Raw genomic sequence first — 115,343 nt, forward strand, 5'->3', positions numbered from 1 at the left:
GGGCAGTCGATGCCGGTGATGGGGATATAGCGGGGTTTGCTTGAACTGGTGGAAATTTCAGGTGATTCGACATCCGTTTTCTTCATGGGTGAAACTCCAATGGGGATTGCTGAAAACGCTACCCATCTCACTTCCACATGAGGGTGGCAGCTGCACGCAGGTGTGGAAGACCGAGCCAATCACCCTAACCCGGCGCACTCAAAAGCGCTCCCGCGTACAGCCACCGTAAGGTCGCGATGTTGACATAAAAGATGTCGCCATGCGCATAACGGAGCTTGGTGAATGAGTCTGCAAACGGACTTCCACATCCGGCCGCTGATTTTGCAGCGGCCCGAAGAGGTTATCGGCGTTCGACCCAAGCCACCAGTTCACCAACGCCGCCGCGCGTTGAAGGAAATATCCGAGGAATTTGAAGGGTGTTGCGCAGCTCATTCTGGTGGGAATATGCGGCAACTATTTTCATGGGTGACCGGGTGAAATGGAGTATCTACACTCCATCGAATCAATCCGTGGCCGGGGATGACATAATGCGCGCCAAAGCTTTTTAACCGACTGACCCTCGAAGGGCGTTGTAATGGAAATCTACAGATTGAGGCTCACGAATGTCGGTCGGTTCGCCGATGTTAACGTTCGACTGGCGCCTACCCAAGAACACCCTTCTAACGTAACCGTACTGGTTGGGAACAATGGCGCCGGGAAAACCACTCTTCTTAAATCCTTAGCAAACTCGCTGAGTTGGCTGGTCGCAAGAGTTCGTAACGAGAAAGGCAATGGCAATCATCTGGCTGAGGAAGACATTCAGAATGGAGCTAACGCAGCATTAGTGTTGGTCTCTGTAATTGACGAATCGTCTACAACGCCCCTCCCTTCGGACTCCGATGGTGACAATAGCCTTTTTGTTTGGGGTATTGGCCGCGGGAGGCAGGGTAGAAAACACTCCATGCACAGCACGTTAGCGGATGCAACTCGCTTGGCAGACCACTATCGCAATCAACTGACTGCCAATGATAAGGCGTCTCTTCCACTGATCGCTTACTACCCCGTCGAGCGTTCGGTTTTGGAAATACCACTTAAAATAAAAACCAAACACACCTTTGATCAGTTGGATGGGTACGACAACTCTTTGAATCGAGGCGTCGACTTCCGGCGCTTTTTCGAATGGTTTCGTGAACGTGAAGATAGTGAAAACGAGACTGGAGTATCCACAAGCGCATTGTTGGAAATCTCCAAAAAGTTCGGTACTGACAGCGACGTTTGGAAAACTCTATCCAAACTGAAAGCTTCTTCCCGCGACCGCCAACTGACCGCCGTCCGCTCCGCCATCGCCGCTTTCATGCCCGGCTTCACCAACCTGCGCGTGCAACGCAAGCCGCGTCTACACATGGCTATCGACAAGGACGGCGTCACCCTCAACGTCGCCCAACTCTCGCAAGGCGAGAAGTCGATGATGGCGCTGGTCGGTGATATCGCCCGCCGCCTGGCAATGATGAACCAGTCGCTGGACAACCCGCTCCACGGGGACGGCATCGTGCTGATCGACGAAGTGGATCTGCACCTGCACCCGAAATGGCAACGCAGTCTGATCCGCCAACTGAGCGAAACCTTCCCCAACTGTCAGTTCGTACTGACCACCCACTCGCCACTGGTCATCAGCGACGCCAAGGATGTGCTGGTTTACGTACTCAATGACGGTGAACTCCACGAACACAACGGCCTGTACGGACTTGATGCCAATCAGGTTTTGCTGGAAGTCATGGACACCGACATCCGTAACAGCGACGTTCAAAAACGCTTGAACGCACTGCTCGAACGCTTGCAGGACGGTGATCTGGAAACCGCACAAAAACTATTCGCCGAACTGGCAGAAGAACTTCCGGACGGTCATATCGAACTGGCGAAAGCTGCGCTGTTGCTGCGCAAACTGGAGTTGCGCCGTGCGTAAGATCACCAAGGGAGCCGAGCCGGAACAACTCATCAGATGGAAACGCGCCAACACAACATTACGTTACCGGGACCTGCCCGGCGAAGAACGCGTGAGCGTGCGCACGGCCTGTATAGCGGAACAGTTCAGCCTTTGCGCCTATTGCTGCCAGTCCATTGCAGGCGACAACTCACATAACGAGCACGTTGAGGCCCAGGATAAAGCTCCCAATCGCACCTTGGAGTTCACCAACATCGTCGCCAGTTGCCAGCGCCAGAATCAATGTGGACATCATCGAGGCACGCGCCCACTAGATCTGACGCCCTTGATGGAGGAATGCGAGTCGGAATTGAAGTTTTATCTGTCCGGCAGAGTGACCGGCAAAACTGAACGGGCAAATTCAGCTCTGGAAATTTTGAATCTCGGTCATACCGAAGAAAGCAATCGCGGACTCATAGGGGCACGGAAACAACTGGTTGATCAGTTGATCTTTACAGGAGGCATGCAACCCGACGACCTTGAAGATGAAGAGCTTCTGGGCATTCTCCTTGATGACATGCTGACTCCCAAGAATGGCCAACTTGCGGCTTTTTCTCCGGTTCTGGTCAATGTCATCCGTCAGCTCCTGCCCTGATGTTCAAAGTATCGTGGTCATTCCCGCGGACAAAAAAAATGGCGATCGTTTAAACCGTTCGCCATTTTTTATTCAGAGCCTGCCTCAATCAATCATCCGGCATTTCCGGTGGTTTGCTCGGTTTCGCCGGTTTACTCGCCTTGGCGCCTTTCTTGGCTGCCGGTTCGGCGGCGGTGGCCTTGGTTTCAGCGACCGTCGGTGCGCTGATTTCCTTTTCGCTGGCCGGCAGCGCGTCAACCGTGTCGAAGATTTTCTTCAGGTCCACCGATTTCGCTTCATCGCCCGAGGCCGACAGTTTGGTCTCGCCGTCCTTGCCCAGCAGGAACACTTTAGGATACGCGCCGGCACCGAGTTTCAGCGACCGCAGCAAAGCCATGGTGTCTTGCTGGCCGAGATCCTTGCCATCAAGTTGTCCGGCCATATTGAGGATGGTGTAGACCTTGATGTTGCGGTCGGCGACGCCCTTCTTGTTCGCCGGATCTTCCAGCGACTTTTTCAGCCCCACCCACACCGGGTCGACGGTGCTTTGTGCGATTACAATCAACGGTCGGGCCCGTCCCATATCCCCGGCTATGGGCGAGTCATTGTCAGCGGCGAACAAGGGGCCGGCAATCGCCAGCAAGAGTGTCAGGGTCAGTGACCTGATGAGCATGCGCATCTCCTTTTGATATCCACGCTCTAATGATTGCGCATCGCGGCGATTGTTCCGGGGTCGTGCCCGGCAAATATGTTTCGCCTTGTCAGAAGCTTAGGTCAGCCGCGTCATTGCGCAACTGCATCGGCGTAATCGTGACGCGGATTTGATTACCTTTTGTGAGCGCATTAGGGTGGTCATTCTGCCCACGAAATGGAGTTCAACCCATGCACATCGACTACCTGTGCGATCACCCGCATTTGATTGAGGAACTCGCCGAACTCAATTTCAAGGAATGGGGCGAATTCCGTGACGGCGATACCCTTGAAGCCCGCACCGAGCGGATGCGCGCGGCCTGCGGCAAGGGTGCGGTTCCCAGCGTGGTGGTGGCCATTGAAGACGACAGATTGCTCGGTGGCGCGCTGCTGATCGACAGCGACATGAAGATCCGTCCCCAGCTGACGCCTTGGCTGGCGGGGGTTTATGTGAAGGCTGAAGAGCGTGGACGCGGGGTTGCTTCGCAACTGGTCAACAGGATCGTCGCCGAGGCGGCGACGCTGGGAGTGACTGAGTTGTATCTGTACACCGACGCTGCGCAATCGCTGTATGCGGGGTTGGGTTGGGAGGTGGTCGAGGATCTGGTCTACGAGGATTTGCCGGTGACCGTCATGAAATTCAACATCCTTAATACCCCAGTGTAGGAGCTGCCGCAGGCTGCGATCTTTTGATCTTGATTGTAAAAACGAAGATCAAAAGATCGCAGCCTGCGGCAGCTCCTACATCAGAACGCCAGTTTATAGCCGATCAACAGCAGCATGGTCGCCAGGCACGGGCGCAGCAATTCATCGGAAATGCGCCCGGTCAGGTGGCTGCCCAGCCAGATGCCCGGCAGCGAGCCCATCAGCAGAAAGCCCAGCACGCCCCAATCCATGTTGCCCATGCTCGCATGGCCCAGACCGGCAACCAGGGTCAGCGGCACGGCGTGGGCGATTTCGGTGCCAACCAGACGTCGGGTCGGCAGCAGCGGATAGAGGATGAACAACGCGACCGTGCCGAGGGCGCCGGCGCCGATCGAGGTCAGGGCGACCATGGTGCCGAGGATCAGCCCGGTGATCACTGTCATCACATTCAGGCGCGCGCCGCTCGGGTTGTAGTTGCCGCCCGCGCGTTTGTGGGCGAATTCGAGCAGGCGCTTCTTGAACAGAATCGCCAGCGCCGTGGCGAACAGCACGAAGCCCAAGGCCTGTTTGATGATCGCGTTCATCGCCTCGGGCGCGGTGTGCAGGGTGCTGAGAAACCACAGGGTCATGGCGACTGCCGGCACGCTGCCGAGAGTCAGCCAGCCAGTGATCGCCCAGTCGATGTTGTTGTTCTTCTTGTGCACCAGCACGCCACTGGATTTGGTAATGGCCGCGTACAACAGGTCGGTGCCCACCGCTGTTGCCGGGTTGATGCCGAACCACAGCAGGATCGGCGTCATCAACGAACCGCCGCCGACACCGGTCATGCCGACAATAAAACCCACCACCAGCCCGGCAATCACCAGGCCGAAATTTGCCAATTCCATTAAGACGTCCAGAAAAAACGACAGGAAAAATCTGGCCCGCAGCATAGCGATTTTTCATATAACCACATATATCGATGCGGTCTATCGTTATGCCTTCCAGCCACACCGCCTTTATCTGAGTGGGAGCGGGCTTGCTCGCGAAGGCGGTGTGTCATTCACGTAGATATCGACTGACACGCCCTTTTCGCGAGCAAGCCCGCTCCCACAGGGGTTATAGGGTGCCAGGTAGATCAATGCACGCGCCGGCCCGCTTTGAAACTGTGATGCCGGTTGATCCACACCGTCGCCAGCGCGATCAGCGACAGGATCAACAATGCCCATGGAAACGACATCGCCCCCGCCCGATCCAGCAGCAACCCGCCAAACAGACCGCCGCCAGCAATCGCCACGTTCCAGGAGGTGGTGAGCATCGCCTGCACCACGTCCACATGCTCGCCAGCCGAATCCGCTGCAGCCGTCAGCAGCAACGTCGCCGAGCCGCCAAACGACAGGCCCCACACGGCCATGCAGGTGTAGATCAGCCACGGTGACGGGGATATCAGCGCCAGCACCAGTGCGGTCACAGCAAACAGCACGAGGCTGATTAGCGTCAGCCAGCGCAACCAGCGGTCCACCAGCAGGCCGATGATCCAGATCCCGATCAGCGAACACAGGCCGAACACCAGCAGCACCAGATCGACGCGCTCGGCCAGCCCGGCCTGCATCAGGAATGGCGCGATGTAGGTGTAGAGAATGTTGTGCCCAAGCATCCAGGTCAGCACCACGAACAGCACCGGCCGTACGCCCGGCAGACGCAGCGATTGCAGCAACGGCAGGCGTTCGGCGCTGGTCTGGCCGGGACGATCCGGCACCGCCAGCACAATCCACGCCGCCAGCACCAACGCCAGCGCCGACATGATCCCGAACGAAGCGCGCCAACCGATCAGGTTGCCCAGCCAGGTTCCCGCCGGGGTGCCCAGCGACAGCGCCACCGGGGTGCCGAGCATGGCGATTGCCAACGCCCGTCCCTGCTGGTGCACCGGCACGATGCCACGGGCGTAGCCGGCCATGATTCCCCACGACAGCCCTGCCGCCATCCCGGCCAAGAACCGCGACGCCAAGGTCAAGCCGTAATGGCTGGAGAACGTAGTCACGGTGTTGAACACCAGGAAGCCACCGACCGTCATCAGCAGTACCCGCCGCCGTGGCCAGCCCCGGGTGGCGACGGTCAGCGGAATCGCCGCGACGATCGAGCCCAGCGCATACAGCGTCACCAGTTGCCCGGCGAGCACTTCGCTGACCCCAAGCCCGGCGCCGATTTGCGGCAGCAGCCCGGCCGGCAGGGTTTCGGTGAGGATGGCGATGAAGCCGGTCATGGCGAACGCCAGCAACGCGGCATAGGGCAATTTTTCTGCACGGGTGGCGTGGTCGAGGCGGGTGAATTCGGTGCTTGCGGAGTCGGTCATGACAGATGCAGCTCCCTTTGAGTCAAATGTGATGGAGGATTGTATACAACCTATCCCTCATGACTGACAACACTTCCCTGTAGGAGCTGCCGCAGGCTGCGATCTTTTGATCTTGATCTTAAAAAACAAAATCAAAAGATCGCAGCCTGCGGCAGCTCCTACAGGGGCAGGGGCGCTTTATTGCACCGGAAGGAAATTCAGGAACAGCAGGCTCTGCGCGTAATTCAGGCCGATGCGCCGGTAGCGCTCATCAAGCATCTGCGCCAGCAGGTCGAGCCGCGCGACGATCTTGCCGAACTCGGTGGCGAAACTCAGGTTGCTGCCCTCCTCCGAGATTTCGTTGGAGAACAGCAGCGGCTGGCCTTCCTTGTTCTGGCGCTGGGCCAGAATCCACGTGGCTTTCTCGATATTGCGCGCGGCGTTGTGGACGAAGGTCGGGTTGATTGCATCGGTCATGTAGAACTCGATGCGATTGCCGTGGGCGGTGACCAGCATGCTGCCGATGGCATAGATGAACGCACCGACCCGATCCCCGAGAAACTCCGGACTCATCGCGTAGCTGAGCGCCGCCAGATCTTTGCGTCCGCCCAACACCGGTAACGGTTGCTGCTGCTCGACGGCAAGGCGCACCTGTTTCACCGCCGTGTTGATGTCGAGGAATCCCGATTTGCGCAGCTCTTCCGGGTTGCGCAAATACAGCTTGCCCATCAACCGATAAAGGCTGTTGAGGTTGTCGCGCATCGCCAACGTGGCCATGCGATCGACGCTGGTCTGCAGGAATTCCTGCGGTTGACCGTCACGCATCTGAGCGATGAAACCGTTGCCGGTCTGGTGCGTGCAACCGCTGACAAACAGCGATGACAGACAGGCCAGCAACAGGCACGGGCGGCGAAAAAATCGGGCGATCGGGTGAAAAACTCTCGGCATGAATTCTCGAACGGGCACATTCCTGTGCGGCGGGCGTCGCCGCATCCTGGCCATGGATAGAGCCGCCAAATCCGGAAAAGTGCAGCGCTGGCACGATCTCCCGACCTTCGGCAACTATTTAGTAAGACTTTATATTTGCACTAAACCTTTAACCGGCTATAAATTCTGAATCAACCCACAATTAGCATGACTATTAGCCTGTTTTGAAAACAACAACAAAAAGGAAGGTCAACCATGCTTCAATCACGTCACCTGCTCTCCGGCCTCGGACTGTCCCTGATGATCGCCACCCTCTCCGCCAACGCGGCCGGCCTCAGCGCCGAACACAAAGCCTTTGGCAAAACCAATGACGGCACGCCCGTCGAGCAATACATCCTGCGCAACAGCCACGGCATGCAGGCGACCGTCATCACCTACGGCGCCACCCTGCAATCGCTGCTGGTGCCGGACAAACACGGCAAAGCAGCCGATGTGGTGCTGGGTTTCGACGATGTTCAGGGTTACCAGAAAGGCACAGCGTATTTCGGCGCGACCATCGGCCGTTTCGGTAATCGCCTCGCGGACGGCGCGTTCGAACTCGACGGCAAGCGCTATCAGGTGCCGCAGAACGACAAGTCCAACGCCTTGCATGGCGGTACTCAGGGTTTCGACAAGAAGGTCTGGAAAGCGCAGGAAACCAAGGACAAGGATTCCGTCGGCGTGACCCTCACCTATCTGTCGGCAGACGGTGAAATGGGCTTCCCCGGCAATCTCACCACCGAAGTGACCTATCGCCTGACCGACAGCAACGAGTTGCGCATCGACTATAAGGCCAGCACCGATAAACCGACCGTGCTCAACCTGACCAACCACAGCTACTTCAATCTCGCCGGCGCCGGCAATGGCGACATCCTCAAGCAGGTGGCCACCTTGCACGCCAGCCATTACACCCCGGTCACCGGCAAACTGATCCCGACCGGCGAACTGGCGCCAGTGGCCGGCACACCAATGGACTTCACCAAACCCACCGCGATCGGCACGCACATCAAGGCTGATCACCCACAGCTGAAATTCGCCGAACCGAAACAGGGCGGCTTCGATTTCAACTGGGTGCTGGATACCAAAGGTGATGTGAGCAAAGTCGCCGCCGAGGTCAGCGATCCGCAGTCAGGGCGGCATCTGCAGCTGTTCACCAGCGAGCCGGGGGTGCAGTTCTACACCAGCAACTTCCTCGACGGCACGGTCAAGGGCAAGGGTGGCAAGGTCTATCCGCACTGGGGCGCGTTTACCCTGGAAACGCAGCACTATCCGGATGCGCCGAATCAGCCGGACTTCCCGAGCACGCGTCTCGATCCGGGGCAGACTTACAGCCACAGCGTGGTGTTGAAGTTCTCCGCGAAATAACACTTGCCTTGTGGTGAGGGGATTTATCCCCGATGGGTTGCGCAGCAACCCTGCTTCTTGGGGGCGCTGCGCGCCCATCGGGGATAAATCCCCTCGCCACAGGTTCATCGACCTCCATTGGAACCCCTGCGCTATCCTGCTGCCCACTAAGGTATGACCATCAGCACAGGAGGTTTGAATGCGTACCCTTGAACTGGCAGGCGTGCAGGTTCCGGTGATCGGCCAGGGCACCTGGCGCATGGGCGAAGATCGCTCGGCGCACCCGCGTGAAGTGTCCGCGCTGCGACAAGGTATCGAGTTGGGCATGACCCTTATCGACACCGCAGAAATGTACGCCGAGGGCGGTGCCGAAAGCGTGGTCGGCGAAGCCATTGCCGGTCTGCGTGATCAGGTATTTCTGGTGAGCAAGGTCTACCCGCACAACGCCAGCCGCAAAGGCATCCCGCAAGCCTGCGAGCGCAGCCTGCGCCGGCTCGACACCGATTACATCGACCTCTATCTGCTGCATTGGCGCGGCCAGTATCCGCTGGATGAAACCGTCGAAGCGTTCGAACGCCTGCGCGAGGACGGCAAGATCGGCCGCTGGGGCGTGTCGAATTTCGATGTCGATGACCTCGAAGAACTGGCCAACCCGGCGTGCGCCACCAATCAGGTGCTGTACAACCTGGAAGAGCGCGGCGTCGAATTCGATCTGCTGCCATGGTGCCAACAGCAGCGCATGCCGTTGATGGCTTACTGCCCGATTGGCCAGGGCGGCGCGATGCTGGCTGAACCGGTACTGAACAAGATTGCCGCTCGTCACAACGTGACCCCGGCACAGGTTTCGCTGGCGTGGATTCTGCGTCAGGATGGTGTGATTGCGATTCCCAAGGCTGTGCGACCGGAACATGTGCAACTCAATGCACAAGCGGCGCAGTTGCAACTGGATGCCGGGGATCTGGCGGCGCTGGATCAGGTATTCATAGCGCCACAACGCAAGCAGCGGCTGGCGATGGTCTGAGTCGCTGCCGGCTGGCGAGGGCTTCGTCATGAGAAGCACTGATCAGTACGACCCGTTCAATCTGCAGCGTTTCGTCCAGGCGCAGGACCCGGTGTTCGAACGGGTTCAGCGTGAACTCGGTGAGGGGCGCAAGCGCAGCCACTGGATGTGGTTTGTGTTCCCGCAGTTCGCCGGGCTGGGCGGCAGCGAGATGTCCCGGCGTTACGCCATTCAATCCGCCGAAGAAGCGCGGGCCTATCTGACCCACGACCTGCTCGGTGCGCGGCTGCGCATCTGCACGCAGTTGGTACTGAACATCCGCCAGCGCTCGATTGCCGAGATTTTCGGCCACCCCGACGACCTGAAATTCCACTCTTCAATGACCCTGTTTGCGCAGTTCAGCGCCGAAGATTGTCCGTTCGCTCAGGCGCTGGAGCGTTACTTCCACGGCATCCTCGACGAATGGACCCTGCAACTGCTGGACTCAAAACAGGCCCAGTTGCCCCCCGATCAAGGTTGAGAAATCGTCGTCGACGAACGGCAGAATCGCGTCCGCCACCGGTTGCAACTGGCGGGTGATGTAGTGGTCGTAGTCGATCGCGGCGCGACGCACTTCCAGCGGTTCCGGCCCGGCCAGGGTGATCACGTAACTGATCCAGCCGCCGTTCTGGTATTGCCGCGGGCGCCCGTGCTGCGCGTTGTAATCGTCGGCCAGCCGCGCCGCACGCACATGCGGCGGCACGTTGCGTTCGTAGTCATCGAGGGTGCGGCGCAGGCGTTTGCGGTAGATCAGTCGTTCATCGAATTCGCCGGCCAAGGTCTTGCGTACGTAATCGCGCACGTAATCCTGATACGGCTTGCGCTGGAAGATCCGCTCGTAGAGTTCCTGCTGGAACTGCCGAGCCAGCAGCGACCAGTCGGTGCGCACGGTTTCCAGGCCCTTGTAGACCATTTCGTCACTGCCATCGGCGCGCGTCACCAGTCCGGCGTAGCGCTTTTTGCTGCCCTCCTCGGCACCGCGAATGGTCGGCATCAGAAAACGTTTGTAGTGGGTTTCGTACTGCAATTCGAGAGCACTTTGCAGGCCGTATTCCTCACGCACATGCTCGCGCCACCAGTCGTTGACGTGCTTGACCAGCGCCTGACCGATCTGTGCCGCTTCCTCCTGACCGTGCGCGCGACGCAGCCAGACGAAGGTCGAATCGGTGTCGCCGTAGATCACCGCGTGGCCCTGCGCTTCGATCAGCTGACGGGTGCGCAGCATGATCTCGTGGCCGCGCAAGGTAATCGACGATGCCAGACGCGTATCGAAAAATCGGCAACCACTGGAGCCGAGCACGCCGTAGAAGGCGTTCATGATGATTTTCAGCGCTTGCGACAGCGGTGCGTTGTGCTCGCGCTTGGCGGTCTCGCGGCCCTCGGCGACCCGCGCGACAATCGACGGCAGGCAATGCCGGGTGCGCGAGAAACGTGCACCGCGAAACCCCGGCACCGAATCGGCGTCGTCCGGGTGTTTTAAGCCTTCGATCAGGCCCACCGGGTCGATCAGAAAGGTGCGGATGATCGACGGGTACAGGCTCTTGTAATCGAGCACCAGTACCGACTCGTACAGCCCCGGCTGCGAGTCCATGACGAAGCCGCCGGGGCTGGCCTGTGGCGGATTGGTCCCCAGGTTCGGCGCAACGAAACCCTGGCGGTGCATCAGCGGCATGTACAAATGGGTGAACGCCGCCACCGAGCCGCCGCTGCGATCTGCCGGCAGGCCGGTGACGCTGGCGCGTTCGAGGAGAAACGTCAGCAGTTCGGTCTTGGCGAAGATCCGCGTCACCAGCTCACAGTCCTTGAGGTTGTACTTGGCCAGCGCCGGTTTGTCCTCGGCGAACATGCGGTTGATTTCATCCATGCGCTGGTACGGGTTGTCGATCGCCTTGCCCTCGCCGAGCAAGGTCTGGGCGACGTTTTCCAGGCTGAACGAGGGGAAACTCCAGGTCGCCGAGCGCAGCGATTCGATGCCGTCGATGATCAGCCGCCCCGCCGCCGAAGCAAAGAAGTGGGTGCGACTGCCGTGTTCGCGCCACTGCATCTCCTCACCGCCACGGCCGATTTTCAGCGGCACACCGAGGCGTCGCGCGTGTTCGTGAAGGATGCGCAGGTCGAACTGCACAACGTTCCAGCCGATGATCGCGTCGGGGTCGTGGAGGGCGAACCAGTCGTTGAGCTTCTTCAGGATCACGGTGCGCGAGTCGCAATATTCCAGATCGAAGTCGACAATGCTGGCGTCACCGTTGGGCGCGCCGAGCATGTACACCTGACGCTGGCCGCAACCTTCGAGGGCGATGGAATAAAGCTCGCCGGTTTCGGTGGTTTCGATATCCAGCGAGACCAGCCGTAGTTGCGGTCGGTATTTCGGATCAGGTTTGAGCTGGGCGTTGAGCAGCACGCCATCGGCGTCGGCGCTACCGCCGAACAGCACCGGTGCGGTAATGAAACGCTCCATGAGGTAGCGCTCGGGCGGGCGCACATCGGCCTCAAAGACGTCGACCCCGGCGCGGTTGAGCGCGGTTTCCAGGCGCATCAACTGGCCGTGTTGTTGGCAATACAGTCCGAGCACCGGGCGATGTTCGAAATCCTGCAGGGCCAGCGGGCGCAGTTCGACGTTCTTTTCATCGTGCAGCAGGCGTTCGGCCGCCTCGCGTTGAGCAGCGGGGATAAACGCCACTGACGTCTGCGGCGCCAGCCGCACACGGCGCGGCCCGGCGTCGGTCGCCAGCCAGAACTCGACTTCGGTGCCGGCCGGGGTATCGCGCCAATGCCGGGTCAGGACGAAGCCCTGCTGTAAATCCACCACTGCAACCTCAGGAATTGAATCAGAGGGGCATTCTACGCTGCCCTTCAAGGGATAACCCCATTCCCTGTGGTGAGGGGATTTATCCCCGATGGCCTGCGTAGCAGGCCCAAAGCCATCCAGTGATATATGTCAGAAAAATCCGGCTTCATGAGTTTGGGGCTACTTCGCAGCCCATCGGGGATAAATCCCCTCACCACAAGGTTTCCCTTTGCACAGGCTCAGGGGTAGGTATTTTCGGAAAATGACGTTTTTTGCGTGCTATCTGCCGCTTTGCCACCTTGCCCTGCGTACAAGGGTCTACGATGCTTGAGTAACAACGACAACACCTGAGTAACCGCCATGAAGACCGTCGCCCAACTGCTCAAGCTCAAAGATCAGAAAAATCAGGAAGTGCACCATATCGATCCCGGTCACATGGTGCTCGAAGCGCTGATGAAAATGGCCGAGAAAAACGTCGGGGCCTTGGTGGTGATGGAAGATGACAAAGTGGTCGGCATCATCAGTGAGCGTGATTACGCACGCAAACTGGTGCTGCACGGGCGCTCGTCGGTGGGCACACCGGTGCGCGACATCATGGTCAAGGATGTCATCACCGTGGACACCCACCAGACCGTCGACACCTGCCTGGGCATCATGTCCGACAAACGCCTGCGCCACTTGCCGGTGGTGGAGAACGGCAAGCTGATCGGCCTGCTGTCGATCGGCGACCTGGTCAAGGAAGCGATTGCCGAACAGGCGGAGCTGATCAAACAGCTGGAGCAGTACATTCGCGGGGAATGATCTCCTTCCGTCCGAGCACCGCAAATCCCCTGTGGGAGCGGGCTTGCTCGCGAATGCGGTGTATCAGTCGAAACATCTCTGACTGACACACCGCATTCGCGAGCAAGCCCGCTCCCACATTGGTTTACCGGGTGTTCAGGACGGCCAATGCCGGGCAAGCACCGGGTGCCGGTCGATGCGCTGCAACCACGCATAAAACCCCGGACGTGTCTGGCGCAAGTGCTCGCGGCTGCCCGCCCAACGCGTCACCACGGCTGCCAGCACGTCCAGCGCGCCGGGTGTTTCGTCGTCCAGGTACAACTCGGCGGAAAACTGGTCGGCAAACACTTCCCAGCTCCAGTGCAAACGCTCCCGCGCGCCGGCCATCAGGTTCTGCCGTGAGGCTTCGTCGGGCATCACCAGCCAGCGCTCGGGGTAATCGATGACGCCGATGGCTGCATAGCAATTGCTGGCGATGTAGACCATGCCGCGAATCGCCTGATCACGATCAGCCGCCTTGGCCGGCAACAGACCGGACTCGGGAAAACTCAGGCCCAGATGAATCAGAATCGCCACACTCTCGGTGATCGCACTGCCATCGGGCAATTGCAGGGTCGGCACCTGCTTCAGTGGATTGAGGCGCGCCAGTGCCTCGGCGGCCTCGCTCGAGGCTTCGATATCGATAAAGCGATAGGCGATCTGGCATAACTCCAGCGCTGCCTCGATGGCTGCGGCACCTGAATTGCGATGTCCGTACAGTTGATACATGCCCCCTCCTCGATCTCGACAGATCTGTGTAGCCCTATTTATAGCGGGTGTATCCGCTTTGGCACGTTTTTCCCATGCATTGGCGACTTGCGAATTCAAACCTCGCATAACAGCGCTGGCGGTGCCCATCCCGCACCAAGAGCAATCATCGAACGCTATCCGCGTTCTTGTAAGGTGCGATACCGAACCAAAAGTTCGCGTATCCGAGCTGGCAACAAGGAGTTCACCGCGTGAATCTTCAAACGCTCTGCCGCATCAGCCTCTGCTTGCTTGTTTATCAACAACGCCGAGTTCATTCGAACAGTCCCGGCGGCCAGTGCCTCTACTTTATTACCTGACTCCATGACCACACACCGTGATTGGCGATGACGCTTCGCTGACAACGGCGTGTTATTTATTTTTTAAATACAACTGCAAAAATTCCCGCACCAGCGCCGTATTAAATGAACGCAGGCGGGATTGTCGGACAATAACTTTCAGCGACTTTGCAAGTGCACCAAAACGGCTCCAGTGAGTTGAATTATTCAGCACTGGAAACATTGATTTCATTTAAACAAAAACAAGGAACATACGTCGTGACCCGCTAAAACACAGACCCGCACCAAAACATTCCGCCGCGCACCAGCAAGTGCCCGGGCCGTTAGCCAAGCCGCCGCTCTATCTCGCCGATCAGCGTGATACCGCGTAGAGCCTGACTCGCCTCTGAAAAAACTCCACTCAATGGAGTTTCGGGAAACTGTTGGCCGGAGAAATACACGACAAAGGCAAAACTTATATAAATGCGACATGGGTAACACTGATGAAATAAGACCTATACATTTCGGCAACATCTGGCACAGCGGTTGCTACATGCAAAAAGCACAAGCATGAGACACCAACACTGATCTCAAGCGATAGAAAAACAACCAGGGAATGGCCAATGAACACTCGAAGTCGATGGCTCTAAGCCAGTAACTGTAAGCAAGCCCTGTTCTATAGATAGTTCAACTATCGGCCTGCGTACACCTTGAAGAAAGTTACACCCACCCACTCGAACATCACCCCAATGTTCGGACGGCACCTTATTGCCCTTCATCAACCCGAGGGAGCTTTAATGAACGATGCGGTAAAGCACAGAACCCTGCCGGGGTCGTTACGGGAAGCGCCAATCCCGCTGTCACCGGACAGGCCCGCCTTCACGGCCAATACCTCGCAGCCCGGCGGGTTGAACAAACAGCAAATGCTGTTGCTGGTGGCGGTATCGGCGCTGATACACGGCGGCGCCTGGTGGTTTTTCCAGCAGACCCGGCCCGAGCCACTGCCGACTCCGCCGCAGATTCCGGAAATGACCGTCGAGCTGAGCAGCCCGACGCCGCCGGCACCGCCCACACCGGAACCGCCACCGCCTCCGCCGCCCCCTCCACCTCCGGAACCGGAACAACCGGTGGAAGACGAAGACGCGGTCAAGCCACCGCCAAAACCGGTAGAGAAACCCAAGCCGATCGAAAAACCGAAACCGGTCGAGAAGCCCAAACCGGTGAAGAAAGTCGAGCCGCCGAAAGCTCCGCCCGCCCCGGCACAACCGGCCGCTCCCGCTGCGCCGGCGACACCGAGCGCGCCACCGGCCCCGGCCGCCGCGCCTGCCCCGGTCAAGGAATCGGCAGCGATTTCCGGTCTCGCCAGCCTTGGCAACCCGCCGCCGGAATACCCGTCGCTGGCGCTGCGGCGCAATTGGGAAGGCAGCGTGGTGCTGCGCATTCAGGTGCTGGCCAACGGTCGCGCCGGCTCGGTGACAGTGACCAAGTCCAGCGGCAAGCCGCAACTGGATGACGCCGCCGTCGCGGCGGTAAAGAACTGGAAGTTCATTCCGGCCAAACGCGGTGACACGCCGATTGACGGCTTCGCCACCCAGACCATCGATTTCAAATTGCCGCAATAACGGCACAACCCGACGAACTCACAACCGACTTAATGCAAGCGAGGTGTAGCGATGAACAATTCACTGTCTTCGATGATTGTCCCCGGTGTGCTCTGGGGCCTGGTGCTGTTTTCCGTGGTCAGCTGGGCGATCCTGCTGGTCAAGTCGGCGCAATACCTGCGCCAGAAAGCCCAGAACAAACAGTTCAGCAAAGCCTTCTGGGGCGCACCGGATCTGCTTACTGCCGCCGAACACGCCAGTCAGTACCCGGGCTCGCTGGCGCGCATCGCCAGCAGCGGCTTCGAAGCTTTGCTGGTGGAAGAATCGCCGCGTACCACGCAACAACTGGCGCACACCATCAACCGTTCCGATCGCCTGGAGCGCAACCTGCGCCAGCAGATTCAGAAGGAACGCCGCTCGCTGGAAAACGGTCAGGCGATCCTCGCCAGTATCGGTAGCACCGCGCCGTTCATTGGTCTGTTCGGTACCGTGTGGGGGATCATGGAAGCCCTGCAAAGCATCGGCGAAACCGGTTCGGCCAGCCTTGAAGCGGTCGCCGGCCCCATCGGTCATGCACTGATCGCCACTGGCGTGGGGATCGCCGTCGCGGTTCCGGCGGTGCTGATTTACAACTTCTTCCTGCGCCGGTTGAAACTCGCCTCGGCGGACATGGATGACTTCGCCCACGACTTCGACGCCCTCGCCTCACGCAGCGCGTTCTCCATCAGCCGCCAGGCCATCGCCAGCAAAACCACAGCCGCCGTGCGGGAGGCCAGCTGATGTCCTTTTCCACCCAAGACAGCGATGAAGTGCTCAGCGAAATGAACGTCACGCCGCTGGTGGATGTGATGCTCGTGCTGCTGGTGGTGTTCATCGTCACCGCGCCGCTGATGACCAATGCGATCAAGGTCAATCTGCCGAAAACCGACGCCGTCGCTCCCGCCGAAAAGAAAGACCCGGTGGTGGTCAGCGTCGATCAGGACGGCAAGTTCTACCTGGCGAAAACCGAACTGGCGCCGGAATCGCTGGAGGCCAGCCTCAAGGAGGTCAAGGCCAAGGACGCCGAAGTACGCGTGCAGCTGCAGGCCGACGCCAACGTCAATTACGGCCAGGTGGCCAAGGCCATGGCGTCCATCGAGCGCTCGGGCATCAGCAAGATTTCGGTGATGACCACCCACTGAGTGCGGTGCCGGGCGCGCGTTGAGAAGCGCGCCCGACACCGCTGAAGCATCCCGTCGCAATCAGCCGACCGAAAAAACGCCACGCGTCTTCGGAGGGGATCGGCTTGCTTGAAGAAAGTGGTTTTCCGCACGCGGTATCACCGATAGCGGAGCAATGAGGGGCTCACAAGGCCAATTCGATAACGTCTAAAAAGTCGGAAATAACCATGCTGATGAACACTCCACGCTTCACGCTCAAACCTTTGGTGGCAACGATCTCTCGCCACCGTTTTGTTCCGTTGTATCTGGTGGCCATGGGGATGGGCGCCGGGACTGTGCAAGCCGCCGAGGGTGACAACGCCACCGTGCCCGCTGCGGCAGCGGTGGTGGCGCCGACCACGCAACTGCAACGGGTGGAAGTGACGGGTTCGGCGATTCGCCGGGTCGATGCGGAAACGGCCGTGCCGATCACCATTCTCAAGGCCGATGAGCTGCGCAAACAGGGCGTGACCACCACCGCCGAACTGGTGCAGCGGATCACCGGCAGCCAGTCGATCAACAACAGCGCCGGCTCGGTCGGCGCCGCCACCGGTGGCGCTTCGTTTGCCGACATGCGCGGCATCGGCGCGAACAAGACGCTGGTGCTGCTCAACGGTCGACGCCTGGCCAACAACGCCCTGTCCGGCACCAACTCGGCCGGCGGCGCGGTGGATCTAAACATGATCCCGTTTGCCGCGATCGAGCGCGTGGAGGTGCTGCGCGACGGCGCATCAGCCCTGTACGGCACCGACGCCATCGGCGGCGTGATCAACTTCATCACCAAGAAATCCATGACCGACGGCCAGCTCACCCTCGGTGGCGAAACCCCGACCCACAGCGGCGGCGGTGCCACCAAAGACATGAGCGCCAGTTGGGGCTACGGCGATCTGGAGCAAGACCGCTTCAACGTCCTCGGCGTGTTCAACTACAACAAGCAGCAGAACCTCGACGCCAACGACCGCTCCTTCGCCCGCGACTATGTGCCCGGCCGTGGCCTGGACCAGACCTCCGGCACCGCGTTCCCCGGCAACTACAGCCAGAACGGCAACGCCACCAACCCGTTGGCCAATAGCAATTGCAACGGGCCGAACCTGGTGGCGCGCGATGGCCTGTGCCGCTTCAGCACCCGCGAATACATCGACCTGATTCCGCAAACCGAAAAGACGTCGTTCTTCGGCAAGACCACCGGCAAGCTGGCGGATGACCACAACGTCAACCTCGAATACTTCTGGTCGCGCAACAACAACGCCACGGCGGTCGGCCCGGCGCCGCTCACCGGCTTGAGCCTGGATTCCTCGTCGCCCTATTACCCCGGCAACGGCATCACCCCCGGCCCGACTGGTTTCGCCCTCGACCCGACGCAACCGGTCGATGTCAACTGGCGCGAGACCGCTGCCGGCCCGCGTGAATCGAAAGACCAGAACACCAGCCAGCGCTTTCTGCTGAGCTTCGACGGTCTGGTCGGCGGCTGGGATTACAACGTCGGCGCCTCGTACAACCAGAACAAAATCGTCTCCAGCGTCACCAGCGGATATGTCAGCGATCAGGCGATGATCAACGGTCTAGCCAGCGGTCTGCTCAACCCGTTCGGCCCGCAATCCGCCGCCGGTCAGCAGTACATCGACCAGGCCATGTATCACGGCGCCTACTCCACGGCTGTCGGCCGCGTGGCCGGTTTTGACGGGCGGATCAGCCGCGAGATCGGTGACTGGTTCGGTGCCGGCCCCGCCGGTCTGGCGCTGGGTGGCGAGTACCGCAAAGAGAAATTCCACCAGGACTTCGAACAGTTTGCCGGTGATATCCAGAGCCTTGGCATCGACCCGGCCGGCAGCGTGGAAGGTGACCGCAGCGTGAAAGCCGCGTACGCCGAAATCAACGTGCCGGTGCTCGACAGCCTCGAACTGTCCGCCGCCGTGCGTCACGACAAATACAGCGACTTCGGCAGCACCACCAACCCGAAATATTCGTTCCGTTATCAGCCGCTCAAGGAGCTGGTAGTGCGTGGCGCGTACAGCGAAGGCTTCCGTGCGCCATCGCTCTACGAGCTGTATTCGCCGCGCAGCATCACCTACACCCAGGGCTACTACAACGACCCGGTGCTGTGTACCGGTGGCGTGGTGCAACCGGGCGGCAACGGCGGGCGCGATTGCGGCCAGCAGTTCCTCAATCAGATCGGCGGCAATGAAGATCTGGCCCCGGAGAAGGCGCGCAACGTGACGCTGGGCTTCGTCTATCAGCCGGTCAGCAACCTGTCGGTGGGTCTGGATTTCTGGTGGATTCACATTTCCAACCAGATCCAGCCGTTCCCTGAATCCACCGTGTTCGATCAGGCCGGCAGCTACCCGGATCGCTTCGTGCGCAACGCCGACGGCACGCTCAACTACATCGTCACCGGCAACGCCAACCTCGGCATCGTCGAAACCAACGGTGTCGATGTGTCGCTGGATTACCGCTTCCCGAACACCCCTTACGGCCAGTTCGGCCTGGGGCTGCAAGGCACCTACGTCGACAGTTATGACTTCCAGAGCACCATCAAAGGCCCGTTCACCGACAAGGTCGGCGACTTCGAAGGGGACGGGGTGATCGCGCGCTGGAAACACAACCTCACCGGCAGCTGGACCTTCGGCGCGGCTCGTGCGTCGCTGACCAACCGCTTCACCACCGGCTACAACGACTACGACCGCGATACCCATGCGCGCGTGGCGTCGTATTCGGTGTGGGACCTGTCGGCCGGCTACACCTTCAACAAGGTGCTGGACGTGGATGCGGGGATGAAGAACATGTTCGACCGCAACCCGCCGTTCACCAACCAGGCCTACAACTTCCAGAGCGGCTATGACCCGCGCTACACCGACCCGCTGGGCCGCACGCTGTTTGCGCGCATGACGTATCACTTCTGACCCCAGGGCTGGACACATCCTTTGTGTGACTGAGCTTTTGTGGTGAGGGGATTCATCCCCGATGGGGTGCGAAGCGCCCCCAAAACCTGAACTGCGGATGACCAGAATCACCGCATGCAATGGGTTTGCGACTGCTTCGCAGCCGGTCGGGGATAAATCCCCTCACCACAGGGCACTCCCACAGTTTTCAGCGTTGCCAGTGAGTTTTCGGGCTTAGAGGAAAAACTTCATGAAATTCATGCGCAACATGGCAGGCCTGCTGCTCGGCGGCGCTTTGCTCTGCGCCGCCGTGCCGGCACTGGCCGCCGGCAGCTACGCACTGACGGTATACGGCGAGGCGCCGAAGTATCCGGCGGGTTTCGAGCATTTCGATTTCGTCGATCCGCACGCGCCCAAGGGCGGTTCACTCAGTCGTGCGTCGATGGAAATCGGCCAGTACAACTACATCACCCCGTATGCCGATCAGGGCATTTCTGTGGTGCAGGTCAACGACTGGGTGTATGCGCCACTGGCGTTCCGTTCGCTCGACGAGCCGTACACCGTTTACGGGCTGGTCGCGCAACAGATGGAACGCGATCCCGATGGCCTCTGGGTGCGCTTCACTCTGAACCCCAAGGCTCGCTTCGCCGATGGCACGCCGATCACCGCCGAGGACGTGCGCTACACCTTCAACCTGCTGATGACCAAGGGCAGCCTCAGTTATCGCCAGCAATACGCCGACGTGCAGGACGTGCTGATCGAAGGCCCACGGCAGGTGCGTTTCACTTTCAAGAACAACCTCAACCGCACCCTGGCGCTGGATCTGGCGACGCTGCGCGTGGTGCCCGAACACTGGTGGAAGACTCGCGATTTCGCCAACGGCGGTGGCTTCGAACCGCCGCTGGGCAGCGGCCCGTACCGCGTGAGCAAAGTCGATGCCGGACGCAGCATCAGTTTCCAGCGCGACCCGGACTGGTGGGGCAAGGACCTGCCGGTCAGTCGCGGGATGTACAACTTCGACACGCTCACGGTGAATTTCTACGGTGACACCGACGTCGCCCGGCAACTGTTGCAGGCCGGGGCTTTCGACTACAACCGCGAGTTTTCCTCGTCCGGTTATGTGGTGGGTTACGACAGTCCGGCGCTGCGTGACGGTCGCTTGCAGCAGGCGATCCTCGCTCCGGAAAAACCCACCGCCGCCCAAGGCTTCGTGTTCAACCTGCAAAACCCGATCTTCCAGGATCGCCGCGTGCGTCAGGCGATCAGCCTGCTGTGGGATTTCGAATGGACCAACAAGCAGATGATGCGCGGCTTCTACGTGCGCCAGAACAGTTTCTGGCCCAAGAGTGAAATGGCCGCCACCGCCCTGCCCGACGCCGAAGAATTGAAGATTCTCGAACCGCTGCGCGGACAGATTCCCGACGAGGTGTTCACCACGGTGTATCAGGCGCCGAAAACCGACGGCAGCGGCTACATCCGCGACAAGCAGCTGCAAGCTCTGAAGCTGCTCGCCGAGGCCGGCTGGACGCCGCAACACAGCCGACTGGTCAACGCCGCCGGTGAGCCTCTGGAGTTCACCTTCCTCGACGGTCAGGGCGGTTTTGATCGCATGCTGCTGCCGTTCAAACGCACCCTCGCGCAGATCGGCATCACCCTCAATTTGCGCCGGATCGACTCGGCGCAATACGTCAATCGGCTCAACGCCCGCGACTACGACATGATCGTCACCAGTTTCCCGCGCAGTGGCGATCCGATCGTCTCCCCCGGACGCGAGCTGTACAGCCTGTACGCCTCGCAAAGTGCCACGCAAGTCGGCAGTTCGAACTCGATGGTGCTGGCCAACCCGGCGGTCGATCAGCTGATCGACGGGCTGGTCGAGGCTGACACCCGCGACGCCATGGTGCATTACGCCCGCGCCCTCGACCGGGTGCTGCAATGGGGTTACTACATGATTCCCAACTACTACTCCAAGGGCACGCCGACGGTGTATCAGAACCGCTTCGGCATGCCGCCGGTGCAACCGGCGTACGACGAAGGCCTCAACACTTGGTGGGAGGTCTCGGCCAAGCCGTTGACCACGCAACAGATGCACAGCCAGCTCGCGGGGGGCCAGTGACATGCTGCGTTATCTGAGTCGACGTTTGCTGCTGATCATCCCCACGCTGCTGTGCATTCTGGTGGTCAACTTCGTGATTGTGCAGGCCGCACCGGGCGGCCCGGTGGAGCAAGCCATTGCCCGCCTGCAAGGTTTCAGCGGGCACGGCATGGGCGGTGGTGGCGAAGTCGCCGCGGTTGGCGGTGCCGGGCGCAGCAGCCGGGGCCTCGATCCGGCGCTGATCGAGGAAATCAAACACCACTACGGCTTCGACAAGCCGATGCACGAACGCTTGTGGCTGATGCTGAAAAACTACGCCCAGCTGGATCTGGGCAGCAGTTTCTTTCGCGGCGCCAAGGTCACCGATCTGATCGTGCAGAAACTGCCGGTGTCGCTGTCGCTCGGCCTGTGGGCAACGCTGATCACCTACCTGATTTCAATCCCGCTGGGCATCCGCAAAGCGATCAGCAACGGCAGTGCGTTCGATGTCTGGAGCAGCACCGCGATCATCATTGGCTACGCGATGCCGGCGTTTCTGTTTGCGATGCTGCTGATCGTGGTGTTCGCCGGCGGCAGCTACGTCAACTGGTTCCCGGTGCAGGGGCTGGTGTCGGATAACTTCGACAGCCTCAGCACCTTGGGCAAGGTCGGCGACTACCTCTGGCACCTGGTGTTGCCGGTTACAGCACTGGTGATCGGCGGTTTCGCCACCCTGACCATCCTCACCAAAAACAGCTTCCTCAACGAGATCAGCCGCCAGTACGTGATCACCGCGCGGGCCAAGGGTCTGACCGAACGCCGCGTGCTCTACGGCCACGTGTTTCGCAACGCGATGCTGCTGGTGGTGGCCGGGGTGCCCTCGGCGCTGATCGAGGTGTTTTTCGCCGGTTCCTTGCTGATCGAAACCATCTTCAACCTCGACGGCCTCGGGCGCATGAGTTACGAAGCGGCGGTGTCGCGTGACTACCCGGTGGTGTTCGGCGCGTTGTTCCTGTTCACCCTGTTCGGCCTGTTGATCAAGCTGATCGGTGACCTCTGCTACACCCTGCTCGACCCGCGCATCGACTTCTCGGCGAGGACTGCCTGATGTTCACACTTTCTCCTCTGGGTCAGCGCCGGGTCGCGCAGTTCAAGGCCAATCGCCGTGGGCGCTGGTCGTTGTGGCTGTTCCTCGGGCTGTGCCTGATCTGCCTCGGCGGCGAACTGATTGCCAACGACAAACCGTTGGTGATCCGCTACCACGGCGCCTACTACTTCCCGATCCTCAGCGAATACCTGGAAACCGATTTCGGCGGCGAACTGCCGTTCCAGCCGGATTACGCCAGCGCTTACGTGCACGGGCTGATCGAGGATCAGGGCGGCTGGATGCTGTTTCCGCCGATCCCGTTCAGCTACGACACGGTCAATTACGACCTGACTGAACCGGCACCCAGCCCACCCTCTTCGAGCAATTGGCTGGGCACCGACGATCAGGCGCGGGACGTATTGGCACGGGTGATTTTCGGCACACGAATTTCGATTCTGTTTGCGCTGATCCTCACCGGCATCAGTGCGTTGGTCGGCATCGTTGCCGGGGCGTTACAGGGTTATTACGGCGGTTGGGTGGATTTGCTTGGGCAACGGGTGCTGGAGATCTGGTCGGGGCTGCCGGTGCTGTATCTGCTGATCATCTTGTCCGGGTTTGTCTCGCCGAGTTTCTGGTGGTTGCTGGGGATCATGGCGCTGTTTTCCTGGCTGGCATTGGTGGACGTGGTGCGCGCCGAGTTCCTGCGTGGACGCAATCTGGAATACGTCAAAGCCGCGCGGGCGCTGGGGCTGACCGACAGTGAACTGATGCTGCGGCACATCCTGCCCAATGCGATGACCTCCACCCTGACCTACCTGCCGTTCATTCTGACCGGCGCCATCGCCACCCTCACCGCGCTGGATTTCCTCGGTTTCGGCATGCCCGCCGGCACCGCCTCGCTGGGCGAATTGATCGGCCAGGCCAAGCGCAATCTGCAAGCGCCGTGGCTGGGGCTGACGGCATTTTTTGCCTTGGCGCTGATTCTGTCGTTGCTGGTGTTCATCGGTGAGGCTTGCCGTGATGCGTTTGATCCACGATCTTGATCCGAGGAGCTGACATGAGCGACAACCTGATTGAAATCCGCGACCTGCGTGTCGCCTTCGCCGGGCAGGAAGTGGTGCACGGTCTGGACCTCGATATTCGGCGTGGCGAATGCCTGGCGCTGGTCGGTGAGTCCGGCTCGGGCAAGTCGGTCACGGCGCATTCGATTTTGCGTCTGCTGCCGGGCAAAACCGTCAGCAGCAGCGGTTCGATTGCTTACAACGGGGTGAACTTGCTGCACGCCAGCGAGCCGCAGATGCGCGGTTTGCGCGGCAACCGGATTGCGATGATTTTCCAGGAGCCGATGACCTCGCTCAATCCACTGCACACCGTGGAGCGACAGGTCAGTGAAGTGCTGGAGATTCACAAGGGCCTCAAGGGCCGCGCCGCCCGTGAGCGCACGTTGGAGCTGCTGGAACTGGTGGGCATTCGCCAGCCGTTGCAGCGTTTGAAAGCCTATCCGCATCAGCTCTCCGGCGGTCAACGGCAACGGGTGATGATTGCAATGGCGCTGGCCAATGAGCCGGAACTGCTGATCGCCGATGAGCCGACCACGGCGCTGGACGTCACCGTGCAGCAGAAGATTCTCGAGCTGCTGATCGAGTTGCAGCAGCGGCTCGGCATGTCGATGCTGCTGATCAGTCACGATCTGAATCTGGTGCGGCGCATCGCGCAACGGGTGTGCGTGATGCGTCACGGTGAAGTCGTCGAACAGGCTGACTGCGAGACGCTGTTTCGCGCGCCGCAGCACCCTTACAGCCGCTTGCTGATCGAGGCTGAACCGAGCGGTGCGCCGGTGCCGAGTCCGTACCAGCACAACCTGCTGGAAGTCGATGATCTGAAGGTCTGGTTTCCACTGCCCAAGGGCTTGTTCAGTCGTTCGCAGGCGTACATCAAAGCGGTGGACGGAGTCAGTTTCCGCCTGCAACGCGGCAAGACCCTGGGGATTGTCGGCGAATCCGGTTCGGGCAAATCGACGCTGGGTCAGGCGATCCTGCGGCTGGTGGAATCCGAGGGCGATATCCGCTTCGGCAACAAGCAGCTGAGCCTGCTCAATCAACGCTTGATGCGCCCCTTGCGGCGACAGATTCAGGTGGTGTTCCAGGATCCGTTCGGCAGCCTGAGTCCAAGGATGTCGGTGCAGCAGATCATTGCCGAAGGCTTGCTGACCCACGGCATCGGCACCGAGGCCGAGCGCGAAGCAGCAGTGATTCGCGTACTCGAAGAAGTCGGCCTTGACCCCAAGAGCCGTCACCGCTACCCCCACGAGTTTTCCGGCGGCCAGCGTCAGCGCATCTCCATTGCCCGCGCGCTGGTGCTGGAGCCGGCGCTGATCCTGCTCGACGAACCAACCTCGGCGCTGGATCGCACGGTGCAGAAACAAGTGGTGGAGCTGTTGCGGCAACTGCAGATCAAGCATGGGCTGACCTATCTGTTCATCAGCCATGACCTGGCGGTGGTGCATGCGCTGGCCCATGACTTGCTGGTGATCAAGGATGGCAAGGTGGTGGAACAGGGTTCGTCGCGGGAGATTTTTGCCGCACCGCAGCATCCCTATACCCAGGAACTGCTGAAAGCCTCCGGCCTCAAGCCCGACGCAAATCCCTGTGGGAGCGGGCTTGCTCGCGAATGCGATATGCCTGTGACATGAATATCGACTGACAGGACGCCTTCGCGAGCAAGCCCGCTCCCACAGGGGAGATCGGTGGAGGTGGAAAATATTTGTCGGGCACTGCATCCAAACGCCTCCGCCACGGGTAGTCCCTGTAACAGCCCTCTTCGGCTGTCAGCGGTCTACCCCTTTCGGAGATAACACTGATGAACATCACTCAACTGATTGGCCTCACCGGTTTGCTCGCCCTGTCCTCGACAACCTTCGCCCAAAGCAGCTACCCCGATGCGATCAAAGTCCCGGAAGGCCACAAGATCGCGATGGAAACCACCGGGGTCGGCGAGATCACTTACGAATGCCGCGACAAGCCCAATGCCGCCGGGCAGACCGAATGGACCTTCGTCGGCCCGAAAGCGGTGCTCAATGATCGCAGCGGCAAGCAGGTCGGCACCTACTTCGGCCCGCCCGCCACCTGGCAGGCCAAGGACGGTTCGAAAGTCACCGGCACGCAATTGGCCGTCGCTCCGTCGAGCCCGGGCAACCTGCCCTATCAACTGGTCAAGGCCAACCCGGCTGAAGGCAAGGGCGCGATGAGCGGCGTGAGTTATATCCAGCGTGTCGCGCTCAAGGGCGGCGTGGCGCCGGGCAGTGAATGCACAGCGGCGAACAAGGGCAAGCAGGAAGTGGTGAAGTATCAGGCCGACTACATTTTCTGGGCGGCGAACTAGTTCCTTGATGTCCCTATGGGAGCGAACTTGTGGCGAGGGGATTCATCCCCGATGGGGCGCGAAGCGCCCCAAAATCCGGCAACTGCGGAGTCAGGCATTCACCGCAACCAACGGTTACGGCTGCTGTGCAGCCGGTCGGGGATGAATCCCCTCACCACAAAGGCTCGCTCCCACAGTAGAAGACTGTGTTGTCTGGATGTTTGAAGAATGTGAGCTAGATTGCACCCCATGTCTTTGCCTGAACCGCTGTTTGATTACGAAGCCCATCTCGCTGCCTGTGCCCGCGGCGAGCAGTCGGCCCTGCGCGATTTGTACGTGCAGGAAGGCCCGCGCCTGCTCGGCGTTGCAAAACGACTGATACGTGACGCGGCGCTGGCCGAAGACATCGTGCATGAGGCGTTTATCAAGATCTGGAACGGTGCGGCGCAATTTGATCCGGCGCGCGGTTCAGCGCGCGGCTGGATGTTCAGCGTGACCCGGCATCTGGCGTTGAACCAGCTGCGTGATCAAAGCCGGGAGGCGCCGTTCAACGAAGAACACGATGCCGAGCCTGACGAGGACGCCTTCGATGTGCAGGGCCATTCGGCGCGGATCCATCGTTGTCTGGAACAACTCGACCCGCAGCGGCGAAGCTGCATTCTCCACGCCTATGTCGACGGCTACAGTCATGCACAGATTTCCGCGCGCCTGGGCACGCCGCTGGGCACGGTCAAAGCCTGGATCAAACGCAGCCTCAACGCTTTGCGGGAGTGCATGGGATGACCACTGAATCGGCGCAGGAACGTGATGAACTGGCCAGCGAGTACGTGCTCGGCACCCTGTCGGCGCCGGAGCGCGAAGCACTGCAACGGCGCTTGCCCCACGAGCCCGAGCTGCAAGCGGCGGTGGATGCCTGGGAGCGACGCTTGCTCGACCTGACCGAATTTGCCGGCACGCAGCAGCCTTCGCCGCACTTGTGGCCGCGCATCGAGCGCAGTGTCGAGCGGTTCGCGCAAAAAGCGCCGGCTGCGCCGTCAACCTCGTGGTGGAATCTGCTGCCGCTGTGGCGCGGCTTGAGTGCGGCCGGCTTGGCCGCCACATTGGTTTTGGGCTCGATCCTGCTGACCCAGACCCCGCCGAAGCCGAACTATCTGGTGGTGCTGGTCGCGCCGCAGGACAAGGCGCCAGGCTGGGTGATTCAGGCCAGCAATCCGCGTGAAATCCAGTTGATCCCGCTGGGCGTGGTCGAAGTGCCGGCGGACAAGGCGCTGGAGTTCTGGACCAAGGCTGACGGCTGGCAAGGGCCGGTGTCGCTGGGGCTGGTCAAACCGGGGCAGACGCTCTCGGTGCCGCTGGATAAATTGCCGCCGCTGCAACCGAATCAGCTGTTCGAGCTGACGCTGGAAGGCGCCAATGGCTCGCCGATCGGTAAACCGACCGGGCCGATTCAGGCCATTGGCCGAGCCGTCAAAGTGCTTTGAACCGGCGTCAACCGGCCTTGGCCATGCAGCGCTTGTAGCGCTCATCCACGCGTTTGGCGAACCACGCCGTGGTCAGCTTGCGGGTGATTTTCGGGCTCTGCAAAACGATCCCCGGCAACACCGCGCGTGGCAAGGTCTTGCCTTCAGCCTTCTCGGCCAGTTCGAACACGCGCTGGTAGAGTTTGGTTTCTTCGAATTCCAGGGTCTTACCCTTCTCCAGTTGATCGCGAATGGTCGGGTTGCGCATGCCCAGCGACTTGCCGAGGGTGCGCACCGCCAGTTCGGTGGTGCCAGGCATGATCGAGTCGTAGCGAATCAAGTCGCCATCCAGCGCCAGCGGGATGCCCGAAGCTCGGCTGACGGCGTTCTGGAACGCGGCATTGCGGCTGGCGTACCAGCCGGCATTGAAGTCGGCGAAGCGGTACAGCGGCTCGCGGTAACTCACCGGGTAGCCAAGTAAATGGGCGATGCCGAAGTACATGCCGCCACGGCGGGTGAACACTTCGTGGCGGATCGTGCCGTCTACCGGGTACGGATACTCCTTGGCGTGCTGCTCGGCGAATTCGATGCTGACCTGCATCGGTCCGGCGGTGTGTACCGGGTTGAAGCCGTCGAACAAGGTGCGGCCCATCGGCACTCTGCCGATGAAGTCGTCAAAAATGGCGCTGAGTTCTTTTTCACTGCGTGCCGCGTTCAGGCGTTCGCTGTAGGTCTTGCCGTTGGTGGAGCGCACTTGCAGAGCGCCACTGACCAACAGACTGGGAATATGCACTTTGGCGGCACGACGGTCGATTTCGTCGCGGGCGATCTTGCCCAGGCCCGGCACCGTGGGGTCGGCCTGGAAGGTGGATTCCTGCTCGGCCACGGCCAGCACCGAACATAGATTCTGCGTGGTTGGGCTGATGTTCTGCGCGGCGAACGCGGCGTAGATGTCGGTGGCCCAGCCTTGACGGTCGGGCACTTTGGCCGGCATCAGCCGCACTATTTCGGCTTTCACTTCGGCGGGTGCGCGCGGAACAGGCTCCTGACTGCGCTGGCCGGCGCAACCGGCGAGCACCAGCAGCGCGGCGAGGGTAACGAGTAATCGAGGGGTGTGCATGGCGCTCCTTGGCGTGCATTGAGACGGGTTCACCATACGATCAAAAGTGTGACGCAGGCTAGGACTGTGACCTTTGTGGTGAGGGGATTTATCCCCGATAGACTGCGCAGCAGCCCTCGAATGTCAAAGCGGCCCGCTCCGCGCGCCATCGGGGATAAATCCCCTCACTACAGGTTTCCATTCGGATCGGGAAATTCAGCAAGATAAACTGATTGCAAAACGTTACTGCGAACTCCTATCATTTGCGCCTGGAGTCGTATTTGCGCAAGGAGTTCCCCGCGCCGTTCCAATTTTCTCACCGGCCGTACGCCTCCAGGTATCGACATGCCCGCTCCAGCTCGACTCGCCGTCCCGTTTCGCCCGACGCTTCTTGCCCTGCTGTGCTCCCTGACTGTCACCGCTCACGCTGCCGACGAAAACGGCAAGGAGCTGGTGCTCGACAACGTCAACATCAACGCCCAGGCACCGACGCCCAACGCCCTGCCCCCGGTCTATGCCGGTGGTCAGGTCGCCCGTGGTGGTCAGCTCGGCGTGCTCGGCAATCAGGACATGATGGACGTGCCGTTCAGCGCCGCGTCGTACACCGAACAGCTGATTCAGGACCAGCAAGCGGAAAACGTTGCCGACGTGTTGCTCAATGATTCGTCGGTGCGTCAGGCCTCGGGCTTCTCCAACCAGGCGCAGGTGTTCATGATCCGCGGCTTGCCGCTCAACGGCGACGACATTTCCTATAACGGCCTGTACGGCGTGCTGCCGCGGCAGATCATTTCCACTGACGCCCTGGAGCGCGTGGAAGTGTTCAAAGGTCCCAACGCTTTCATCAACGGCGTGACCCCGACCGGCTCCGGCATCGGTGGCGGCGTCAACCTGCAGCCCAAGCGTGCCGGCGACGAGCCGCTGCGCCGCTACACCACCGATATCAACAGCGAAGGTCGCATCGGTCAGCACTTCGATATCGGCCAGCGTTTCGGCGAAGACAACCGCTTCGGCGCGCGGATCAACCTGTCCCAGCGCGAAGGCGACACCGGCATCGATCACGAAAACCAGCGCTCGAAACTGTTCAGCATCGGCCTCGATTATCGCGGTGACGCGCTGCGTATTTCCGGCGACTTCGCCTATCAGAAGGAACGCGTCAACGGTGGCCGCAACTCGGTCAACCTCGGCACCGCCACGCACATTCCGGACGCGCCGTCGGCAGACACCAATTACGCGCCGAAGTGGGGTTACACCGACATCGAAGACACCTTCGGCATGCTCCGCGCCGAATACGACCTGAACGACAACTGGACCGCGTACGTCGCCGGCGGCGCCAAGCACACCCGCGAAGTCGGGCGTTACAATTCGACCACGCTGGTGGGCAACAACGGCGCCTCCTACACCACCGGCTCGTTCATCCCCCACGATGAGGACAACACCAGCCTGATGGCCGGCCTGAACGGCAAGTTCAACACCGGCGCCGTCAGCCACAAGCTCAATTTCGGCCTCAGCGGTCTGTGGGCCGAACAGCGCAGTGCCTATGATTTCGACCTGACCAAGTACGCCAACAACATCTACCACCCGGTGGAAACGCCGTCGCCGGTCGGCAATTTTTCCGGCGGCGATCTCAATGACCCGGGCATCGTCGGCAAGACATTCAACCGCAGCCTCGCGCTTTCCGACACCCTGGGTTTCTTCGATGATCGCCTGCTGCTCACCGCCGGCCTGCGTCGTCAGCAACTGGTGGTGCAAGGCTACAACTACGCCAGTTACGGCAGCGGCAGCCGCAAGTCGAGCTACGACGAATCGATCACCACGCCGGTCTACGGCATCGTGTTCAAGCCGTGGGAACACGTGTCGTTCTACGCCAACCACATCGAAGGCCTGGCCCAGGGGCCGACCTCGCCAACCAGCACCGGCGGCTTGCGCGTGACCAACGGCAACGAAGTCTACGCACCGGCCCGCTCCAAGCAGACCGAGGCCGGGGTCAAGGTCGACATGGGCACCTACGGCGCGAGCTTGGGCGTGTATCGCATCGAGCAGCCGAGCGACGGTTACTGCGAAATCAACAGCGCCACCACCTGCACCTACGTGCGTGAAGGCGAGCAGATCAACAAAGGCGTAGAGATGAACGTGTTCGGCGAGCCGATCAACGGCCTGCGCCTGATCAGCGGCCTAACGCTGATGGACACCGAACTGCGCAACACCCAGAACGGCGCCAACGACGGCAACCGTGCCATCGGCGTGCCGAGCTTCCAGTTCAACGCCGGCGCCGATTGGGATGTACCGGGCCTGCAAGGCGTGGCGCTGAATGCGCGGATGCTGCGCACCGGTGGCCAATATGCCGACGCCGCCAACAACCTCAGCCTGCCGACCTGGAATCGCTTCGACGCCGGTGTGCGTTATGCGTTCAAGGTCTCGCAGAAAGACGTGACCCTGCGTCTGGGCGTGGAAAACCTGGCCAACAAGAAATACTGGGAGTCGGCTCAAGGCGGTTATCTGACCCAGGGTGAGCCGCGGGTGGCGAAGTTGTCGGGCACTATCGATTTTTAAAGCTGAGAAGCCCTCACCCTCAAAAGCCCCTCACCCTAGCCCTCTCCCGTAGGGAGAGGGGACTGACCGCGGTGTTCTTTCGAGTCACGCCGACGTGTGCCACCGAGTCGAACTAAGGTTTTGAAAGGCACCCAAATCGGCTCCCTTTCCCCCTCGCCCCCTTTGGGGGAGAGGGCTGGGGTGAGGGGGCAAATTTCACTGTCACCAAATCTCCTGCCAAACACCCGAAAAAAGGCCCCACAGCCCCACCGCTGCGGGGCCTTTTTCCGTCTGACCGATCAACTGGCTACCCTTTCCATCTGATCCATACTTGCTGCACAGCCAACGGAGGACAGGCCCATGAACCGCAGCGACGTACTGATCATCGGTGCCGGCCCGACCGGTCTGGTGCTGGCCCTGTGGCTGAGCAAACTGGGCGTGCGCGTGCGTATCATCGACAAGACCTCCGCGCCCGGCACCACCTCACGAGCACTGGCGGTGCAGGCGCGCACGCTGGAGTTGTATCGCCAGCTGGACTTGGCCGACACCGTGGTGCGCAACGGCCACAAGGTCGCGGCGGCGAATTTCTGGGTCAAGGGCAAACCGGTCGCGCAGTTGCCGTTGCAGCGCATCGGCGAAGGCCTGACGCCCTACTCGTTCATCGAAATCTTTCCCCAGGATCAGCACGAACGGCTCCTGCTCGAACGCCTCGAAGACTACGACGTAGTGGTTGAGCGCAACACCGAACTGGAGAGTTTCGAAGAAACCGGCGACGGCCTCAGCGCGCATCTGCGCTTACCGGACGGGCAGCAGGAAATCTGTCAGGCGTGCTTTCTGGCAGGCTGCGACGGCGCGCGCTCGGTGGTGCGAAAAACCCTCGACACCGGGTTCCCGGGCGGCACCTATCAGCAGATTTTCTACGTGGCGGATGTGCAGGCCAGCGGCCCGGCGCTGAATGGCGAGCTGCACCTGGATCTGGACGAAGCGGATTTTCTCGCGGTGTTCCCGCTGGCCGGTGAAGGCCGTGCCCGACTGATCGGCACCGTGCGTGACGAACGTGCCGACCGCGCCGAAACCCTGCAATTTGCCGACGTCAGCAGCCGCGCCATCGAGCACCTGAAAGTTCACATCGACGAGGTCAACTGGTTCTCCACCTACCGCGTGCATCACCGCGTGGCCGAGCACTTTCGCAGCGGTCGGGCGTTTCTCCTCGGCGACGCCGCGCATGTGCACAGCCCTGCCGGCGGCCAGGGCATGAACACCGGCATTGGCGATGCGATCAACCTGGCCTGGAAACTCGCCGCCGTGCTCAACGGCAGTGCCACGGCGAAGCTGCTCGACACTTACGAAACCGAGCGCATCGCCTTCGCCCGGCGGCTGGTGTCGACCACCGACAAGGTGTTCAGTTTCGTCACCGCCGAAGGGCGCATCGCCGATCTGCTGCGTACGCGCCTGGCCCCGTTTCTGATCCCGAAAATGGCCACGTTCGAGGCCAGCCGCGAATTCCTTTTTCGCACCGTCTCACAGGTCACCCTCAACTACCGCGGCATGCCGCTGAGCCAGGGCACGGCCGGCCACGTCCACGGCGGCGACCGCTTGCCGTGGGCGCATGATGGTGAGGGGGATAACTATGAACCGCTGCGCCAGCCTTGCTGGCAGGTGCACGTATACGGCGACACCAGCGACGAAATGATTGCCTGGTGCAATGAACACCATCTGCCGCTGCACGTGTTCGACTGGCGGCCGGCGTTTGACACGGCGGGGTTGGGGCGTAACGGGTTTTATCTGCTGCGCCCGGATACCTATGTCGCGATTGCCGATAACAGTGCGGATCCGAAGGTAATCGAGCGGTATTTCAGGGATCACGGCATCCGCCCCTACTTCCACTGCCCCTGACCCTACACAGTCCCAATGTGGGAGCGGGCTTGCTCGCGAAGGCGTCGTGTCAGTCAACCTATTCGTTGCTAATACACCGCATTCGCGAGCAAGCCCGCTCCCACAGGGGGTTGTGCGGTATTCGTCAGATCCCGGCCAGCGCCAGATCCATCGCAAAGTAGGTGAAGATCAGGTCCGCCCCCGCGCGCTTGATCGCGCCCAGGCTTTCGCGCACCACGCGATCCTCGTCGATTGCACCGGCCTGCGCGCCGAACTTGATCATCGCGTATTCGCCGCTGACCTGATACGCCGACAGCGGCAGGTTCGAGGCTTCACGAATGTCGCGGATGATGTCGAGATACGCACCGGCCGGTTTGACCATCAGCGCATCAGCGCCTTCCTGCTCGTCGAGCAGCGATTCGCGCAGGGCTTCGCGGCGGTTCATCGGGTTCATCTGATAACTTTTGCGATCACCCTTCAGCGCGCTGCCGCCGGCCTCGCGGAACGGGCCGTACAGCGCCGAGGCGAATTTGGTCGAGTAGGCCATGATCGGAATCTGGGTGAAACCTGCGTCATCCAGCGCGCGGCGAATCGCCCGCACCTGACCGTCCATCGCCGCCGACGGGGCAATCACGTCAGCGCCGGAACGCGCCGCGGCCACCGCCTGTTTGCCAAGGTTGATCAGGGTCTGGTCGTTGTCGACTTCGTGGTTGTGCATCACGCCGCAGTGGCCGTGATCGGTGTATTCGCAGAAGCAGGTGTCGGACATCACGATCATTTCCGGCACCGCGTCCTTGGCAATCCGCGACATGCGCGAAACCAGGCCGTTTTCGCGCCAGGTGTCGCTGCCGTTGGCGTCCAGATGATGGGACACGCCAAAGGTCATCACCGACTTGATGCCGGCACGGGCATAGCGCTCGATTTCGCTGGCCAGCTTGCGCTCGGGAATGCGCATCACCCCGGGCATGCTCTTGATCGGCACGAAGTCGTCGATCTCTTCTTCGACGAAAATCGGCAGCACCAGATCATTCAGGCTGAACTCGGTTTCCTGGAACAGACTGCGCAGGCTCGCATTGCGGCGCAGACGGCGGGGACGTGCTTCGGGGAACTGGCTGGACATGGGGCTTTCCTGAAATCGGAAGATGAGACGAAAGTCGTAGGGGGCGAAGCTTATGCCTTCGGTGGGCGCAGGTACAAACCTGGATCAATCAACAGTGAGTTACCGAGGACGCAATAATCTGCGGGCGTCATCACTATTCCTGTGGGAGCGGGCTTGCTCGCGAAGGAGGTGTATCAGAAAAAACGTGTTGACTGACACGACGCCTTCGCGAGCAAGCCCGCTCCCACAGGGTTATGTGTGGCCTCAGGAAGGAATGGTCAACCCGCGCACCACAGCCGGGCGAGCCAGAAAGCGCTCCAGCACCCGGGTCACGTTCGGGAAGTTGCTGATGCCCACTAGATCCCCCGCCTCATAGAACCCGATCAGGTTACGCACCCACGGAAACGTGGCGATGTCGGCGATGGTGTAGCGCTCGCCCATGATCCAGTCGCGACCTTCCAGACGTTTGTCGAGCACGCTGAGCAGGCGTCTGCTCTCCTCGACATAGCGATCACGCGGACGCTTGTCCTCGTAGTCCTTGCCGGCGAATTTGTTGAAGAAGCCGAGCTGGCCGAACATCGGGCCGATACCGCCCATCTGGAACATCAGCCACTGAATCGTCTCGTAACGCAGCGCACCTTCCTGGGCGAGCAACTGGCCGCTCTTGTCGGCGAGATAGATCAGGATTGCGCCGGATTCGAACAGCGGCAGCGGCTGGTCTTGCGGGCCGTGGGGGTCGAGGATCGCCGGAATCTTGTTGTTGGGGTTCAGCGACAGAAATTCCGGGGACATCTGGTCTTGCGTGTCGAAACCCACGCGGTGCGGCTCGTAGGGCAGGCCGATCTCTTCGAGCATGATCGAGACCTTGACGCCGTTGGGGGTCGGCAGGGAATAGAGTTGAATCCAGTCGGGGTACTGCGCCGGCCATTTCTGGGTGATGGGGAACGCGGACAGATCGGTCATGGGAAACATCCAGTCACATGGAAAGCGCTGATCATAATCCAGGAACCGTAACATTCTGCAGCTAGTGTGCAGAAGCCAGGATCGAACCAAGCGGCCTCAGTGGACTCTGAGCTATGTCTTTGCAAGGGAAGTACGACACGACATGGACAACACCCGGTGCTGGGAGCCCGCGGTGTAAGGGTTGGTCAGCCCCAACCGAATTTGCTGAAGAATCCTATATTCAATGACGAACCTCATGAGTTTCGCCAAACGCTTCAAACATCGCGCCTATGTGGCCCTGCCCTCCCTGCTGGCAGTCAGTGCGCTGACCTTGTCGCTCGAATCGAGCCAGATTCGCGCGCAACCGGTGGACGGTACGCAGACGCTGATCTTCCTGCGCCACGCGGAAAAACCCGAGGGCGGTCTCGGCCAGCTCAACTGTCAGGGCCTGAACCGGGCGATCGAGCTGTCGACCCTGCTGCCGGAAAAATTCGGCAAGGCCGATTACGTGTTCGCCGCCAACCCGACGCGCAATGTCGAGGAAGGCGAACTGGACAATTCCTACAGCTACATCCGTCCGTTGATGACCATCAGCCCCGCTGCGATCAAGCTCGGCCTGCCGGTGAACATCGAGTTCTCCGCCAACGACACCAGTGACCTGGCGCGCGAGCTGACCGAGGACAAGTACCACAACGCGACGATCTACACCGCATGGTCGCACGGCTATTTGCCGGAACTGATCAACAAGGTTGCCGGCAAGGCCGTCGGCGAAAAGCAGACCATCACCGACGACTGGGCGTCGGGCGATTTCGATTCGCTGTACGTGCTGACCCTGACCTGGCACAACGGCAAGGCCAGTTTGCAGAGCCACAGCTACAAGCAGGGGCTGGATAACGGCAAGGCGACCTGTCCGACTTGAGTTTTGCGCTGCCTGTACCGGCCTCTTCGCGAGCAAGCCCGCTCCCACAGGGGATCTGCGCCAGGCAGAAATTTCTGCCCAGTGGAGACCCAATGTGGGAGCGGGCTTGCTCGCGAAGAGGCCCGCAAGAGCACCCTCAAACCCGCTGATTCAGCCGCTCACGCAGATACTCCAGCACCGCCCCGCGCTCCCCGGCAAACTCGATCCGCCCGCCCTTCTTCTCACGCTGAAACGCATACATCGGGTCGTAATACTCGCGCAGCAACACGCTGATCCAGTCACGGAACTGCTCGACCGAACCGCTGCGCGCCTGCTCGGCCAAGGCCTCTTCCATCTGCAGGAACATCCGCTGATGGCGTTCGCCGCCCAGCCGGCGCTGGATATTGTTCAAACTCGCAATCAATCGCTCGGCATACAGCGCAAAGCCCTGCTCGCCATGCACCGCGACAAACTCGGCGTGCAGGTTGATCACGTAATCCTGCAGAATCCGCTCGACCCGCTGCTCCAGGCTGTCTTCGAGCCAGACCATCGGCGCCACTTGCATGCCTCGGTACAGCGGCAATGGCAAGGCACAACTGCCGACTACCCGGCTCTCGTCTTCCAGCACAAACTGCTGGATCCCGCCGGCGCGTTTTTTCAGCACATCAACGGCCAGACGGTTTTCAAAATCGATGTTGGTCGGTTGGCCGGTGGCGCGCTTGCCGAAACTCGAACCCCGATGATTGGCGTGGCCTTCCAGATCCAGACCATTACTCAACTGCACCAACAGTTCGGTCTTGCCGGTGCCGGTCATGCCGCCCAGCAGCACCATATCGCACTCGGCCACGGCCTGATCGATCGTCTCCAGCAGGAACGTACGCATCGCCTTATAGCCACCGCCGACACGCGGGTAATCGATGCCGCCCTGCTCCTTGATCCATTGCTGGACGATCTGCGAACGCAAGCCGCCGCGAAAGCAATACAGATAGCCGTCGGGGTGTGCCCGGGCAAACTCGACCCAGCCTTGAATGCGCTGCTCCCGCACTTCGGCAGACACCAGCCGCTCACCCAGGGCGATGGCGGCTTGTTGCCCATGCTGCTTGTAGCAGGTGCCCACCTGCTCGCGCTCGCGGTCGTTCATCAGCGGCAGGTTGACCACGCCCGGAAACGCGCCGTGGGCAAACTCGATCGGCGCACGGGCATCCATCATCGGCCGGTCGTTGAGGAAAATATCGCGGTAATCGGTGCAGTCGCGTGACATCAGTTCACCTCGACTGCGTGGGTCTGTCGCTCGACCAGCTCGCCGATCGGCGCCAGGTTCAGGCCCAGTTCGGCAGCCACGGCGAGGAATTCGGCGTTGCCTTCCGGTGTAACTGCAATCAACAGACCGCCGCTGGTCTGCGGGTCGCACAGCACGCGCTTGTGCAACTCCTGCAGACGGCCGAGCTTGCTCGAATAGCTGTCAAAGTTACGCAAGGTGCCACCGGGCACACAGCCCTGTTCGAGGTAGTACTCGACGCTGTCCAGACGCGGCACGTGGTTGTAGCCGATACGTGCGGTCAGGTGGCTGCCGTCGGCCATTTCCACCAGATGCCCGAGCAGGCCGAAACCGGTAACGTCGGTCATCGCGGTGACGCCGGCCAGTTTGCCAAAACGGCTGCCGGGTTTGTTCAGGGTGCACATCCAGTCACGGGCCACGCCAATGTCGCTGGAACGCAATTTGCCTTTCTTCTCGGCGGTGGTGAGGATGCCGATGCCCAACGGCTTGGTCAGGTACAGCAGGCAACCGGCGGTGGCGGTGTCGTTGCGCTTCATGTGGCGCTTTTCCACCAGACCGGTCACGGCCAGGCCGAAAATCGGCTCCGGCGCATCGATCGAATGCCCACCGGCTAGCGGAATGCCGGCGGCGTCACACACCGCGCGCCCGCCGCGAATCACTTCCCGCGCCACTTCCGGCGCCAGCACATTCACCGGCCAGCCGAGGATCGCAATCGCCATCAACGGATCGCCGCCCATCGCATAGATGTCGCTGATCGCGTTGGTCGCGGCGATACGGCCGAAGTCGAACGGATCGTCGACAATCGGCATGAAGAAGTCGGTGGTCGACACCACACCGCGCTCGGCGTCGATCTCGTACACCGCCGCATCATCACGCGAGGCATTGCCGACCCACAGTTTCGGGTCAAGGTTCTGCGCACCGCTGCCGGCCAGAATCACTTCCAGCACCTGCGGGGAAATCTTGCAGCCACAACCGGCACCGTGGCTGTATTGGGTCAGGCGAATCGGCTCGCTCATGGGAGAGTCTCTGGCAGTTGATGGGGCGGATTCTAGCAGAGCGCGGGCCGGCTGATTTTTGCGCTGAATGTCACGGCCCCTTCGCGAGCAAGCCCGCTCCCACAGGGGATCGCTGTCATCCACAAATCCTGTGTTCACTGAAGATCCAGTGTGGGAGCGGGCTTGCTCGCGAAAGCTATCGACGGGTCACCACGATTCACGGCCGGGCACAAAAGGTGCCCTGATGAAAAACCAACTGCCACTGCTCACCCTGCCGCCGCCATACCGAACTGCGCAGACTGTCCGCCGGCACCCGCTGGCCGCCAGCTACGGTATGGCAGTGATACGTCACCAGAGCCGAATCTTCCGACAATTGCTTGAGCGTGAACTGACTGACGGTACATTGTGCGAACACTTGCTGCGGTAATGCTTCCAGTACATCGGATTTATTCCAGATGCCGCCGCTGGCGCCGAATTCGACAAAGTCGTCCGCGATCAGTCGCGCCAGTTCAGCGGCATCCTCGCGCACGGCGCGCGACAGCAGGCGGTTTTCCAGATGTAACAAATGCTTCGACAGATCCATCTCGTTCCCACCTCAGTGCATAAATCACTCGCCACAAAGACTTTCGATTGTGCAAAAAAAACCGCCCTTTCGGGCGGCTAAAGTACTTCGACCATGATTCAGAAGCTTTGACTGAAGCTGATGTTGAACGCGCTGTCGTTGTTGTCGCTCGACACCTGGCCCGAGTAGCCGATGCCCAGCTTGCCGGTCGGGGTGACCTGGAAGTCGATGCCGGCTTCGAGCAATGCGCTGTCCTTGGCGATGGGTACGCCCTGGGTGCTGAACGAGGCGCCGCCGTCGATGAAGGTCAGGTCGGCGTCAGGTTTGGTGTCGCCGTAGGCATGCCGCCAGCCGATGGCCGCGCGCGGTGTCAGTTGGCTGCCATTGGCCAGGGTCACCAACTTGCCGATGCGCACACCGAGGGTCGAGTAGGTGATGTCCTGATCGGCGTCGGCCTTCAGGCGCCCCACTCCCCCTTTTTCCTTGCCGGTGTCGCTGTTGTAATTGACGTAGGCAAGCCCGGCGAACGGTTCGATGGCAACGCCTGCCGCGTTGATCGCGTAACCCACTTCACCGAACACCTGTGCACTGCGCGCGTCGTAATCGGCCTTCAGGCGATCGTTGTAAGTACCGACGCTGACATCGCGTTTGGTCTCGATGCTGTGCCAGCTGTAAGCCGCGCCGAGGCGCACCGCCAATGCATCGAATTGCGAGTTCAGATAACCGGCCAAGTGGTAGCTGTCGACCTTGGCATCTGAGTTGCGATCGTGCGCATTGAGGTTACTGCGGGTGTAGCCGGCCGCCATCCCGGCACGCCAGGTGTCATCCAGCGCCTTGTCGGTGCCGAGCATGAAACCGCCGAGGTTGCGATCGGCTTTCGCCGTGTTGCTGTCGCCGCCCATGTCGCCCCAGGCACCGATAGCCCGGATCCAGCCGACCATTTCCCCGTGGCAGCCGTTGCTGCTCAGTTGCGTGTCGCTCGGTGCCAGGGTTTTGCGTGGATCATCCGCGGCGCTGCACGATGGCTGGCGCATGCGGTCATTGACCGCCTCGCGGATGAAGCGCGAGTCCTCCAGCATGGCGCTGGCGGTGCTGGCGTGGATTTCACCCGACAGGCTGTCGAACGCATTGCGCGCACCGGCGACGCTGAGGTTGACGATCTGGTTCTGCAACGCCGCGCCGGCCGCTCCGTTATTGGACAGTGCCGTGGCGGTGCCGCGCTGGTTGCCCGTGGCAGCGACATCGGCGAACGAGTTGCCGTTGCGGCTCACGGCCAGGGTCACCGAATCGGCACCGTAGATCAGCGAGCTGCTAAGGAACGCGTACTGGGGCAGATCGGTGGCACTGAAGGTGCCGGTCACCCCACCGCCCGCAGTGATCAGCGAGTAGGTGGTGTTGCCGGTGAACGGCGCCAGGCTGTTGACCACCAGACCGCCGCCCAATGCCGCCGTACCACCCACCGCCAACGGTGTCGCGGTTGGCGAGCTGACGGTCAGCGCCAGTACACCATCGCTGCTGTTGGTCAGGTTGCCGGCCACGCTCAAGGTGCCGTCAGCGCCACCGGAAGCCACCACACCGTGGTTGACCACCGAACCGACGCTGCCATTACCGCTCAGGCCTGCGCCGTTGGCGACCGTGACTTGCCCGCCCAGTGAAGCACGGGCCGCACGGCTGCCGACTTGCAGCAGGCCTTGATCGACGGAAACCGTACCGCTGAACGGTTGATTGCCGACCATCAACAGGCGACTCACGCCGCGTTTGAACAGCGCGCCGGTGCCGTTGAGCACACCATTGAACTGGCCATCGGTGTTTTGCTGGAACACCAGCGTGGCGTTGTCGGTGATGTTGCCTTGCAGACTCGTGGTGTTACCGATCAGCGTACCGCCACTGACGGTGGTGCCACCGCTGTAGGTATTGGCGCCAGTCAGCACGAGGGTGCCGGAATCGAGTTTCTCGATACCGCCGGTGCCGATCAGCGGCACGTCGATTTCAGCACTGGCTCCGGCATTGACCCGCACCGGCGCCAGGCTGCCGTCGGCACCGTTGACCGGCGTCAGCGTACCGCCAGCGCCCGGCACCAGGTTGTAGCCGCCGGTGAGGAACTGCAGACCGGTGAAGTTCTGATTGCCCTGTACGGTGACCGTACCGGCCTGGCCGCCGAACACCGCGAACTGACCGTTGGAAGCCAGCGCCTGCGTGCCGCTCGGATCGGTCCAGTTGGTGCCCGGGCCCCACACGCCACTGCCGCCACCGATGCTGCCATCAGGGTTGGTAGTGCCGCCGTTCCAGAACTGCACTTCACCCGGTGTGCCCTGCACCAGCAGGTTGACCTGATTGGCGATCGCGGTTTGCAGCGTCAGGTTGGCCGCCGACACCGGCAGGCTGCCGTAGACCAGACCGTTGTCGGTCAGGCTGCCGCCGTAGCGGAACAGTTGATAGACCCCGGTGCCGAATCCGCCGGCATTGCTGATATTCAGCGTGCCGTCGAGGGTCAGGTTGCCGCCGACGTTGACCACGGTGGTTGAGCTGGTGGCCGAGCCGAGACTGAAGTCCAGGTTGGTGCCCGAGGACAACGCCAGCGAACCGACCGACAACGGTGTGGCACTGCCGCCACCGCTCAGCGTCGCACCATTGGCCAGTTGCACGTTGCCGCCCAGTTGCCCGCTGCCGCCGACTTTCGCGCCGCTGGCAACGTTGACGTTGGCGCTGTTGAGCACGCCATTGACGATCAGGTTGCCGGCCTGCACCGAGGTGTTGCCGGTGAAGGTGTTATTGCCGGTCAGGAGCAATTGGCCGGTGCCGATTTTGTTCAGCGTGCCGGCGCCGGTAAGGTTGCCGGTATAGCTGCCGTCGGCGTTCTGCGCGAAGGTCAGCGCCGCGTTGTTGACGATCGCGCCTTGCAGGCTGCTGGTGTCGCCGGTGGTCGTGCCACCGTTCAGCGTGGTGCCGCCGCTGTAGGTGTTGGCGCCGCTAAGCACGAGGTCACCGCTGCCGTTTTTCACCAGGCTGCCGGTGCCGGTGATGGCGCCGAGCAGCGTGGTGTTCTGGTTGCCGGCCAGGGTCAGTTGCGACCCCAGATTGATCGCGTTGGCCAGTTGCAGCGCCGAGGTGCTGTCGAGGCTGCCGTTGCCGGTCACGCTCAGTGCACCGCTGCTGATAGCGCTGTTGTTGCCCAGCACCAGCGTACCGCCAGCGAGCTGAGTACCACCGCTGTAGGTGTTGCTGCCGTTGAGGGTCAGGCTCGAAGCACCAGACTTGATCAGGCTGCCCGCCCCACTGACTACACCGTCGAGGGTCAAGGCGTTACTGCCAGCGACAGTCAGGCCACCGTTCACCACCACATCGTTGCCCAGCGTGACGGCCGCGTTGCTGTCCAGCGCGGTGCCGTCCGCAGCGGTCAACACACCGCTGCCGAGCGCTGCGTTGTTGCCAACGACGATCTTGCCGCCATTGAGCGCGGTGCCGCCGGTGTAGCCGTTGGCGGCGTTGAGCACCAGCGTGCCGGTGTCGTATTTGCCGAGGGTGCCGCTGCCGTTAAGCGCAACGCCGACGGTCGCGGTGGCGTTCGGATCGACTCGAACCGTGGCGTTACCCAACGAACCGTTGACCAGATTCAGCGAACCCGCGGTGCCGTCCTGCAGGCTGTAGCCATCGGTGACGAACTGCATGCCGGTGATGGTTTGTGCGCCGTTCACGGTGACCGTGCCCGCCGTGCCCTGGAACACCGCGAAGTTGTTGGTCCAGGCCTGATTGGTGGTGCCGTTGACGTCGGTCCAGTTGGTGGTGCCGGCGCCCCAGGTACCGCTGCCGCCATCCACCGAACCGTTGGCGACGAGTTGATTGCCGTCCCAGAACTGCACGGTGACGCCCGGTGCGGTAACCAGCAGGTTGATCTGGTTGGCCAGCGCGGTTTGCAGGGTCAGATCGCCCGGAGTGACGCTGCCCGGCACCGTGCCGATCAGCATGCCGTTGTCGGTCAGGCCGCCGGTGTAGTTGATCAACCGGTACACACCGCTGCCGAAACCACCGATGTCGCTGACATTGAGGTTGCCGTCGAGGGTCAGGTTGCCGCCGACGTTGACCAGCGCGTTGCCGCCACCGGAGACCGGCGTGCCCAGTCCGACATCGAAATTGGAGTTGGCGTTGAACACCAGCGAGTTGACCGACAAGGTGCTGCCGGTGGCGCCGGCCAGATGACCGCCATCCGCCACGGTTACCGCCCCGCCGAGCGAGCCGCCGCCGGTCAGGGTGCCGCCGCTGTTGACCAGTACGCTGGCGCTGTCCAGCGCGCCACTGACGTTCAAGGTGCCGGCGTTGACCGTGGTGTTGCCGGTCAGGCTGTTGAGGCCGGTCAGGGTCAGCGTACCAGTGCCGAGTTTGCTCAACTCGCCGGTGCCGGTGAGCACGCCGTCAAAAATGCTGCTGGCGTTGTTGCCGCCGATGCTCAGGGTGTTGCCGCCGCCGATCAGCGCTGTACCGCTACCGGTCAGGCTGGCGAGACTGCCGGAGCCGCCGAGGTTCAGCGTCGCCGCAGCGCCGAGATTGACTCCGGCATTGCTGCCCAATGCCGAGTTGCCCAGTGTCGTGAGGCTGCCCGACTGCACATCAAAGGTGCCGCTGAAGGTGTTGTTGCCGGACAGCGTCAGGTCGGCCAGACCATTCTTGGTCAGGGTGCCCGCCCCGGCGATTACGCCACCGAGCGTCAGGTTGTTGTTGCCAGCCACGCTCAGGTTGGCATTGACGTTGACGTTGTTGGCCAGCACCAGCGGCGCGGTGGTGTCGAGGGTCGACGCACCCGCCACGGTTACCGCGCCGGAGCCCAGGCCCGCCGAGGTGCCAAGGGTCACGGTGCCGGCGTTCAGTGTGGTGCCGCCGCTGTAAGTGTTAATGCCGTTGAGCGTCAGGTTCGACGCGCCGTTCTTGATCAGACCGCCGGTGCCGCTGACCACGCCGCTGAGCGCTACGTCGCTGCTGCCGGTATTGGTCAGATTGGCATTGAGCACCACGTTGTTGCCCAGCGACACCGAGGTGTTGCCGTCCAGCGCCGAGGCACCGGCCACGGTCAGGTTGCCCAGGCCGAGTGCGCCGTTGCTGCCGACGGTCAATGTGCCGGCGTTGAGAGTGACGCCGCCGAGGAAATTGTTAGCCCCGCTCAGGATCAGGTTGGCCGCACCATTCTTGGTCAGGCTGCCGGCGCCATTGATCGCACCGCTCAGTGTCAGATCGTTGCTGCCGACGACATCAAGGTTGCCCGCCAGATTGATCGCGTTACCCGCCGTAAAGGCGCCGCTGGCATCCAGTGTGGTGCCGCTCGCCGCGTTCAGAGTGGCCGAGCCCAGCGCGCTGTTCGACGCCAGAATCAAGCCGCCCGCATTCAGCGCCACCGGCCCGAGGAAAGCGTTGTTGCCGCCGAGGGTCAGGCTGGCCGCGCCATTTTTGATCAGGCCACCAGTCCCGCCGATCACGCCGTTGAGGGTCAGCGCATTACTGCCGACCACCGTCAGATTGCCATTGAGCGTTGCCGCGTTCGCCAAAGTGACCGCTGTGTTGCTATCGAGTTGTGTGCCAGCGTTGGCGGTCAGCGTGCCGCTGCCCAGCGCGGTGTTGCTGCCGACGATGATCTTGCCGCCGTCCAGTTGCGTGCCGCCGGTGTAGCTGTTGGCACCGTTGAGTACCAGGGTGCCGGCATCGAGTTTGTTGAGGATGCCGCTGCCGTTGATGTCCACGCCGACCGTGGCGGTCACGCCCGGATCGACCCGCATCGCCGTGGTGCCGCCGGTGCCATTGACGGCGGTCAGCAGACCCGACGTGCCGTTGACCACGTTGTAGCCATCGGTGAGGAATTGCATCCCGGTGAACAGTTGCGTGCCGTTGACCGACACTGTGCCGGCCGTGCCCTGGAACACCGCAAAATCGCCGGCCCAGGTCTGGTTCAGCGTGCCGTTGGAATTGGTCCAGTTGGTGCCGCCGGCAGTCCATGTACCGGTGCCGCCGTCCACATTACCGTTCGGGATGGTCTGGCTGCCGTCCCAGAAACGCAGGTTGGTGTTCGGTGCCGACACCACCAGGTTCACCTGATTGCCAAGGGTCTGCACAAGGATGTCACCGAGGCCATAACCCACCGGCACACCGGCCACGGTCAGGCCGTTGTCGGTCAGTGCGCCGATGTAGTTGAACAAGCGATAGACACCGACGCCAAAGCCGCCGGCATCGGTGACGTTGAGGTTACCGTCGAGGGTCAGGTTGCCGCCGATGTTCATCAGCGAGGAGGTCGATGGCGTGGCGAGGCTCGCGTCGACATTGCTGTTGGCAGTGAGAATCAGCGACGAGGTGGACAAGGTGTTGCCCGAGGACAACGCCAGATGACCGCCGCTGTTAATGGTGATGAAGCCAAGCGCCGAACCGGTACCTGTGAGCGTGGCGCCGTTGTTGATATTGAGCTGGGTGCTGGCCAGCGAACCGGTGAGATTCAGCGTACCGCCGTTGACATTGGTGTTGCCGGTAAGGCCGTTGCTGCCGGTGAGGTTCAGCGTCCCGGTTCCGACTTTGGTCAGCGCACCGCTGCCGCCGAGGTCGCCGTCGAAGGTGCTGGTGCTGTTCACGCCGCCCACCGTCAGGGTATTGCCTCCGGCGATCTGCACACTGCCGCTGCCGCTCAAGCCGTTGAGGCTGGCGCTGCTGTTGAGATAGAGATTGGCACCGGCGCTGATGTTGGCGCCGGAGGTGTTGCCCAGCGCCCCGCTGCTCACGGTGGTGACGCTGCCGGAGGCGATGTTCAGCGCACCGGTGAAGGTGTTGTTGCCGCTGAGCGTCAGATCGCCAAAGCCGTCCTTGGTCAGGCTGCCGGCGCCATCGATCACGCCGCTGATGTTCAGGGTGTTGCTGCCGGCCAGGGTCAGGCCGGCGTTGAGGGTGATGTTGTTGCCGACGCTCATGCCGGTGCTGGTGTCCAGCGTCGAAGCGCCACCGACGGTCAGGCCGCCACTGCCCAACGCAGCGGCCGAGCCCAGTGTCAGCGTACCCGCGTTGAGCGTGCTGCCACCGCTGAAGGTGTTGGTGCCGTTGACGGTCAGGTTGGCGCTACCGTTCTTGACCAGTTGGCCGGCGCCGCTGATCACGCCGCCGAGGGTCAGGTCCTGGGTGCCGCCGACGCTCAGCGCCGCATTGAGCACGACCGCGTTGGCCAGGCTGACCAGCGGCGAACTGCTGTCGAGCGTTGCCGCGCCGCCAACGGTCAACGCACCGGTGCCGAGCGCCGAACTGTTGCCGGCGGTCACCGTACCGGCGTTCAGCGTGGTGCCGCCGGCGTAGGTGTTGGTGCCGTTGAGGTTCAGATTGGCCGCGCCGTTTTTCACCAGGCTGCCGGCTCCGGCGACAGTGCCGGTGAGGGTCAGGTCTGCGCTGCCACCGATGTTCATCGCACCGGCCAGGTTGACCTGATTGCCCAGCGTGACGGCAGTGTTGGTGTCCAGCGTGGTGCCGGCTGCCGCGTTCAGCGCACCGCTGCCCAGCGCGGTATTGCTGCCGACGATCAGCTTGCCGACGTTGAGTGCGGTGTTGCCGAAGTAGGTGTTGGCGCCGTTGAGAATCAAATCAGCGGGGCCACTTTTGGTCAGGCCGCCAACTCCGGAAACCACCCCTGCAAGCGTCAGCGCATTGCTGCCGCCGATGGTCACGTTGCCGCCGAGGTTGACGTTGTTCGCCAGGCTGGTCGCGGTGCTGGCGTCCAGCGTGGTGTTGTTGCCAGCGTTGAGCACGCCGGTGCCGAGCGCGGTGTTGGAGCCGACGATCAGTGTCCCGGCGTTCAGCGACGTAGAGCCGGTGTAGGTATTGGCGCCGGTGAGGGTCAGGGTCGAAGCGCCAGTCTTGATCAGGTTGCTGCTGCCGCTGATCACGCCGCCGAGGGTCAGCGGGTTGGCACCGCCGGCAGTCAGGTTGGCGTTCAGGGCAATCGCGTTGTTCAGCGTCACGTTGGCGCTGCTGTTAAGCGTTGCGCCCGCACCGCCCACGGTCAACGTGCCGGTGCCGAGTGCCGCGCCGTTGCCGACGGTCAGGCTGCCGGCGTTGAGCGCGGTGCCACCGGTGAAGGTGTTGGCGCCGTTGAGGGTCAGGTTGGCCGTGCCGTTCTTGATCAACTGGCTGGCGCCGCTTAGCACGCCGCCGAGGATCATGCCGTTGCTGCCGCCGATGGCCAGGTTGCCGTTGAGGGCGACGTTGTTGTTGAGGATGACCGAGGTGTTGCTGTCGAGGGTCGCGGCGTTCGCGACGGTCAGGTCGCCGCTGCCCAATGCGGCGGCGTTGCCAACGGTCAGGGTGCCGGCATTCAGCGTGGTTCCGCCACTGAAGGTGTTGGCGCCGTTGAGAATCAGGTTGGCCGCGCCGTTCTTGGTCAGCCCGCCACTACCGCTGACTATGCCGCCGAGAGTCAGATTGGCGTTGCCGGCGATGTTCAGGTTGCCGCCGAGGGCGACCGCGTTGCTCAGCGCCACGGTGGTGCTGGCGTCGAGGGTGGTGCCCGCCGCCGTGGTCAGTGCGCCGGTGCCCAGCGCGGTGTTGGAGCCGACGATCAGCGTGCCATTATTCAGCGCGGTGCCACCGGAGAACGTGTTGTTGCCGCTGAGGGTCAGGTTCGCAGTGCCGCCCTTGATCAGGTTGCCGGCGCCGCTGATGACACCACTCAAACCAAGCGCCTGAGTGCCACCGATGGTCAGCCCGCCTGCCAGCGCGACGGCATTGGCTAACGTCACGGCGGCGGTCGCATCCAGCGTGGTGCCGGCCGCCGCGTTCAATGCGCCCGTGCCGAGGGCGGTGTTGCTGCCAACGAGCAAGCTGCCGCCATTGAGTGCGGTGGTGCCGCTGTTGGTGTTGTTGCCGGTCAGGGTCAGGCTGGCGCTGCCGCTCTTGGTGATCGCACCGGTGCCGGAGACGATGCCGCCCAGGGTCAGCGCATTGCTGCCGAGCACGTTCAGCGCACCGGTGATGCCGACGTTGTTGCCCAGTGTCACGTTGCCGGTGCTGTCGAGGCTGGTGCCGTTGCTGGTGTTGAGCACACCGGTACCCAGTGCGTTGTTGTTGCCGACGCGCAAGGCCCCGGCACTGAGACTGGTGATCCCGGTGTAGGTGTTGATGCCGTTGAGGGTCAGGCTGCCGCTGCCGGTCTTGGTCAGGTTGGCGGCGCCGCTGATTACCCCGCCCAAGGTCAACGCACCGGTGCCGGTTGCGGTGAGGGTGCTGTTGAGCGTGATCGCGTTAGCCAGTGAAATCGGTGCCGTCGCTGAAATGCTCGAAGAGCCGCCAACCGTGATGCCACCGGTACTGAACGACTGGTTGTTGCCCACCAGCACCACACCGCCATTGAGCACGGTGTTGCCGGTGTAAGTGTTGATGCCGTTGAGGTTGAGCTGGCCGCTGCCGATCTTGGTCAGGCCGCCTGTGCCGGAAATCACACCGTTGAGGGTCGTGCCGTTGATGCCCTGCAGGGTCAGGCCGCCGGCGCCCAGGTTGATCTGGTTGGCCAGCGTCAAACCGGCATTGCTGGCCTGGAGGATCCCGCCGTTGGACGTCAGCACGCCGCTGCCGAACGCCGCGTTGTCGTTAAACTGCGCGACACCGCCATTGAGGGTGGTCGCACCGCTGACCAACGGCCCCTGCAAGGTCCAGGTGCCGCTGTTGAGGGTCAGGTTGTTGAAGTTGACGTAGGTGGCGCTGGACGCCGTGCCCGTCCCGGTGGTGCCGCCGCCAAGGCCGATCGGGTTTTGCAGGATCAGCGTGTTGGTGCCGGCCGCGCCGCCATCGATCGTCCCGGTCGGGGCGAAGGTCAGGTTGATGCCGATCAGGCCACCGAGGCCGACGGAGACTTGCACACCGTCGCCGACGTTAACGCTGGAACCGGTGATCGCGTAGAAGGTGTTGGTGCTGCCCGCCCCCATCGACACACCGCCGGTGATGTTGCCGGCGTTGGTGAAGGTGTTGCCCGCCACTGACGTTTCGAACGCAATCCGGCCATTGATGGTGCCGCTGGCACTGTTGGTCATGTTGACTTGCGAACCGCCATACACCCCGACCACCGGGGTATCGGCCAGGGTGATGCCGCCGACCGACAGCCCGGTGGAGGTGATGGTGCCGTCGTTGGTGATGGTCGTGGTGCCCGACACCGAGTTGTTCACGGCAATCCCCAGCCCGTCGATGCTGGTCAGGTTGAGCCCGAGCAACATGCCGGTGCCGCGAATCAGCCCGGTGGCGTTGTTGACGATGCTCACCGTGCTGGTCGCGCCGGTACCGATGAACGCACCGCCACTGAGGATCGACACCAGGCCCAGCAAGGCCGGGTCGAGGGTGCCGGAGTTGTTCAGGTTGATGTTGGCCCCGGTCAGGTTGAGCACCTTGCCGCCCAGGGTGGCGTTCATCTGCGCTCCGTTGGTGACGTTGACCGTCAGGCCGCTGGTGGCACTGCTGTAGTCATTGAGAAACAGCGGCAGCGTCGGGACGCCCGAACAGGTAATCGTCGAACCTGCCGCCGAGCAGGTCGCGAGCGCCTGCTCGCTGACGCCGCCGAACAACAGTCCGGCAACGCTCAGGTGCACAGCAAGGGAAAGTGGGGAAAAACGCGAAACGAGGGCGACACCAAACCTTGCTTCCACGGGCTACTCCTTGTCGTGGCCAAATTCTTCCTTGAAGGCGTGGGAGACGTGCTTATTCCACACGCGAATCAAGACTGCGACGGTCATCACAAAACCGCGTCTTGGCTGACAAGCTAGTAGACGCCCCGCGATGGGGCACTGATTAAATGGTGTTAATACTTTAATACTAGGGCCTTCTAAACCGCGGGTTTCGGCCAGTAAACACTGGGTTTGGCGACACCTGACTAACCCTGTGGTGTATCTGTGAAGGATGTGTCAGCTGACCCGACGCCTTCGCGAGCAAGCCCTCTCCCACAAGGAGAAATGGGGACATCTGGAAAACTGGTACGCCTTGTGCAAACGTTTGCGACCTGCCTATAACGGCTTTTTCGTAACAAAACCGTACAGACCCGCAGAATCCGGGCCTCGATCCGCAAAAAAAGGACTTTGAATGCACGCTGCTTCCCGTCTTCGCGCCCCGTTTGCGCGCACGTTTGCTGTTTCCCTGCTACTGACCGGCGTTACCGGAGTTCTCAGCCACAGCGCATTGGCGCAACCGGCGCTGCCCGACGAATCCGCTCAGGGCGAAGCCCTCAGCCCGGAAGCTGCCCCGCCGAAAAAAGGCGCTTACCTGTCGGACTGGTACAACCAGGACCTGACACTGATCGGCAGCAAGGACATCAGTTTCGGGCCGCAACCAGCCGACGATATCTATCTGGAATACGAGTACTTCGGGCGCAAGGGTCCGTTCGAGCTGTACGGCTACGTCGACATTCCGAAGATCTTCAACATCGGCAACAGCCACGACAAAGGCGTGTGGGATCACGGCTCACCGGTGTTCATGGAACACGAGCCGCGCATCTCTATCGACTACCTCGCCGGCCGCAGCCTGGCCATCGGCCCGTTCAAGGAATGGTATGTGGCGTTCGACTGGATCTACGATCACGGCAGCCGTAAAGAAAACCGCGCCAACACCCTGTACAGCGGCTTCGGCACCGACATCGACACCCATTCGCGGGTCAACCTGTCGGCCAACCTGTACGGGCGCTACCAGTGGGAAAACTACGGTGCGAGCAATGAATATTCGTGGGACGGTTACCGCGCCCAGCTCAAGTACATCGTGCCGATCGACAAATTCAGCAACGGCGCGTCGCTGACCTACATCGGTTTCACCAACTTCGATTTCGGCTCGGACATTCACAAGGACAACCCGGCACGCACCGCCAATGCCACGGTGGCGACCAACGTGTTGCTGTATTCGTTCACCCACCTGCGCTTCACCCTGGTCGGCCGTTACTTCCATAACGGCGGCAACTGGGAGGACGGCAGTGAGTTGAACTTCGGCGACGGCAATTTCCGCGCGCGCTCCAACGGTTGGGGTTACTACGCCGGCATCGGCTACCAGTTCTGAAATCAGGAGATTCTCATGCAAGCAATGACGCGTCTGACCCTGGCCGCTGCGGCCCTGCTCTCTTCCACGGCGTGGGCGGCTGAAGCGCCGATCCAGCCGAAAGTCGTACTGATCACCATGTTCGCCCCCGAGGCGCAGAACTGGATCGAGCGCCTCGACCTAAAACAGGAAATCCGCGTACCGGGGCTGTCCGCCGAGTACCCGAGCATTCGCTGCAACAGCCAGCAGGTGTGTCTGCTGACCACCGGCATGGGCCAGACCAACGCTGCCGCCTCGACCCTGGCCCTGGCGCTGTCGCCGAAATTCGACCTGCGCAAAAGCTACTTCCTGATCGCGGGTATCGCCGGCATCAGCCCGAAGCACGGGACCATCGGCACCGCCGCGTGGGCGCATTACCTGGTGGAATTCGGTACCCAATGGGAACTGGATTCGCGCGATGCGCCGGCGAGCTGGCCGACCGGTTACCTCGGTATCAACACCAAGGGTCCGAACGAAAAGCCGCCGCTGGACTACAAGACCGAAGTCTTCGAACTCAACCCGACACTGCAGGCCAAAGCCTTCGCCCTGAGCCACAAGGTCGAACTGAGCGAGAGCAAGGAGTCGGCGGCGTGGCGCCGGAAATACCCCTCGGCCCCGGCCAATCAGCCGCCCGTGGTCACGCGCTGCGACACGCTGGCGGGCAACACCTGGTTCTCCGGTACACGCCTGAGCGAACGCGCCGAGGTCTGGACCAAACTGCTGACCGATAACAAGGGTGAATACTGCACCACACAACAGGAAGACAACTCCACCTATGAAGCGCTGCTGCGTGCCAGTCGCGAAGGTCTGGTGGATGTGCAGCGTCTGGCCGTGGTGCGTGCCGGCTCTGACTTTGATCGGCCGGCACCGGGCGGCAGTGAAGTGGATAATCTGCTGAAATACGCCGATCAGGGCGGGTTCGTGCCGGCGCTGGAAAACCTCTATCGCGCCGGCAACCCGCTGGTGCAGGACATTCTGAAACACTGGTCGGCGTGGGAAAACGGCGTTCCGCAATCCTGAGTACAACACGGTAAAAATGTGGGAGCGGGCTTGCTCGCGAATGCGGTGTATCAGCCAATACTTGCTTCGCTGACACACCGCTTTCGCGAGCAAGCCCGCTCCCACAGTTGTTTTGCGGTGTCAGGGAATAAGGATAATCTTGTCGCCACTGCCCTGATTCACCTGCGCGTAGCTGTCCACCCCCTCCGCCAATGGCACCTGCACCAACCCCTGCGGCAACGGCAACAGATCCTCATCAAAGAACCGCCCAAACTGCTCGAGCATCGCCGCACAGGCTTGCACGCCGTACAGCAGCGAGTTGATCCCGACCACCGAACCGCCCTTGCGGTACAACGCCAGCGCCGGCAACTGCACATGGCCGTCGACCGGTGCGGCGATGATCGCGATGCGGCCGAACGCGGCCAATGCCGCCACCGAGGCCGGCAGCCAGAAGCCGGTGGTGTCGAAGATCACGTCAGCGCCACCGCTGTACACCGCGTTGACCTGCGCGCCGAGGTCTTCGGGTTTATCCAGCTGAATCGTCTGGAAGCCCTGCGCCTGCAACTCCTTGACCTGCTCCGGCCGCCGCGCCGCTGCCAGTATCTGCGCACCGCGCACCTTGGCCAACGCCAATGCCGCCGTGGCCACCGCGCCGCCACCGATCACCAGCAAACGGGTTTCAGCCGTCACCAAGCTACGCTCCAGCGCATCCCACGCCGTGGTGTACGGCACGCCGAGGCTGGCCGCCTGGGCGAAACTCAAGTGCGACGGTTTGTGCGCCACGCCATTGGCTGGCAGTTTGACGAACTGCGCGTGCGAGCCATCGGCGAAAAAGCCCAGCTCACGCCCGGTGCCCCAGACTTCCTGACCGAGCAACGCCTGCGGGCCTTCGACCACGACACCGGCAAAATCACGCCCGGGAATCCGTGGCAACGTGGTGTACGGAAATCGCCCGAGCACGTTCTTCACATCGCTGGGGTTCAGACCGGCCGCCTTGATCTCGACCAGCACTTCATCAGCGCCGGGCAGCGGGGTCGGTACGTCGACGAAATGCAGGGAAGACAGATCGCCGGTTTTATCGAATTGCAGTGCTTTCATGAGGACATCCATCAAAGGGAAAAAGGAATTCAGGACAGCCAACCGGCGACCAGTTGCCGGCCCATCGGCCACAGCTGCTCACCCGCGAGCATGCCCAGCAGCCCCACCAGCGCGATGGCCGGAGGTGCCGGGGAACGAAAATCCAGCGCGCCATAGAGCAGGCCGACACCGAGACCGATGGCCAGCGAAATCAGGTAATTCATGGAGGAAACTCCGCCGCGTGAAAGGAATGGGCAAAGTCTAGGGAAGGATCGGCAGAGGTGTCGGCCAAGGACTTCTGAATTTCGGCCAATTCCCCGCGTTCACTGCCGTCCCCTGTGGGAGCGGGCTTGCTCGCGAAGGCGGCGGGTCAGTCACTTTATGCTTCACAGACAAACCGCTTTCGCGAGCAAGCCCGCTCCCACAGGGATTGCGTTCAGGTGGCCGTAAATTGCGAAGGCGCCACGCCCAGCTCGCGCCGGAACATGTCACTGAAACTGCTCGGCGAATACCCCAGCTCCCGAGCAATCGCACTCACTGGCACGCCCTGAATCAACTCGGCCACCGCCGTCGCCAGTTGCACCTGCCGCCGCCATTCGGCGAAGCCCATGCCGAGGCTGTCCTTGAACAACCGCGCCAGCGTGCGCACACTCGCCCCGGCGTTTTCCGCGTGCTGTTCGAACGGGATCTCCAGCGACGGTGACGCCATCACCGCCTGGCACAGATTCATCAGGCGCCGGTCGGAATCGTCCGGCAGCGGGATCTTTAATTGCGAGCGCCTGGCACGCTTGAGCTCCAGCAACGCCAGCCCGACCAACGCGTCGTAATAGGCCGGCTCACCGCTATCGCCCTGCTCCACCAGCCCGACGATCAACTCGCGCAACAGCCCTCCGACTTCAATCACCTGCACTGTCGGATCCAGCGTTGCCGCCAGCACCGGGCGCAGGTAGATATTGCGCATCTGCAAGTCCGAGACCACGCGAATTCCATGCGGCACCCCGGGTGGCAACCACACCGCGCGCTGCGGCGGCACCACCAGTGCCTCATGCGGGGTTTCAACCCACATCACCCCGCTCATTGCATACAGCAACTGCCCCCAGACATGCTCGTGCGGCTCGATGAACAAACCACGCGGATAGGTACGCGCCAGCGGTTGCACCGGCACATCGGTATCCGTGAGATCGGGGGGTGCGGCGAGGGCCATGGCGAGCATTCATTGGGGTTGGCGGAAGGCGCATGGTAACCAGTCGGTCACAGCGTCGACAACGATAGATACCGTCGGACAATCCGAGTGAATTTTCCCGACGCGCCGCGATCCTTCTAATACCACAGGGAGGATTACGGGCTTTATGAACAACGCAAAACTGTTTGTCATCGATTACACCCTTCACGGCACGCCTAAGTCGTTCATTATCCGCTCGGACAGAATGGACAACGCCGAGGCGTGGCACTGGGCAAGCTGCGACGCCGGTGTGGGTCGCATCCCGCGTTTCGGCCGGGAAAAAGTGCAAAAGACCAGCAAACCGATGGCGGAGAAATTCGGCGTGGAAAATGTCACATGGCGACCGGCGAGCTAGACTCTCGTCAGGCGATGGGGACTCTTTGGGGGCGTACACAATGACCAGCATCTTCAGCCCGGCGCATCTGGATTACGGACTGGACACCCTGTTCGGACGTATCACCAAAAGCGTGGACTGTCGGGTGGGTCTTGAGGCTGTCGAAGACGACCCGTATAGCTTCGCCCTGCGTGTGCCGGCGCCGTTACCGGAAGACCTCGACCAGGCGAAAACCGTGGTGGTCAGGGTTGACGGGCGACGACTGCAAGGCACGGTGCGCCGTACCGAACGGCTGGATGATGAAAGCCTGAAACTGCAAGTGGAGCCTGATTAGGCTCCACTTTTTTTGCGCGCGGTTATTTGGGGTGGGCGCAATGGCAGCCTTTGCTTGAACACTCTTCACCGCCCTTGTGGTGGTGAGCGCAGGCTTCACAGCAATAGTGTTTGCCGTGCACGGCGTAGGCGTGGTCGCCTTCCTTGATCGTGCATTTGCAGTTGGGGCAGTCGCATTTTCTATCGGGCATGGGGGCAGACTCCTTTTTTTGGTGGTTGTCTGGGCTTTTGGGATAAGCCGTAAATACCAGTGTAGGAGCTGACGAAGGCTGCGATCTTTTGATTTTGCTTGGGTGCGATTTGGATACTTGGTTTTTGGGTGTATATCCGTTTTTTCGGGTGCTGCCGCTGGCGGTTTCGCTCTTACAGCGAGTCACCTTTTCCAAACGCCGAAAAGGTAACCCAAAAGGCTTTGCCCCGGCGTACGGCACTTCGCTTAGGCTCAGTGTTCCCTCGCTACGGTGTCCATCCGGGGGCATCGCCTCCGGTTTGCTTCGCTGCACCTCCTCTCGATGTATGCGGCTCCGCCGCATGGCGCTGCGCGCCTACCCCCCGGATGAACACCTTCGCTCGGCCTGCCGAAGGGGCAAAAGATCAAAAGCCAAAGCCACATCAAAAGCCAGATCAAGAGCCCCTCACCCTAGCCCTCTCCCGGAGGGAGAGGGAACTGATCGCGGTGTTTGGGAGAGGTGCGCCGACGTGAAACACCCAGTCGAACTCAGGTTCTGAAAGGCTCAAAAATCGGCTCCCTCTCCCTCGGGAGAGGGCTGGGGTGAGGGGTAGATCCAACACAGAACACAAGCCGACCGCATGCTTTTCCACCACTCAACAGGATGAGCGCAAGCTCGGCTGCAGCTTTTGATCTTGATCCACGGGCGACGTCGGAAGGCTGAGTGGAGGGATTCATCCGGGGGTGGGAGCGCAGCGACCGTTTGGCGCAGCCAAACACAGCGAGAGGAGGTGCAGCGAAGCAAACCGTAGGCGCTGCGCCCGGATGAAGCCCGGAGCGAAGGGACCCCGAGCCCCAGCGAGCGGGCCGAACGTAGGAGCAAGCGTTTTTTTGCTTACTTTTTTTAGGCGTTTGTAAAAAAAGTGAGTCGCCGTAAGGGCGAAACCCTAAGCCGCCGTTACCGCAGCAACGGATATACACCCAATCTCAATCAGAACGACGAACACTGCTCCGATACATAAAAACCAAAGCCAACCCCAGACACACCATCGCCAACACCCGAGAAGACGAAAGCTCGATCGCCGGATTCCCCAGCCAGCCAAAATTGTCGATCAACATCCCCATCCCAAGTTGGCCAACAATCACCGCAACAGTCGCCACCGCAGTCCCCACAACAGGCACCGCGCCAACCATGACCATCATGTAAACCACGCCAAACAGCGCACCGCAGACCTGCCACTTCGGCACATCGAGCAAACTCACCGCATGCGCCGGTTCAAAAAACACGATCAACAACCCGGTGACCACAGCCCCGACGAAAAACGTCAGCAAACTGCTGCGCAGCACCCCGACGCTTTCACCAAGGCGCCCATTGATCGCCGCCTGCACACTCAACACCGCGCCAGCCAACACCACCACCGCCAACAAAATAACCAGACTCATATTCTCAACCCCGCGCAATCAGAACCAGTGCCACCACAATCAACACCAATGCCAGCCAGCGCTCGGCATTGACCTTCTTGCGCGTCGCGCCGAACCAGCCGAAATGGTCGATCAGCACACTCTTGCCGACCTGCCCGGACAAAATCGCGATCATCGTCATCGCAATCCCGATATGCGGCGTTGCCAGGGTCAGCACCACCACGTACATCGGCCCGAGAAAGCCGCCGATCAATTGCCAGCGCGGCAGATCGGTCAGCGCCGGGCCTTTCTGCGGGCCGGCGAACAACAGCAGCAAAAACAGAATCGCCGAACCCACGCCGAAGATGCTCAAGGTCGCCCACAGATGCCCGACCTGCTCCCCCAGCGGCCCCAGTAATCCGGCCTCCACCGACAGGCCCATGCCGGCCAGAATCACCAGCGGCAGCAACAACAGGCGCAACCACGACCGGGTCGCCGGCGCCGGCACACTCACTTCATCCAATGTCTGCATCATCCAAAACCCAAGCAAGTAAACGATGGCGCGGATTATCGGCTGGCGTAGCTGTGCGATAAATGGGAGCATCCGGACAACACTTTTGCGCAATGCGCACAGCAGGACGATCCATGCACGGGCTGAACGAACTAGGATTCAAGGCGCTGAGGCTGTTTGTGGCGGTGCTCGACCACGGCAGTTTTTCCGAAGTCGCCCGGCGCGAGGGCGTGGCGCCCTCTTCAATTTCACGGCAGATCCAGTTGATGGAGCAGGCGCTGAACCAGCAATTGCTCTACCGCCACACCCGCGCCGTGACGCCGACCGAGGCCGGGCGCATGCTCGGCCACCATGCGCGGCTGGTGCTGGTGCAACTGGAAGAGGCCGAGCAGGCGTTGCAGGAGCAGCAAAGCGAACCCACCGGGCTGGTGCGGATCAACGCGCCGGTGGTGTTCGGCCAACGGCATCTGACGCCGTGGCTCGGTCAGTTGTGCGCGCGCTATCCAAAGCTGCAACTGGACATCCAGCAGACTGACCATTACGTCGACCCGTTGCAGGAAGGCGCCGACCTGCTGTTTCGCATCGGCCCGATGCACGACTCGAGCATGCAGGCGCGGATTCTCGCGCCGCACCGCTTTCAGGTCGCGGCCAGCCCGACTTATCTGAAGCGCCACGGCACACCGCAACATCCCGACGAACTCGCGCAACACCAGTGCCTGGCCTACAAAGGTGCGACCGGTCAGCAACGCTGGTTTTTCCGTCAGGATCAGGACGACTGGACGCCTTACTCGGTCAAAGGCCCGATCACTGGCAACCACGCCGACACCCTCACCCAGGCCGCCGAACAAGGCTTGGGGCTGGTGATGTTTCCGTCCTGGTTGATTGGTGAAGCGGTGCGCGAAGGCACGCTGGTGCCGGTGTTGCGCGAGTATCAGGTGTCGAACAGCCTGGAGCCGCAGCAGATCGCAGTGCTGTGGCCGGGGAGTCGAAGGTTGTCGGTGAAGGTGCGGACGGTGATTGATTTCTTTGTTGAGTGCTTCGGCGAAGTGCCGTACTGGGACAGACCTTGAAGCTGAAAATCAAAAGCCCCTCACCCTAGCCCTCTCCCAGAGGGAGAGGGGACTGATCGGGGGATAGTCAAGAGATACGCTGACATGAGCGATCGGCTTTGAATCCATAATCGACTGGTTTTTTCAGGTCGATGTATGACGCGAGACGCTGCGGTCGGTTCCCTCTCCCCCCGGGAGAGGGCTAGGTTGAGGGCCCGCTTGAGGATTCACACAATTATCAGATGCGGAACTGGCCCACCAGCTTGCCCAATCGCTGGCCAAGTTCGGCCAGGCTGCGCGAAGTCTGCGCGCCCAACTGGGTCTCATCCGCCACGCTGTCCACCGCCACCGCGATCTGATGCACGCTGCGGTTGATCTCTTCGGCCACCGCGGTTTGTTCCTCGGCTGCGCTGGCGATCTGCGCGTTCATCGAGTTGATCGTCGCGATCAGGTCAGCCATGGCATCCAGCGACGCCCCGGCCTGATTGGCCTGCGCCGAAGTGCCATCGCCCGCTTCACTGGAACGGCGCATCGCCTCGACCGCCGACTGCGTGCCGGCCTGCAGGCGATCGATCATGCCCTGAATTTCCTGAGTGCTGATCTGCGTGCGGCTGGCCAGTGCCCGCACTTCGTCCGCCACCACTGCAAAGCCGCGCCCGGCCTCCCCGGCGCGTGCCGCTTCAATCGCCGCGTTCAGCGCCAAGAGGTTGGTCTGCTCGGCAATCGAACGGATCACCCCAAGCACGCCGACAATCGACGACACGTCCTGCTGCAGGCTGTCGAGCGACACGCCGCTGCTGCGAATGTCATCCACCAGCGCATGAATCTGTTTGATGCTGCCGGCCACCACGCGTTTGGCGCTCTGGCCTTCTTCGTCGGTCTGCTGCGCGGCGACCGCAGCGTTCTGCGCGCTCTTGGCGACTTCCTGGGCAGCGGCGGACATCTCGTTGATCGCCGTGGCGACCTGATCGGTCTCGTGGCGCTGACGCTCCATCGCCTGATCGGAACGCTGAGCCTGATCGGAAACCTGGGTCACCAGGCCGGTCAGTTGCGTGGTCATCTCGGTGATCTGCCGCACCAGACCGTGGATCTTGTCGACGAAGCGGTTGAACGAGCCGGCCAGTTCGCCGAGTTCGTCCTGGCTGGTGATGTTCAACCGGCGCGTGAGATCGCCCTCGCCCGCCGCGATGTCGTCGAGGTTGGCTTTCATCAGGTTCAACGGCCGCAGAATGGTGTTGGCCAACAGCATCCCCGCGATGGCAATCACCAACAGCACCAGCACCGCCACGCCGACGATACTGAGGATCACGCCTTGCATGCGCTCCTGCACTTGCGCCTCAACCACTGCCACTTGCGCTTCAATGCCGTCGAGGTTGACCGAGGTACCGACCGCCATGTCCCACTTCGCCAGGTACTCGGTGTAGCCGAGTTTCGGCACCAGCACGCTGGCATTGCCCGGCAGCGGCGAGCTGTATTGCAAATAGTGGGTGCCGTCCTTCGCCACTTTCACCAGGCCGAGGTTGACGTAGACGCCATTCGGGTCGCGGTTGTCCTTGAAGCTTTTGCCCACGCCTTCAGGATCGTTGGCCTTGAACAGGCGCACGGTCTCGGAGTCGTAGCCGAAGAAGTAGCCGTCCTTGCCGTAGCGGATGCCCGACAGCAGCTTGATCGCCTGCGCCCGCGCCGCGTTGTCGCCGGGGGCGGCAGCGTCGTACAGCGGCTTGATCGTGGTCATGGCCACGGCGACGTAACTTTGCAACGTGGCCTTGGCGTCGGCGAGCAGGCGCTCACGGGTCTGCTCGACTTCGGTGTGCGCCTGTTGCTGGAGGATGAATAGCGTGGTCAGGCTGATGACCAGCGCAAAGAGCAGCACCGGCAGGACGGCAAGGGACAGGACTTTGGCCTTGAGACTCAAGCGCATTGGGGGGCTCACTCTTTTGGTTTTATTGGCGTGGTTAAAGGCGTTAACGGCACGCGAAAGCAAAAGTTGAGCGGGGGATTCACCGCATTCCCCTGTGGGAGCGGGCTTGCTCGCGAAGGGCGTCGTGTCAGTCAACATTTATGTTTCTGATACACCGCTTTCGCGAGCAAGCCCGCTCCCACAGAGGATTGGCGGGTTTAGAGGACCATCGCGGCCACCCAACCGAACGCCAGCAGCGGCAGGTTGTAGTGCAGGAAGGTCGGGACCACGGTGTCCCAGATGTGGTGATGCTGGCCATCGACATTCAGACCGGAGGTCGGGCCCAGCGTCGAGTCCGAGGCCGGCGAGCCGGTGTCGCCCAGCGCCCCGGCGGTGCCGACGATGCACACGATGGCCATCGGGCTGAAGCCCAGCTGCACGCACAGCGGCACGAAAATCGCCGCCAGAATCGGCACCGTGGAGAACGACGAGCCGATACCGATGGTCACCATCAGGCCCACCAGCAGCATCAACAGCGCGCCGATCGCCTGGCTGTGATCGATCCACGCCGCCGCGCTTTCGACCAGCGAGCGCACTTCGCCGGTAGCCTTGAGCACTTCGGCGAAACCCGAGGCGGAGATCATGATGAAGCCGATCATCGCCATCATCTTCATGCCTTCGGTGAACAGGTCGTCGGTCTCACGCCACTTGACGATGCCCGAGGCCGAGAAAATCAGGAACCCGGCCAGTGCGCCGATAATCATCGAATCCAGCAGCAACTGAATGATGAACGCGGCGGCAATCGCCAGACCGGCAATGGCGATGGTCTTCGGGTTGTACGCCACGCTGACTTGCTCGACTTGTTCGATCTTCTGCAGATCGTAAACGCGCTTCTTGCGATAGCTGAAAAACACCGCCAGCAACAGGCCGAAGACCATGCCCAGCGCCGGAATCGCCATGGCGTGCATGACGTTGATCTGGCTGATATCGACCCCGGCCTTGCTGACGTTGGCCAGCAGGATCTGGTTGAGGAAAATGTTGCCGAACCCCACCGGGAACACCATGTACGGGGTGATCAGGCCGAAGGTCATGACGCAGGCGATCAACCGGCGATCCAGCTGCAACTTGGTCAGTACATAAAGCAGCGGCGGCACCAGCAGCGGAATGAACGCAATGTGGATCGGCAGGATGTTCTGCGAGGCAATCGCCACCACCCACAGCAGGCCGATCAGCAGCCACTTGACGCTGCCGCCGCCGGTCGAATGCTGACGATCGACCATCGCCAGGGCCTTGTCGGCCAGCGCATGGGCCAGGCCGGACTTGGCAATCGCCACGGCGAAAGCGCCGAGCAACGCGTAGGACAACGCCACCGTCGCCCCGCCACCCAGGCCGCTGTTGAACGCCTTGAGCGTGGCGTCGATGCCCAGACCACCGGTCAGGCCACCAACCAGCGCACCGACGATCAGGGCGATCACCACGTGCACACGGGACAGGCTGAGGATCAGCATGACGCCGACCGCAGCAATCACTGCATTCATTTCACTACCTCAAAAACACTGCGATGAAATCATCACCGCCAGACAGGATGAGTCCGCCAACGGTTAACCGGCGGATTTGCAAAGAGGGTCTTATTAGAAGGGCGCGCACTGTGCCGCAGAGTGGCGGCGGTGTCAAAGCGAGCGGCTGAACTGAAATGTAACGGGCAATGGAGGACCCTGTGGCGAGGGGATTTATCCCCGATCGGCTGCGCAGCAGTCGCCAAACCTGAATATGCAATTTCTCTGAACGATTGTGAGGGCGGCTTCGCCCCCCCCCATCGGGGATAAATCCCCTCACCACAGGTATCTGATCGCCAGCATGCGGCAATTGGTCATATTGCGCTTGAACAATAAAGAAAGCCGAAACGCGGCCGTTACAGTGCAAAGTCTCAGATATTTATCGAATAAGGACGTCTCCATGTCGCTCAGACAACTTTCCATTCAATGGAAAATCACCCTGCTCGCCGGCCTGTGCCTGGCGGGCATCGTGACCCTGCTGGTGGGTCTTTCGCTGTATCGCATGGAGCACAGCTCCGAGCTGGTGAAGGCTTCGAGCATGGAGATGCTGACCGAGTCGGCCCAGGCGCGCATTGAGTCGCAGGGTGAGGTGCAGGCGGCCGGGATTCGCCAGCAGTTCATGGACGCCTATCAATACGGTCACGGTTTCTCGCGGCAGGTGCTGTTCCTGCGCGAACAGGCCGAGAAGCGCTTCCTCGACGCCTTCGACCTGCGCGAAGACATGACCCGCCAGGTCAAGTCCGCCCTGCAAGCCAACCCGGATCTGCTCGGTCTGTCGCTGGTGTTCGAAGCCAACGCGCTGGATGGCAAGGATGAACTGTTCGCCGGTCAGGCCGAGCTGGGCAGCAACGACAAGGGCCGCTTCGCCCTGTACTGGTCGCAGCCGACGCCCGGCAAAGTCACCTCGATGGCCCTGCCGGAAAGCGACATGGCCGACACCAGCACCGGCCCCAGCGGTCAGGCGGCCAACGCCTGGTTCACCTGCCCGCGCACCACGCTCAAACCGTGCGTGATCGAACCGTACTTCTATGTGATCGACGGTCAGAACGTGCTGATGACCAGCATCGTCTTCCCGCTGATGGTCAACGGCAAAGTCATCGCCTCGCTGTCGGTGGACATCAATCTCAACAGCCTGCAGGCGATCAGCCAGGGCGCGAGCAAAAAACTCTACGACGGCCAGACCGCCGTGAGCATCATCAGCCCCACCGGCCTGCTCGCCGGCTACAGCCCGGACGCCAGCAAGCTGAGCAAGCGTCTGGATGCCGTGGACACCGTCAGCGGCGCTGAACTGCTGCGTCAGCTCGCGGCCAGCAGCAGCGTCAGCAGCCTGCACAGCAACGGCCAGTTGAAAGTGCTGTCGCCGTTCCAGCCGATCCCCGGTGGGCCGTCGTGGGGCGTGTTGCTCGACGTGCCGGAAAAGGTGCTGGTCAGCCGCGCCGAAGCGCTCAAGCAGCAACTGGATGCGAGCAACAACTCCGGCACCCTGATCGAGCTGAGCCTCGGCGTGCTGGCGGCATTGGTCGGCCTGCTGCTGGTGTGGCTGATGGCGCGCAGCGTGACCAAACCGATCCTCGGCGTGGCCCACATGCTCGAAGACATCGCCAGTGGTGAAGGTGATCTGACCCGGCGTCTGGCCTATGACAAGCAGGATGAACTCGGTCAACTGGCTGGCTGGTTCAACAAGTTCCTCGACAAGTTGCAGCCGATCATCGCCGAGGTGAAGCACTCGGTGCAGGATGCGCGCAACACCGCCGACCAGTCCTCGGCCATCGCCACCCAGACCAGCGCCGGCATGGAGCAGCAATACCGTCAGGTCGATCAGGTCGCCACTGCCTCCCACGAAATGAGCGCCACCGCGCAGGACGTTGCACGCAGCGCCGCGCAAGCCGCTGAAGCAGCCAAGGACGCCGACCGCGCCACCCGTCAGGGCCTGACCGTGATCGACCGCACCACCGCGAGCATCGACGCCCTCGCCGCCGACATGAACGCGGCGATGGTTCAGGTCGAAGGCCTGGCTGCCAACAGCGAGAAGATCGGCACCGTGCTGGAAACCATCCGCGCCATCGCCGAACAGACCAATCTGTTGGCGCTCAACGCGGCGATCGAAGCAGCGCGTGCCGGTGAAGCCGGGCGTGGTTTTGCCGTGGTCGCCGACGAAGTGCGCAACCTCGCCCGCCGCACGCAGGAGTCGGTGGAAGAAACCCGTCAGGTCATCGAGCAATTGCAGACCGGTACCCAGGATGTGGTCGGGTCGATGGGCAACAGCCATCGTCAGGCGCAGGGCAGTGTCGAACAGGTCGGGCAAGCGGTGACCGCACTGCGCCAGATCGGCGATGCAGTGACGGTGATCAGCGACATGAACCTGCAGATCGCCAGCGCGGCGGAAGAACAGAGCGCGGTGGCCGAGGAGATCAACAACAACGTCGCGACCATTCGTGATGTGACCGAATCGCTGTCCGGACAGGCCAATGAGTCGGCGCGGGTGAGCCAGTCGCTGAACAGCCTGGCGAATCAACAGCAGAGTCTGATGGATCAGTTCCGGGTCTGAAAACCATCACCGTCCCTGTAGGAGTGAGCCTGCTCGCGATAGCGGTTTGTCAGACACATTGATTTCGAATGTATCGGCGCAATCGCGAGCAGGCTCACTCCTACAGTTCTTTGGCAGGCAGGGGTTAGCGTTTAGGCAACTCGATCACCACCTTCAACCCGCCCCACTCACTCTCGCCCAGCACCAGCAACCCGCCCCACGTCTCGACAATATCGCGCACAATCCCCAGCCCCAGACCATGCCCGTCAGTCTGCTCATCGAGCCGCGTGCCACGGCTGAACACCTGAGTGCGTTGCTCTTCAGGAATTCCCGGGCCGTCATCTTCAACGCTCAGGGCGTAACCGTCAGTACGTTCGATCACACTCAGACGCACCTCGGCGTCCGCCCATTTGCAGGCGTTGTCCAGCAAGTTGCCGAGCAGTTCCAGCAAGTCCTCGCGGTCCCACGGCAGTTGCAGCCCCGGCGGCGCGACGTAACTCAACGCCAGATGCTCGCCGTGGATCATGTTCAGCGTTGCCAGCAATCCCGGCAGTTCCGCGTCACAATCAAACAGCGCGCCGGGCAGCGCATCACCTGACAACCGCGCGCGATTAAGCTCGCGATTGAGCCGCTGTTGCACCTGCTCCAGTTGTTCCTTGAGGATCTTGCGCAGCTCCGGGTGGGCATCGAGTTTTTCGCTCGACGCCAGACTCAAAAGCACCGCCAACGGCGTCTTCAGCGCATGCCCCAGATTGCCCAGCGCATTGCGTGAACGCTTGAGGCTGTCCTCGGTGTGCGCCAGCAGATGGTTGATCTGCGCCACCAGCGGCTCCAGCTCGACCGGCACCTGATCGTCCAGTTGCGAGCGCTGGCCCTGCTGCAACTGGGCGATCTGCTCGCGCGCGCGTTCCAGCGGCTTCAACGCGCGGCGCACCGTCAGCCGTTGCAGCAGCAGAATCAGCAGCAAACCGGCCAGGCCCAGCCCGAGGCCGATCTGGCGCATGCGCTGGAAACTCTCGCGCACCGGGGTGTAATCCTGGGCGACGCTGATCGAGATCGACTGCCCCAGACGTCGATAGTCCGAGCGCAATACCAGCAACTGCTGACCGTCCGGGCCCAGTTGCAGGTTGCTGTGCAAACCCGGGTGCTCCAGCAGCGGCAGATCCTGATCCCACAGCGAACGCGAGCGCCAGTGGCTGTCGGCAAAATCGATGCGGAAGTAATGCCCGGAAAACGGTCGCTGATAGGCCGGTGACAGATGCCGCTCATCCAGTTGCAAACCTTGCGGGCCACGCACCAGCGCGACCAGCAGGCTTTCGCTGTCGTTGCGCAGACCGGCCTCGAGATAACGCTGCAACCCGACTTCGAACAACCACAGACTGGTTTGCGCCAGCACCAGACCGACGATCACCATCACACTGATCAAGCCCAGGCTCAAACGGCGCTGGATCGACCTCACGAAGCTTGCCCGCCGAACAGGTAACCCTGGCCGCGACGGGTTTCGATCACCGCTTTACCCAGCTTGCGCCGCAGGTGGTTGACGTGAACTTCGAGGACGTTGGAATCGCGCTCGGTTTCGCCGTCGTAGAGGTGCTCGGCGAGGTGGGTTTTCGACAGGATCTGTTCCGGGTGCAGCATGAAATAACGCAGCAGACGGAATTCGGCGGCAGTCAGCTGAATCTCGCTGCCGTCGCGGATCACGCACTGGCGACCTTCATCCAGATGCAGGCCGGCCGCCTTGAGCGTCGGCTGATTGGCCTGGCCCTTGGAGCGACGCAGCAACGACTGCACCCGCAAATGCAGCTCTTCGGGATGAAACGGTTTGGTCAGGTAATCGTCGGCGCCGGCCTTCAGGCCTTCGATGCGCTCGGCCCAGGAATCGCGGGCGGTGAGGATCAGCACCGGGGTCGACAGGCCACCGGCACGCCATTGCGCCAGCACCTCCAGCCCGGGAACGCCGGGCAGGCCGAGGTCGAGAATGATCAGGTCATAGGGCTCGCTGCTACCCTGATAGACCGCATCGCGCCCGTCCGCCAGCCAGTCCACCGCGTAGCCTTGGCGCTGCAGGCCGGCGATCAGTTCGTCGGCGAGCGGCACGTGGTCTTCCACCAGAAGCAAACGCATCGGTCAATCTTCCTTGTCTTTGAGTAATTCGCCGCTGTCGGCCTTCAGGTGCAGCTCGCGCGCCACGCCCTCGACCGTCAGCAACTCGACTTCATAAACATAAACGTCGTGCTTTTCCTCCAGCTCGACCTCCAGCAGTTTGGCCCCCGGATAGCGATCCAGCGCCTGTTGCAGCACCTGCTCCAGCGGCAGGATCACGCCCTGCTGACGCAGCTTCAGCGCCTCGTCCTGATCGAGGTCGCGGGCCATCGCCGCCGAGCAAACAATCACAAGCGCCAACGCCGTGCGGCTGGTGGCGCGAACATTAACCTTCATTACGTATCCTGATGATCCTTGAGAACCTGCCCAGTGACCGCGTCTAATTCCAGATCCCACTCCAGCCCTTGCGGATCACGCATTTCGACCTGGTAGACGTACTTGCCGTACTCCTCTTCCAGCTCGGTTTCGGTGATGGTCGAGCCCGGGTGTCTGGCCAGCGCCGTGGCGTTGAGCTTCTCGAAGGAGACGATAGTACCAGCGTCGCGCAGGCGCAGGGCTTCATCGGGGCCAAGATCGCGGGCGTGGGCGAGGCTGGCGGTCAGGCCGATGATCGAGGCAATGGACAGGGCAGTCAGGGTTTTCATGGGTGTCTCCGTGTTTTTATGTGCAGCTACGGTCGGCACCATAGCGGTGCGAACTTAACTGAAACTGAATTGCCATCATTGCCCCTGACACCAACCTCATTTGCAGATTCATGCAAAACCCTGTGGGAGCGGGCTTGCTCGCGAATGCGGTGGGTCAGCAGTAATGATGGCGACTGATACACCGCTTTCGCGAGCAAGCCCGCTCCCACAGGGTCAAGTAGTGCGCCTATAATCCAAAGCTTGCTAACGATCGAGACCGGTATGACAGCCATCCACATCAAGTTCCCTGCCCTTACCCTCAAGGCCGGCCCACGGGCCATGGCGCGCATTCGTGCCCAAGGCCTGAACGCCGCTGACGTCGGCACCCTGCCCGGTGCGGCCGGCGGGCCGAAGGCATTGGGGATTCAAGGGCTGGATCTGGCGTTGTTCGGTGAGTGGCTGCCGAGCGCGCCGCGTGAGCGCTCGCTGATCGGCGCGTCGGTCGGTTCCTGGCGCTTCGCCAGCGCCTGTCTGCCGGACGCCGCTGAAGGCATCCGCCGCCTCGGTCAGTTGTACGCCGAGCAGAACTTCAACAAAGGCGTGACCATGGCCGAGATCAGCCAGAGCTCGCAGCGCATGCTCAATGACCTGCTCGACGGCCGCGACGCCAGCATCCTCAACAACGCCGACTACCGCCTGAACATCATGGTGGTGAAAAGCCACGGACGCCTGGCCGACGATCATCGTGGCCGCCTCGGTCTGGCGCTGGGCTCGGTGATTGCCGATAACCTGCGCGGTCGCGCGCGGCTGTCGCGGCACTTCGAACGCCTGATCATTCACGACCCGCGCCTTGCCCCGCCGTTGAATGCGCTGAATGACTTTCCGTCGCGCTTCGTCGCCCTCGACGCCGGCAATCTGCGCCAGGCGCTGCTGGCCTCGGGATCGATCCCGATGGTCATGGAAGGCGTGCGCGACCTGCCGGGCGCCGGTACCGGCACGTTCCGCGACGGCGGGCTGCTCGACTATCACCTCGACCTGCCCTACAGCGGCGACGGCATCGTGCTCTATCCGCACTTCACCGACCGGGTGATTCCCGGCTGGTTCGACAAGACCCTGCCGTGGCGCCGTGCCTCGGTGGAGCGCTTGCAGGACGTGCTGTTGCTCGCACCATCGAAGGAATATCTGGCGCGCCTGCCCTACGGCAAACTTCCCGACCGTAACGACTTCAAGCGCTTCATGGGCGATGCGCCGAGTCGGCAGAAATACTGGCACGCGGCGATGGACGAAAGCCGCCGTCTCGGCGACGAGTTTCTCGAACTGGCGGCCAACGGTCGCCTCGCCGAGCGCTTGCTGACCCTTTAGTCAGTGTTTTCCCGCATCGCCAAACACAAGCTGGTAAACTCGCCGCCTGCCCGAATCGCTGCGGCGAACGCCACCTGAACAGAGCCGAAAATACTGTGGAAATTTTCAAAGAGTTTACTTTCGAATCCGCCCACCGCCTGCCGCACGTACCGGACGGCCACAAGTGCGGGCGCCTGCACGGTCACTCGTTCAAGGTGGCGCTGCACCTGAGCGGCGACCTCGATCCGCACACCGGCTGGATCCGCGATTTCTCCGAGATCAAGGCGATTTTCAAGCCGCTGTACGAGCGTCTGGACCACAACTACCTGAACGACATTCCCGGTCTGGAAAACCCGACCAGCGAAGTCCTGGCCAAATTCATCTGGAATGAAATGAAGCCCCTGCTGCCGGAACTCAGCGCGATCCGCATTCACGAGACCTGCACCAGCGGTTGCATCTATCGCGGTGAATGATCCAACACAATCCCCCCTGTAGGAGTGAGCCTGCTCGCGATAGCGGTTTGTCAGACACATTGATTTCAGATGTGCCGATGCCATCGCGAGCAGGCTCACTCCTACAAAGGATTGATGTTTTGTCAGGAAAATAGAGAACAGCCCCCGAGGCTGTTTTTTTATGCCTGTGCTTTTTGGCTTACCGCGACATCCCCGACATCTGCCCCCCACACAGTTCAAAACTGTGGGAGCGGGCTTGCTCGCGAAAGCCGTGTATCAGTCGCCATCTGCATTGGCTGACCGGGCGCATCCGCGAGCAAGCCCGCTCCCACATTGGGCCTGTATGTGTTCTGGTGCACTGCTTTCGCGCCGAAATCCCTGACTCGGCTATACATAATCCGCATAACGGTCTTTGGCACGACCACTGCAACTTGCTTCGCGTCTCCCCAATCCAGCAAGGAACGCCCCATGACGCAGAACGATCCCGGCAACGACTACCCCCTCAGCGAAGTCCCGATGCATGCGCGAAAAGGCCTGGCCTCGACCGCCATGGTGTTGCTTGGTTTCACGTTTTTCACCGCAACCATGTTCGCCGGCGGCAAGCTCGGAGTGGCGTTCAGTTTTGGCGAGATGATGGCGGTGATCATCGTCGGCAACCTGCTGCTCGGTCTGTATGCGGCAGGCCTCGGTTATATCGCCTTCAAGAGCGGGCTTAATTCGGTGCTGATGGGGCGGTTCTGTTTTGGCGAAGTCGGCAGCAAGCTCAGCGACCTGATCCTCGGTTTCACCCAGATCGGCTGGTACGCCTGGGGCACTGCGACCGCCGCCGTGGTGCTCGGCAAATACTTCGATCTGGGGCAAGGCACAGTGCTCGGCTTGATGGTGCTGTTCGGCCTGGTGTTCTGCGCCACGGCGTATATCGGTTATCGCGGCCTGGAGATCCTGTCGTACATCGCGGTGCCGGCGATGATGTTGCTGCTGATGCTGTCGATGTGGGTCGCGACGGTAAAAGTCGGTGGCCTCGATGGTTTGCTCAGCGTGGTGCCGACGGGTTCGCTGGACTGGTCGACCGCGATCACGCTGGTGTTCGGCACCTTCGTCAGCGGCGCGACCCAGGCGACCAACTGGACACGCTTCTCGCGCTCGGCACGGGTTGCCGTGCTGGCGAGCCTGATCGGATTTTTCATCGGCAATGGCTTGATGGTGTTGATCGGTGCCTACGGCGCGATCGTCTATCAGCAGCCCGACGTGGTTGAAGTGTTGCTGCTGCAAGGTTTCGCCATGGCCGCAATGGCCATGCTGCTACTGAATATCTGGAGCACCCAGGACAACACCATCTACAACTTCGCCGTCGCCGGCTGCAACCTGCTGCGCACCGGGCGGCGCAAAACCGTGACCCTGGCCGGCGCGGTGATCGGCACCCTGCTCGCCCTGCTGGGCATGTACGACATGCTGGTGCCGTACCTGATTCTGCTCGGTACGGTGATTCCGCCGATTGGCGGGGTGATCATGGCCGACTTTTTCTTCCGCTGGCGCGGGCGCTATCCACGTCTGGCCGACGCACGGCTGCCGGCGTTCAACTGGCCGGGGCTGGGGGCTTACGCGGTCGGCACGCTCACTGCGTTCCACTCGCCCTGGGTCGCGCCGCTGGTAGGGATTGCCGCCGCCGCGCTAACGTATGTCATCGTCACCAGCCTGCTCGGCGCCCGTCGCGCCAGTGCGCCACTACCAGACCTATAAGAAGGATTCGCCTGATGCACATCATCAACGCCCGACTGCGCAACCAGGACGGTTTGCACGAATTGCACCTGGAAGACGGCCTGATCCGCAGCATCGGCCGCCAGACCGAAGCCCCGACCCTCAACCCCGGCGACCTCGACGCCGGCGGCAATCTGGTGGTGCCGCCCTTCGTCGAGCCGCACATCCACCTCGACGCCACGCTGACCGCTGGCGAGCCGCGCTGGAACATGAGCGGCACGCTGTTCGAGGGCATCGAGTGCTGGGGTGAGCGCAAAGTCACCATCACCGAAGAAGACACCAAGACCCGCGCGAAAAAGACCATCCAGGCCCTGGCCGCACACGGCATCCAGCACGTGCGCACCCACGTCGACGTCACCGATCCGCAACTCACCGCGCTCAAGGCGATGCTCGAAGTGCGCGAAGAATCCCGGCACCTGATCGATCTGCAAATCGTCGCGTTCCCCCAGGAAGGCATCGAGTCGTACCGCAACGGTCGCGAGCTGATGGAAGAAGCGATTCGCATGGGCGCCGACGTGGTCGGCGGCATTCCGCATTTCGAGTACACCCGTGATCAGGGCGTCAGTTCAGTGAAGTTTCTGATGGATCTGGCCGAGCGCACCGGGTGCCTGGTCGATGTGCATTGCGACGAGACCGACGACCCGCACTCGCGCTTTCTTGAGGTGCTCGCCGAAGAGGCGCGCAGCCGCGACATGGGTGCGCGGGTCACCGCCAGCCACACCACGGCAATGGGTTCTTACGACAATGCCTACTGCGCCAAACTATTCCGCCTGCTCGGGCATTCCGGGATCAGTTTCGTCTCGTGCCCGACCGAAAGCATTCACCTGCAGGGGCGCTTCGACAACTTCCCGAAACGCCGTGGCGTGACTCGCGTGAATGAATTGCTTGAGGCCGGGATGAACGTGTGTTTCGGCCAGGACTCGATCGTCGATCCTTGGTATCCGCTGGGCAACGGCAACATCCTGCGGGTGCTGGAAGCCGGGTTGCACATCTGCCACATGCTCGGTTACCGCAACCTGCAGAACGCGCTGGATCTGGTTACCGATAACAGCGCCAAGGCCATGCACCTGGGCGAGCGTTATGGCCTGGTAGAGGGGCGCCCGGCGAACCTGCTGATTCTGTCGGCGGACAGCGACTACGAAGTGATCCGCAGCCAGGGCCTGCCGCTGTATTCGATTCGTGGCGGCAAGGTGCTGATGCAGCGGCAGATGCCGGTGGTGGAGTTCAGCGGCGGACAAATCTGAAACTTTTGTCAGGCTGATGGCCTCATCGCTGGCAAGCCAGCTCCCACAGTATCCAGCAGTGAACGCGTGATTTGTGTTCACCACATAACTCTGTGGGAGCTGGCTTGCCAGCGGAGGCGATTGCCGCTTCAGTCGATCAATCGAGCCGTACCAAACAGCCTGACCCGCACCAATTCGCCCTGCTCTTCTTCGAGCAACACCGGCGCCGTCCCGCCCGGCATGACGACGTGCACTTCGCCGCTCGCCACCCAACCCACCGCCCATGCGGCACACGCCACCGCACTGGCGCTGGTGCCGGAGGACGCTGTCGGCCCTTCGCCACGCTCGAATACTCGGGCGACGATGCGCTGCGCTGACTCAAACGCGGCCCATTGCAGATTGATGCCCGCCGGGCATGGCTGGCCGGCGCCGGTCGGCATCGCGTAGGCGATTCGGGTCAGGCCTTCGGCCCAGGACGATTCGCGCATTTGCGGGTTGCTCGGCAACACGGCAACGTCGGTGAGCAAGGTCACGCAATGCGGATTGCCGATGCGCACGAACTGGCTGTGCTGCCACGCGGGATCGAGCTGCGCCAATGGTTTTACATGGCTCACTTCATGACCATTGAATTCGCGGTTTTCAACATTCCGGGCGGTCACCGCTGAAGGCCCGAAGCCCGGTTGACCGAGGTTCAGCCAGAAGCCGTGAACGCCTTCGACTGCAGCTGGTTTCACCGAAGTTTCCACGGCGTCGCCCTTGTCGTGATGCACTCGCAGCGACGCCCCTTCCGCCGGCATCAGCCCCTGCTCCAGCAACGACTGGGAAAAGATCGTCAGGCCGTTGCCACTGCGCTCGGCCAAGGTGCCGTCGGTGTTGACGATCAGCACGTCGAACGGCGCTGCCGACTGAAACGGGCCGATCAACAGACCATCGCTGCGGTGCGATTTGCTCCCCGCCGGACGCTGGCCCTCCGGCCAGTCGCAGCACAGCGCAATGGCGGCCTGACTCCATGCCTGTCTCGACACAGCACACTGCGCGGCACCGACCGGCAAATCGATCCCCGCCTCACGAAGTGCCTGGGGCGAAATCACCCCGTAAATATTGCCCCGCGCATCGTAGAACTGCGTCATCACCGGCCTCACTCACCTTGTCGAAGCCATCACTGTAAACCGCGATCCCCTGTAGGAGTGAGCCTGCTCGCGATAGCGCAGTATCAGGCGCCCTGGTCATTGCCTGAGCCACCGCCTTCGCGAGCAAGCCCGCTCCCACAGTGATCTGCGCATGACAGCAAATTTGTGAGCGCCCGCCATTTAATGTGGGAGCGGGCTTGCTCGCGAAGGCAGTGTGTCAGTCACTATATTCTTTAGCTGACACAGCACTATCGCGAGCAGACTCATCCCTACAGGTTAGGATGTCGACTGCACTTCCCCGAGACTTGCGATCGAACCTCGACGCGCTATCACTGTCATTCGGGGACGCGACGTTTTTTGCCAAGGATCGATATGACCAGCCTCAACCCCCAAGACACCTTCGTCCCCGGACACCTGCAACAGATGTCGACGCGCATCGCTTTTTTCATCGCCGGCCTCGGCATTGCCGCGTGGGCACCGCTGGTGCCGTACGCCAAGGCCCGCGCCGGACTCGATGAGGGAACGTTGGGCCTTCTGCTGCTGTGCCTGGGGGTCGGCTCGATTCTGGCGATGCCACTGGCGGGGATTCTCGCCACGCGCTTCGGCTGCCGCAAAGTCGCCACCGGCGGCACCCTGCTGATTTGCGCGGCGCTGCCGTTGCTGGCGACGGTGTCGTCGATACCGGCGCTGATCGCCACGCTGTTCATGTTCGGCGCCGGGTTGGGCACGGTGGATTCGACCGTCAACCTGCAAGCGGTGATCGTCGAACGCGCCAGCGGCAAGCACATGATGTCCGGCTTTCATGGCCTGTTCAGCCTCGGCGGGATCGTCGGCGCGGCCGGTGTCAGCGCCCTGCTCGGCCTCGGGCTGACACCGCTGGCAGCGATGCTGGTCGTGGTGGCGGTGTTGATCGGCGCACTGTTCAAAGCGGTGCCGCACATGTTGCCCTACGGCAGTGAAAGTTCCGGCCCGGCATTCGCCATTCCCCACGGCATCGTGCTGTTCATCGGCGGGATGTGTTTCATCGTGTTCCTCACCGAAGGCGCGGCGCTCGACTGGAGCGCGGTGTTCCTCGCACAGGAACGCGGGATCGACACGGCGTATGCGGGCTTGGGTTACGCCGCATTTGCCCTGACCATGACGGTGGGACGCCTGCTGGGTGACCGGATCGTGCGCAGTGTCGGGGCTACGCGGATCATTCTGTTTGGCGGGCTGCTGGCAGCGGCAGGCCTGTTTCTGGCGACCTTCGCCCCGAGCTGGGAAGCCGCGCTGCTGGGGTATGCGCTGGTCGGCGCCGGCTGTTCGAACATCGTGCCGGTGCTGTATACGGCGGTGGGCAAGCAGACGGTGATGCCGGAAAGCATTGCGGTGCCGGCAATCACCACGCTGGGTTACGCAGGGATTCTGGCGGGGCCGGCGGTGATCGGTTTTGTCGCGCATGCCAGCAGTTTGAGTTTTGCGTTTGGCTTGATGGCGGTGTTGTTGGTGGCGGTGGCCATCGGCGGCAAGACCTTGAAAGTCTGAACATTGGCGCGGTACCTGTCAGGTTTGACAGTAGACAAGCCCTGCCCCCAATCATAGGGTTGATTTCCAGCTCAGGAGGAAAGGAAATCCGGCATGAACATTGGAACAGGATCAGTTATTGCGCTAATCACTATTCTCCAGGGATGCGCTTCCGTTAATCGATACGACTGGGGCGAAGGCACTGCCAATTTTGCGCCTGCTGAGCGGCTGGCCAATGCCAGCGGGAACTATGCGCATTGGCAAGCCATTGGCCGTGTTGAAGTTGAAGGCGGCATGACCTGCTCCGGCACGCTCATTGACACACGAGAACCCGGTACAGTGTCGCAACCCGCCTACGTACTGACCTCCGGACACTGCACACACCCGGAGATAGCTAATAACGAGATCATCGTCAATCAACCGGCAAAGGGTCGGGTGACGTTCAATTATTTTTTTGACACGCAACCGCAAAGCCATTCCTACAGCGTCAGTCGCATTGTCTGGAGCACGCTACGCGGTCAAGACCTCTCTATCGTTGAACTTCAACAGCCTCTCGAACAGTTGATCAGAGACGGTATCCAGCCGTTGAAATTGGCGCAGACCCCGCTGGTCGCCGAAGACAATATTCTGATCACCGGCGCGCCCATGAGCGGTTTCATTCAGCGCATGGCCTGCAAGCAGGAACACTCGGCAGCGATCATTGAAGGCCCATGGCGTTGGGTCGGACAACCAAGCAACCGTTGCCTCGATGTTGTCAGTGGGCTTTCAGGCTCGCCATTGCTTGCGCGTTACACCAATGAAGTTGTGGGTGTGCTGGGCACCACCACTCGCGGGAGTGAGCGCGATCGCTGCAACAAAGGCGCGCCCTGCGAAGTCTCGAGGGGACAGGTCGATAAACGCAGCGACACCAACTACGCCTCCACAACCGATGGACTGGGCGCCTGTTTCGCCAAGGGGCATTTCAATCCACGTCTGGGCGGTTGCCCGCTTGGAGAGAACTGGTCGTTTCCTGGTTCGCCGAAAAACAGCGGTTACATTAAGGTCGAGCGCGACGAACATGGACAAGTCGTGCCTTGGCGATGGCTGCAAACTTTCACCACAACCGCGCCTTACTACCGCTATCGCTTTACGCGCAGTCTGGACGAATGTCAGAACCTTGATGGCTACAGCCCAGTGCAAACGGCTGAACCGGACGCTGATAATCAATTGAGTCATGAACTCAAAGACGGCTCAGGCCTGTACTTTCTCTGCCTGATTGGCCAACAGCGACCTACGGACGCACCCGGGCAGTGGGCCGGAAGAACCCCTAGCGTCTATTGGCGCTGGTTGATGGAGGCGCCCGCACCGCTGGAGCCTGCCTATCATGTCGAATTTGTGGGTGGCGACGAATACGACATCAGAGTATTTCCGGTTGTACCGGATCTGGATCCCTCCCGATTTCAATACAAGTATGGCCAGCCCGGAAGCATCAATTGCAATAATGGGCAGGGATTTCAACATGTATCACCCTCCACAGGTGTGTTCCATGTTTCCGTCGCCAATGGCCGGCAAAACGTCTGCCTCAAAGGCGCAGACCTGGCGGGGAATCCCGGACCGACCATCGACATTCTGATTCCTCAATAGCTCAGGCCTGATGTAGCTGAGCCGTGTGAAACCGGTTCAGCGCCCCCCAGCGCTAGAATCCGACGCTGGCCTGCACAAAGAACGTGCGCGGTGCGCCCACATACATCCCCGAATTGTTGTCGCTGGAACGGGTGAAATACTGCTTGTCGAAGACGTTTTTCACCCCGGCGCCGAGCTTCAGGTTCGACACCTGCGGTCCGAAGTCATACCCGCCGCGCACGTTCCAGGTCACATAACCCGGGATGTCGCCGTACTGCCCGTCGGCCGTGCCTTCGGTGATGTAGTTGCCGTTGAAGCTGCCATCGGCGTTGACCCCGGTGCCCGGCGAGCGCTGTTTCGACTGGGCAAAACCGTCGATGTTGTAGGTCCAGCGATTGACGTCGTAGCGCAAGCCCACGGTCGCCACCTGCCGCGAATAGAACGGCAGATCACGGCCCTTGAAGCCCGGAATCTCGCCTTCGTAAGTCGCACGGGTGTAGGTGAAACCGGCGTTGGCAGTCAGACCGTCGAGACGCGGATCGAGCGCTGCCATGTCGTAGTGCACCGAGGCTTCGATGCCCTGGTGCTTGGTCGCGCCAAGGTTGGTCCAGCCGACATCGTTGCTGATGTATTGCAGCTCGTCATCGAAGTCGATGTAGAACAGCGTCACTTCCCCGCCCCACACGTCATCGTTGTAGCGCGTGCCGATTTCGTAGGTCTTGGCCTTTTCCGGCTCCAGGCCGTTGGCGGTCTGGTCACCCGAGCCGCCCTGGCCGAGCTGGAAATACTGCAGGCTGCCGAACGAGGTTTCGTAGTTGGCGAACAGTTTCCACGCGTCCGACAGGTGATACATCACGCTCAGCGCTGGCAGCGGTTCGTTGCTTTCGATGCTGCGGTTTTTCTCCGGCACGCGTTTGCCTGCGGTGTCGAGCACGGCGCGGTCATGCCAGTCAGTGCTGATGTGTTCGAAGCGAATGCCCGGGGTGATGGTCCAGTTGCCGACGTCGATCTTGTTGTCGACGTACACCGAGTTGGCCTCGGTGCCACCGGTGCGATCCTGGAACACATGGCCGTCGGACGTCGGGGTGACCACCGGCTGATTATTGACCAGCGCCAGACGGCTCGACTGTTCGTGCATTGCCTCTTTCAGGTAGCGATAACCGACGCTGACTTCCTGCGTGGTCGGGCCGACGTCAAACACCCGCGACACACGCGGTTCGACACCGAGGGTGTAGTAGGAACGCGGGTAAGAGCTGAGGGTTTTCTGGTCGCGGGCGGCGATGGTGCTGCCGCGAAAGCTGTCGGTGTAGTAGGTGAGAATTTCTGCTTGGGTGCGCTCGTCGATCTGCCGGATCCACTTGAACGACACGTCTTTGCGCCGACCGCTGAAGTTGTCGTAATCGCGCACCGAATCATACGGTTTGTCGTCGTACTGCTTCTGCGTCAGGCCGCCGGGCATGTCGGCGCTGGCGTCGTAGTAATGGAAGTTGAGGCTGAAATCGTCCTGATCGGTCGGCGCCCAATGGGTCTTGAGCAGCACGTCGTCGATGTCGTTACCGTTGTTGCGCTCGCGGTAACCGTTGCCGTTGACCCCGGAGTACAGCAGCGCCACGCCCATGCCGTTGTCGGCGGTGCCGCCGAGGAACGCCGTGTCGATGTGCTTCCAGCCGCCGTACCGGGTGGTCTCCAGCGTGGTGCCGATTTCCCCGGTGGCTTTTTCCGGAATGGCGCGGGTGACGAAGTTGATCACCCCGCCGACGTTTTGCGGGCCGTAACGCACGGAACCGGCGCCGCGTACCACGTCGATGCTGTCGAGGTTGCCCGAGGAGATCGGCGCCATCGACAGTTGTGGCTGACCGTACGGCGCGAACGCGGCCGGCACGCCATCGATCAGCACCGTGGAGCGTGGCGACAGGCGCGAAGTCAGGCCACGCACGCCGACGTTCAGCGCGATGTCGCTGCCGCCGGTGCCGTTGGAGTCCTGCACCTGCACGCCCGGCACGCGCTTGAGCACGTCACTGACGTTCATCGCGCCCTGCTCGACCATGGCTTCGCGGCGGATCACCGTGCGTGCGCCCGGGTGGTTCTGTACCACGGCGGCATCGGCGTCGCCGAGCCAGTCGCCGACCACTTTGATGTCGGTCACGCCCAGTTCCAGCGGGCCGTTGCTGGCGGCGGTCGCGACTGGCGCCAGAGTCACCGAGCCTTCGTTGATCTGATAGTCGAGGCCGCTGCCCTGAAGCAATTGGCGCAGCGCCTGCTCGGGGGAAAGATTGCCGTCAACCGCCGGCGCCTGTTTGCCGGCGACCAGATCCGGGCTGAAAAACACTTGCAGCGAAGTTTGCTGGCCCAGTTCGCTCAGGGCCTGACCCAGCGGCTGGGCGCGGATGTGGATGGCTTCAGCGGCGAAAGCCAGCGGCACGGCGGCGTTGACCGCCAACGTCAGGGCCAGCGGTAACCAAGGGGATTTTTTGTTGTTGGTTGAGGTGTTTTTCACGTCGAACGTAGTCCTGTGGAGCGCAAGAGTGTGCGTCTGTTAATGCAAACCAGTTGCAGTTGAACAGGAAGACGATGAACTCGAAAAAAACCTGAATGTTATTTTGAAATTATTTCCTGACTGCCATCGGCCAGGGTGCGAACGGCCACCGGCAGGATGTTTGGCAGGGCCTTGAGCAAGGCGTCGGTGTTGTCGGATTTGAACACGCTGGTCAGGCGCAGACTGGCCACGGCCGGGTTGCTGACCGTCAGCGGCTTGTCGCGATAACGCGAAACTTCCGCTGCCACTTCGCCGAGGCTGGCGTTGTTGAACACCAGTTTGCCGCTGCGCCACGCCGTCAGTTCGGCGGGGTTGACCGCATATGCGGCGGCGACGCGACCCTCGGCATCGACGTGGGTACCGAGACCTGCCGTCAAGTTGATGAACTCGTTGTCCGGCGCATTGCGCCCCTGCACCTTGACCGTGCCCTGCTCCACCGCGACCCGGGTTTGCATGACATCGCGGCGCACATCGAAACGCGTGCCGGTGACCGTGACCTTGCCGCTGCCGGCCTCGACCACGAACGGCCGCGCCGTGTCGTGCTGAACGCTGAACAGCGCCTCGCCTTCACTCAATTCGATCAACCGCCGGTCCTTCTCATAACGCACCTGCAGACGGCTGCGGCTGTTCAGGTCGATCACCGATCCGTCCGGCAGCGCCACATGCTTGCGCTCACCCAGCGCCGTCGCGAACTCGGCGCTGTAGCCGTCGGGGTGATTCAGACCGCTGAACAGACCGAGGCCGAGCGCCACCGCCAGCACACTGGCGGCCACGGCATAGCGCAGCAGCGGGCGACGTTCGCGACGGGCCGGCGGGGTTTCGACGAGGGCCTTGAGGCGTGGCGCCGGCAGCAGATCCGCCGCCGTCCACAGGCCTTGCAGCAACTGGAATTCGTCACGGTGTTGCGGATGCTGGTTCAGCCAGGCGTCGAAGCGCTGCTGTTCGTCGGCACTGATCAGCGGTTCCTGCAAACGCACAAACCAGCGTGCCGCCTCATCGCGCACCGTTGTTTGCCCGCACGCGCAATCACGGGTATCCATCATGGAATGTCCTGTCGGGCTGGGGATGAAACGCGGTGGCCGCTCATGACTGCATGCCGTCGAGGCGATCGCGCAAGTGGCGCAGGGTGCGGATCATATACTTTTCGACCATGTTCCTCGACAGCCCCAGGCGTTCGGCGATTTCCGCCTGGGTCAGCCCTTCGATCTTCTGCCAGACGAAAATCTTCCGGCAGTTGAGCGGCAGCTCCTGCAGCGCCCGTTCGATGGAGTCGGCCAACTGGATCGCCTGCATGTAATGCTCCGGGTCGCCGGTTGACGACACACTGTGATCGATCGCCTGCGACTCCATGGCTTCCCGTCGATCCTCACGCCGATAACCGTCGACCGCGATGTTGCGTGCGGTCTGGTGCAGATACGCCCGTGGCTGCTGCACCGCTGCCGAATCGGATTCGAGCACCCGCACAAAGGTGTCGTGCGCCAGATCCTCGGCCTGCGCGCGGTTGCGCAGACGCCGAGTCCAGGTGCCGATCAACTCTTCGTAATGCTCGAAAAAGCCGGGTCTGCGGGGCAGCATGGGGTTCATGACAGCGTGCTGGGGAAAGAGCCGTGAATAGTAATGCTTCCTATTAAGGCCGGCAATTCATTCCTTGGAGACCCGATCCGCCGTTCATCTCCAGGTCATCGTGCTTTTGCAATCACCTCACTCATGTATTGATGCAGATCGCGAAAATCCTGAACGCTCCAGGCGTGCGGCGCGATCTTCACGCCGTTGTCCTGCAAGGTTTTTGGAATCAGGTTTCCATTGGGACGAAGGATGATCGAGGACACGATGACGCCCGGATAATCCTTAAGGCGTTTCTTGAAGGTGGCTGTTGTCAGGTCAGGCGTTGGCGGATTGCTTTTATTGGCCAATGGCCCGGTTGCCTTGATATCGGCGCCGTGGCACACAGCACAGCGCTGGACATAAAGATTTTTGCCGTTGGCATTTTCCGCAACGGACAGGGAGGTCTGAATGACTGATAACAAAGCGAATAAGGTGACGAGGGTTGTTTTCATTTTTATAGAGCAGAGGCTGAAACGGACGACGCACAGCTAAGCACACATCAGGAAGCCAATTTCCACGTATCGAGAAATTGCCGGGCAGCGACCCACGTCGTCGAGTTTTTCGCAGCCGTCCCGCCTATTGTGTAAAATGCCGCCCGGGTGCCACCGCAACAACGCGGCAGGGCAGGTTTAATTCAGCGCAGGTCGGGCCGCCGCGCGGAGTTGCTGTGCCTATGAGCCACGATCCGTCACGCCTGCAGGCTGCCCGTCAGGAGTCGCCTTCTGCCCTGGCCTTTCTCTCGCGATTTTTCGCCGCCGAGTCCGCCGGTGGCCTGATTCTGATGGCCGCTGCCCTGGCCGCGCTGCTGGTCGCCAACTCGCCTTGGGCGGCCACGTATTTCTCGACCTTGCACATCAAGATCGCCGGTCTGTCGATCGAGCATTGGGTGAATGATGGCCTGATGGCGATCTTCTTCATGCTGGTGGGCCTGGAGATCAAGCGCGAAATGCTCGCCGGTCAGTTGTCGACCTGGGGTCAGCGCGCGCTGCCGGGCTTCGCCGCGCTGGGCGGGATGCTGGTCCCGGCCCTGATCTACGTCGCGATCAACTGGGGCAATCCGCAGACCCTGAGCGGTTGGGCGATCCCCGCCGCCACCGACATTGCTTTCGCCTTGGGCGTGCTGTCGCTGCTGGGCAAACGAGTGCCCGTCTCGTTGAAAATCTTCCTCTCGGCGCTGGCCATCCTCGATGACCTGGGCGCAGTGGTGATCATCGCGATTTTCTACACCAGCGGCCTGTCGGTGAGCATGCTGCTGGCCTCGTTGGCGGTGATTGCACTGCTGGTAATCCTCAACCGCTGCGGTGTCAGAAAGCTTTGGCCATACCTGATCGCCGGCGCCTTCCTGTGGTTCTTCATGCTGCAATCGGGGATCCACGCGACCCTCGCCGGGGTGATTCTGGCCCTGTGCATTCCGCTGGGAAATCCCGAAGACGAGCACAACTCGCCGCTGCTCTACCTCGAAGAAAAAATGCATCCGTGGGTGGCGTTCGCCGTGGTGCCGATTTTCGGCTTCGCCAACGCGGGTGTGTCGCTGACCGGCATTTCTCCGAGCAACCTGCTTGAGCCGGTGCCGCTGGGCGTCGCGCTGGGGCTGTTGTTCGGCAAGCAGATCGGCATCCTCGGCCTCGGCGCCCTGGCGATTCGCAGTGGTCTAGCACAACTGCCGCAAGGCGCGGGCTGGCTGCAGCTGTATGGCGTCGCCCTGCTCTGCGGGATCGGCTTCACCATGAGCCTGTTCATTGGCGCACTGGCCTTCCCGGGCGCGCCGCATCTGGTCGACTCGGTGAAGGTGGGTGTGTTGCTGGGTTCGATTTTGTCCGCGCTGCTGGCGGTGGTCGTGCTGATGAGTGCGGGTAAGGCGAAGGCTTCGAGCTGACCGCCAGATCGGGTCGAGACAGAAAACCAATGTGGGAGCGGGCTTGCTCGCGAAAGCGTCAATTCAGTCAGCTAATTTATCGACTGAACCACCGCCTTCGCGAGCAAGCCCGCTCCCACAGTTTTTACAGCGGTGCTGCTCAGCCTTTTTCGTCGATCCCGGCCTGTAGGGTCTGGCTGTCCAGATTGCCGCTCAGGGTCACCGGACCGACTTTCAGATTGCCGTTATCGAACGATACCTTCGGTGCGTTCTCCTCGGTTTTCTGCGGCAGGTCCAGTCCGGCTTTCACCCCATATTCACGGTTGACCAGATCGCTGCCAACGACCTTCGAAGCGCCCAGATCGACCTTGCCGTCCGTCGATGAAATCCGTGCGCCGGTCAGCTGCGTACCACCACCAACGTTCAACTTCACACCCTGATTGCCACTGATGCCGGACGCCTGCACCACGCTGTCCTTGTGCGCGTATTCGCCTTGCGCTTTCAGCGTCGGTTTATAGTCGGTGCCGGCGAGTTTTTCCTTGTCGCTCGGTGGATTTTTCTTCGCCGTCAGGCCCAGATCAACATCGACCTTGGCCTGCGTCTTCGAGTCCTGACGGCTTTCGACGGTCAGATCACCGGCAACCTTGCCGCCGACAGTGTTCGCGTCGATCCGCGCGCCAGACAGTTGTGCATCGCCTGCGCTATTGAGTACCACGCTGTCAGCCTTGATCTGGCTGTTCTGCTGGGTGGTGCCTTGCAGGTAATCGACGCCGACCTTGGCCCCGGCGTTGAAGCCGTGGTCACTGCTGGCCTTTTCATCGGCTGCGGTCGGGGTCTTGCTGCTCAGGTTGCCGCCGGCATTCAGCGCGACGTTCCAGTTGTTGCGGCTCTCGGTGGACTGCGCCGATTCCTGAACCAAACCGCCCTTCTGCGCATCGATGCTGACGTTCGGCGCGCTGACTTGCGTGCCTTGCAGGTGCACCGCGTCACCGCTCAAGGCGACGTTGCTCTGGCTGTTGAGCTGGCCACCGGTCAGGGTTTGCGAGTTTTCGTTGACCCGACCAATGTTGAAGTTACCGCTCAGATTACCGCCCTGATCGCGACTCTTCTCGCTGCTGGATTTGCTGCCGCCGCCCTTCAAGCCGCCGCCGAGATTGCTGCCAGTCGCGGTGTGGGTATCAACGGCCGCTTGCAGATCGAGTTTGCCGTCAGCGTGCAGCTCAATGCCGCCGACGCTGTCGATCTGCGTGCCTTGCTGAACCTGATTGCCACCGCTGCTCAGTTGCACCGGGCCGTTGCCGCTGATGCTCGCCACGTGAGCCTGGGTGTCATTGGTCTGCTTGCCGGTGTGATCAAGCTGGAAGCCAGCGCCGAGGTCGACGTTGGTGCCGTCGGTGCCCGGCAAGGTGCCGACCGTCAGCGAGCCGTTGCCGCGCAGGCTGGAGTCGCTGCTGCTCTGGCGGTCGGTAGCCTGATTCAGCGCCAGATCGCCGCCGGTCTTGATGTTCACACCGCCCTGCCCGCCGTCGAAACGGCTGCCAGCGAACTGCGCATCACCGCCCACCTTGATGTTCACGCCTTGGCTGCCGGCAAAACCGCCGACCACTGCGGTGCTGCTGTCCTTGCTGCTGTAGCTGTTGCCACCCGCGCCGCTGCCGGCGACGTTCACGTCCTCGCCGGTCTTGGTGTAGACGCGCACGTCGACCTTGGCGTCCACCGAGTTATCGGTGCTGCTGTGAGTGTTGCTCGCGGCATCGGCAACCAGTTTGTCAGCGCTGATGTTGACCATGCCGTTGCTCGCACTGTACTGGGTGCCCTGGTCGTGCAGGTTGCCGGCGGTTTTCACGTCGACACTGCCGCCGTCGAAACGGCTGACCACAGCGTTGCTGCTCTGCTCGGTCTTGTCGGCGCTGCCGTGACCGATCGCCACGTCGAGGCCGACGTTCGGCTGGCCGAGATTGCTCAGGGCTTCCTTGTCCGGCACCTTGCCGTTGAGCACATCCTTGACCGCACCGGCAATCGGGCGGGCGATGTCCTTGTACTCGACGTTGGCGCCGATGTCCGCCGACCACTTGCTCTGGTTGTGAGTGCTGCTTTCGGTGTTGCTGGCGGCGCGGTTGTCGACCTCGTTGGCCGCGACGTTCAGACCGTTGCCAGCCTTGACCTGCGCGCCTTCGGTCAGCAGTTTGTCGGCATTGATGTTCAGGCTGCCGCTGCTTTGCACGTGGGTGGTTTGCGCGGTGGTTTTGCTGCTGCTGTCTTGCGTGGTGCTGTGGGCAAAGTCGACGCCACTGCCAGCGCGGTCGAGGCCACCGGTGTAGTAGAAACCACCGCCGGTGCTGGAGGTGTCGGTCGAAGTTTTGTGGCTGTCCTGTTCGGCCAGCAACGACACGTTCTTGCCACTCAGCGTGGTATCGCCAGCAGTGGATTTGACTTCACCGCCCCTGATCGTCAGGTCGCCGCCCGCCTTCACCTGCACGCTGCCGCCGCTGAGGCTCGAGCCTTGCTGGTTGACGTCGTTGCGGGTGACGGTCTGCTGCTTGTCTTCGTAGTGCACCCCGGCGCGGTATTGCTCCGGCGTTTGCTCTTTGGCGTAGGCATCGAAGCCACGGGTCTCGGTGGTCGAACTGCTGTCGTGGGTGTTCTGCGTGGAATGCACGTTCACATCCCCCGCAGCGTCCGCCGTCAGCGCGCCGCCAGCCTTGACCGTGGAGCCGGCCACTTCGATGTCCTTGGCGCTCTTGAGTTTGAGGTTGCTGTCGGAAACCAGCTCGCTGCGCACCGTGGTGCTGTCCCTGGAATTCTGCCGCGACTCGTCCTTGGTGATACCGAAGAATTTGCTGTCCTTGTCGTGGTTGTTGCTGTGCGAAGTGTCCTGCACACCGTCGATCACCAGCGAACCCTGATCGCTGATCACGCTGGCCTCGGTGCCGCCACGGACCTGGCTGCCGCTGATGCGCACGTCGTCAGCCTTGACGATCAGTTTGCCGGCCGCATTGATTTTGCTGCCCTGATGCCGGGTCTGGCCCTTGTCGGCATCACCGGTCTTGCCGAAGAATCCGCCGCCAACCAGGTCGCCGGAGTAACTGTTGTTATTGCTGCGACTGGTGCGGGTGGCCGTGGTGACGTCCACTTGCTTGCCCGCCAGTTTCACATCGCCGGCACTGTTCAGTTCGGCACCTTCGGAGCGCAGCAACGCGGCGGTTTGCAGAGCGATATTGCCGCCCTTCAACTGACTGCCGATGCTGCGCTGCTCTTCGCTGCTGTTGTTCCAGTCGGCCTTCCACAGATGCTTGCGATGGTTGCCCTGATCAGTCTGGGTGTGGCTTTCGGTGGCCGCGGTCAGGCGCAGATCGCCGCCGCTTTGCACATCGAGATTTTTCGCCGCTTCAACTTTGGCCGCTTTGAGTTCGGTGTCTTTGCCGGAGGTCAGCCTGGCGTCGCGACTGGCGACGATCTGGCTGCCGTGCTGGCGAGTTTCACTGTCGGTCTGGGTGCGATCGTAGGTTTCCCAGGTGATGCCGATGGTGCTGTTGCTCCAGTTCTCGCGTTTTTCCTGAAGCTTGCGGCTTTCTACGGTGCTCAGGGTCAGATTGCGCTTGGCATTGACGTTGACGTCGCGACCACTGACATCGGTGGCGGCCAGCGTCAGGTCGTTGCCGCTGTGCAGGCCGACATCACCCTGACTGCTGCGAATGCTGGCACGCGTCACTTCGAGGCTGTTGGGGATGGCTTCACCGCTGACGCTGAGATCGCCAGCGGAACGGATCTGCACGCCGTCACGCCCGGCCACTTGCACCGCCCCCACACGCACGCCCGCGCCTTCGGCGGTGCTGACGATATTGATGCGCCCGGCCTGCATCGCGCCGAACAGGCTGGCGTCGATGCGCTGATCCTGGGTATTGCCCGCCGGGTCCACGGCTTTGACCTGACCGCTGGCGTAATCGACCTGATTGCGCCCGACGGTGAGGTTCAACTGATCGCGGGCATCGATGCGGCCCTGGCTGTCGATACGCGGGGCGATCAGATTGACCGAACCCTCGGCGTTACGCAGGCCGCCACTCTGGATCTGCAACTGACCGCTGGCGTCGCGGGTGTTCAAGGCTTGCAGTTTGCCGTCGTTCAACTCCGGACGACCGACCAGCAGACTGGCGTTAGGCGTGTTGATGAAACTGCCGCCGTTCACCGAAATGCCGTTGGGGTTGGCCAGCACGTAATCGGCGGCGCGGCCGAAGATTTCCTGGGCGCCGTTGATGGCCGAAGGGTTGCGGCTGATCACCTCGTTGAGGATCACGCTCGCCGCCTGGCCCTGCAGTTGCGGGTTGGCTGCCAGTTGCCCGGCGAGCTGCGATTGCCCGGCCTGCAAGGCGTTGTTCAGCACCAAGCCCTGACGGTCGACGTTGTAGTCGAGGAACTGGTTGTGCGACAGGCCCGAGCCGTTGGGCGCGACGATATTGACGATGGGCACGCCGCCCTGGGTCTGCAATTGCGCGGTGCCGCCGGGGCCGGGAGCGACCACCACACCGCCGGCGATGGCGCTGGGCAGGTGCACGGCGAAGAACAGGCTGGCGATCGCCCAGCGCAGTTTGCCCCGAGGAGAAAGATGGAATGCAAAGGTGTGTGCTGGCATAAAAACGTCTCCATGTAAGTACGGCATCACGGCGCGCGATTTAGTCTTGGCCGTGGCTGTCGCGCTCAGATCCGACGGCGGTTTGTTCACTGCTTGATGAGTCTCGCTGGTGCTCATATCTGCAACCCCACGCGCATCAGCCAGGTCTCTGGCTCGTGCTGCAAACCGTTGGGGGTGTTGAGGGCGCGTTGGTAATCGACGTCCACTTGCAGATTCTTCCAGCCCAGATTCAGCCCGACGCTGGCGCCGCTCAGGCGTTGACCTTGGGCGCCGTGGTCGGCCTTGAGCCAGCCGTTGTCCAGGCCCACGCGCGGGGTGATCTGCACCGGCCAATCGCTACGCAGCGGCAGACGCAAGGTGTTGCGCCAGATCGCGCCGCTGGCCCCGGATGCGCTGCTGACCCGATAGCCGCGCACCGCCGAATCATCGGTGCCGAGCAACTGTTCGATGGCCGGTAACGGGTCGGGGCTGTATTGCAGATTGAGCTGGCTCTGCCACTGCCACGCTTGCGCGCCGAACTGGCCGTTGCGCCATTGGCTGAGGCCAGCGCGGTACTTGCGAAACTGCGCTTTGGGCAAATTGTTGACCGCATGATTGGCGTCGTCATCGGCGCCCAGCCAGCGCAGGCCTTGCGAATAGGTGAAGTCGAGGTTCCACACCGCACGGTCGAGCCAGAACAGATTGAGTCCGGCTTCGGCCACGGTCAGGGTCGGGCTTTGAATGCCCAGACGGACATTTTCCAGATAGCTGTCGACGTCCTTGTGCGCCAGTTGCAGGTTGGCGCTGAGCTGACGGCTCTGGTCGCGCCACAAAACGCGGTCGGCGCGCAGGCTCAGTTGATCGGTGAGGCCGGTGCTGTACAAGGTCGCACTGGGCAGTTTGAACGGCGCGCGGTATTCGGCGTGGCTGGCGAACGCGCTGTAGGTCCAGTAGCCGTAGGGAATCGCGTAATACAGGCTGGCGTTGCGACTGTAGCGGTCGCCCTGATTCAACGTGTCGCTGGCACTGAGGCTCAACAGATCGTTGAGTTGCAGCGGGCTGTCGAAGCTCAGGCTGACGGTATTGCGATCCCGCCCGGTGCTGGCGCTGCCAAGGTTGTCCATGCCCAGGCCCAACGCCCAGCGCGACTGCCCGGCCGTGCGCGAGCGCAGGATGATTCGCGACGCGCCGGGCTGGCTGCCGGGGGCGATGTCGGCGGTCAGGTCGATCGAGCGCAAGCGGTTCAATTGATCCAGGCCCTGCTCCAGATCGCGCAGGTTCAGCGGCTGGCCGAGCATATGCGGGAACGCGCCGCCCAGCGAAACGGGGAGGCTCTGATCGGCCAGTTCGATGGACTCGATGTAGCCCTCGTCGATCATGATGTCCAGCGACTGCCCCGCCGCCGGCGCGCTCAACAGGTACGGGCGGCTGGCGATGTAGCCCTGCTCGACGTAGCTCGCGGTGATGGTCGCCAGCAGATGGTTGATCTGGCCGACGCCCATGCACGGCGCCAGCAGCGGTTTGATCCGGGCGTTGAGCTTGGCGCTGTCGATCAGCGTGACGCCACCGATACGCGTGCCACTTAGCGGCCAGCAGCGCTCATCGGGGGTGACGGTTTGCGGGATCGCCGGGGTGACCGGTGCCGGGCCGAACGCACCGCGCTCCAGTTGGCGCTTGCGTTGTTCCATTTGCAGTTGTTGCAGATCGCGCTGTTGCTGTTGCTGCTGGCGCAGCACTTCCTGGCCCGGCGCAACAGGATCAGCCGCTTGAATCGAGGAGGCACACACACTCAACACAAAGGCCGACAACAGCGGGCAAAGCGTGGAACGACGACGGAAAACAGCGCAAAGCAAATACGGCACGCAACATCCTTGCAATCATAAAGTAGCGTAATGCCACCTCATCAATGCGAGTGATAGTCAGAGCCTTCCTACACAAATGCAAGACGCTTCCTACAACGCTTACATTTCTTAAACATTTGATTTTGCTGTGTTCAACGTCAGTCCCTCAGGGGTTCCCCGAGGGCTTTCATCGAGTTCTCGAAGATTTGGCCCCGTATTACGGGCGCTGTCGTTTGTCGAAACCGCTCCAAACCCCGAGGCCGGGTAAGCAACTGACGATCGGCACAAAAACATAATTGCCACAAAATATTACTTACGTCATATTACAGCCGTAATAACAGCCCGTTTCCGCAGGTATTACGCCATGACCAGCATGCCCACCCTTGAGCCCGACCTGTCTGCCCCGGTCACCCCCGCCAAGCCGCCACTGCGCAAACGCCTGCTGCTGACCGGCTCTGGCTTGGTCGCGCTGGTCGTGGTCGGCGTTTACGCCAGTCATTGGTGGGGCACCGGGCGTTTTCTCGAAGAGACCGACGATGCCTACATCGGTGGCGACGTCACGGTGATCGGCCCGAAGGTCGCCGGCTACATCGAAGAAGTGCTGGTCAGCGACAACCAATCGGTCAAGGCCGGCGACGTGCTGATCCGCCTCGATGCGCGCGACTATCGTGCCAATCTCGCCAAAGCCGAAGGCGCCGTTGCCGCCGAGGAGGCGCTGCTGGCCAACCTCGACGCCACTGAACAACTGCAGCAAGCGGTGATCGGCCAGGCCCGCGCCGGCATCGATGCCGCCGGTGCCGAAACCGCCCGCTCGCGGGATGACAATGCGCGTTACAAACGTCTGGTCAGCACCAATGCCGTGTCGGTGGAAAGCGCCCAACGCGCCGACGCCACCTTCAAGACCGCCCAGGCCCTGAGTGCCCGCGCCCAGGCCGAATTGCTTGCCGCACAGCGCCAACTGGCGGTGATCGACACCCAGAAACAACAAGCCCGCGCCGCCCTGCAACAAGCCCGCGCCGAGCGTGATCTGGCGCAACTGAACCTCGGCTACACCGAGCTGCGCGCGCCGGTTGACGGCGTGATCGGCAACCGCCGCGCGCGGGTCGGCGCCTATGCCCAGGCGGGTTCGCAACAGCTGTCGGTGGTGCCGGCCAGCGGTCTGTGGGTCGATGCCAATTTCAAGGAGGATCAACTGGCGCGGATGAAACCCGGGCAACGGGTGAGCATCCGTGCCGACGTGCTCTCCGGCCAGGAATTCCACGGCCGCCTCGACAGCCTCGCCCCGGCCACCGGCTCGCAATTCAGCGTGCTGCCGCCGGAGAACGCCACCGGCAACTTCACCAAAATCGTCCAGCGGGTACCGGTGCGAATCCTCCTTGATCCGGCTGACGGCGTGCTCGGCCATCTGCGGCCGGGGCTATCGGTGACCGCTGAAGTCGACACCCGCGCGCAAGCCGAAACCAGCGCCGTGGCCGTCGCGCCATGAGCACCGCCCTCACCGCCCCGGCGCAACCGTTCAGCGCCGCCGACATGGCCACCGCGACCAAAGTGTTCGCCTTCGCCACCATGTGCATCGGCATGTTCATTGCGCTGCTGGACATCCAGATCGTCTCGGCCTCGCTGCGCGACATCGGCGGCGGGCTCTCGGCCGGCACTGATGAAACGGCGTGGGTGCAGACCAGTTACCTGATCGCCGAAATCATCGTGATTCCACTGTCGGGCTGGCTGTCGCGGGTGTTCTCCACGCGCTGGCTGTTTTGCGCCTCGGCGGTCGGCTTCACCCTGGCCAGCCTGCTCTGCGGCGTGGCCTGGAACATCCAGAGCATGATTGCCTTTCGGGCGCTGCAAGGTTTTCTTGGCGGCTCGATGATTCCGTTGGTGTTCACCACCGCGTTCTTTTTCTTCACCGGCAAACAACGGGTGATCGCCGCCGCAACCATCGGTGCGGTGGCTTCGCTGGCGCCGACCCTGGGTCCGGTGATCGGCGGCTGGATCACCGACATTTCCTCATGGCACTGGCTGTTCTACATCAACCTGGTGCCGGGGATTTTCGTCGCCGTGGCCGTGCCGATGCTGGTGAAGATCGACCAGCCGGAACTGGCGCTGCTCAAGGGCGCGGACTACCTGAGCATGGTGTTTCTCGCGCTGTTTCTCGGCTGCCTGGAATACACCCTCGAAGAAGGCCCGCGCTGGAACTGGTTCAGCGATCAAACGATTCTGACCACGGCATGGATCAGCGGTCTGGCGGGTCTGGCCTTCATCGGACGCACCTTGCACGTGGCCAACCCGATCGTCGATCTGCGCGCACTCAAGGATCGCAACTTTGCCCTAGGCTGTTTCTTTTCCTTTGTCACCGGGATCGGTCTGTTCGCGACGATTTACCTGACCCCGCTGTTTCTCGGACGGGTGCGTGGTTACAGCGCGCTGGACATTGGTCTGGCGGTTTTTTCCACCGGGGTGTTCCAGATCATGGCGATTCCGCTGTATGCCTTTCTCGCCAATCGCATGGATTTGCGCTGGATCATGATGATCGGCCTGGGCCTGTTTGCCGTGTCGATGTGGGAATTCAGTCCGATCACCCACGACTGGGGTTCCGGCCAGTTGATGCTACCGCAAGCGCTGCGCGGGATCGCCCAGCAACTGGCGGTGCCGCCGGCAGTGACACTGACTCTGGGAGGTTTGGCACCGGCGCGCTTGAAGCACGCTTCGGGGCTGTTCAACCTGATGCGCAATCTGGGCGGGGCGATCGGGATTGCCGCGTGCGCGACCATTCTCAATGACCGCACCAACCTGCACTTCACCCGCTTGGCCGAGCATCTGAACAGCAGCAACGAGGCGATGAATCAGTGGCTGGCGCAGGTCGGTGGCAATCTGGCGACACAGGGTCAGAGTGGTGACGTCGGCGTCACCGCAGGCCTGCGTCAACTGTGGCTGCTGACCTACCGCGAGGCGCAGACCCAGACCTACGGCGATACCTTTTTGATGATCATGCTGTGCTTCATCATTGCCACGGCGATGGTGCCCTTGATGCGCAAGGTGCAACCACCGGCCGCGCCGAGTGCGGATGCGCATTGATCACCCTTCTGAAGTTTTGCACTTTTCACTGTGGGAGCGGGCTTGCTCCGGGCGGCGATCCGACGAAGGCGGTGTGTCAGATAACCACTAAAGTGACTGACACGACGCCTTCGCGAGCAAGCCCGCTCCCACAGTTTTCGACCGTGAACTGTCAGAGCTGTGGGGTTTTGCGGAAGCCCACCGCCAGACGGTTCCAGCTGTTGATGGTGCTGATTGCCACGCTCAGGTCGACCATTTCCTTGGGCGTGAATTGCGCCGCGACGATGTCGTAGTCTTCGTCCGGGGCGTGGGTCAGGCTCAGCTGGGTCAGCGATTCGGTCCACAGCAGCGCAGCGCGTTCGCGCTCGGTGAAGAACGGCGCTTCACGCCACGCGGTGACGGCGAACAGTCGACGCGGGGTTTCGCCGCCCTTGATCGCGTCAGCGGTGTGCATGTCGATGCAGAAGGCGCAGCCGTTGATCTGCGAAGCGCGCAGCTTGACCAGTTCGATCAGGGTCTTTTCCAGCGGCAGTTTCGAGACCGCGGTTTCCAGGGCGATCATCGCTTTCAGGGCGTCTGGGGAGGCGGTGTAGAAATCGGTACGAGCTTTCATGATTGAGTTTCCGGGGCCAGTGAATGTGTGACTAAGGTAGTCCCGCACTTGCCCCGGACAAATAGCCAATCTCCCGGAAGACGAGTAGACCACCCTGTCACACGCGATTGCGCAACCAGTGCAGGAACCCGGTTTTCGCCACCACGGTCGGCACGTCCTGCGTCAGGGTCTGGGCCTTGTGCAGGCGATAATCGAGCAAGGCTTTCATCGCCTCATTGATGTCGTGGCGGGCATCCAGACACGGCTTCAGGTAGGTCTTCTCGATGCGGTACAGCGCACAGAAGGTTTTCGCCGCGAAGGTCGCCGGCACTGATGAATCGGACAGAATCCCGGCCTCGCCGATCACCTCCCCCGGCCCCATGCGCCCGGATTCGAACGGGCTGCCATGGCGAGTCAAGGTCACGCTGACCACGCCCGATTCGATGATGAACAAATGATCGCTGACCTCCCCGGCGTCGAGGATCGTCTCGCCGGCACGGAAGGTTTGCAGGGTCATGTTCTGGCTGAAGGTGTCTTTCTCTTCCTGGCGCAGCGTGGAGAAAATCGGCGAACTGTCGAGCAGCGCCCGTGGCCGCGAGAGGTTGCCGGCGACGATCGGTTCGATACTCGACAACAGATTGATCCCGGATGCCTGCAGATGCCGGTAAGCCAGATCGAACAGCTGATTGCGCACTGAGCGCTTCTGATCCATCGACGAGACAAAACCGCTGATTTCATATTCCGCACCGGCGCTGCTGGAGCTTTTCAGCGCGACGCTTGGCGAGGGATTGTCCAGCAGCGGACGGCAGCCCTGCATCGCCCGCTCCAGCGCATCGATCACCGTATTGGGCCGGGCATGCGGGCTGACCTGGACACTGACGGCCACCCCGAACATGTTGCTCGGACGGCTGAAGTTGATGATCTTGGCCTTGGCCGCCAGCGAGTTGGGAATCACCGCCATGCTGCCCTGACTGGTCTGCAGACGCGTGGCGCGCCAGTCGATGTCGATGACCCGGCCTTCGGTGCCATCGATCGAGATCCAGTCATCGATCTGATAGGGCTTGGTGGTGTTGAGCACGATCCCGGAAAACACATCGCTCAAGGTGCTCTGCAACGCCAGACCGACAATGATCGCCAAGGCCCCGGACGTCGCCAGCACGCCTTTGACCGGCAGATCCAGCACGTAGGCCAGGGCCGCGATAATCGCGATCAGGAAAATCACCGCACCGAGCAGATCCTGCAACAGCCGCCCGGTGTGCCCGACGCGCTGCATCATCACCGCACCGATCAGCACGGTCAGGGTGCGCGCGCCAAACAGCCACCAGCCGATCTGCAAGCCGGTCGCCGCCAGGTGCAGCGGCACGTTGTCGGCCCACGGCGCCGGCTCCATCGGATTGAGGCCTTCGTTGAACAACAGCACGCTGAACAGGCTGAAAATCAGTACCCGCACCAGCAGCTTCCACTCGCTGCCACGGGAGCTGATCAGGCGCCACAGGCCCAGATCGAGGAGAATCAGGATCAACGCGCAAAACAACGGATGTTCGGTCAAAAAAGACAACATCAAAGCACTCCGACAGGGCCCGGTCGCGAGAAGATCGCACAGATTGGGCAAGTGTAGGAGTAATTGATTTCAGAGGCAGAACACCAGCGCAAAAACACCGGAAAGCCCCTGTGGAAGCGCGCCTGCTCGCGAAGGCGGTGGATCAGTCAGACATGCATTGACTGGCACTGCGCTTTCGCGAGCAACCCCGCTCCCACAGGGGTGAAATTTACCCGTGCATTTGGCCAAAACGCCCGGACTGGAAGTCGGCGAATGCCTGATGAATTTCCTGCTCGGTGTTCATCACGAACGGGCCATGGCCGACAATCGGTTCGTCGATCGGCTCGCCGCTGAGCAGCAGCACCACTGCGTCTTCACTGGCCTCAAGGGTCAACTGACGACCGTCGCGCTCGAACAGCACCAACTGCCCGACACCCGCCGTTTGCGCACCGTTGATCTGCACCGAACCTTTCAACAGCACCAGCGCGGTGTTGCGTCCCTCGTGCAGATCGAGCGTCAGCAATTTGCCGGCGTTCAGCCGCAGGTCCCAGACGTCGATCGGCGTGAAGGTGTGCGACGGGCCTTTATGCCCCTCGAACTCACCGGCAATCAGCCGCAGCCGGCCGGCGTCGTCCTTCAGCGCGATATTCGGAATATCGCCGTCGAGAATGGTCTGGTAGCCAGGCGCAGCCATTTTGTCCTTGGCCGGCAGGTTGACCCACAGCTGCACCATTTCCAGCTTGCCGCCGGTTCTGGCGAAATCATCCGAGTGGAACTCCTCGTGGAGGATCCCGGACGCGGCGGTCATCCACTGCACATCGCCGGGGCCGATGGTGCCGCCGCTGCCGGTGGAGTCGCGGTGCTGCACTTCGCCGTCGTAGACGATGGTCACCGTTTCAAAACCACGGTGCGGGTGCTGGCCGACGCCACGGCGCTCGGTGGTCGGGGTGAATTCGGCCGGGCCTGCGTGATCGAGCAGCAGGAACGGGCTGATGTGTTTGCCCAGGTTGTCGTAGGAAAACAGGGTGCGCACCGGGAAACCATCGCCGACCCAATGGCCGCGAGGGCTGGTGTAGATACCGATGATGTTTTTCATGGTTGCCTCCAGAAAAGGTGGGTGACGCAATGGATTAAGCTTAAATCCATAGCGTTTTGAGCACTAGACGGCAAAAACCGGCTTTAGTGTTCCATTTATAGAACAGTCCCACCGTTGAGTCTCGATCCTTGCGGGAGCGGGCTTGCTCGCGAAGGTGCCAGTCCGGACAACACAACTATCGGGAAAGATTCATGACTTCTGCTCAACAGTGCTTTGCCCCAGCAGCGGTTTTTCCCAAGCACGCAGACGCGGATACTCCTGCCCATTCCCACTGCAACCCTGGAGTCATCAATGTCTGTTCCCGCTTTTGGTCTGGGTACGTTTCGCCTGCAAGGTCAGGTGGTCATCGATTCGGTGCGCACCGGCCTTGAACTCGGTTACCGCGCCATCGACACCGCGCAGATCTACGAGAACGAAGCCGAGGTCGGCCAGGCCATCGCCGCCAGCGGCATTGCTCGCGAAGAGCTGTTCATCACCAGCAAGATCTGGATCGCCAACTTCGCCAAGGACCGTCTCATCGACAGCCTCAAGGAAAGCCTGCAGAAACTGCAGACCGACTACCTCGACCTGACGCTGATCCACTGGCCGTCGCCGGAAGATCAGGTGCCAGTCGCCGAATTCATGGGCGTGCTGCTCGAAGCCAAGCGTCTGGGCCTGACCCGGCAGATCGGGGTGTCCAACTTCACCATCGACTTGATGCAACAAGCCATCGCAGCGGTTGGCGCGGAAAACATCGCCACCAACCAGATCGAACTGCACCCGTACCTGCAAAACCGCAAAGTGGTCGAGTTCGCCCGCAGCCAAGGCATCCAGATCACCTCCTACATGACCCTTGCCTATGGCGAAGTGCTGAAGGATCCGGTGATCCGGCAGATTGCTGAACGCCTGCAAGCGACCCCGGCGCAAGTCACCCTGGCCTGGGCGATGCAGTCGGGTTACGCGGTGATTCCATCGTCGACCAAACGCGCAAACCTGCAAAGCAACCTCGGCGCCACCACGCTGACCCTGAGCGAATCCGACATGGCGCTGATCGCCGGTCTGGAGCGCGGCCATCGTTTGACCAGCCCGAAAGGCATTGCCCCGCAGTGGGATTGATCGCTCAGTCCTGAAGCCGCTGCGCGAGGTCGTGCATGGCCCTGCGCAGCGTGTCCACCGAGCGGTGGACAGTCAGGGTTTCGGCGTCGCGACACGCCTGTTCGAGATCGCTGCACGCCGCCGCCACTCGCGCCGCACCGACCATTTGCGCACCGCCCTTGATGTGATGCGCCAAGGTGCTTAATTCGCTCAGATCCTGTGGCTGGCGCGCAGCGTCCAGCCGTTGCAGATCGTCGTGCAGACTGCGCAACACTTGTTCGCGCAGGCGCTGCATCACTGCAGGATTGTCCCCGGCCATCTGTTCAAGCGCGCTCAGGTCGATCTCGGGCAACGGCGGTGCCGGGTCCGACAGCTGGTCACCGTCACCGCGACTGGCCGCCTTCAATGCCTGTTGCAGATCGTGCAAGCGAATCGGCTTGAACAGACAATCGTCCATGCCGGCCTCAAGACAACGGACTTTCTCCTCGACCTGCGCGTTGGCAGTGAAGCCGAGGATCAGGCAGCGTGCCCGACCGCTCGCCGCCTCTTCTTCACGAAGTGTCCGAGCGAGTTCGTAACCGTTGCGCCGGGGCATGTTGCAATCGGTGATCAGCACATCGAAAGCCTGTGTTCGCCAGCGCTGCAAGCCCAGCTCACCATCCTCGACATCGACCGTAGCGTGGCCCAGTTCACCCAGTTGCCGGCACAGGAGCAAGCGGTTGACCGGATGATCGTCCACCACCAGCACGCTCAGCGAACGCGCTGGCGTGTCCGCCACTTGCGGGCCTGCCGTCTCGGGTTCGAGCGCGGTCAACAGCGGCAGCTGCAGGTTTACCTCAACCCGCGTTCCATGCCCCGGCTCGCTGTCCAGGCGCAGTGTGCCGCCCATCATTTCGCAGAGGTTACGGCTGATCACCAGGCCCAATCCCGAGCCGCTACGCGCTGACTGGCCCTGGTTAGCGGCCTGGACGAACGGACTGAACAGGCGTTTGCGGTCATCGGCACTGATGCCGATTCCGCTGTCTGCAATCGCTAGTTTCACGGCCAACTGGCCAAGCGCTGTCCTGGTTACCGACAGTTGCAGACTGACCTGCCCGTGCTCGGTGAACTTGATCGCGTTGCTCAACAGGTTTGACAGCACTTGCTTGAAGCGTGTCGGGTCGAGCATGACGTCGACGTCACTGTGCGCATCCAGTTCGACCTGCCACAGCAGGCGTTTCTCCCGCGCCAGCCCTTCGAATACGCGGCACACCGCGATCACTTGTTCGCGCAGATTGGCCCGCTCCGGCGCGAGGGACAAATGCCCGGACTCGATGCGTGCGATATCGAGAATATCACCGATCAACGCCAGTAATTGCTGGCCGGCAGCGGACGCGACCTCGATTGCCAGCTTGTCGGTGACGCCCTCCTCGGCACGCTTGAGGGCCATTTCGAGCATGCCGATCAGGGCATTCATGGGGGTGCGGATTTCATGGCTCATGGTTGCCAGAAACGTAGTCTTGGCCCGATTGGCGTCGTCGGCGGCAGCCTTGGCCTGCTGCAACTGTTGCAGCCACTGTTGACGCTGACGCAGCTGCGAGCGCTGAAAACCGATCCAGGCCAAGGCCAGCAACAGCAGCCCTGCCGCACCGGCAAACGCCAGCAGGATTTCGCGGCGATGACGCTGCCAGTAGCTCTCTTCCACGACCACGTCATGGCTCCAGCGCTCGACCAGTTCGTCCATCTGTTGTGGCGCGATGCTCAGCAGCGCCTTGTTCAGAATCGTGTGCAGCGCCGTATCCTGCGTTGCGGTCGCCAGGGCAATGCGTGCCGGCTGATCGCCGATCGTGTTGGTGATGCGCAGGCGCTCGCGGTAATGACGGGCAATCAGAAACCGCGCCACCAGCAGTGAGCTGACGGTCACGTCGGCCTGGCCTTTGGCGATCTGCTCCATGCCCTCGGCCGGGCTGCGCACCTCCACCAGGCGAATCCCGGGCACCTGCTGCAGAATAAAGTCGTGCAATGGATGACCGCGATAAATCGCCAGCCGCTTGCCCGGCAGATCGGCGAGGCTGCGTGGGCTGCCGGCCGTCGTCGCGCTGACCAGCACAAACGGATTGTTCAGGTAGGCACGGGTGAATTGCAGCTCGGTTTCCCGTTCGCTGCTCGGGGTCACCACCGGCAACACGTCGAGTTCACCGGCCTTGAGCTGCTCAATCTGACGATCCAGCGAACGCCCCCGAACCACTTCGAATTGCAGCCCGGTACGCTGACTGATCAGATTGAGCAACTGCGCCGACAGCCCGTTGAATCGTCCGTCGGCATCAAAAAACGTCAGCGGTGCGAAGTCTTCGATCACGCCGACCCGCACCCGCGGATGTTGCTCCAGCCACTGCAGCTCGCTGGCACTGAGGCGCACCTGCGACTGCGCGGCCATTTGCGCGCGCCCTGCGCTCCAGCGCTGCTCGATCAGTTGACGACGCTCCATGGGAATCGCCGCCAGCGCCTTGTCGATAATGCGTTTGAGGCGTACGTCACTGCGCAGCAGGGCGAAACCGAAGGGATTGGCATCCAGCCCCGACGGCCCGGCCAGTTGCAGGTCATTGCGGTAATTGGTGTTGATCAGGTAATTGGCACTGATCAGATCGCCGAGATAGCCGTCATCGACACCAAACGCCACCGCACCCAGCGCATCCATTGCCGAGGAGTAACGCTGCACCTTCGCGTCGGGGTAGAACGCCTGCACGCTGGTCAGCGGCAGATAGTCCTCGACCATGGCGATGCGTTTGCCTGCCAGGTCGGCCGGCAACGTTTCGTCGAGCCGGGTCACCAGCATCGGTTGGTCTTCGGCGTAGGGGCGCGACAAGATGAAATCCGCATCGGCCAGCTCGAAATTGTTCGAGGTGCCCAGCAGATCGAGTTCGCCGCGCTTGAGTGCGCTCATCACCGCGTCGCGGTTGGCGTAGCGTTGCACCTCGATCCGCACCCCGAGCAGTTGCGCCAGCAACTCGGCATAGTCGGCGGTGAGACCTTCCAGTTCCTGCCGATTCCGCGTGATCTCGAACGGTGGATAATCGGGCCCGGAAATCCCCATGCGCAACGTCGGATGGCGGCGTAGCCACTGTTGATCCTGGGGGTCGAGCGGGACTTGAATGTTCTCCAGTGCTGCCTGGCTCAACAACTCCAGAGGCTGCGGCGACTCACTGGCCCAGCAGGTGGCCGTGATGCTCAACCAGAGCACGCACCACCAGCGTCGCAGATTCACTGTGCTACTCAGATCAAATCGTTGCGCTTGGCGAATTCGCGCAAGTACACCGCTGACTTTGAGTGCAGACCCAGCTTTTTTATCAAGCGGGTTTTGTAGGTGCTGACGGTCTTGTGGCTGAGGAACATTTCAGCGGCGATTTTCTTGTTGGGCTTGCCCAGGGCCAACTGCACGAGAATGTTCAGTTCTCGGTTGGAGAGCTCGTCGATCAGCTGTTTTTCGCTGCGGTGCGACGGGGTCGACACAGAGCCGCTATCAGGCAGTGCAGCAAAATAGGAGTAGCCCGACATCAGCGCCTGGACAGCCTTGTGCAATTGCAGCAACTGGTTGGTTTTAGCCACGTAACCCATGGCGCCACTACGCAGACAGCGATCCTGATAGTGCAGCGGATCCTGAGAAGTAAAAATCAGCACCCTGCATTCGGGGTCGTTGGCCTTGAGCCGCTCCAGCGCTTCCAGTCCACCCACCCCCGGTAACTTGAGATCGAGTATCACCAGTTCCGGTTTGTGCTCACGGCTAAGCTCCAGGGCTTCGCTGGCGCTCGACGCTTCATGAATCACCCTGAACCTTTCGGCTTCGAGCACAAGTTTCACGGCAGCCCGCACCACCGGATGATCGTCGACGATCAGCGCTGACTTCATGACCGCTCCCAGGGCAAAAACAAAACGATGGCGCCACCGGTAGCGGCTGTTCCGCCGGGGTGGCTGCGCAAGAACTGTTACACGGGAAGCCAGTCGTATCTACCTGTCAGATCTGACAGTTGCGCAAAAACGTAATTCGTGCTCAAGCCCGGCGTTGCAAGGCTGGCGCCGGGTTCCAGGCATTAGCTGCACACACCGGGGCAACGTCGACCCGCGCCATCAGGTGCTTGATCGCGGCCGCATTGGGCAAGGCGACGGGGCTGATCTGCAGGTTTTCCTGAGCGAAGCCGGCGGGTGTCAGCGCAGGCGCCGAGGGCTCGTTATAGATCAGCGCGTGGCGCACATGCGGGTTGTTGAGGAAAAACCCCGGCAGGTCCAGCGATCCGGCCGCCAGCTCGGCGTTGATAACCACCGCATCGAAGGGTTCACAGCCGTACTCCACCAGGGTCAGCAGCTCAAGCAGACTCTGTACCGGAGCGATGCGGAAGTATTCAAGGCCATTGAACAGGCGCTCGATTTTCATCCGGTGAAAATGCTGCGGATCGGCAATCAGGATGCGCAGGGTTTTATTGATCATGCTCGATCTCGTGGAGGTGGACGGGTGCGCCAAGACTACGCAAGCCTCAGGAGCAGTTCTGTAGGACTTTTCCTAAAAAACCGGTCATTCATCCGCACTCATGAGCCACGCCGAGTGGCGGCTCGAGGTTGTTGCCTTATTCCGTGGTACTCGGACTCCAGAACGCCTGCACCACCAGCGCTGAAGTCGAAATCCGCGCTACCAGCGCATCGAGTTCATCGCCGTCGACCGAAGTCGTCGCCAGCGTCGCTTCGATCTCGATTTCGTCGGCACCGAAGGCGTGTACATCGACGTCGCTGGCCGGGTAATTGCTGCGTTCCAGCTCGGCTTCGAGCAGGGCGAACACGGCTTTCTGCTGTGAGCGCCGGGCGATGACATAGACAATGTTGGTGACTTCGGCCGAGACCACGTCCAGTGGCTGACGGTTGATGTTGTTGACGATCGGCCGCAGCAAGGTGTTGGCGGCGAGGATGAACAGCGTGCCGAGCACCGCCTCGGCCAGCAGGTCGGCACCGGCGCAGGCGCCAACGGCGGCTGACGTCCACAAGGTCGCGGCGGTGTTGAGGCCGCGCACGTTGCCTTCTTCGCGCATGATCACCCCGGCACCGAGAAAGCCGATGCCGGAGACCACGTAGGCGACCACCCGCACCGCGCCTTCAGCACCGCCGAGGCGGTTGGCCATGTCGACGAAAATCGCCGCACCGACCGCCACCAGCACGTTGGTGCGCAGGCCGGCGGTGCGTTGCCGGTACTGGCGCTCGAACCCGATCAGGCCACCGAGGATGAACGCCGCGCTGAGGCTGACCAGGGTGTCGAGCAAAGAAGTCAGGTTGAGGTTGTTGATGGCTTGCATAGTCTTGTCCTTGAAAACATCCGAATCCCCTGTAGGAGTGAGCCTGCTCGCGATAGCGGTGTGTAAGTCGTTGAAATTTTGACTGACAGATTGCTATCGCGAGCAGGCTCACTCCTACAGGGAACAGTGTTGCCCCTGCTGTTATTGCCAGCCGAACCGGCGGATGTAGAAGCCTTTCACCGCCTGGGTCAGCGCCATGTACGCCAGCAGGATCATCGGCAGGAACACGAAGTACATCGACGGCAGTGCCTGCAATTTGAAGTAGTTGGCCAGCGGCCCCATCGGCAGGAAGATCCCGACCGCCATGATGATCCCGGTCATCACCAGCAGCGGCATGGCTGCACGGCTTTGCAGGAATGGAATCTTCGGCGTGCGGATCATGTGCACGATCAGCGTCTGGGTCAGCAGCCCCACCACGAACCAGCCGGACTGGAACAGCGTCTGGTGGTCCGGGGTGTTGGCATCGAACACATACCACATCAAGGCGAACGTCAGGATGTCAAAGATCGAACTGATCGGGCCGAAGAACAGCATGAAGCGCCCGACATCAGCCGGCTGCCAGCGCTGCGGCTTCTTCAGCATCTCCTTGTCGACGTTGTCGAACGGAATCGCGATCTGTGAAATGTCGTAGAGCAGGTTCTGTACCAGCAGGTGCATCGGCAGCATCGGCAGGAACGGAATGAACGCACTGGCCACCAGCACCGAGAACACGTTGCCGAAGTTCGAGCTGGCGGTCATCTTGATGTACTTGAGCATGTTGGCGAAGGTGCGGCGCCCTTCGAGCACGCCCTCCTCCAGCACCATCAGGCTCTTTTCCAGGAGGATGATATCGGCGGCTTCCTTGGCGATGTCCACCGCGCTGTCCACCGAGATCCCGATGTCGGCAGTGCGCAGCGCCGGCGCGTCGTTGATGCCGTCGCCCATGAAGCCGACCACATGCCCGTTGCCTTTGAGGATGCGCACGATGCGCTCCTTGTGCGACGGCGTCAGCTTGGCGAACACGTTGGTTTTTTCTACCGCCACGGCCAGCTCCGCGTCGCTCATACGCTCGATGTCGTTGCCCAGCAGCAAGCCCTGTTGCGCCAGACCGACTTCGCGGCAGATCTTCGCGGTCACCAGTTCGTTGTCACCGGTCAGCACTTTGACCGCCACGCCGTGCTCGGCCAGCGCCTTGAGCGCCGGCGCGGTGCTTTCCTTCGGTGGATCAAGGAACGCCACGTAACCGATCAGCGTCAGTTCCTGCTCATCGGCCAGGCTGTAGGTGTCGCGACCTTCCGGCATCGAGCGGGCAGCCACTGCCACCACGCGCAAGCCTTCAGCGTTGAATGCTGCGGTGACCTGACGAATCCGGGTCAGCAATTCATCGCTCAAGGCTTCCTCGACGTCACCGTGCTGCACACGGGTGCACACCGCCAGCACTTCTTCCACCGCACCTTTGCAGATCAGTTGATGTGGCTGGCCACGCCCTTCGACCACCACCGACATGCGCCGGCGATTGAAGTCGAACGGAATCTCATCGACCTTGCGAAATGCCGTGCCGACTTTCAGTTCACGGTGAATTTCCACATGTTCCAGCACCGCCACGTCGAGCAGGTTTTTCAGCCCGGTCTGGTAGTAGCTGTTGAGGTAGGCCATTTCCAGCACGTCATCGGAGTCTTCACCCCAGACGTCGACATTGCGCGCGAGGAAGATCTTGTCCTGGGTCAGGGTGCCGGTCTTGTCGGTGCACAGCACGTCCATCGCGCCGAAGTTCTGGATCGCGTCCAGACGCTTGACGATGACCTTTTTGCGCGACAGGAACACCGCACCTTTGGCCAGGGTCGAGGTGACGATCATCGGCAGCATTTCCGGGGTCAGGCCCACGGCAATCGACAGCGCGAACAGCAGCGCTTCGGTCCAGTCGCCCTTGGTGAAACCGTTGATGAACAGCACCAGCGGCGCCATGACGAACATGAAGCGGATCAGCAGCCAGCTGACTTTGTTCACGCCCAGCTGGAACGAGGTCACCGCGCGGTCAGTTGCGCCCACACGCTGTGCCAACGCGCCGAAATAGGTGCTGTTGCCCGTGGTGAGAATCACCGCCACCGCCGTGCCGGACACCACGTTGGTGCCCATGAACAGAATGTTCTCCAGCTCCAGCGGATTGCGCGTGTCGCGGTCGGCCTGACGGGCGAATTTTTCCACCGGCATCGATTCACCGGTCATCGCCGCCTGGCTGACGAACAGGTCCTTGGCGCTGAGCACCCGGCAGTCGGCGGGAATCATGTCGCCGGCGGACAGCACGATCAGGTCGCCCGGCACCAGCTGCTTGATCGGCAGTTCGATGCGCGGCTCGTCGCGGCGCATCACCGTGGCGGTGTTGCTGACCATCGCCTTGAGCGCGTCGGCGGCCTGGTTGGATTTGCTTTCCTGCCAGAAGCGCAGCAGCGTCGACAGCACCACCATGGAGAAAATCACCGTGGCGGCTTTCAGGTCTTCGGTCAGCCACGAAATCACCGCCAACAGGGTCAGCAGCAGGTTGAACGGGTTTTTGTAGCAGTGCCACAGATGGGTCCACCATGGCAGCGGCTGCTCGTGTTCGACTTCGTTGAGGCCGTACTGCGCACGCAGGGCGTCGACTTCAAAATCGGTCAGGCCGTCGGTGTGAGTACCCAGTGACGACAGCAGTTCACCGCTGTCGCGATGGGCTGCATCGACCAGGGTGTTGGCCAGGGTGGGCGGGACTTCACGGCTGACCGTGGTGTCGGTGATCGATTCCAGCAGCGCCAGACGGCGGAAGTGCCGGGCGATGTGGCGTGTGCGCAGGAAGCCTGCGAAAAATTCCTTGAGCGTAAGTTTCATGGCTGTTGCCCCTATGGTCAGCCGGGAAACCGTCGAGCAGGTACGACCGCGCCTCGTACGCCGGAAAATCCGGCACGGCAAGGCTTGGCGCGCCGATCACAAAGGACAGGCGTGTCGATAGGTTTGCGATCGCGACCACACGGTCGAAATCACATACTTTCAGTGTCGATGAGAAGGACGTCGGGACATGGTCTCAACTGACCATGATCGGGATGCCGCTGCTCGCTTTACGGCGAGACAACGGCAGAGAAAGGCTGCGCGTTATCTTGCCGAGAATCTGCCGGTTACCGAGACCGGCCGACAACTGTCACTCGAACAAGTACCCACTGTGGGTCTCCGCTATTGATGAAAACGCGCGAAGCTTACGCCTCGATGATGGATGAGTAAACCCGTGTAAGAAGGTGTGTCGGGGATGTTCAGGAAGGGTTCAGGTTTCGGATTTTCAGCATTTCTGATGGCCCTATCGCGAGCAGGCTCACTCCTACAGTTGTCCTGCGTGCACAGAACATTGTAGGAGTGAGCCTGCTCGCGATAGCGGTATAACAGACGACGCAAAACTCAGCTGGCCGTCGCCAACAACAGATCCGCTACCGAACGATGCCCACGGTTCTTGCCATGCTCATACAGCGAACCGGCAATCTCGTCGGCACGCACCGGCAACACCGACAGCAATGTATCACTCAGGCCATGGCTGGCCTGGCAGAAGCCCTGCATGTACAGACCGGCCTTGCAGCGTTCGTCGGTGATCAGTTTGTAGTTGCGATCGACCTCGAAATCACCGAGGTATTCTTCCAGCGGTGCCAACAGTTTGCGGTGCATCTGCCGCTCGTAACCGGTGGCCAGGACCACGGCGTCATAGATACGCACGGTGACTTCGCCGGTGGCGTTGTTGCGCACCGCCAGTTCGATGCCGCGTTCGGTGGCCGTGGCGCTCTCGACGGTGGTCAGGGTACGGAACGCATGACGGGCGATGCCCGAGACTTTCTGGCGATAGAAGATGCCGTAGATGCGTTCGATCAGGTCGATGTCGACCACTGAGTAGTTGGTGTTGTGGTACTCGTTGACCAGGCGCTCACGCTCGGCGCTGTTTTGCTGGAACACCAGATCGGTGAACTCCGGCGAGAACACTTCGTTGACGAACGGGCTGTCATCCGCAGGCTTGAGGGCCGAACCGCGCAGGATCATGTCGACCTGCACCGACGGGAACGAATCGTTCAGATCGATAAAGGCTTCCGCCGCGCTCTGCCCGCCGCCGATGATCGCGATGCTCATCGGTTGGTTGTTCACACACGGCTGTTTGGCCATCTGCGACAGATACTGCGAGTGGTGGAACACGCGGCTGTCACCCTTCAGCGCCTTGAACGCCTCCGGAATACGCGGTGTGCCGCCGGCGCTGACCACCACCGAACGCGCAGTGCGCACCAACTGCTGGCCTTCGCTGTCGCGGGAGATCACGCGCAATGCTTCAACCTGATGGTTGTGCAGCACCGGTTCGATGGTCAGCACTTCTTCGCCATAGCGGCTCTGCTCGGTGAACTGCCCGGCAACCCAGCGCAGGTAGTCGTTGTACTCCATGCGGCACGGGTAGAAGGTGCCGAGGTTGATGAAGTCCACCAGACGGCCGTGAGCCTTCAGGTAATTGACGAACGAGTACGGGCTGGTCGGGTTGCGCAGGGTCACCAGATCCTTGAGGAAGGAAATCTGCAATTCGCTTTGGGTCGACAGGGTGTTGCCGTGCCAGCTGTAGTTGGCCTGCTTGTCGAGGAACAGCACATCCAGCTCGCCGTGGGTCGGGCCGCGCTCTTGCAGAGCGATGGCCAGCGCCAGGTTCGAAGGGCCGAAACCGACGCCGATCAGGTCGTGAACGATGGGCGATGCAATTGCCTGAGTCATTTCCAGTGTCCTCTGGATGAACCCCTCAACAAGGGGAAAGGAGAGCCTAAGTGACCCGACTGGCCTTGAGCAGGACAGCAGGTCGTCTGTTGAGTAGGAACGAGGACAGTGAAATAAAATTTAGCGATGGCGGCTCAATGGGCATCCCATTGCTTGATGCGCAGACGGCAATGCTTCATCGCATTGACGATGTGTTTTTCCACCAGTGCCTTGGAAATTCCCAGCTGTTCGGCAATCTGCGGGTGCGACAGGCCTTCGATCTTGCGCAGCAGAAAACTGTCGCGGCACAGCGGCGACAATTCCGCCAGTGCACGCTGGAGCATCTCCAGACGCTGGCCGTGATCGAGAGTGCCATGGGGCGACGGGGTGAAATAGCGCTCTTCGCTGTCGAGCACTTCCAGTGGCTCGACCTGGCGCAAGGCGTTGCGCCGATGATCGTCGATCACCAGATTCAACGCAGTGCGATAAAGAAAGGCCCGGGGCTGCTCGATGGGCGTGTCGCTGGAGCGTTCCAGAACCCGCACATAAGCGTCATGCACCACATCTTCGGCGACCTGACGGTTGCCGAGCTTGGCGTTCAGGAAACACACCAGCTCGCGATAGTAGTTTTCCAACATGACTCCCGGCCGCTTCGATGCGGATTCGATCCTTGAGCACACTGATCGACGGCCCGCGAACACGGGTAGCAAGATAGTGGCAACTGAGGTGCGTAATTTATAGTAATTCTCATATAGATTTAAAGTGGCGTTTGTCGTTGCCCGCTAAATAGTGCCGTTCCATACCTGTAACATCCTGTGTCTTCGCTTAAATTCCCCCGCGTATTCATCGTTTACAGGACAGCTCCCCGTGTCTGTCGCGCCCTGCGACAGCGTTCAACGGCTGCGCGCTGTGGCGTGCAGCCGGACGACGGGCCGAATTCCACTGGCCGGAACCCTGCATGAAACGTCCCCGCCCCGCTCGACGCGCCCTGCTCGCAGTCCTTTGTCTGATTCCTGTTGTTGCCTACGCCGCGTGGCAAATCATGCCTCCGGGACGCGACCGTTTTGCCACCGTGCAAGTCAGTCGTGGCGACATCGAAAGCAGCGTCACCGCACTGGGCACTCTGCAACCGCGCCGATATGTCGATGTCGGTGCGCAGGCCTCCGGGCAGATCCAGAAAATCCACGTCGAAGTCGGTGACGTGGTCAAGGAAGGTCAACTGCTGGTGGAAATCGATCCGTCCACGCAGAAGGCCAAACTCGACGCCGGACGCTTCTCCATCGAAAACCTTAAGGCGCAATTGCAGGAGCAACGCGCCCAGCATGAACTGGCGCGGCAGAAGTATCAGCGCCAGCAGAATCTCGTGGCCGGCGGCGCCACCCGTGAAGAAGACGTGCAGACCGCCCGCGCCGAACTGAAAGCCACTCAGGCCCGCGTCGACATGTTCCAGGCACAGATCCGCCAGGCTGAAGCGAGCCTGCGCAGCGATCAGGCTGAACTCGGCTACACGCGGATTTATGCGCCGATGGCCGGCACCGTGGTTGCCCTCGACGCCCGCGAAGGCCAGACCCTCAACGCGCAACAGCAGACGCCGCTGATCCTGCGCATCGCCAAGCTGTCACCGATGACCGTGTGGGCCGAGGTTTCCGAGGCCGACATCGGCCACGTCAAACCGGGCATGACCGCCTACTTCACCACCCTCAGCGGCGGCCAGCGGCGCTGGAGCAGCACCGTGCGGCAGATTCTGCCGGTGCCGCCCAAGCCGCTGGACCAGACCAGCCAGGGCGGCGGCAGCCCAGCCAGCAGCAGTAAAAGCGGCAGCGCCCGCGTTGTGCTGTACACGGTTTTGCTCGACGTCGATAACGCCGACAACGCCTTGATGGCCGAGATGACCACCCAGGTGTTTTTCGTCGCCAATCAGGCCAAAGGCGTGCTCACCGCGCCGGTCGCCGCGTTGCAGGGCAGCACCACGGCCAACCTGCAAACTGCGCAGGTGGTGGCGGCCAACGGCGACATCCAGCAACGCGAGGTACACACCGGCATCAGCGACCGGCTCAAGGTGCAGATTGTCGACGGCCTCAACGAAGGCGATCATCTGCTGATCGGCCCGGTCGACGGCAGCGGAGGCTGAATGCAAACGCCTCTGATCGATCTGCAGGACATTCGCAAATCCTACGGCGGCGGTGACGCTCCGCAAGTTCACGTGCTGCGCGGCATCGACCTGTCGATCCACGCCGGTGAATTCGTGGCGATTGTCGGCGCTTCCGGCTCCGGCAAATCGACCCTGATGAATATCCTCGGCTGCCTCGACCGCCCGACCTCCGGCGAGTACCGCTTTGCCGGGGAAAACGTCGCCGGCCTCGACAGCGACGAGCTGGCCTGGCTGCGCCGCGAAGCCTTTGGATTTGTGTTCCAGGGCTATCACCTGATTCCGTCCGGCTCGGCCCAGGAAAACGTCGAGATGCCGGCGATCTATGCCGGTACCCCGGCCGCCGAGCGTCACGCCCGCGCCGCCGCCCTGCTCGACCGCCTCGGTCTGGCCTCGCGCACCGGCAACCGCCCGCATCAGTTGTCCGGTGGCCAACAGCAACGGGTGTCAATTGCCCGGGCGCTGATGAACGGCGGCCACATCATCCTCGCCGACGAACCCACCGGCGCCCTCGACAGCCACAGCGGCAAAGAGGTGATGGCGCTGCTCGACGAACTGGCGAGCCAGGGCCACGTGGTGATCCTCATCACCCACGACCGCGAAGTTGCGGCCCGGGCCAAACGCATCATCGAAATACGCGACGGCCTGATCATCAGCGACAGCGCCCGCGACAACCCAGAAGTCCAGACCAGCGCCAACCCCGGCGCCCTGCAAGCGGTGGATCTGCGCCAGCGTCTGGCCGACGGCGCCGAAGCCACCGGCGCCTGGAAAGGCGAGTTGGTCGATGCCCTGCACGCCGCATGGCGAGTGATGTGGATCAACCGCTTTCGCACAGCGCTGACCCTGCTCGGGATCATCATCGGCGTGGCGTCGGTGGTGGTGATGCTGGCGGTCGGTGAAGGCAGCAAACGCCAGGTGATGGCGCAGATGGGCGCCTTCGGTTCAAACATTATTTACCTCAGCGGCTCAGCGCCCAACCCGCGCACGCCGCCGGGGATCATCACCCTCGACGATGTGCACGCGCTGGCCAGCCTGCCGCAAGTGCAGCGGATCATGCCGGTCAACGGCGCCGAGGCCGGCGTACGTTACGGTAATGCCGACCACCTGAGTTACGTCGGTGGCAACGACACCAACTTCCCGGCGATCTTCAACTGGCCGGTGGTGCAAGGCAGTTACTTCACCGAGGCCGATGAGCAGAATGCTGCAGCCGTCGCGGTGATCGGCCACAAAGTCCGCAGCAAACTGCTCAAGGATGTGCCGAACCCGATCGGCCAATTCATCCTGATCGAGAATGTGCCGTTCCAGGTAGTCGGCGTGCTCGCCGAAAAGGGCGCCAGCTCCGGCGACTCCGACAGTGATAACCGCATCGCCATCCCCTATTCGGCGGCCAGCGTGCGGCTGTTCGGCACGCGCAATCCGGAATACGTGGCCATTGCCGCCGCCGACGCGCGCAAGGTCAAGGACACCGAGCAGGCCATCGAGCAACTGATGCTGCGCCTGCACAACGGCAAGAAGGATTTCGAACTGACCAACAACGCCGCGATGATCCAGGCCGAGGCCCGCACCCAGAACACCCTGTCGCTGATGCTCGGTTCGATTGCGGCGATTTCGCTGCTGGTCGGCGGCATCGGCGTGATGAACATCATGCTCATGACCGTGCGCGAGCGGACTCGCGAGATCGGCATTCGCATGGCCACCGGCGCCCGCCAGCGCGACATCCTCCGGCAGTTCCTCACCGAAGCGGTGATGCTCTCGGTGGTCGGCGGCATTGCCGGGATCGCCCTGGCCTTGATTGTCGGCGGCGTGCTGATCCTCAGCGAAGTGGCCGTGGCCTTTTCCTTGATGGCGGTACTCGGCGCCTTCGGCTGCGCCCTGGTCACCGGTGTTGTCTTCGGCTTCATGCCTGCCCGCAAAGCTGCCCGGCTCGACCCGGTCACAGCCCTTACCAGTGAATGATCGATTTATGAAACCGCGCCTCAGCCTGTTGACCGTGTGCCTGATCCTCAGTGCCTGCGGCAGTCCCGTTCAACGCCCGGACAGCGGTGTGCAGGCGCCTGCTGCCTGGCAGTCGCCCCATGGCGCCAGCGTTGCCCGCAATAGCCCGCAGTGGTGGACGCAATTTGGCAGCCCGGAACTGGATCGTCTGATCGAACAGGCTCGCGTCGGCAGTTTCGACCTCGCGGCCGCCGTCGCTCGAGTGCGTCAAGCGCAGGCAGGCACTGTCATCGCTGGCGGCTCTCAGTTGCCGGAGGTCAAGGCCGGCCTGAATGCCAATCGGCAGAAACTGCTGCGCGGCAATGGCTACAGCCAACTCGATGCCAACAGCAGCAACAAGGCTGTGGACTATTTCGATACCAACCTGAGCGCCACTTACGAAATCGATTTCTGGGGCGGCAAACGCGCCTCGCGCGACAGTGCGCAGTTCGCCCTGCAGGCCAGCGAATTCGACCGGGCGACGGTCGAACTGACATTGCTCAGCGGCGTTGCCAGCACGTATGCGCAAACCTTGTCGCTACGCGAGCAGAGCCGCATCGCCGAACTCAATCTGGCCAACGCGCAAAGCGTGCTGAAACTGGTGCAGACGCGGTTTGATTCAGGCTCAGCCACTGCGTTGGAACTGGCGCAACAGAAGAGCCTGGTCGCCGCCCAGCAATGGCAATTGCCGCGCGTGCAACAGCAAGCCCAGGACGCGCTGATCAGCCTCGCCGCCCTCCTCGGCCGACCGGTGCAGCAACTGTCGGCGACAGAGTCCTTCGAGCACCTGCAATGGCCAGACATCGCCGCCGGCGTGCCCAGCGAGTTGCTCACGCATCGTCCGGACATCGCACGCGCCGAAGCCCAACTGGCCGCCGCCGAAGCTGACGTCAAAGTCGCTCGCGCAGCCATGTTGCCGGCACTGACCCTGACCGCCCAACTCGGCTCGGGCGCCAATCAGTTCGACGATTTGATCCGCAGCCCTTTCTACAACCTGACCGCCGGACTGGTCGGACCGATTTTCAATAACGGTCGCCTCGGCGCGGAACGCGACAAGGCCTCTGCGCGCCAACAAGAGCTGCTGGAAACTTACCGTGGCGCAATCATCAACGGTTTCGCCGATGTGGAAAAAGCGCTCAATAGCATTCGTCGCCTGGATGAGCAGCGGTTGTGGCAGAACGAAGAACTGAATCAGGCGCAGACCGCTTTCAACATCGCCCAGAGCCGCTACCAGGCCGGCGCTGAAGACTTGCTGACGGTGCTGGAAACCCAGCGCACGCTGTACGCGGCCCAGGATCAACATGCACAACTACGGCTGTCACGAGTGCAGGCGAGCATTACGTTGTACAAGGCGTTGGGTGGGGGTTGGCAGGCCCGGTAATTGCAGCGTTTGACAGATTGCTTTCGCGAGCAAGCCCGCTCCCACAATTGAACGCGTTCCATCAGTAAGAATGCGTTCTCATGCAGGGGTCAGCCCGAACATTATTGTCTGACACATAACCCTGTGGGAGCGGGCTTGCTCGCGAAGAACGATAACGCAGCCCTCAAGTCGGGCTGGTTTTAGGCTTCAGATTGCGCGCATACCATGGCCGTTGCGGCACGCGGCGGAACAGGCCGGCGAGTTTTTCCTCGTCGGTGATGAAGGTGATGCGCAGCGCCAGCTTCATGGTTTCCGGATCCATCTCCACCGACTTGCCCATCTGCAAACCCGGCGTGGTGCTGCAGCCATGGGTGATCGGCCCGAGCCACGGGTCGTCGACCTCGACCCAGCGCCCCGGGGCAAACCATGGCACGCCATTGACCTGCAGCCGCGTGACTTCGCCCGGATGGAAACGCTCATGGGCGCGGAACCAGTCCTCGATGCGATCATCGATCCAGCCATGGAAATGCCAGAACGTCGGGTTGACGTGGGATGAAAACGGATCGCCGAGGAAGTCGTTTTCGGCGTTGTACCAACGTGCGGCGAAGTCCGCCGGATCGCGGGCAAACGGCACCGGCTGACCGTTGGACGGATCGCGTGGCACGGAGGCCCAGCGCATGTGCAGCCAGTCATGCAGGCCCAGCTCGACTTCGGAGCCGAACTGGCCGAGGGTGAGCCGGGCCAGATACGCCGGATCGCGGTACTGCGACTCCCAGACCTGGAAGTTGCTTTCGTAGGTTTCGGCAGTCTTGATGTCACTGACCCACTGACTGAATTCGTCATCACCCGCCGCCGTCCAGGTCGGCGGCAAGGCCGTGCCGTCGTGGTTGTCGAAATAGCGGGCGAAGCCGACGCGGTCGCGGATCAGCTCCGGCTGCGGCAGCGGGAAAAACGCCCAGGACGGCAGATCCTGCATCGAGCGCGCCGTCCCGAGCATGTGCCGGTGCATGAAGAAAAAGTCCACACCCGAGCCATTGCGATCCTTGCGCGGACCACGGGCATCGCGCTCCTTGTCGCGCGGGCCGGGCTGCCAGCCAATGCCGCGCAAGGCTTCGCGTTTGTCCTCGGGCAGTTTGTGCCACTTGTCCCGGGTCGCATGCCACAACTGGTGAAACAGGCGATGCTCGGGAGAGATAAGCCACGCCAGCAACGTCGGGTTGAGCGGCGTGCGCTCGCGCGCTTCGGGAAACAGCCGCTTGACGGCGACGAAGCGATTGTCCTGCGCCGGCAAGGCCAGCGACCGGTCCAGGCGCAAGGCCTTGCCGCTGAGGGTGCCACTGCCGGCATTGCCGAAGTCGGCCCAGACCTCATCGAGGATCATCTCCAGCTCATAGCTGATCTGACCGTCAGCGCCGATCAGGCGCCAGCTCAGCTTCGCCGCATCGGCTTTCGCGAGGTCGCCCAGAATTCGATAACGCGGTGTTTCAGCGGAGCGCAGGCGCTCGGGCGTGTCGAGAAAACCGCACACGCCGCGTCCCTTCTGGCCGATGTCGAGAAACACTTGCAGACCCTTGAGCGGCAAGCCCTCGAGGCCGGCATCGGCACCTTCGAAACGGATATCCCACACCCCGCGCAACGCATTCGCCAGGCGCTGCCCGGCCATGTCGGCGACGTCGAAAGACGCTTCGCCCGGGGTGATCGTCGGGTCCGGCTTCGTCCATTCACGATGCCCGAAATACGCCGCAGGCACGGCAGCGCCGGTCAGCGCCAGGCCCGCCATGAACCATCGTCGAGAAATCTTCATTGCCCTACCTGTGTCAGCCATGAAGCAGGCTTTATCCAAGCTAGAACGTTTGTTGCCCCGGCAAATTTAACGCGCCCGGCGATGATGACCCGTGGCGAGGGGATTCATCCCCGATGAGTTGCGAAGCAACTCCCGTCCGACGCTGGCGGCGACACCAGAAGGGACGGCGCTCGCAGGCCTTGCGAGCGCTTCGCCCTCGATCGGGGATAAATCCCCTCGCCACAGTGTCAGGCTTAAATTTTGCCGCCAACCACTCGTTCCTCCCAGATAGCGAAGGCCTCCGCGCCTGCAACTCGATGGCGAACCTGACTGAGATGGCAATGACAAAACCACGTTCGAAAAAGGCTCTATTCATCGGCCTGCCGTTGGCCCTGGCGATCAGCGCCGGCGCAGGCTTTGCCGTGTGGCATCACTGGTTCAAGGAAGACCTCGGCTACCCGGCCAAAGTCATGAAGCAGGCCGATGAGCTGCACGAACGCATGCTCTCTTTCGACAGCCATGTCAGCCTGACGCAAAATTTCGGCACCGACGGCCACGAAGCCGACAAGGACGGCGACGGCCAGTTCGATCTCGCCAAGGCCAACCGTGGACGCCTGTCCGGCGCCGCCCTGACCATCTTCGGCTGGCCGGAAATGTGGAACGGCCCGAACGCCCCGCACAAGCCAACACCCGGCTTCGTCGACGAGGCGCGCAACCAGCAGGAAATCCGCTTCAAGATCATCTCCGGGATGGTTCGCGACTATCCCAATCAGGTGGCCATCGCCTACACCCCCGACGACTTCCGGCGCCTGCACGGCGAAGGCAAATTCGCGATTTTCATCAGCATGCTCAACGCCTATCCGCTGGGCCACGACCTCAACCTGCTGGACCTGTGGACCGCGCGCGGCATGCGCATGTTCGGCTTCAGCTACATCGGCAACAACGACTGGGCGGATTCGTCGCGGCCGCTGCCATTTCTCAATGATTCGCCGGACGCCCTCGACGGCCTCTCGGATCTGGGCAAGCAAGCGGTCAAGCGCCTCAACGATCTGGGCGTGATCATCGACGTCTCGCAGATGTCGACCAAGGCCCTCGAGCAAGTCGCGCAACTGAGCCGCACACCGTTGGTGGCCTCGCATTCGGCGCCGCGTGCGATGGTCGATATCCCGCGCAACCTCAGCGACAAGGAAATGCAGCTGATCAAAAACAGCGGCGGCGTGGTGCAGATCGTCGCGTTCTCGCAGTACCTGCGTCCGCTCACCCAACAAACCCAGGACAAGCTCAACGAGATGCGCAAGGACTTCGACCTGCCGCCGCTGCCGAACCTGGCGATGGCGTTGATGCCCGGCGACCCGATCATTGCCGCGTGGTCCGAGCAGAAGTTCGGCCAGTACGCCAGCCGCCTCTACGGCATCCTCGAAGAAGAGCCGAAAGCCAGCCTCAAGGATCTGGGCGATGCCATCGATTACGCGGTGCGCAAGATCGGCATCGACCATGTCGGCATCAGCTCCGACTTCAACGAAGGTGGTGGCGTCAAAGGCTTCGAGAACGTCGGCGAAATTCGCAACGTCACCGCCGAGCTGATCTCACGCGGTTATTCCGAAGCGGACATCGCCAAGCTCTGGGGCGGCAACTTCCTGCGGGTCTGGGATCAGGTCGAGAAAGCCGCGAAACCGGCACTGGCCGCCGCGCCGGGAACTGCCCAGCCATGAGCAATCGTCGTGAGTTCTTGAAGCAGGCGGGGATTCTCGCGGCGGCGCTGCCGTTGGGTGCGAGCCTGCCGAATGTCGCCGGTGCCGCGAACGCCGCGCCCGTGACCGGCAACAAGTGGACGCGGTTGCAGCAGCTGTTCGACCAGGATCCGGCGTATCTGCACTTCTCCAACTTCCTGATCACCTCGCACCCCAAACCAGTGCGCGAGGCGATTGAGCGGCACCGCGCCGCCCTCGACAAAAATCCCGGACTGGCGATGGATTGGGACCTCGGCGTGATCGAACAACGCGAAGAGAACGTCCGCGTCTGGGCCGGACGCTACCTGCAAGCCGACGCCAAACAGATCGCCCTGACCGGCAGCACCACCGAAGGTCTGGCGATGATTTACGGCGGCGTGCACGTGCGCCCCGATCAGGAAATCCTCACCACCGAGCACGAGCACTACGCGACCCACACTATCCTCGCCCTGCGTAGCGAACGCGACGGCACCCGGGTGCGCAAAATTCGTCTGTTCAAGGATTCGTACAGCGCCAGCAAAGCAGAAATCCTTGCCGCGATCGACGGCGCCATCCGC

Annotated in this window: 87 protein-coding genes (2 of these 87 only partly in view); 43 read left to right on the forward strand and 44 right to left on the reverse strand. The window is 61.7% G+C overall.

Annotated elements, in window-relative coordinates; all coding sequences use genetic code 11:
- On the reverse strand, positions 1–86 hold the beginning of the coding sequence (locus tag KCG87_RS13210) for a hypothetical protein (protein WP_135295386.1). 223 nt of this gene lie to the left of the window's left edge; 86 of the gene's 309 nt are visible here — the first part of the coding sequence; its start codon is at positions 84–86; its stop codon lies off the left edge, out of view.
- 196 nt (positions 87–282) lie between these two features.
- On the opposite strand from KCG87_RS13210, the gene KCG87_RS13215 reads away from it, so the two are divergent.
- The 3 genes from KCG87_RS13215 (at position 283) to KCG87_RS13225 (ending at position 2,555) form a co-directional block, all read left to right on the forward strand.
- On the forward strand, positions 283–477 hold the full coding sequence (locus KCG87_RS13215) for a hypothetical protein (protein WP_135295385.1): 195 nt from the start codon (positions 283–285) through the stop codon (positions 475–477).
- 97 nt (positions 478–574) lie between these two features.
- On the forward strand, positions 575–1,942 hold the full coding sequence (locus KCG87_RS13220; RefSeq protein ID WP_134785941.1) for an AAA family ATPase: 1,368 nt from the start codon (positions 575–577) through the stop codon (positions 1,940–1,942).
- The gene (locus KCG87_RS13225; protein ID WP_210557581.1) at positions 1,935–2,555 is read left to right on the forward strand and encodes a retron system putative HNH endonuclease; all 621 of its coding nucleotides are present in this window, start codon (positions 1,935–1,937) and stop codon (positions 2,553–2,555) included. The genes KCG87_RS13220 and KCG87_RS13225 overlap by 8 nt, the downstream gene beginning before the upstream one ends.
- 88 nt (positions 2,556–2,643) lie before the next feature.
- On the opposite strand, the gene KCG87_RS13230 is transcribed toward KCG87_RS13225, so the two are convergent.
- A complete protein-coding gene (locus tag KCG87_RS13230; RefSeq protein WP_210557579.1) occupies positions 2,644–3,207 on the reverse strand; it encodes a DUF4174 domain-containing protein in 564 nt (187 codons plus the stop codon).
- A 209-nt stretch (positions 3,208–3,416) separates the two neighbouring features.
- Between KCG87_RS13230 and KCG87_RS13235 the strand changes: the two genes are divergently transcribed.
- Positions 3,417–3,890: a GNAT family N-acetyltransferase gene (locus KCG87_RS13235; RefSeq protein WP_210557577.1), complete on the forward strand. Its 474-nt coding sequence runs from the start codon at positions 3,417–3,419 to the stop codon at positions 3,888–3,890.
- A gap of 80 nt (positions 3,891–3,970) precedes the next feature.
- Here KCG87_RS13235 and KCG87_RS13240 read toward each other — a convergent pair whose 3' ends face one another.
- The 3 genes from KCG87_RS13240 to KCG87_RS13250 form a co-directional block, all read right to left on the reverse strand.
- The gene (locus tag KCG87_RS13240; RefSeq protein WP_064586898.1) at positions 3,971–4,756 is read right to left on the reverse strand and encodes a sulfite exporter TauE/SafE family protein; all 786 of its coding nucleotides are present in this window, start codon (positions 4,754–4,756) and stop codon (positions 3,971–3,973) included.
- 230 nt (positions 4,757–4,986) lie between these two features.
- Positions 4,987–6,201 (reverse strand): MFS transporter, encoded by a 1,215-nt coding sequence (locus KCG87_RS13245; protein WP_210557576.1) that lies wholly within the window; start codon positions 6,199–6,201, stop codon positions 4,987–4,989.
- A gap of 177 nt (positions 6,202–6,378) precedes the next feature.
- Positions 6,379–7,128: a hypothetical protein gene (locus KCG87_RS13250; RefSeq protein WP_027613880.1), complete on the reverse strand. Its 750-nt coding sequence runs from the start codon at positions 7,126–7,128 to the stop codon at positions 6,379–6,381.
- A gap of 234 nt (positions 7,129–7,362) precedes the next feature.
- Between KCG87_RS13250 and KCG87_RS13255 the strand changes: the two genes are divergently transcribed.
- From KCG87_RS13255 to KCG87_RS13265, 3 genes are all read left to right on the forward strand, one after another.
- Positions 7,363–8,511: an aldose epimerase family protein gene (locus tag KCG87_RS13255; protein ID WP_210557574.1), complete on the forward strand. Its 1,149-nt coding sequence runs from the start codon at positions 7,363–7,365 to the stop codon at positions 8,509–8,511.
- 178 nt (positions 8,512–8,689) lie between these two features.
- Positions 8,690–9,511: an aldo/keto reductase gene (locus KCG87_RS13260; RefSeq protein WP_210557572.1), complete on the forward strand. Its 822-nt coding sequence runs from the start codon at positions 8,690–8,692 to the stop codon at positions 9,509–9,511.
- A 28-nt stretch (positions 9,512–9,539) separates the two neighbouring features.
- On the forward strand, positions 9,540–10,010 hold the full coding sequence (locus tag KCG87_RS13265; RefSeq protein ID WP_098968066.1) for a DUF1810 domain-containing protein: 471 nt from the start codon (positions 9,540–9,542) through the stop codon (positions 10,008–10,010).
- Here KCG87_RS13265 and KCG87_RS13270 read toward each other — a convergent pair.
- A complete protein-coding gene (locus tag KCG87_RS13270; protein WP_210557570.1) occupies positions 9,975–12,335 on the reverse strand; it encodes a DNA polymerase II in 2,361 nt (786 codons plus the stop codon). The genes KCG87_RS13265 and KCG87_RS13270 overlap by 36 nt on opposite strands.
- 342 nt (positions 12,336–12,677) lie before the next feature.
- On the opposite strand from KCG87_RS13270, the gene KCG87_RS13275 reads away from it, so the two are divergent.
- On the forward strand, positions 12,678–13,118 hold the full coding sequence (locus KCG87_RS13275; protein WP_027613875.1) for a CBS domain-containing protein: 441 nt from the start codon (positions 12,678–12,680) through the stop codon (positions 13,116–13,118).
- A gap of 135 nt (positions 13,119–13,253) precedes the next feature.
- Here the strand turns inward: KCG87_RS13275 and KCG87_RS13280 are convergent, their stop codons facing one another.
- Positions 13,254–13,865, reverse strand: a complete 612-nt coding sequence (locus tag KCG87_RS13280) for a glutathione S-transferase N-terminal domain-containing protein (protein WP_210557568.1) — start codon at positions 13,863–13,865, stop codon at positions 13,254–13,256.
- Between the two features lie 1,093 nt (positions 13,866–14,958).
- Here KCG87_RS13280 and KCG87_RS13285 point away from each other — a divergent pair.
- The 11 genes from KCG87_RS13285 to KCG87_RS13335 all read left to right on the forward strand — a co-directional run bounded on the left by KCG87_RS13285 (position 14,959) and on the right by KCG87_RS13335 (position 27,842).
- Positions 14,959–15,783 carry an energy transducer TonB gene (locus tag KCG87_RS13285; protein ID WP_027613873.1) on the forward strand — a complete coding sequence of 275 codons (825 nt, stop codon included), beginning with the start codon at positions 14,959–14,961 and terminating at the stop codon, positions 15,781–15,783.
- 51 nt (positions 15,784–15,834) lie between these two features.
- Positions 15,835–16,542 carry a MotA/TolQ/ExbB proton channel family protein gene (locus KCG87_RS13290; protein ID WP_007966644.1) on the forward strand — a complete coding sequence of 236 codons (708 nt, stop codon included), beginning with the start codon at positions 15,835–15,837 and terminating at the stop codon, positions 16,540–16,542.
- Entirely contained in the window at positions 16,542–16,943 is a 402-nt protein-coding gene (locus KCG87_RS13295; protein WP_003223575.1) for a biopolymer transporter ExbD, read from the forward strand. The genes KCG87_RS13290 and KCG87_RS13295 overlap by 1 nt, the downstream gene beginning before the upstream one ends.
- A 206-nt stretch (positions 16,944–17,149) precedes the next feature.
- The gene (locus KCG87_RS13300; protein WP_210557566.1) at positions 17,150–19,861 is read left to right on the forward strand and encodes a TonB-dependent receptor; all 2,712 of its coding nucleotides are present in this window, start codon (positions 17,150–17,152) and stop codon (positions 19,859–19,861) included.
- A 229-nt stretch (positions 19,862–20,090) separates the two neighbouring features.
- Complete coding sequence (locus KCG87_RS13305) at positions 20,091–21,956, forward strand: extracellular solute-binding protein (RefSeq protein WP_210557564.1); 1,866 nt, start codon at positions 20,091–20,093, stop codon at positions 21,954–21,956.
- A gap of 1 nt (position 21,957) precedes the next feature.
- Positions 21,958–23,022: a microcin C ABC transporter permease YejB gene (gene yejB, locus KCG87_RS13310; protein WP_134785931.1), complete on the forward strand. Its 1,065-nt coding sequence runs from the start codon at positions 21,958–21,960 to the stop codon at positions 23,020–23,022.
- A complete protein-coding gene (locus KCG87_RS13315; RefSeq protein WP_134785930.1) occupies positions 23,022–24,044 on the forward strand; it encodes an ABC transporter permease in 1,023 nt (340 codons plus the stop codon). The genes yejB and KCG87_RS13315 overlap by 1 nt, the downstream gene beginning before the upstream one ends.
- 14 nt (positions 24,045–24,058) lie before the next feature.
- Positions 24,059–25,693, forward strand: a complete 1,635-nt coding sequence (locus tag KCG87_RS13320; RefSeq protein ID WP_210557563.1) for an ABC transporter ATP-binding protein — start codon at positions 24,059–24,061, stop codon at positions 25,691–25,693.
- A gap of 167 nt (positions 25,694–25,860) precedes the next feature.
- Positions 25,861–26,382: a DUF3455 domain-containing protein gene (locus KCG87_RS13325; RefSeq protein WP_027613866.1), complete on the forward strand. Its 522-nt coding sequence runs from the start codon at positions 25,861–25,863 to the stop codon at positions 26,380–26,382.
- 228 nt (positions 26,383–26,610) lie between these two features.
- Positions 26,611–27,144 (forward strand): sigma-70 family RNA polymerase sigma factor, encoded by a 534-nt coding sequence (locus KCG87_RS13330; protein WP_210557561.1) that lies wholly within the window; start codon positions 26,611–26,613, stop codon positions 27,142–27,144.
- Positions 27,141–27,842, forward strand: a complete 702-nt coding sequence (locus KCG87_RS13335) for an anti-sigma factor (protein WP_134785926.1) — start codon at positions 27,141–27,143, stop codon at positions 27,840–27,842. The genes KCG87_RS13330 and KCG87_RS13335 overlap by 4 nt, the downstream gene beginning before the upstream one ends.
- Before the next feature lie 7 nt (positions 27,843–27,849).
- On the opposite strand, the gene KCG87_RS13340 is transcribed toward KCG87_RS13335, so the two are convergent.
- Complete coding sequence (locus KCG87_RS13340; RefSeq protein WP_210557559.1) at positions 27,850–28,941, reverse strand: DUF1615 domain-containing protein; 1,092 nt, start codon at positions 28,939–28,941, stop codon at positions 27,850–27,852.
- A 324-nt stretch (positions 28,942–29,265) separates the two neighbouring features.
- Here KCG87_RS13340 and KCG87_RS13345 point away from each other — a divergent pair, with 324 nt between their 5' ends.
- Together KCG87_RS13345 and KCG87_RS13350 are read left to right on the forward strand one after the other, a co-directional pair.
- On the forward strand, positions 29,266–31,470 hold the full coding sequence (locus tag KCG87_RS13345; RefSeq protein ID WP_210557558.1) for a TonB-dependent siderophore receptor: 2,205 nt from the start codon (positions 29,266–29,268) through the stop codon (positions 31,468–31,470).
- Positions 31,471–31,809: 339 nt separating this feature from the next.
- Entirely contained in the window at positions 31,810–33,345 is a 1,536-nt protein-coding gene (locus tag KCG87_RS13350) for an FAD-dependent oxidoreductase (protein ID WP_210557556.1), read from the forward strand.
- A 124-nt stretch (positions 33,346–33,469) separates the two neighbouring features.
- Here KCG87_RS13350 and hemB read toward each other — a convergent pair whose 3' ends face one another.
- Both hemB and KCG87_RS13360 read right to left on the reverse strand, forming a co-directional pair.
- The gene (gene hemB / locus KCG87_RS13355) at positions 33,470–34,444 is read right to left on the reverse strand and encodes a porphobilinogen synthase (RefSeq protein WP_210557551.1); all 975 of its coding nucleotides are present in this window, start codon (positions 34,442–34,444) and stop codon (positions 33,470–33,472) included.
- Between the two features lie 243 nt (positions 34,445–34,687).
- Positions 34,688–35,386 carry a glutathione binding-like protein gene (locus KCG87_RS13360; protein ID WP_096797390.1) on the reverse strand — a complete coding sequence of 233 codons (699 nt, stop codon included), beginning with the start codon at positions 35,384–35,386 and terminating at the stop codon, positions 34,688–34,690.
- Between the two features lie 223 nt (positions 35,387–35,609).
- Here KCG87_RS13360 and KCG87_RS13365 point away from each other — a divergent pair, with 223 nt between their 5' ends.
- Entirely contained in the window at positions 35,610–36,284 is a 675-nt protein-coding gene (locus KCG87_RS13365) for a histidine phosphatase family protein (protein WP_150369724.1), read from the forward strand.
- Between the two features lie 136 nt (positions 36,285–36,420).
- Here the strand turns inward: KCG87_RS13365 and mnmH are convergent, their stop codons facing one another.
- From mnmH to KCG87_RS13385, 4 genes are all read right to left on the reverse strand, one after another.
- Positions 36,421–37,524: a tRNA 2-selenouridine(34) synthase MnmH gene (mnmH, locus tag KCG87_RS13370; protein ID WP_210557549.1), complete on the reverse strand. Its 1,104-nt coding sequence runs from the start codon at positions 37,522–37,524 to the stop codon at positions 36,421–36,423.
- Positions 37,524–38,558 (reverse strand): selenide, water dikinase SelD, encoded by a 1,035-nt coding sequence (gene selD, locus KCG87_RS13375; protein ID WP_096797393.1) that lies wholly within the window; start codon positions 38,556–38,558, stop codon positions 37,524–37,526. Before selD ends, mnmH begins: the two co-directional genes overlap by 1 nt.
- Positions 38,559–38,754: 196 nt before the next feature.
- The gene (locus KCG87_RS13380) at positions 38,755–39,120 is read right to left on the reverse strand and encodes a DUF4440 domain-containing protein (protein WP_210557547.1); all 366 of its coding nucleotides are present in this window, start codon (positions 39,118–39,120) and stop codon (positions 38,755–38,757) included.
- Positions 39,121–39,218: 98 nt separating this feature from the next.
- Entirely contained in the window at positions 39,219–49,739 is a 10,521-nt protein-coding gene (locus KCG87_RS13385; protein ID WP_210557545.1) for an autotransporter-associated beta strand repeat-containing protein, read from the reverse strand.
- A gap of 430 nt (positions 49,740–50,169) precedes the next feature.
- Between KCG87_RS13385 and KCG87_RS13390 the strand changes: the two genes are divergently transcribed.
- Both KCG87_RS13390 and KCG87_RS13395 read left to right on the forward strand, forming a co-directional pair.
- Positions 50,170–51,129 (forward strand): nucleoside-specific channel-forming protein Tsx, encoded by a 960-nt coding sequence (locus KCG87_RS13390; protein WP_135295363.1) that lies wholly within the window; start codon positions 50,170–50,172, stop codon positions 51,127–51,129.
- A 15-nt stretch (positions 51,130–51,144) separates the two neighbouring features.
- Positions 51,145–52,167 (forward strand): purine nucleoside permease, encoded by a 1,023-nt coding sequence (locus KCG87_RS13395; protein WP_210557544.1) that lies wholly within the window; start codon positions 51,145–51,147, stop codon positions 52,165–52,167.
- Between the two features lie 120 nt (positions 52,168–52,287).
- On the opposite strand, the gene KCG87_RS13400 is transcribed toward KCG87_RS13395, so the two are convergent.
- From KCG87_RS13400 to KCG87_RS13410, 3 genes are all read right to left on the reverse strand, one after another.
- On the reverse strand, positions 52,288–53,244 hold the full coding sequence (locus KCG87_RS13400; RefSeq protein ID WP_139055735.1) for a zinc-binding alcohol dehydrogenase family protein: 957 nt from the start codon (positions 53,242–53,244) through the stop codon (positions 52,288–52,290).
- 29 nt (positions 53,245–53,273) lie between these two features.
- The gene (locus KCG87_RS13405; protein ID WP_007969534.1) at positions 53,274–53,447 is read right to left on the reverse strand and encodes a DUF1427 family protein; all 174 of its coding nucleotides are present in this window, start codon (positions 53,445–53,447) and stop codon (positions 53,274–53,276) included.
- 212 nt (positions 53,448–53,659) lie between these two features.
- Positions 53,660–54,436, reverse strand: coding sequence for a helix-turn-helix transcriptional regulator (locus KCG87_RS13410; protein ID WP_103369744.1), 777 nt, complete (start codon positions 54,434–54,436; stop codon positions 53,660–53,662).
- A 136-nt stretch (positions 54,437–54,572) separates the two neighbouring features.
- On the opposite strand from KCG87_RS13410, the gene KCG87_RS13415 reads away from it, so the two are divergent.
- Positions 54,573–54,800, forward strand: coding sequence for a DUF6555 family protein (locus KCG87_RS13415; RefSeq protein ID WP_027613849.1), 228 nt, complete (start codon positions 54,573–54,575; stop codon positions 54,798–54,800).
- Positions 54,801–54,840: 40 nt separating this feature from the next.
- Positions 54,841–55,113, forward strand: coding sequence for a hypothetical protein (locus KCG87_RS13420; RefSeq protein ID WP_098968039.1), 273 nt, complete (start codon positions 54,841–54,843; stop codon positions 55,111–55,113).
- 22 nt (positions 55,114–55,135) lie between these two features.
- Here the strand turns inward: KCG87_RS13420 and KCG87_RS13425 are convergent, their stop codons facing one another.
- From KCG87_RS13425 to KCG87_RS13435, 3 genes are all read right to left on the reverse strand, one after another.
- On the reverse strand, positions 55,136–55,303 hold the full coding sequence (locus tag KCG87_RS13425; protein ID WP_081730276.1) for a metallothionein: 168 nt from the start codon (positions 55,301–55,303) through the stop codon (positions 55,136–55,138).
- Positions 55,304–56,268: 965 nt separating this feature from the next.
- Complete coding sequence (locus tag KCG87_RS13430; RefSeq protein ID WP_095138734.1) at positions 56,269–56,724, reverse strand: DMT family transporter; 456 nt, start codon at positions 56,722–56,724, stop codon at positions 56,269–56,271.
- A gap of 4 nt (positions 56,725–56,728) precedes the next feature.
- Entirely contained in the window at positions 56,729–57,214 is a 486-nt protein-coding gene (locus tag KCG87_RS13435; RefSeq protein WP_103369836.1) for a DMT family transporter, read from the reverse strand.
- 113 nt (positions 57,215–57,327) lie between these two features.
- Here KCG87_RS13435 and KCG87_RS13440 point away from each other — a divergent pair, with 113 nt between their 5' ends.
- On the forward strand, positions 57,328–58,263 hold the full coding sequence (locus KCG87_RS13440) for a LysR family transcriptional regulator (RefSeq protein ID WP_139055733.1): 936 nt from the start codon (positions 57,328–57,330) through the stop codon (positions 58,261–58,263).
- 217 nt (positions 58,264–58,480) lie between these two features.
- Here KCG87_RS13440 and KCG87_RS13445 read toward each other — a convergent pair whose 3' ends face one another.
- Both KCG87_RS13445 and KCG87_RS13450 read right to left on the reverse strand, forming a co-directional pair.
- On the reverse strand, positions 58,481–60,163 hold the full coding sequence (locus KCG87_RS13445) for a methyl-accepting chemotaxis protein (RefSeq protein WP_202369738.1): 1,683 nt from the start codon (positions 60,161–60,163) through the stop codon (positions 58,481–58,483).
- A 197-nt stretch (positions 60,164–60,360) separates the two neighbouring features.
- Positions 60,361–61,680 carry a Na+/H+ antiporter NhaC family protein gene (locus KCG87_RS13450; RefSeq protein WP_097087731.1) on the reverse strand — a complete coding sequence of 440 codons (1,320 nt, stop codon included), beginning with the start codon at positions 61,678–61,680 and terminating at the stop codon, positions 60,361–60,363.
- A gap of 418 nt (positions 61,681–62,098) precedes the next feature.
- Here KCG87_RS13450 and KCG87_RS13455 point away from each other — a divergent pair, with 418 nt between their 5' ends.
- On the forward strand, positions 62,099–64,246 hold the full coding sequence (locus tag KCG87_RS13455) for a methyl-accepting chemotaxis protein (protein WP_210557542.1): 2,148 nt from the start codon (positions 62,099–62,101) through the stop codon (positions 64,244–64,246).
- A 124-nt stretch (positions 64,247–64,370) separates the two neighbouring features.
- Here the strand turns inward: KCG87_RS13455 and KCG87_RS13460 are convergent, their stop codons facing one another.
- The 4 genes from KCG87_RS13460 to KCG87_RS13475 are packed head-to-tail and all read right to left on the reverse strand — an operon-like array spanning position 64,371 to position 66,972.
- Complete coding sequence (locus tag KCG87_RS13460) at positions 64,371–65,684, reverse strand: sensor histidine kinase (RefSeq protein WP_098968034.1); 1,314 nt, start codon at positions 65,682–65,684, stop codon at positions 64,371–64,373.
- The gene (locus KCG87_RS13465; RefSeq protein ID WP_003223514.1) at positions 65,681–66,349 is read right to left on the reverse strand and encodes a response regulator transcription factor; all 669 of its coding nucleotides are present in this window, start codon (positions 66,347–66,349) and stop codon (positions 65,681–65,683) included. The genes KCG87_RS13460 and KCG87_RS13465 overlap by 4 nt, the downstream gene beginning before the upstream one ends.
- 3 nt (positions 66,350–66,352) lie before the next feature.
- Entirely contained in the window at positions 66,353–66,664 is a 312-nt protein-coding gene (locus KCG87_RS13470; protein ID WP_210557541.1) for a PepSY domain-containing protein, read from the reverse strand.
- Positions 66,664–66,972, reverse strand: a complete 309-nt coding sequence (locus KCG87_RS13475) for a PepSY domain-containing protein (RefSeq protein WP_027614000.1) — start codon at positions 66,970–66,972, stop codon at positions 66,664–66,666. The genes KCG87_RS13470 and KCG87_RS13475 overlap by 1 nt, the downstream gene beginning before the upstream one ends.
- A 261-nt stretch (positions 66,973–67,233) precedes the next feature.
- Between KCG87_RS13475 and KCG87_RS13480 the strand changes: the two genes are divergently transcribed.
- From KCG87_RS13480 to codA, 4 genes are all read left to right on the forward strand, one after another.
- Positions 67,234–68,313: a patatin-like phospholipase family protein gene (locus KCG87_RS13480; protein WP_134785912.1), complete on the forward strand. Its 1,080-nt coding sequence runs from the start codon at positions 67,234–67,236 to the stop codon at positions 68,311–68,313.
- 95 nt (positions 68,314–68,408) lie between these two features.
- Positions 68,409–68,765: a 6-carboxytetrahydropterin synthase QueD gene (queD, locus tag KCG87_RS13485; RefSeq protein WP_007915588.1), complete on the forward strand. Its 357-nt coding sequence runs from the start codon at positions 68,409–68,411 to the stop codon at positions 68,763–68,765.
- Positions 68,766–69,212: 447 nt separating this feature from the next.
- Positions 69,213–70,484, forward strand: coding sequence for a cytosine permease (gene codB, locus KCG87_RS13490; RefSeq protein ID WP_210557539.1), 1,272 nt, complete (start codon positions 69,213–69,215; stop codon positions 70,482–70,484).
- Between the two features lie 14 nt (positions 70,485–70,498).
- The gene (gene codA, locus KCG87_RS13495; RefSeq protein ID WP_210557537.1) at positions 70,499–71,746 is read left to right on the forward strand and encodes a cytosine deaminase; all 1,248 of its coding nucleotides are present in this window, start codon (positions 70,499–70,501) and stop codon (positions 71,744–71,746) included.
- Between the two features lie 128 nt (positions 71,747–71,874).
- Here the strand turns inward: codA and KCG87_RS13500 are convergent, their stop codons facing one another.
- Entirely contained in the window at positions 71,875–72,855 is a 981-nt protein-coding gene (locus KCG87_RS13500) for a diaminopimelate epimerase (RefSeq protein ID WP_210557535.1), read from the reverse strand.
- Positions 72,856–73,227: 372 nt separating this feature from the next.
- Between KCG87_RS13500 and KCG87_RS13505 the strand changes: the two genes are divergently transcribed.
- Both KCG87_RS13505 and KCG87_RS13510 read left to right on the forward strand, forming a co-directional pair.
- Positions 73,228–74,379: an MFS transporter gene (locus KCG87_RS13505; protein ID WP_210557533.1), complete on the forward strand. Its 1,152-nt coding sequence runs from the start codon at positions 73,228–73,230 to the stop codon at positions 74,377–74,379.
- Positions 74,380–74,472: 93 nt separating this feature from the next.
- The gene (locus KCG87_RS13510; protein ID WP_210557532.1) at positions 74,473–75,981 is read left to right on the forward strand and encodes a trypsin-like peptidase domain-containing protein; all 1,509 of its coding nucleotides are present in this window, start codon (positions 74,473–74,475) and stop codon (positions 75,979–75,981) included.
- A gap of 52 nt (positions 75,982–76,033) precedes the next feature.
- Here KCG87_RS13510 and KCG87_RS13515 read toward each other — a convergent pair whose 3' ends face one another.
- From KCG87_RS13515 to KCG87_RS13530, 4 genes are all read right to left on the reverse strand, one after another.
- Positions 76,034–78,457: a TonB-dependent receptor gene (locus tag KCG87_RS13515; protein ID WP_210557531.1), complete on the reverse strand. Its 2,424-nt coding sequence runs from the start codon at positions 78,455–78,457 to the stop codon at positions 76,034–76,036.
- A 98-nt stretch (positions 78,458–78,555) separates the two neighbouring features.
- Entirely contained in the window at positions 78,556–79,539 is a 984-nt protein-coding gene (locus KCG87_RS13520; RefSeq protein ID WP_210557530.1) for a FecR family protein, read from the reverse strand.
- Positions 79,540–79,579: 40 nt separating this feature from the next.
- Positions 79,580–80,080: a sigma-70 family RNA polymerase sigma factor gene (locus KCG87_RS13525; protein ID WP_003223490.1), complete on the reverse strand. Its 501-nt coding sequence runs from the start codon at positions 80,078–80,080 to the stop codon at positions 79,580–79,582.
- A gap of 95 nt (positions 80,081–80,175) precedes the next feature.
- A complete protein-coding gene (locus tag KCG87_RS13530; protein ID WP_098968023.1) occupies positions 80,176–80,553 on the reverse strand; it encodes a c-type cytochrome in 378 nt (125 codons plus the stop codon).
- 221 nt (positions 80,554–80,774) lie between these two features.
- On the opposite strand from KCG87_RS13530, the gene nhaA reads away from it, so the two are divergent.
- Entirely contained in the window at positions 80,775–81,977 is a 1,203-nt protein-coding gene (nhaA, locus tag KCG87_RS13535) for a Na+/H+ antiporter NhaA (RefSeq protein ID WP_210557529.1), read from the forward strand.
- Between the two features lie 139 nt (positions 81,978–82,116).
- Here nhaA and KCG87_RS13540 read toward each other — a convergent pair whose 3' ends face one another.
- On the reverse strand, positions 82,117–86,586 hold the full coding sequence (locus KCG87_RS13540) for a hemagglutinin repeat-containing protein (RefSeq protein WP_210557528.1): 4,470 nt from the start codon (positions 86,584–86,586) through the stop codon (positions 82,117–82,119).
- A gap of 113 nt (positions 86,587–86,699) precedes the next feature.
- Positions 86,700–88,427, reverse strand: coding sequence for a ShlB/FhaC/HecB family hemolysin secretion/activation protein (locus KCG87_RS13545; protein WP_139055721.1), 1,728 nt, complete (start codon positions 88,425–88,427; stop codon positions 86,700–86,702).
- A gap of 343 nt (positions 88,428–88,770) precedes the next feature.
- Here KCG87_RS13545 and KCG87_RS13550 point away from each other — a divergent pair, with 343 nt between their 5' ends.
- The gene (locus KCG87_RS13550; protein WP_139055720.1) at positions 88,771–89,892 is read left to right on the forward strand and encodes an HlyD family secretion protein; all 1,122 of its coding nucleotides are present in this window, start codon (positions 88,771–88,773) and stop codon (positions 89,890–89,892) included.
- Positions 89,889–91,481 carry a DHA2 family efflux MFS transporter permease subunit gene (locus KCG87_RS13555; RefSeq protein ID WP_210557526.1) on the forward strand — a complete coding sequence of 531 codons (1,593 nt, stop codon included), beginning with the start codon at positions 89,889–89,891 and terminating at the stop codon, positions 91,479–91,481. The genes KCG87_RS13550 and KCG87_RS13555 overlap by 4 nt, the downstream gene beginning before the upstream one ends.
- 151 nt (positions 91,482–91,632) lie before the next feature.
- Here KCG87_RS13555 and KCG87_RS13560 read toward each other — a convergent pair whose 3' ends face one another.
- The 3 genes from KCG87_RS13560 to KCG87_RS13570 form a co-directional block, all read right to left on the reverse strand.
- Positions 91,633–92,073, reverse strand: coding sequence for a carboxymuconolactone decarboxylase family protein (locus KCG87_RS13560; RefSeq protein ID WP_027614017.1), 441 nt, complete (start codon positions 92,071–92,073; stop codon positions 91,633–91,635).
- A 97-nt stretch (positions 92,074–92,170) separates the two neighbouring features.
- A complete protein-coding gene (locus KCG87_RS13565) occupies positions 92,171–93,613 on the reverse strand; it encodes a mechanosensitive ion channel domain-containing protein (RefSeq protein ID WP_098968018.1) in 1,443 nt (480 codons plus the stop codon).
- Positions 93,614–93,821: 208 nt separating this feature from the next.
- Positions 93,822–94,688 carry a pirin family protein gene (locus KCG87_RS13570; RefSeq protein ID WP_210557524.1) on the reverse strand — a complete coding sequence of 289 codons (867 nt, stop codon included), beginning with the start codon at positions 94,686–94,688 and terminating at the stop codon, positions 93,822–93,824.
- Positions 94,689–94,979: 291 nt separating this feature from the next.
- Between KCG87_RS13570 and dkgB the strand changes: the two genes are divergently transcribed.
- The gene (gene dkgB / locus KCG87_RS13575; protein ID WP_210557522.1) at positions 94,980–95,783 is read left to right on the forward strand and encodes a 2,5-didehydrogluconate reductase DkgB; all 804 of its coding nucleotides are present in this window, start codon (positions 94,980–94,982) and stop codon (positions 95,781–95,783) included.
- Positions 95,784–95,787: 4 nt separating this feature from the next.
- Here dkgB and KCG87_RS13580 read toward each other — a convergent pair whose 3' ends face one another.
- From KCG87_RS13580 to KCG87_RS13610, 7 genes are all read right to left on the reverse strand, one after another.
- Complete coding sequence (locus KCG87_RS13580; RefSeq protein ID WP_210557520.1) at positions 95,788–99,006, reverse strand: transporter substrate-binding domain-containing protein; 3,219 nt, start codon at positions 99,004–99,006, stop codon at positions 95,788–95,790.
- An 8-nt stretch (positions 99,007–99,014) separates the two neighbouring features.
- Entirely contained in the window at positions 99,015–99,647 is a 633-nt protein-coding gene (locus KCG87_RS13585) for a response regulator transcription factor (RefSeq protein WP_098968015.1), read from the reverse strand.
- 142 nt (positions 99,648–99,789) lie between these two features.
- Positions 99,790–100,224, reverse strand: a complete 435-nt coding sequence (locus tag KCG87_RS13590; protein WP_134785897.1) for a chemotaxis protein CheY — start codon at positions 100,222–100,224, stop codon at positions 99,790–99,792.
- A 136-nt stretch (positions 100,225–100,360) separates the two neighbouring features.
- Positions 100,361–101,077, reverse strand: a complete 717-nt coding sequence (locus tag KCG87_RS13595; RefSeq protein WP_007968289.1) for an MgtC/SapB family protein — start codon at positions 101,075–101,077, stop codon at positions 100,361–100,363.
- Positions 101,078–101,218: 141 nt separating this feature from the next.
- On the reverse strand, positions 101,219–103,918 hold the full coding sequence (gene mgtA, locus KCG87_RS13600; protein WP_210557518.1) for a magnesium-translocating P-type ATPase: 2,700 nt from the start codon (positions 103,916–103,918) through the stop codon (positions 101,219–101,221).
- 558 nt (positions 103,919–104,476) lie between these two features.
- A complete protein-coding gene (locus tag KCG87_RS13605) occupies positions 104,477–105,811 on the reverse strand; it encodes a SidA/IucD/PvdA family monooxygenase (protein WP_097087697.1) in 1,335 nt (444 codons plus the stop codon).
- A 134-nt stretch (positions 105,812–105,945) separates the two neighbouring features.
- Positions 105,946–106,428, reverse strand: coding sequence for a sigma-70 family RNA polymerase sigma factor (locus KCG87_RS13610; RefSeq protein ID WP_027614027.1), 483 nt, complete (start codon positions 106,426–106,428; stop codon positions 105,946–105,948).
- Between the two features lie 320 nt (positions 106,429–106,748).
- Between KCG87_RS13610 and KCG87_RS13615 the strand changes: the two genes are divergently transcribed.
- Genes KCG87_RS13615 through KCG87_RS13625 form a run of 3 tightly spaced genes read left to right on the forward strand, consistent with a single transcriptional unit; the run spans position 106,749 to position 111,294 of the window.
- Positions 106,749–107,921 carry an efflux RND transporter periplasmic adaptor subunit gene (locus tag KCG87_RS13615; protein ID WP_210557516.1) on the forward strand — a complete coding sequence of 391 codons (1,173 nt, stop codon included), beginning with the start codon at positions 106,749–106,751 and terminating at the stop codon, positions 107,919–107,921.
- On the forward strand, positions 107,922–109,895 hold the full coding sequence (locus KCG87_RS13620) for a MacB family efflux pump subunit (protein ID WP_210557514.1): 1,974 nt from the start codon (positions 107,922–107,924) through the stop codon (positions 109,893–109,895).
- Between the two features lie 7 nt (positions 109,896–109,902).
- Positions 109,903–111,294 (forward strand): efflux transporter outer membrane subunit, encoded by a 1,392-nt coding sequence (locus tag KCG87_RS13625; RefSeq protein ID WP_210557512.1) that lies wholly within the window; start codon positions 109,903–109,905, stop codon positions 111,292–111,294.
- Positions 111,295–111,457: 163 nt separating this feature from the next.
- Here the strand turns inward: KCG87_RS13625 and KCG87_RS13630 are convergent, their stop codons facing one another.
- Positions 111,458–113,077 carry a PvdJ/PvdD/PvdP-like protein gene (locus KCG87_RS13630; protein ID WP_098968009.1) on the reverse strand — a complete coding sequence of 540 codons (1,620 nt, stop codon included), beginning with the start codon at positions 113,075–113,077 and terminating at the stop codon, positions 111,458–111,460.
- A gap of 320 nt (positions 113,078–113,397) precedes the next feature.
- On the opposite strand from KCG87_RS13630, the gene pvdM reads away from it, so the two are divergent.
- Positions 113,398–114,768 carry a pyoverdine-tailoring dipeptidase-like protein PvdM gene (gene pvdM, locus KCG87_RS13635; protein ID WP_139055708.1) on the forward strand — a complete coding sequence of 457 codons (1,371 nt, stop codon included), beginning with the start codon at positions 113,398–113,400 and terminating at the stop codon, positions 114,766–114,768.
- Positions 114,765–115,343: the beginning of an aminotransferase class V-fold PLP-dependent enzyme gene (locus KCG87_RS13640; protein ID WP_210557510.1), read on the forward strand. The gene runs 702 nt beyond the window's last position; the window shows 579 of its 1,281 coding nt (coding positions 1–579); it begins with the start codon at positions 114,765–114,767; its stop codon lies off the right edge, out of view. The genes pvdM and KCG87_RS13640 overlap by 4 nt, the downstream gene beginning before the upstream one ends.

Origin of the sequence: Pseudomonas sp. MWU347, assembly GCF_017947305.1 — a bacterium.
Lineage (GTDB): Bacteria > Pseudomonadota > Gammaproteobacteria > Pseudomonadales > Pseudomonadaceae > Aquipseudomonas > Aquipseudomonas putida_A.

Excerpts from the sequence above, each read along its gene's own strand:
- KCG87_RS13215 (WP_135295385.1), top strand. The coding sequence starts at position 283 with ATGAGTCTGCAAACGGACTTCCACATCCGGCCGCTGATTTTGCAGCGG.
- KCG87_RS13220 (WP_134785941.1), top strand. The coding sequence starts at position 575 with ATGGAAATCTACAGATTGAGGCTCACGAATGTCGGTCGGTTCGCCGAT.
- KCG87_RS13230 (WP_210557579.1), bottom strand. The coding sequence starts at position 3,207 with ATGCTCATCAGGTCACTGACCCTGACACTCTTGCTGGCGATTGCCGGC.
- KCG87_RS13235 (WP_210557577.1), top strand. The coding sequence starts at position 3,417 with ATGCACATCGACTACCTGTGCGATCACCCGCATTTGATTGAGGAACTC.
- KCG87_RS13240 (WP_064586898.1), bottom strand. The coding sequence starts at position 4,756 with ATGGAATTGGCAAATTTCGGCCTGGTGATTGCCGGGCTGGTGGTGGGT.
- KCG87_RS13245 (WP_210557576.1), bottom strand. The coding sequence starts at position 6,201 with ATGACCGACTCCGCAAGCACCGAATTCACCCGCCTCGACCACGCCACC.
- KCG87_RS13250 (WP_027613880.1), bottom strand. The coding sequence starts at position 7,128 with ATGCCGAGAGTTTTTCACCCGATCGCCCGATTTTTTCGCCGCCCGTGC.
- KCG87_RS13255 (WP_210557574.1), top strand. The coding sequence starts at position 7,363 with ATGCTTCAATCACGTCACCTGCTCTCCGGCCTCGGACTGTCCCTGATG.
- KCG87_RS13260 (WP_210557572.1), top strand. The coding sequence starts at position 8,690 with ATGCGTACCCTTGAACTGGCAGGCGTGCAGGTTCCGGTGATCGGCCAG.
- KCG87_RS13265 (WP_098968066.1), top strand. The coding sequence starts at position 9,540 with ATGAGAAGCACTGATCAGTACGACCCGTTCAATCTGCAGCGTTTCGTC.
- KCG87_RS13275 (WP_027613875.1), top strand. The coding sequence starts at position 12,678 with ATGAAGACCGTCGCCCAACTGCTCAAGCTCAAAGATCAGAAAAATCAG.
- KCG87_RS13280 (WP_210557568.1), bottom strand. The coding sequence starts at position 13,865 with ATGTATCAACTGTACGGACATCGCAATTCAGGTGCCGCAGCCATCGAG.
- KCG87_RS13285 (WP_027613873.1), top strand. The coding sequence starts at position 14,959 with ATGAACGATGCGGTAAAGCACAGAACCCTGCCGGGGTCGTTACGGGAA.
- KCG87_RS13290 (WP_007966644.1), top strand. The coding sequence starts at position 15,835 with ATGAACAATTCACTGTCTTCGATGATTGTCCCCGGTGTGCTCTGGGGC.
- KCG87_RS13295 (WP_003223575.1), top strand. The coding sequence starts at position 16,542 with ATGTCCTTTTCCACCCAAGACAGCGATGAAGTGCTCAGCGAAATGAAC.
- KCG87_RS13300 (WP_210557566.1), top strand. The coding sequence starts at position 17,150 with ATGCTGATGAACACTCCACGCTTCACGCTCAAACCTTTGGTGGCAACG.
- KCG87_RS13305 (WP_210557564.1), top strand. The coding sequence starts at position 20,091 with ATGAAATTCATGCGCAACATGGCAGGCCTGCTGCTCGGCGGCGCTTTG.
- yejB (WP_134785931.1), top strand. The coding sequence starts at position 21,958 with ATGCTGCGTTATCTGAGTCGACGTTTGCTGCTGATCATCCCCACGCTG.
- KCG87_RS13315 (WP_134785930.1), top strand. The coding sequence starts at position 23,022 with ATGTTCACACTTTCTCCTCTGGGTCAGCGCCGGGTCGCGCAGTTCAAG.
- KCG87_RS13320 (WP_210557563.1), top strand. The coding sequence starts at position 24,059 with ATGAGCGACAACCTGATTGAAATCCGCGACCTGCGTGTCGCCTTCGCC.
- KCG87_RS13325 (WP_027613866.1), top strand. The coding sequence starts at position 25,861 with ATGAACATCACTCAACTGATTGGCCTCACCGGTTTGCTCGCCCTGTCC.
- KCG87_RS13330 (WP_210557561.1), top strand. The coding sequence starts at position 26,611 with ATGTCTTTGCCTGAACCGCTGTTTGATTACGAAGCCCATCTCGCTGCC.
- KCG87_RS13335 (WP_134785926.1), top strand. The coding sequence starts at position 27,141 with ATGACCACTGAATCGGCGCAGGAACGTGATGAACTGGCCAGCGAGTAC.
- KCG87_RS13340 (WP_210557559.1), bottom strand. The coding sequence starts at position 28,941 with ATGCACACCCCTCGATTACTCGTTACCCTCGCCGCGCTGCTGGTGCTC.
- KCG87_RS13345 (WP_210557558.1), top strand. The coding sequence starts at position 29,266 with ATGCCCGCTCCAGCTCGACTCGCCGTCCCGTTTCGCCCGACGCTTCTT.
- KCG87_RS13350 (WP_210557556.1), top strand. The coding sequence starts at position 31,810 with ATGAACCGCAGCGACGTACTGATCATCGGTGCCGGCCCGACCGGTCTG.
- hemB (WP_210557551.1), bottom strand. The coding sequence starts at position 34,444 with ATGTCCAGCCAGTTCCCCGAAGCACGTCCCCGCCGTCTGCGCCGCAAT.
- KCG87_RS13360 (WP_096797390.1), bottom strand. The coding sequence starts at position 35,386 with ATGACCGATCTGTCCGCGTTCCCCATCACCCAGAAATGGCCGGCGCAG.
- KCG87_RS13365 (WP_150369724.1), top strand. The coding sequence starts at position 35,610 with ATGACGAACCTCATGAGTTTCGCCAAACGCTTCAAACATCGCGCCTAT.
- mnmH (WP_210557549.1), bottom strand. The coding sequence starts at position 37,524 with ATGTCACGCGACTGCACCGATTACCGCGATATTTTCCTCAACGACCGG.
- selD (WP_096797393.1), bottom strand. The coding sequence starts at position 38,558 with ATGAGCGAGCCGATTCGCCTGACCCAATACAGCCACGGTGCCGGTTGT.
- KCG87_RS13380 (WP_210557547.1), bottom strand. The coding sequence starts at position 39,120 with ATGGATCTGTCGAAGCATTTGTTACATCTGGAAAACCGCCTGCTGTCG.
- KCG87_RS13390 (WP_135295363.1), top strand. The coding sequence starts at position 50,170 with ATGCACGCTGCTTCCCGTCTTCGCGCCCCGTTTGCGCGCACGTTTGCT.
- KCG87_RS13395 (WP_210557544.1), top strand. The coding sequence starts at position 51,145 with ATGCAAGCAATGACGCGTCTGACCCTGGCCGCTGCGGCCCTGCTCTCT.
- KCG87_RS13400 (WP_139055735.1), bottom strand. The coding sequence starts at position 53,244 with ATGAAAGCACTGCAATTCGATAAAACCGGCGATCTGTCTTCCCTGCAT.
- KCG87_RS13405 (WP_007969534.1), bottom strand. The coding sequence starts at position 53,447 with ATGAATTACCTGATTTCGCTGGCCATCGGTCTCGGTGTCGGCCTGCTC.
- KCG87_RS13410 (WP_103369744.1), bottom strand. The coding sequence starts at position 54,436 with ATGCTCGCCATGGCCCTCGCCGCACCCCCCGATCTCACGGATACCGAT.
- KCG87_RS13415 (WP_027613849.1), top strand. The coding sequence starts at position 54,573 with ATGAACAACGCAAAACTGTTTGTCATCGATTACACCCTTCACGGCACG.
- KCG87_RS13420 (WP_098968039.1), top strand. The coding sequence starts at position 54,841 with ATGACCAGCATCTTCAGCCCGGCGCATCTGGATTACGGACTGGACACC.
- KCG87_RS13425 (WP_081730276.1), bottom strand. The coding sequence starts at position 55,303 with ATGCCCGATAGAAAATGCGACTGCCCCAACTGCAAATGCACGATCAAG.
- KCG87_RS13430 (WP_095138734.1), bottom strand. The coding sequence starts at position 56,724 with ATGAGTCTGGTTATTTTGTTGGCGGTGGTGGTGTTGGCTGGCGCGGTG.
- KCG87_RS13435 (WP_103369836.1), bottom strand. The coding sequence starts at position 57,214 with ATGCAGACATTGGATGAAGTGAGTGTGCCGGCGCCGGCGACCCGGTCG.
- KCG87_RS13440 (WP_139055733.1), top strand. The coding sequence starts at position 57,328 with ATGCACGGGCTGAACGAACTAGGATTCAAGGCGCTGAGGCTGTTTGTG.
- KCG87_RS13445 (WP_202369738.1), bottom strand. The coding sequence starts at position 60,163 with ATGCGCTTGAGTCTCAAGGCCAAAGTCCTGTCCCTTGCCGTCCTGCCG.
- KCG87_RS13450 (WP_097087731.1), bottom strand. The coding sequence starts at position 61,680 with ATGAATGCAGTGATTGCTGCGGTCGGCGTCATGCTGATCCTCAGCCTG.
- KCG87_RS13455 (WP_210557542.1), top strand. The coding sequence starts at position 62,099 with ATGTCGCTCAGACAACTTTCCATTCAATGGAAAATCACCCTGCTCGCC.
- KCG87_RS13465 (WP_003223514.1), bottom strand. The coding sequence starts at position 66,349 with ATGCGTTTGCTTCTGGTGGAAGACCACGTGCCGCTCGCCGACGAACTG.
- KCG87_RS13470 (WP_210557541.1), bottom strand. The coding sequence starts at position 66,664 with ATGAAGGTTAATGTTCGCGCCACCAGCCGCACGGCGTTGGCGCTTGTG.
- KCG87_RS13475 (WP_027614000.1), bottom strand. The coding sequence starts at position 66,972 with ATGAAAACCCTGACTGCCCTGTCCATTGCCTCGATCATCGGCCTGACC.
- KCG87_RS13480 (WP_134785912.1), top strand. The coding sequence starts at position 67,234 with ATGACAGCCATCCACATCAAGTTCCCTGCCCTTACCCTCAAGGCCGGC.
- codB (WP_210557539.1), top strand. The coding sequence starts at position 69,213 with ATGACGCAGAACGATCCCGGCAACGACTACCCCCTCAGCGAAGTCCCG.
- codA (WP_210557537.1), top strand. The coding sequence starts at position 70,499 with ATGCACATCATCAACGCCCGACTGCGCAACCAGGACGGTTTGCACGAA.
- KCG87_RS13500 (WP_210557535.1), bottom strand. The coding sequence starts at position 72,855 with ATGACGCAGTTCTACGATGCGCGGGGCAATATTTACGGGGTGATTTCG.
- KCG87_RS13505 (WP_210557533.1), top strand. The coding sequence starts at position 73,228 with ATGACCAGCCTCAACCCCCAAGACACCTTCGTCCCCGGACACCTGCAA.
- KCG87_RS13510 (WP_210557532.1), top strand. The coding sequence starts at position 74,473 with ATGAACATTGGAACAGGATCAGTTATTGCGCTAATCACTATTCTCCAG.
- KCG87_RS13520 (WP_210557530.1), bottom strand. The coding sequence starts at position 79,539 with ATGATGGATACCCGTGATTGCGCGTGCGGGCAAACAACGGTGCGCGAT.
- KCG87_RS13525 (WP_003223490.1), bottom strand. The coding sequence starts at position 80,080 with ATGAACCCCATGCTGCCCCGCAGACCCGGCTTTTTCGAGCATTACGAA.
- KCG87_RS13530 (WP_098968023.1), bottom strand. The coding sequence starts at position 80,553 with ATGAAAACAACCCTCGTCACCTTATTCGCTTTGTTATCAGTCATTCAG.
- nhaA (WP_210557529.1), top strand. The coding sequence starts at position 80,775 with ATGAGCCACGATCCGTCACGCCTGCAGGCTGCCCGTCAGGAGTCGCCT.
- KCG87_RS13540 (WP_210557528.1), bottom strand. The coding sequence starts at position 86,586 with ATGCCAGCACACACCTTTGCATTCCATCTTTCTCCTCGGGGCAAACTG.
- KCG87_RS13550 (WP_139055720.1), top strand. The coding sequence starts at position 88,771 with ATGACCAGCATGCCCACCCTTGAGCCCGACCTGTCTGCCCCGGTCACC.
- KCG87_RS13555 (WP_210557526.1), top strand. The coding sequence starts at position 89,889 with ATGAGCACCGCCCTCACCGCCCCGGCGCAACCGTTCAGCGCCGCCGAC.
- KCG87_RS13560 (WP_027614017.1), bottom strand. The coding sequence starts at position 92,073 with ATGAAAGCTCGTACCGATTTCTACACCGCCTCCCCAGACGCCCTGAAA.
- KCG87_RS13565 (WP_098968018.1), bottom strand. The coding sequence starts at position 93,613 with ATGTTGTCTTTTTTGACCGAACATCCGTTGTTTTGCGCGTTGATCCTG.
- KCG87_RS13570 (WP_210557524.1), bottom strand. The coding sequence starts at position 94,688 with ATGAAAAACATCATCGGTATCTACACCAGCCCTCGCGGCCATTGGGTC.
- dkgB (WP_210557522.1), top strand. The coding sequence starts at position 94,980 with ATGTCTGTTCCCGCTTTTGGTCTGGGTACGTTTCGCCTGCAAGGTCAG.
- KCG87_RS13585 (WP_098968015.1), bottom strand. The coding sequence starts at position 99,647 with ATGAAGTCAGCGCTGATCGTCGACGATCATCCGGTGGTGCGGGCTGCC.
- KCG87_RS13590 (WP_134785897.1), bottom strand. The coding sequence starts at position 100,224 with ATGATCAATAAAACCCTGCGCATCCTGATTGCCGATCCGCAGCATTTT.
- KCG87_RS13595 (WP_007968289.1), bottom strand. The coding sequence starts at position 101,077 with ATGCAAGCCATCAACAACCTCAACCTGACTTCTTTGCTCGACACCCTG.
- mgtA (WP_210557518.1), bottom strand. The coding sequence starts at position 103,918 with ATGAAACTTACGCTCAAGGAATTTTTCGCAGGCTTCCTGCGCACACGC.
- KCG87_RS13605 (WP_097087697.1), bottom strand. The coding sequence starts at position 105,811 with ATGACTCAGGCAATTGCATCGCCCATCGTTCACGACCTGATCGGCGTC.
- KCG87_RS13610 (WP_027614027.1), bottom strand. The coding sequence starts at position 106,428 with ATGTTGGAAAACTACTATCGCGAGCTGGTGTGTTTCCTGAACGCCAAG.
- KCG87_RS13615 (WP_210557516.1), top strand. The coding sequence starts at position 106,749 with ATGAAACGTCCCCGCCCCGCTCGACGCGCCCTGCTCGCAGTCCTTTGT.
- KCG87_RS13620 (WP_210557514.1), top strand. The coding sequence starts at position 107,922 with ATGCAAACGCCTCTGATCGATCTGCAGGACATTCGCAAATCCTACGGC.
- KCG87_RS13625 (WP_210557512.1), top strand. The coding sequence starts at position 109,903 with ATGAAACCGCGCCTCAGCCTGTTGACCGTGTGCCTGATCCTCAGTGCC.
- KCG87_RS13630 (WP_098968009.1), bottom strand. The coding sequence starts at position 113,077 with ATGAAGATTTCTCGACGATGGTTCATGGCGGGCCTGGCGCTGACCGGC.
- pvdM (WP_139055708.1), top strand. The coding sequence starts at position 113,398 with ATGACAAAACCACGTTCGAAAAAGGCTCTATTCATCGGCCTGCCGTTG.